We start from the raw sequence: 114,500 nt of genomic DNA on the forward strand, positions 1-114,500 counted from the left end.
AGTCGTCTGTCGTTTTGCGCTGCCATTGATAGGTCAAGGTGCCCGGCCCCGTGGATGGTGTCGTTTCAGATAGCTGGGCAGGCGTGACGTTTGCGCAAAGCGCTTGGTCTGCTGTTATAACGCCGCCGGTCACGTTATTTCTAACAAGCGTGATTTTGGTTCTTGCTGAAGGGTAGATGTCGTTTTCTCGGGCTTCAACCCAATATTCCCCGCTTACAATGGTGGGAGGAATTGTTAATATTGAACTTGTCGATACGGCAGCCTCCACTTCGGTTCCGCCAATTTCGTCTGTAAATAATCGATAAGTGTACCCCGCTTGAAAGTTGCTGATAGTTATTTGTCCGCTTTCGTCGTCGCAACGATAGATTTCATTATTATCTATTTGAGGGGGGGTGATATAGAAAGCGTAATACAGTTGGGCCGATAAACTCAGCCCCACAACTGCGCTAATTTTTAATCTGATGCCGTCGTAATCAGTCGTGCTGGCAGGTATCGGCAGTATTACCTCACTGGCCGTGCTGCCGTTCAAAAGAGAGAGAAGAGAAGCATCGGTGTAATTTGTCCCTACTTCATTTTCTAAGCTGTTATCGGTAAATCGTAAGCTTATACCACTTACTAAACCAAGTAAGGATGATCCGCTCCCAAATTTGATCATGATAGGTGTAGGACGTAATGGATCAAACGCATTGTCGCCCACGAATTGCAAATTCTGAGAGGCACTACCTACTACACCTAAGGCCCCTAAGACACTGTTTAATGAAGAGAAATTATTTAGATTATCTTCATCTATCGCTCGGTCGGGATTGGTAACCTCTGATAAGACAATTCCTAAAGGACTTTGTTTAGGGCTTATTTGCGTACTATTCGCATACACCCTTTGCCCATACCCCTCCTTCACCGCTCCGAGCAGCAGCACGGCGCAGGCCACGAGAAAACGTAGGCGCGAAAGCGGGTTGGATGTAGCGTGATGGTACATATCAAATCATAGGCAGTGTTAGAAAAATAAGGCGGTAGATGCAGTCCCTAAAAAGTTAGGTTATTGTTTAAGCGTTAATCATGTGCAAAAGTATCTGTGCTGCAAAGGTAACGAGCGTGTTTTGCGGAAGTTTTGTTCATTTTGTTCATATTCGTTTTACGCCTAATGTGAAGTGGGGTCAAGGGAAAGGGGATACGGTAAGTTTTTGTACCTTTGATAGCCTATGGGAAAGATCAACATCCTGTGCTTCAACAATTCACCGAATCAGAAAACCCCTTCCGTGCGTCTTTCCGACCGGTTTACCCTGCCATGGTACGCCGCGGCGCGCCTGAAGAATCCGCTAAATCACAACGCCAAGCCAAATGTATCCTACCCTTTCGTTCAGCTTTAGTAACCCCATGCGCAAAGACACGGGGTTCCTCATGGACCCGCCCGGCGGATTGGTGCCACCACTGTTGCCGGCCGTGGGTTACCGCAACCGGGCCACGTATTTCATCCATGAAACACTGCCGAGCTTCGGGCTTTCGTTCGGCTTTATACAATTCATCTGCAACGGCCCCACGTGGGGTAGGTGGTATGCTTCCCACGATTGCATCGTCATTGGCTACTCCCTGGCGGGAAACAACCAATTGGCCATCAGCGGCTACGGCGACGCCATTGCTCCCAACCCGCATGATCAGTCGGGGTGCCCGGTGCCCTCCGGACGGCACCGCCTTTTTGCGAATGCGGGTGTGCATCAGTCCTATTATGTGGCCTGCTCCCACGGCTTATTGGAAACCTTGATCGAAGAGCTGCCGCCGCTGGCCAGACTCAGGAATGTGCCGGACGATTGGGAAACCGACCCTTGGCAATACTACCGCGTGTCGGAGGAAGATTTCCGGATATTGGAGGCCATCCGTACCTGCGACCGCACGGGGTTAGACCGGCACCGGTTCGTGCAATTGCAGTTTGTACGGCTCATGCGGCTGTATGCCGAGCGCATTGAACAGTATGGCGATGATCCCGATAAACAGACCGAAACGCAGTTCCGGCGAGCGGCCGACTACATCGAGGAAAACTTCCGTAACCCGCAGCTCAGCCACGCCGTTATTGCCGATGCGGTGAACCTATCCGTAGAAGGTTTGAAGAAGGTATTCCAGCGCCGTGGCTTCAAGGCCATACCCTACATCAATCTCCTCCGGCTTAACGAAGCTGCCCGTCTGCTCCGTACTACGGATACTCCCATCCGCGACGTTGCTTACCTCGTTGGCTACGCCGATTCGAGCCATTTTTCGACACTTTTCCGCGAAAAATTTTCGCGAACTCCAAGTGAATATCGCAAAGAACTGAAAAACAAATAGATATATTTATCTATTTCTGGTATCACCTTGCTGGTACACGGTAAATGTACCGTGTATTCCTCTTTTTGCCGTGCATAATATCGGAAAAGGGTATAAAGTGGGCGCGGGTAAATTTTATACCGTACCCTATCTTCCTAACGCCGCCTTCCTTTTCGTAGTAATTTGTTCTTATACAACGCAATGCAGTATGCAAAGAGAAGATAATATGAACATGGAAAAGGTAAGAATGAATAGCATGGGTATTCGGCCCGAACGCGTTTGGTTTGTACAACCTCTTATTTGGTTTACCCGAATCGCTATTCGGTTTATGCAACCCCTTGTAGGGGTTAGCCTCTCCGTACTTGGGTATGGCCTGGCACGTATTCGGTTTGGACGAATGCATATCGGGTTTGGGCAAATGCATATAGAGGTTGGACAAATCCATGTAGGGGTTACGCCTTCCGTACTCCGGTATGGGCTGGCACCTATCCGGTTTGAGCTGGCACCTATCCGGTTTGGGCGAATGCATATAAGGGTTGGGCTAATCCATATAGGGGTTAGGACTTCGGCACTCCGGTATGGGCTGGCTCCTATCCGGTTTGGACAACCCCATGTAGGGGTTGGGCGAATGCATATAGGGATTGGTCAAATCCATATAGGGGTTAGGCCCTCCGTACTTGGGTATGGGCCGGCACGTATCCGGTTTGAACGAAACCATGTAGAGGTTGGGCAAATCCATGTAGGGTTTAGGCAAATCCGTATAGGGATTATGGAGGCCGTTGCGCCACGGGGCCCTCCATGCACTTCACCATCCACAGAGACCTGGGCCGACATAACTTCATTATTAACATTAAAATTTTAACGATCATGTCAATGACAATCTACAATTTCAAAAACTTTTCAGACACCCAGTTAGACACGGAGGCTGAAAACGTATTTACAAAGATGACCGGGAACGCCAGTTTCCCAACCCCCACACCGGAACTCACGGTGCTGGAAACCGATCTGGAGGAATACCGTGCCGCGTTGGCTGAAGCTGCGCTGGGCGACCGTTACCGGGTGGAAGTTAAAAACCAAAAGCGCGCGCAATTGGAGTTTACATTGCGGGGTTTAGCCCTCTATGTTGAGCAGGTTGCCGCCGGCGACAGGGCCATTATCCTGAGTGCCGGCTTCGGCGTTCGGAAACCTGCAGAGGGCGCTGGCAACATGCCGGACGTTGCCGACTTCCGCGTGAAGTATAATACGCCGGGTTCGGGTATGGCCCATTTGAGCGTGAAGTACCAGCGCAACGTGCGCCTATACTGGTTTGAGCACCGGCCGGTGGGAACGGAAGAGTGGACCACCACCATGGCAAGCCATTCGCGCGTGACGCTGGAAGGGCTCGAAAGCTATCAGCAGTACGAGTTCCGTGCGGCCTACGTGGGTAGCGGTGTCAATCCGACCCCGCATTTCAGTGAAACGCTGACTACCATTATCCTTTAGTGGGAGGGGGCACCTTGCCGGGTGCCCTGAAAAGTGCCGGGCTGTTTCCTTCAGGGGAGAAAGCCCGTTTTTTTATTAGAATGAATACCCCATCCAGTGGTTCAGGTAGTTAACCAACGCCTCCTTGAATTGGTGTGCGGAACGCTCGCGTATCGCGGCATTGTTTCGCACGTTGATTCCCGGCGTCTCTATTTGGATGGAAATGATGTTATCGTCGAAACCGATGGTCTTGCCTTTTTGAATGGTGCCGTATTTCCGGGTGCAATACCCGCCGTTGAAGTAGGGCCTTCGCTTGGGTTCGCCGTTCGATGTCGATCCGAAGAGGTGTTCGTCCCTTTCAAGGTGTGTCATCTTATCGCTGGGCACAGCGATCACACCTTCCGCTTCGAGCAGACCGCCGAAACTGTTGGCCCCCCGTATCAATTCCGAAAACGGAACGTCCGGATGCGCTTTTGAAAGGTAGAAAATGCTGGATGAATCCGCCAAATGATCCAGGTACGCATCGTCTTGAGTAAGCGAATAATTGGATATCCCATACCCCACGTCTACCTGGAAGATATACCTGCTCTTTGTTTCCTCGCCGGTTAACACGGAGGTATATGCCTCTTCCTGCTGATATCGGTGCGCATGGCCATGTATATCTAAAAACAAGGCGCCATTGCCACCTTGACGGTTTTTAGCCAGGGTGTTTCTGGCGAGGAGCAACAGCTCGTGGTAACTGTGATACGTTTTTATGGCTTCCGGATCGGTGTAGCGTTCATGAAGCTTGTCGGGATAGGTGTTGGGATCCACTCTTTTGCGATGGATGGCATTGACCATCACCCATGGTTTCATTTGGGTATCTTTTTCAAAAAGCATGGCAATCGCTTCCGCGAATGGCCCGGTGTGGATGTCACGGCCGGTTGTCCCCGTCTCGGGGATTTCCGGGCTCCCTTTTTCTACGCCATCATGTGGAACCCCCAAGAGTAATGGGCTGCCCATGTCGCCCACAATAAGATAAACATAATCCTTATATCCGCGAATGGTATCGCCAGCGTAATAGTCCACGCCTTTATAGTGCAGATTCGAAGGGTTGTCTTTTTTATGCCGGGCGGTAGCTGTTTCAAGGGCAAATGCGCCGGAGAAGGTTAAAGAAAGGATAATAAAAAAGAGGATATGGTTCTTCATCGGGTAAGTGTACGGTTTTTATGTGGGTTTGACAACTCGGCCCAGTAGTTGGTTACACCATGAATACAACCACACGCTTGCAAATATGAGGATCGCGTTGTAAATTGCCGCTGTACGGCAATTATAAATCAATGAAACCGAAGATTCCATCAATTGGCATATTACTTCTTTGGCTTAGCATGGCATCCACGCTGTGTGCGCAGCAGCGCCCGCAGCATACCCAATACATCTTCAACGGATTTCTAATGAACCCTGCCGTCGCAGGCATCGAGCGCTATGCCGATGTAAAGCTCGGCGGGCGCAGCCAATGGCACGGCTTGGAAGGGGCACCGCAGACCGCATACCTCTCGGCTCACCTACCGATCGGTGCCCGGCACATCCAAGATGGTGCCGCCTCTTTCGGGGAGGGGGGCTACAACCCATACAGCCGGGGGTACAGCCATCGGTACCGCGCCTCGGAACCGCACCACGGCGCGGGCATTATTTTGCAACACGACCGCGCTGCGCAGTTTGTCCGTACGGACGTGCTGCTGGCTTATGCGTACCACCTGCGCGTTACGGAAACCATCAACCTTTCTGCAGGTCTAAACGCCGGGTTATCACAGGTGCGACTGGATATGGCTGGAATCGACGGCGCTGGCGATCCGGTACTGGCTCACTATGCCGACAGCCGCACATCGCCCGATCTGGGCCTTGGCCTGTGGCTCTACGGTGCACGCTTTTTTGCTGGCCTTTCTGCCCAGCATCTGCTGGGCAACCCGCTGGCCTTCTCCGACAATGCCCGGCGCATGGGGGGGTACCAGCAATTTTTCCTCACCGCGGGCTACAAGCTGCACCTGGGCAACGATATGGCGCTGGTACCGTCGGTGTTGTTCAAACAAATGGCACGTATGCCGTTCGTGGGCGATTATAACCTGAAACTGGCCTTTCGCGACCGTCTCTGGGTGGGTGGCGGCTACCGAAACCACGAATCGTTTTCGGCCCTGGCGGGAATCAACATCAGCGCGTTGTTCAACCTGAGCTATTCGTACGATTTCAACACCGGTCCGGTACGCACGCTGGCGCACGGCAGCCACGAGGTGGTACTGGGTTTCCTGCTCAACAACCGGTATAAGGTTTACTGTCCGCAGGTGATGTTTTAACCCGGCAATAAGGCATTCAGAAGGGCATTGCTCGTGCTGTAGTAACGGTTATCCACATCGCCCGAAAAAATAGTAGCTTTACGCCATCGTTTTGCGAAAGGTAACCATGGAAGAAACGCAACCCATCATCAGTATCACCGGCCTCGAAAAATGGTACGGCAGCAAGCATATTCTTAAGGGCATCGACCTCGATATCTATCCGGGCCAAATTATCGGTTACATCGGGCCGAACGGCGCGGGGAAGTCGACCACCGTGAAAATACTCTGTGGACTCATCGCCGATTTCAAAGGTACGGTGACCGTGGATGGCATCGACCTGCGGGCCGATGCGCTCGCCGTAAAAGCCAAGATCGGATACGTGCCCGAAAATGCAGAACTTTATGATGTGCTCACCCCGCTGGAGTACCTCGACTTCGTGGGGAAACTGTACGGCATGGAGGCGCTGACAATCCGCAGTCGCGCAGAACGCTTGTTGGCCAGCTTCGGCCTCGGTGATCGGCTGCATACACGCATGGATACGTTTTCTAAAGGCATGCGGCAGAAGGTGCTGCTCATCGCGGGGATCATCCATAACCCGCGCATCATCATGCTCGATGAACCACTGGCGGGCTTGGATGCCAATGCCGTTATCACCGTAAAGGAAATGATATCCCTGCTGGCCAAAGAAGGGAAAACCATTTTCTACTGTTCGCACATGATGGACGTGGTCGAGAAAATTTCCGACCGTATCCTGCTCATCAATGATGGCGCGATTGTGGCCGATGGAACGTTTGACTCCCTGAAGCACGAACATGGTGAAACCTTGGAACGCGTTTTTTCACGGCTTACGGGCCGGGCGGATGCCGATAATGATGCTGCTCAGATCATTTCGGCCCTTGATGAACAATAGTACGGAAACCACGTGAATAAACTGATCCTCCGAATCCTGCTGCTCCCCACGTTCCTATGGAAACACTTGGGTGTCGATCTCGAAAAACTCCGTTTGATTCTGCAGGTCAAACTGGAGATGGATAAACGCAGGCCGATGATGGCCTGGCTGGCCGGCGCAAAGAAGAAGCCGTCGAATACAAGTTTCCTGCAGCCCGTTGTGATGATGCTGATGGGGGCCATGCTGCTGGTTTATTACTTCATCCTGGACGATGCCTATGTGGCGGGTTCCTTTTATTTTTTCTCGTTGATGTGCGTGTTGGCGTTGATGCTGATCAGCGAGTTTTCGACCATCCTGCTGGATACGCGCGATCAATTCATCATCGTGCCGCGACCGGTAGACGACCGGACATTTTCGGTGAGCCGTATCCTGCATATCGGTATCCTCCTGCTGGGCTTATTGACCGGTATCGCTTTGCCCGGCCTGATTTACGCGGTTGTGGTCAACGGCATTATTGCCGGAGCCCTTTTCGTGGTGCAAACGATCATCACCGGCATTCTCACCCTGCTCTTGGTCAACCTTTTCTACCTGATGATGATGAAGTGGCTTTCGGCACAGCGGCTGAAGGATACGGTATCGATTTTTCAGGTCGTATTTTCGGTGGCTATATTTTCATCCTATTATTTGGGTCCGACGCTGCTGCGCAGTGAATGGGTACAGCAACTGCGCATCGAGTCGGCGCCTGCCACGTGGCTATTGCCCCCGGTGTGGATCGCTTCGCTCCAACAGCTGGTTATGCCCCCGTTTTCGGCAGGGGTGGTGGTGCTCGGTACGTTGGCCGTGCTGGCCCCGTTGATCGCGTTGTGGTTGGTGGTCAGGATATTCGCCGCCGGATTCAATGACAAGCTTGCCGCGATGGCCGGTGGGAGCGATACGGCAGTTACGGTGGCCCATGGCGCTGCTGCCAAACGGTCCCTTGGCGATAGGCTGGGGACACTGTTTAGCCGGGGCCCGTTGGAAAGCGCCGGGTTTAGCCTCGTGTGGCTCATCACGGGCCGGTCGAGGGAGTTCAAACAGAAAGTTTACCCCTCGCTAGGCTTTGTGCCGGTATATTTCGTGTTTCTCTTTTTTGTTGGCCGCGGCGACGATGCGGGGAGCTCAGGCGGTTCACTGATGGACAAATTGGAACAGATGCGCGAGCAAGGCACCTTCATTGTCTTGTTTTACCTGTCGATATTCACGCTGATGACGGTTTTCCAGTCCATTTCGCAGAGCGAAAGGTTCAAGGCGGCTTGGGTGTACCATGCAGCACCACTACACGCACCCGGCGAGTTGATGGCCGGTGTGCTCAAAGCGGTTCTCGCCAAGTTTTTCTATCCTTATATTACCTTGTTGATTGTCATCGGTATCCCACTGATGGGTATCGGGATCATCAATGACGCCCTGCTTGCCGCTGGCATCGGCAGTATCGAGGCGTTGTTGATCGCGCTGTTCATGACCAAGGCATATCCGTTTTCACAGCCTGTTAAACAGGGCGGCGGACGGTTTGTCGTGTCGCTGCTGCTGACGGGGTTTGTTGGCCTGCTGGGGTATGTCCATTATTTCTTCGCTGCAAATGAGGGGCTCGTTTGGGGGATAGCGGTGATGGCGTGGGTTTGTTTTCTTATCATGATGAGGTTCTTTAGAAAGGAACGGTGGGAGAGTTTGGTAGTGGTTGATTGATGTTTTTTTCTTTCGTTATCGCGTTTTTCTTGTCGAGGTGACTTCTTCTTACTTTTTTTCGTGCTTTCCTCGTAGAGGTGAATTCTTCTTGCTTTTTTCGTCGCTGAAGCGACTTTTTTTCCGCTCTTTTGTCGCTAAAGCGACTTCCTTTCTTTTTTCCGCTCTATGCCGCGGGGGCATGTTACTTTATTCGCTATTTCGTTTAGCTTTAACGGTGCTCATGCTTTCGCTACACTCAGGTTGAGGCACCAAAAGTAACCAAAAGTGCTCGGCTTGCCTGCTCCGTTGCAACCCGTTGCCGCATGCGTTGCAGCAAACCGAAGCCACCCCCATACACCAACCCACCCCTTCGTTCGTCGGTTCGCTGGATGTACGGTGGCTTCGCCCGGTATACGGGTGGGGCATGCATGGCTGCCGGTTGCTGCCTCCGCAGGCTAGGCCGTCCGCGTTCGGATGGTATCTACGGATGGCTTCGCCATGGGTATGATGATGGGAGTCTGTGGTAGCTCCGTCTGGATGCTGGTAGTAACGTCCGTTCGGAGGTAGGATCGGCCTCGGCGCAGTTGGACGTGCAGGCCGTGGTGGTGCGTTGCAGCAACGATGGGGTACCCACTCAAACAAGCGGAACCCCGCCATCGGGTAGGCCATTAGCGCTGGCGGCCTAGGGTTCGCGCCATTGCACCAGCGCGCAGCCGGAACGACAAATGCGGCACAGCCTTGATTCTTTGGTTCTTTCTCATCCAAGGAGAAAGAACAAGCCCTGTCGCGGCCAGCGACGGAAAGCCTTGCGGCCAGCGACAAAAACCCCCTCGCGCAGCGAGCAGTAACTAAATAAAACAGATGCAACCAGTTTTTTATAGCTTTCGCGTATATTTCGCTAGCTTTGCCCTTCATAGCAACTTGCCGACCAATTGGTAGTAAAGATGAAAAGACTTTTATTCGCCCTCATTTCGTTAGTAAGCTCCTGCACGTTCGCTTTTGCAAATGGAGAGAAGGCCGAAATCGATTCCCTCTTGCAGGTATTGGATAAAACCATTGCGAAACGCGCCGTCTATATAACGGAAAAGGAACAGAAAATCGACGGGATAAAGCGGAGGCTCCAACGGGAGCAGTCGTTAGAAAAACGGTTTCACTTAAACAACGAGCTGATCGCCGAATACCAGTCGTTTATATGCGATTCCGCATTAGCTTACATCAACCGGAATATCCAGTTGGCCAATGAGTTGAATAACAAGGAGTTTATCGATGAGAGCAGATTGCGGTTAGCGTTTGTGCTGTCGATATCCGGCTTGTTTACCCAAGCGTTCGAAATTTTCGACACCATCGAATTCGATCAGTTACCACACCATTTGAAGGTGTATTATTGCTGGGGTTATATCCGATATAATGAAAACCTGATCAAATATACAGACAATCCGAAATACGACCGGGTGCACTTCGAAGCGATTAGCCGGTGCCGCGATACGCTGATGAACCTGCTCGGCAAAGATTCGGATATGTACCTGAAAGAAAAGTCGTTCAGGCTGAAGGCGGAAGGTGAATTTGAAAAATCTGCCGAGATCCAATTGGCGCTATTCAAAAATGAGCCGGTCGATTCCCATGGCTATGCCATGTCGGCGATGGGATTATCGATGATCCATAAGGCGCTCGGAAATCAACTGCTCCAAGAAAAATACCTGCTGCTTGCTGCCATAACCGATGTTCGGCTGGCCGTAAAGGAAAACGAATCGCTATTGAATTTGGCGATGTACTTGCACGGTAAAGGGGCGGTAGACCGGGCTTACAATTATATCCAGGCAGCGCTTAAGGATGCCAATTTTTACAACTCGCGGTTCCGGAATGCGGTGATTGCACGGACGCAACCAATCATTGAGGCGACCTATCTGGCCAAAATCGAACAACAGCGAAGGAACTTACGGTCCTACGCGCTGGCGATCAGTGTTTTCCTGATTGTCTTGATTGTTACGTTATACTTCCTTTATAAACAGATCAAAACGGTATCGAGGGCAAGGAGGAATCTCAACACCATTAATGGCCAACTGATAGCGACCAACCACCGATTGGATGAGGCAAACCTGATACGGGAACGTTATATCGGGTATTACATCAACCAATGCGCGGTATATCTTGATAAGTTGGATGAGTTCCGTAAAAACGTGAGCAGAAAGATCAAGGCCGGGCAACTGGACGAACTGCAAAAGCTGAGCGCATCTACCACCACCCTCGAAAAAGATGCACACGAGCTCTACACCGACTTTGACAGTACCTTCCTGGAGGTTTACCCGGATTTCGTGGCGGAATTTAATGCGTTGCTCAGGGAAGACGAACGGTACGTGCTCAAGAAAAACCAATTGAACACGGAGCTGCGCATTTTCGCGCTTATCCGACTAGGCATAACCGACGTCAATCAAATCGCTACGTTTCTACGGTATTCCATCCAGACGATCTATAACTACAAAAGCAAAGTGAAAGGAAAAGCCGCCACCGACCCCGACCATTTTGAAGAAAACGTCAAAAAACTGGGTGCGTTCCCTGTCGGGTAGGTTCTCATGCGTTTACCAATTGCCTCAAATGACCTAGAGGTAAACTTTTGATTAAAAGTATATTATATTTTTAAATCCTAAAAATAACCTACCAAAGCGCCTACTTGTGCATACAGGTGGGCGCTTTGGTATATACATTTGCCCTTAACCTTTTTTGATTATAAACATTGAATGATAAGTACCGATATGCAGAACCGTCTTTCCATAAATACCTGGCTAAGCTTGTTCGTTTCGCTCTTCTGCCTACAGGCAGCACCGGCCTCGGCCCAGGAACTGACCCCGTTTAAAAATAACGACCGGGTTGTTTTCTTGGGGAACAGCATTACCGATGGCGGGCATTACCATTCGTACATCTGGCTTTACTATATGACACGGTTCCCGGAAATGGACCTAACGGTGCTCAATGCGGGTATCGGGGGCGACCGGGCCATCGAGATGGTGAAGCGATTGGATGGCGATGTGTTCAGCAAACGACCCACGGTGCTGGTCACGACCTTCGGCATGAATGACTCGGGTTATTTCGAATACAATGGCGATGAGCCCGACAAGTTTGCCGACGAAAAGGTGAAGGAATGTTATGAGGCCTACCAGGAAATGGAAAGCCGGTTCCGCGAACTTACCGATACCCGGATCGTATTGATGGGCAGCTCGCCTTACGACGAAACAGCGGTGATAGAAGAGAATACGCCATTCAAGGGGAAAAACAAGGCCATGCGCCGCATTGTGGATTTCCAGGAGGCATCGGCCAGGGAGAATGGCTGGGAGTTTTTTGACCTGAACCAGCCGATGACACACATCAACCAACGTATCCAGCAGCAGGACCCAACCTTCGCGCTTTGTGGTAATGACCGCATCCATCCGGATAACGACGGTCATATGGTGATGGCCTACCTGTTCCTGAAAGCGCAGGGCCTCGCGGGCAACAAGGTGGCTCAACTATCCGTCGATGCCGCCCGTCGGCAAGCGGTTTCGGCTGTCAACTGCAAGGTATCGCACATCAAGAAGACATCTACAGGCATTTCCTTTGATTACAAAGCCAATGCGTTGCCTTATCCCCTGGATACGGTGGCACGTGGCTGGGGCAACAAGAAAAGCCAGCATGAGGCATTGCATGTCGTTCCTTTCATGGAAGAGATGAACCAGGAAACGCTGGCGGTGGCTGGTCTGTCGGGCCGCCACCAGTTGCTGATCGACGGTGAAGTCATCGGCGAGTGGTCGGCCGACGCGCTCGCCGAAGGGATAAACCTGGCGGCGTTAAGCCAGACCCCGCAGTACCAGCAGGCGCTAAGCGTGATGTATCTGAATGAAGAGCGGTGGGAGATTGAACGCCGGTTCAGGGATTACGCTTGGGTACAATATAATTTCTTCCAGCCCAAGGGGCTGTTGAATGTCAACAACCGCCACGCCATCAACGTGATGGATGAGCACGTGCCGACAGACGGCTGGCTAAGGGCCAAAAGAGACCTGTATGCCAAGGCCATGCTCCCCACAGTCCGGGAGGCTTGGCAGCATCAAATTGACCAGTTGGTAGCAGCCATGCGCGAAGCGGCTATACCCAAGACACGTAAAATCGAACTTGTTGCCGTTCAATGATAAAAAAGATAATAAAAGTTAATGAGTCAGTTAGTTATGGTGGGTAAGAAGGTATACAGTGGCTTGGGGTTGGTGTGGCTTGCGTTGCTGGGTGCATGCTCAAATGGTACGCCACAGGGCGGAGATTCCGCGGCAACGGATTTCGTGAATCCGTTCATCGGGGCGAGCACCAGCGTCGGCGAGGCTGGGGTATACCACGGCTTGGGGAAGACCTTTCCGGGAGCGACGACGCCATACGGCATGATACAGGTGAGTCCGAATACAATCACCGGGGGCGATAACAGTCCGGGGTACAGCTACGAGCACAAGACCATCGAAGGCTTTGCGTTTACGCAAATGAGCGGGGTGGGGTGGTTTGGCGACCTCGGCAATTTTTTGGTGATGCCCACCACGGGCGAACTGAAAACGATCGCCGGAAAGGAGGACGGGAGCATCCAAGGGTACCGCTCGCGCTACGATAAAGCATCGGAAGTGGCCGAACCGGGTTATTATGCGGTGCAGTTGGCCGACTACGGTGTCGGCGTGGAAACCACCGCCGCTCCGCATAGCGGGATGATCCGTTTCACGTTTCCCGAAAGCCAGGAATCCCGTATCCAGATCGATCTGGCCAGGCGCGTGGGCGGCACATCCGTACGGCAATACATCCGTAAGGTTGACGACCACACAATACACGGATGGATGGAATGCACGCCCGAAGGTGGCGGTTGGGGCGATGGTGAAGGGAAGGCGGACTATACGGTCTATTTCTATGCCCGTTTCAGCAAGCCGTTGGCTGACTATGGTTTCTGGCGCTCGGATATCCCCGACGACTGGTCGCGCAAACGCGACGACGTGGTGAGCGAACGGTACCTACGGCACGTGGAAAAGGCCGAAATCATCCAAGGGCAGTCCGAATTGGAAGGCGACCACCTCGGCTTTTTCACCGATTTTGAAACCGATGCCAATGAAGAGGTGACGCTGCAGGTAGGCATCTCGTTTGTAGACTTAGCGGGGGCAGAAAATAATTTCAGAAAAGAAATAGAAGGGAAAGATTTTGACCAGGTGCGGGCGGAAGCGACGGATTTGTGGAACAACGCATTGTCCGGCATCGACGTGCAAGGCGGAACGGATGATCAAAAAACGATTTTCTATACCGCGCTTTACCACACGATGATCGACCCGCGTACCTATACCGATGTGGATGGACGGTATATGGGCGGAGACCAAAAGATCCATGAAAGCGGAAGCTATACGCGGCGGACCATCTTCAGTGGGTGGGACGTCTTCCGCAGCCAATTCCCGTTGCAGACCCTCATCAATCCGCAGTTGGTCAGCGACCAGTTGAATTCGCTGATTGAACTCGCCGACGAATCGGGCAAGGGGTATTTCGAGCGTTGGGAGTTGCTGAATGCCTATTCCGGTTGCATGATCGGCAATCCGGCACTTTCAGTACTGGCCGACGCGTATGTAAAAGGCATCCGGGATTACGATGTCGAAAAAGCGTACCAATATGCCGTCCATACGTCACAGCTATTCGGCAACGATAAGTTAGGTTATACAGGTCCTCCGTTCAGTATTTCCAATACATTGGAGTACGCCTATACCGACTGGTGTATCTCGCAACTGGCCAACGGACTGGGTAAACACGACGATGCACAGCTTTTTCTCGAAAAAGGACAGGCCTACCGCCATGTTTTCGATCCGGAAAAAGGATGGTTCAGACCCAAGAAAGAAGATGGTTCTTGGGAAGAATGGCCTGAAAATGCCCGGACGACGGAATGGTACGGGACCATCGAATCCAACCCCTACCAGCAGGGATGGTTCGTTCCGCACGATATCCCGGGCATGATCGAGTTGATGGGCGGGCCCAGCAAAGCGCTGGCCGACCTGACCGATTTTTTTGAGAAAACACCCGAACACATGCTGTGGAACGACTATTACAACCACGCCAATGAGCCGGTGCACCTCGTTCCGTTTCTCTTTAACCACCTGGATGCGCCGTGGCTGACGCAGAAATGGACCCGCCATATCTGCGAGACCGCGTATAAAAATTCCGTGGAAGGCATTGTCGGCAATGAAGACGTGGGCCAGATGTCGGCCTGGTATGTTTTGGCGGCGTCCGGTATCCATCCGTCGTGCCCCGGCACTACGCGCTACGAAATAACCAGTCCGCTATTCGATGAAGTGTCGTTTGCGCTCGATCCGGATTATTTCGACGGGACAACGTTTAAAATCACCGCGCATGATAATTCGCCCGAGAACTGCTACATCCAAAAGGCATTGCTCAATGGGCAGCCGTACAATAAATGCTACATCGACTTTCAGGATATGGTTGCCGGCGGTACACTCGAATTATTCATGGGCCCCCAGCCTAATGAAAACTGGGGCAGGGCAACAGGCAGCTAAATAGAAGCACATGGATTTGAAAATGAACAAGGGTTTGAAAAGGAATAAGATGTATCGGATTATCAGGGTGTCTTCGGCGGGCTTGGCCACTATGCTTTTAGGCTGCGTATTGTCGTTTGCTCAGGAACGCGATCTGGTGAAGTATGTCAATACCTTACAAGGCACCGACTCCGAATGGGCCTTGTCGTACGGGAACACTTATCCAACCGTCGGACTGCCATTTGGTCTCCATTTCTTTTCCGCCCAAACCGGTAAAAACGGTGACGGCTGGAAATACCAATATAAAGCCAACACCATCAGGGGCTTTCAGCAGGTGCACCAATGCAGTCCGTGGATGAACGACTATGCGGTGTTTTCGTTGATGCCGGGGATTGGAAACCTGGTGGTGAATGAAGATGAACGCGCACTGGCATTCAGTCACGACCGGGAAACGGCGAAACCACATTATTATGCCGTTACGTTTGATAACGGTATCCAAGCGGAAATCAGCCCCGTGGAGCGTGGCGCCCACATGCGGTTCCGTTTTCCGCGCAAGCAAAAGGCGTATTTGGTGCTCGATGGCTTTATCAAAGACAGCGAGGTGGAGATCATCCCGCACGAGCGGAAAATCATCGGCTTTGTCAATAACGGCCGCTTTGTCCCGGGCAATTTCAAAAACTACTTCGTGCTGGAATTTGACCGCGATTTCAAAAGCTTCGGTACATGGGAAAACACGGGCGACAGCATACGGGCGGGCAATCTGCACGATGCAGGAAAAGGGGTAGGGGCATACCTCGAATTTGCGCCGGGTGCTACGGTTCAAGTAAAGGTGGCCTCCTCATACATCAGTGCCGGTCAGGCAGCACTGACCCTCGAACAGGAATTGGGCAGCGCCAAAAATTTCAAGACCACGAAAGCGAAAGCGTTCGACGTATGGAATACGTTACTGAACCGGGTGGTGGTGGAAGGTGGAACGGAAGAAGAAAAGGCCACATTCTACTCCTGCCTGTTCCGCGCGAATCTGTTTTCACGGAAATTCTACGAGATCGACGAAAACGGCGACCCGTATTACTATAGCCCTTACGACGGCAAAATTTATTCCGGATATATGTACACCGACAACGGCTTCTGGGATACCTTCCGGGCACAATTCCCCCTGAGCAACATCCTGCATCGGGAAATGCAGGGAAGGTATATGCAATCGTTGCTCGATGCCCAGCAGCAGGCCGGTTTTTTTCCCACCTGGTCCAATCCGGGGATGTCGGGCGTGATGATTGGCAACCACGCCATATCGTTGCTGGCCGACGCGTGGGCAAAGGGCATCCGCACGTTCAATCCCGATAGTGCCCTGCGGGCGTATTACCACGAGATCACCAATAAGGGCTTTTGGGGTGGCTCCAACGGCAGGGAAGGGTGGAAGGACTATTTTACCAAGGGATACATCCCCTACGGTGAAATCCATGAAAGCACGGCCAAGACACTGGAATATGCGTACGATGATTTCTGCGGTTACCAGCTGGCGAAAGCGGTGGTCAACGATTTCTACGAAAACGTGTTTGGGCGGCAAATGTATAACTACAAAAATGTCTTCGATCCGGATGTCAACTTTGTGCGGGGAAGGCAGCCCGATGGCGAGTGGCTTCCCGATTTCGATCCCGTGGAGTGGGGCGGACCGTTTACCGAAGCCAATGCGTGGCAATACACTTGGTCGGTATTACACGACATAAACGGCCTCATCGACCTGATTGGTGGGGAGGAGCGGTTTAACGCGAAATTGGATTCTTTTTTCACCATGGACCAGCGGATCGAATACGGGTCGTATGGAAAGGAAATACACGAAATGCGGGAGATGTTGCTCGCGGAGATGGGGCAGTATGCCCACGGCAACCAGCCTACACAGCACGTTCCGTACCTCTACAACTTCAGTGGGCAACCCTGGAAGGCGCAACGGCAGGTGCGGATGGTCATGGCGAACTTATACAACGCCACCGAGCAAGGTTATCCGGGCGACGAAGACCAGGGCCAGATGTCGTCGTGGTACGTGTTGAGTGCCTTGGGCATTTACAGTGTTTGCCCGGGAACGGATCAATATGTGATCGGCAGTCCGGTGTTTGAGAAAGCCACCATCACGTTGGAGGACGGAAAGCAGTTCACCATCCATGCGAAGAACAACAGTGCGCAGCATGTCTATATCCAGTCGGCAAAGCTGAACGGGAAGGCATACGACAAAAATTACATCACGTATGCCGACATCATCAATGGCGGTGAGTTGGAGTTTGTAATGAGCGATACCCCCAATATTAGCCGGGGGACGGACGTAGCATCCCGACCGTTTTCATTGACGAAGTAAACTAGATTATCAAGGTACCCATATATAAATTACGTTATGAAGAAGAGGTATTTCATTTATGCAGTGTTTGTTGCGTTTGCCCTGGCGTCGTGCAGCAAGCAGGGGTTTTTGGACCAGACGCAATCGACGGATTTGAATGAGCAGGTCGTTTTCGCGGATAGCGCCTACACCATCAATTTCCTGTCCAGTATGTACGCGGATATCGGGTTTGCTACCTGGCCGAAGCGTTTTGGCGGCGGTGGACTGGATGCTTGTACCGACGAGGCGGAAGGCAGTGGCTTGGGGAGCATCAACACGTTCATCCAGTTTGCCACGGGCACTGTCAATTCGACCATGATTACCAAAGATGCCTGGTCCACGGCTTACATGAATATCCGTAGGGCGAATATCATGCTCAAAAATCTGCCACACGCGAAGTTTGGCGACGATATCAAAGTACGGGTGGAGGCGGAAACCCGTTTCCTGCGGGCATATTATTACTTCATCCTGTTGGAGCATTATGGTGGCGTACCCTTGATGGGCGACAGCGTATACCATAAAGAAGACCAGGTTCCGGTGGTGCGCAATACGTTTGCCGAGTGCGTGGATTATATCGTGGCCGAATGTGATGCCGCGGCGGAAGATTTGCCCTGGATGCAGATCGGCGAAAATTACGGACGGATCAACAAGGCGGCTTGTTATGGCCTTAAATCCCGACTGCTGCTGTATGCGGCTAGTCCGCTGTTCAACGGCGAGGCGGAAGTGACCGATGAACGTTTACGGCCGATTGTCGGCTACCCCGATGCCGATCCATCACGGTGGGAGCGAGCAGAGGCCGCCGCCGCGCAGGTCATCGACGGTGCGGGCGGCCAATACCATCTGCATGTAGATAACGACACGGAGCCGGGCTACGGGTTTTATGAAGTCTTCCAGTTGCGGAGGAACAGCGAGTATCTCCTGGCCCGGATGAAAGATGCGAACAGCGACCTGGAAGGGATTTGGAACCCGCCGACTTTTGGCGTAGGAAGCCCCGGTGCCCGGCCTTACCTCGAACTGGTGAATGCGTTCGGGATGCGGAATGGCCTGCCCATCGGTGACCCCGCATCGGGCTATGATTCCGAACAACCGTACGCCAACCGGGATCCCAGGCTTGCCAATACCGTCACGCGCGACCAGTCGCTGGTTTTCCATCGCGATGGGCTGGCCCGGCGGCCTGTGAACATCTATGTCGATAAAACCGACCCCAATAACGTCACTTCCGGTCAGGATGCGGTTTACAAGGGCACGTCAACCGGATACTATACCTACAAGATGCTCAACCGCGATGTGGTTGCCAATTGGTTCAACACCGTTACCCCGCGCTGCTTCCCGATCATCAGGTACGCGGAAATCCTGCTGAACTATGCGGAGGCCCGCAACGAGCGGCTTGCTGCGCCCGACCAAGCAGTCTACCAAGCGGTAGAGGCCATCCGGGAGCGGGCAGGGCTGTCGCCCTACCAACTTGCGGCGGGGCTCACCCAGGCTGAAATGCGGGAAGTTATCCGTAACGAACGGCGGAAAGAGCTGGCCTTTGAAGGGCATCGCTTTTTCGACGTGCGGCGCTGGCAGATCGCGGAGGTTGTAGAGAATAGCCAGCTGCACGGCACCGAACCTGTACGGACTGCTGCGGGCACCACCTACAACACCATCAACGTGAGGAAGCGCGTATTTGACGAGCGCATGTACCTGTGGCCCATTCCGCAATCGGAGGTGGCCAAATCTGTCGATTTATTTCAAAACCCAGGATATTAAAAACATTCAATGATGAAGATCAACGTATTATTACCTGCAGCCCTGATGGTCGTTGGATTGGCAGGGGTTTCGTCTTGCGAGGACGGGATTGCGGACATGGAAACGACCGAGACGGTGAAGGACATCACCGGAAGCTGGAAAGTGATCCGGCTGACACGGAACGGGGAGGATTTGAGCCAGCGGTTAGATCTGTCCGATTTCCGGATCCAGTTCAATACGGATGGCAGCTACACGCTTGCCGAGCAGATGCCGTTTATTGCCGATGCTCCGGGTACCTACAAGCTCAGTGATCCGCAATATCCGTTTGCGCTGGTTTTACAGCCCGAGGGCGCCCAGGAGGATGTCGTCGCGCGGTTTCAATTCCCGGTAGTCAAAGGCGAGCGGCAGCTGAGCCTTTCCTTCAGCCTCGGATGCGAAAGCAATACTTACCAATTCAACTTTGAACGAGAAAACCAAGACTTATGAAACCTGCAAAGAATATTTTACTGTACTGCTACCTTGCTGTCGGTCTCTTCGCCACGCTGTTTTTGGTCCATTGTGGATTGACGGCCCTGACCGTGACGGTGCCCGAGCAGGCTATGGTCAATGAACGCGTAACCTTTGTGATGCACAGCGGTGCGGAGCCCGCGATAGAAGAACCCGGAACCTACACCACCCAGCTGGTTGCCGGTATCATGGTGCCGAAAAGCTGGAATGCGCGGGAGAACGCGGTGCTGACCTTCACCAGTCCGAAGGGAAATGGTGTGATGAAGATGATACCGGATTCGGAAACCGAACCGGTGTCGGGCGTGAGTTGGCACCAGGCCGCAAAAAACATGTTTGGAATCGGGCCCAACCTTGTGGACGATTTCGAGTGGATTGTGTACCGGAGCACGCAATCTTATACCTTCCATAACAATGAGGATATCAGTTTTGACGTCAACGTGGAGTGCAACGTCGGCGCAGAAAACATGTTGGTCCGCCTAGGGTTTTATGTCGGCTCGTCCGTTGAAAACCTTCGCCCGGAAGATACCGATTATAAAAAGGTGGCGTTTTCGGACGTGTTTGAGGTAACAGGGGGCGAAGGCGATCTGATCGACTTTGTGAATCCGCAGCTTGCCACGGTTCAGCCCGTGCGGAGTTTGGACAGCGACATCATTACGTTGACCTTCGATGCGGGGGTAACCCATACGGCGCTCGACAACCTCGATACTATTTATTTGGCGGTTAAATGTTTTGATGACGAAGGACAGCTCATCGCTGAAGTCGACGAACAAACCGATAAGACCCGGCTCACCAGTATGGGTGGCAAGCGGTTTTTGCTGGATTTTTGGCCCCGGGCATACTTCAACCTCGAAAGGGACCAGCGCATTGCCCGCCTTGAATATTACTATACCGACGCTACGGGCACCGAACGCGTGGGATACGGCAATACCGAAGCGCCATTTACATACACGTTTGGTTGCGAGTAAAGGTTTGTTATTCGTTAGCGGAAGTTTAGATACTAACCAAAAATAGCTTGAAAATGTTGAATCAATATATCAAAATCAGTACAACGGCGCTACTCCTGCTTGTTGCCATGAGTCCGGTTGCACAGGCCGGGCTTACGAAACCAGCGGTACGTCATCACCTGTTTTATCAACCCGTGGATCAATCCGTCAAAGTAGTCGACGAATACGGAAAGCCGTTGCCTGCCGTAAAAATTTATTCCTCGCCGGGCGAACTACTGGGCGAGACCAATGACCAGGGGGAGATCACCTTGGCCGTTACGGGTCCGGATATGCGCCTATCGCTACGGCACCCGGCGTATTACCCCAAAACGGTGGTGGCTGGGGCGGCGACCATCATTGCAATGGTGCCGAACTACTTGCAAGACCCCGGAACGGTCAATGTGCTTCACGACAAGCGCAATAAAGACGCGGTGATCGGATCCGTTTCCGCCGTCTACAACAGCCAGCTTAAATCTACCCCCACGCCCTTGTACCTGAATGCGCTGACGGGGCGGATCCCGGGGTTGTACACGCAGGAAACCAGCGGATTCCGGTCGGCCCGTACGTTTCCGATTACCGCGAATGACCTTGCGGGGTCGCTGCCGACGAGCGAGACCAAGTACAGCACCAACCTGACCGACAATGCCGAGGTGGCCTTCCAATTACGTGGCCAAAACCCGGTGGTGTTGATCGATGGCGTACAACGGGATATTTTTTCGATCGACCCGCAAAGCATTGAGTCGATAACCGTGGCGAAAGATGCGTTGTCGGCCATCCTGTTGGGGCAGCGGAGTTCGCGGGGCGTACTGCAGGTAACCACCAAAAAAGGAAAGCCGGGCCCACCCCGTATTTCGTTTACCGCACAGACCGGTTTGCAGAACTCGTTGAAGCGGCCCGAACCCTTGACCGGATACCAGTACGCCTACCTGTATAACGAGGCCCTCTTGAACAGTGGCCGCGTGCCCGTGTATTCACAAGCCGATTTTGATGCGTTCAAAGATGGCAGCTCACCTCTTCTTTATCCCGATGTCAATTGGTATGACGCGGTGCTGAAAGACAATAGCCCGATAACGAACTACAACCTCGCGGTAAACGGTGGAACAAAGAACACGCGCTATGCCCTGTCATTAAGCTACCTGAACCAGGAAGGGATGTTCCAGTCGTCCGACCAGTTTGACTATGAAACCAACCTGGGCCAGAAACGGTACCTGATCAATAGCTCCATCGATGTGGATGTGACGAGCGACTTCACCATCGGGCTCCAATTGTTCGGTCGGATCCAGGAGGGGCGGCAGCCCGGTGCAGGGGTAGAATCTATTTTCAACGCGCTGCATGCGACACCCAACAACGCTTATCCGATTTTCAACGACGACGGAAGCTACGGCGGTTCGTCGGAATATACCACCAACCTTTACCAACAGGTGACGGGGTCCGGATACCGGTTGGACAATACGCGGGATGTGATGGCCAACCTGGATTTCAACTATCGGTTTGACCGGTGGCTGCCGGGATTGTATGCCAAGGGCAAAGTCAACGTATCGTCGACTTCTTCGAGCCTGATCGACCGGAACCGCCAGCAGCCGGTTTACGATGTCCGGTATAATGACGCGGGAGAACAGGTGTACGTCCGTTACGGCAACATTGCCGATCAGCCGAACTCTTTTGCGACCACGTCGACGGCGAATTTCATGTATTACCAGGGGAATATCGGATACGATGCACCCATCCATGGCGACCATCAGGTAGGGGGGCGGGTTTTCGTTGATCAACGGATCGCGAATTACCAATTCGACTTACCGGCGACCCATACCAACCTCGCTGCCACCGCAAATTATGCGTATCAGCAGAAATATTTTGCCGAGCTGGCGGCCAACTACTCGGGCTTTAACCGTTTTCAGCCGGGCAGCAAATTCGGCCTGTTCTACGCGGCGGGCGTAGCATGGGATGTGGCACGGGAGTCGTTCCTGGCCGACCAATCGGATTGGTTGACGGCGCTCAAGTTGCGCGCCACTTATGGTAAAACGGGTAACACGAACGAAGGCGCCTTGGGCTACTACAGCTGGCGGGCCTCGTTTGGCCAAGACGGTATCAACGGGTATCGTGTGGGGTCGGAATATTCGTTCGTCAGCAGCTTGGTAGAGCGGGGGCTGGCCAATGTGGAAGGCACCTGGGAAAAAGGGCATAAGCTCAACGTGGGCTTGGATCTATCCCTATGGAACTCCCTGAGCCTATCGGCGGAATATTACCGCGATACCTACTACGATTTACTGCAACAACGGGGCTCCACCATCGAGCTTATCGGCATCGACTATCCGAACGAAAACATCGGCAAGAACAGGTATGAAGGCCAAGAGCTTACCCTTACGTACCAAAACCATGCGGGGAATTTCCAGTACTTTATTGCCGCCAACGCCTCCCGCATGCGCACAGAAGTGGTGTACATGAACGAAGTGTTCCGGCAGTACGATTGGAACCGGCGCACCGGTATGCCGGTGGGGCAAACCTTCGGTTACCTGGCCGACGGACTGATACGGAACCAAGCGGAGGCCGACGCGGCACCGCTGCTGGGCGGAAGTGAAGTCCATCCGGGCGACGTGAAGTTGGTCGACCTGAACAACGATGGCATCATCAATGTCTACGACCAGACCGCCATCGGTAATACCAAGCCGTTACTGTATTTCGGGGCAACCGTGGGTTTCAATTTCGTGGGATTTGACCTCAGTGTATTGGTGCAGGGCGTCGCAAACCGCACCTACCAACAGACCGACTATTCCTTTGGAAATGACGGAGACCGGCAGGGATACCAATACCTGTTAGGCCGTTGGACACCGGAGACCGCCGAAACGGCGACCTACCCACGGCTGACCATCGGTTTTGACCCTACCAATACGCCCTACCTGAATACATCAAGCTATTGGACACGGTCGGGCGAATACCTGCGGATACGGAACGTCGATTTCGGTTACACATTCCCGTTCCACCTGAGCCGGAAAATAGGCGTATCCGCGCTCCGTCTCTTTGCCAATGCACAGAACCTGTTTACCCTCACGCCGTATAATCGGCTGGATCCGGAGATCAACGGCGATAGCGCTTATCCTGCCCAGCGGATTGTCAGTTTTGGGGTAACCGTCAAATTATGAACTAGAAATCAGCTAAAGATATGAACTACATAAATCTAAAATGGTTTGTTCCCGTTGGGTTGGTCATCTCTGTTTTTGCTTGCAAAAGCGACCTGGAGGTGGAGCCGATCGAATTACAAACGTTGGACCAGGTATTCGATAAAGATGATTCTGCTGGTGTGGAGGCCAACCGGTTTCTGCTGGCTTGTTATCGGTATTTGCCGGAGACGGGAAACCGGGTAGGCGGGGATTTTCTAGGTGCGGCCACCGACGATGCGGTGTCTTCCAATCCAACCAATACGTCGGTACAGCAGTTGGCCATGGGCACGTATACTTCCGACAACTACCAGGACAACCGGTGGGCATCGTGGTACCAGGGGATACGCCGCACGAGCATTTTCATTGCCAATATCGATCGCGTGCCATTGAACGGCAAGTTGGCCAACGGCACGCCATTCAACCGGGTATGGAAGGCGGAAGCCCGTTTTTTGCGGGCGATGTTTTACTTTGAGTTGGTCAAGCGCCATGGGGGTGTTCCACTGCTCGGCGACAAGGTGTACCAACTGAACGACAATATCGAGCTGCCACGCCAGGATTTCCAGGCATGCGTGGCGTTTATCGTTGACGAATGCGACGCCATCAAAGATAGCCTGCGCACCGATCCGTTTAACCTTCCCTTTTACGAAAGGCCAACCAAAGCCGCAGCATTGGCGTTGAAAGCGCGGGTATTGTTATACGCGGCGAGTCCACTGTTTAATGGCGGGAACATAGACGACCAAAATCCGCTGACCGGTTACACCGATTTTTCGGCCGACCGGTGGGAAGCGGCCGAAAATGCCGCATTGGATGTGCTGGAACTGAACCTCTTTTCGCTCGAACCGGCATTCAAGGATGTGTTTATCACCCGCAATTCTGAACGTATATTTTCCAAGCAAGGCGACAATAACACGAGCATAGAAAACAGCAACGGGCCTGTGGGTTACTCATCGGGCGTCAATAACGGTCGCACGAGTCCCACGCAGGAGTTCGTCGACGCTTTCGGCATGGCCAACGGGCTGCCCATCGACGATCCGGCTTCGGGATTCGACGAGAACGACCCCTATGCAAACCGCGACCCACGGTTCTACGCGACCATCTTCTATAATGGCGCCCCGTGGTTGGGCCGCCCTGTGGAAACCTTTGAAGGTGGTGCCGACAAACCCGGAGGCACCAAACAGCAGACCAAAACGGGCTATTATCTGCGGAAATTTATGGGCAACTTCGAGTCGGCCACCAATTATAGCAACGTAAATCACGACCATATCCTGTTTCGGTATGCGGAGATCCTATTGAATTTTGCGGAAGCGCGGAATGAACGGTTGGCCGCGCCAGACCCAGAGGTGTATGGGGCCATTGAGCAGATCAGGGAGCGTGCGGGACTGGTGCCCTTCGAGCTTCCGGCAGGCCTCAGCCAGGCACAGATGCGCGATGTGATCCGCAGCGAGCGCCGCAAAGAACTGGCCTTCGAGGAACATCGGTTCTATGATGTAAGACGATGGAAAATCGCTGAAGAGCAATTCAGCCAAGAGTTATCGGCAATGACCATCTATCAAACCGGTACCGGAACCATCCGGCAGCGGACGCCGGTGCTGAAAATGAATTTCGAAGAGCGGATGTACCTGGCACCGATTCCGTTTAGTGAGGTCGTCAAAAACCCGGAAATGATACAGAATCCGGGTTGGTAATCAAATCGTTAATCTCTATTGGAAATAATTATGAAGAGGGGTATATATCTTTTACTGGTCATGGTCACAGCACCGTTTCTACTTGCTGCGCAAACAGTGGTTTCGGGGGTTGTGAAAAATACAGAAGGCCCATTGGCCGGCGTGACCATTGCAGCGAAGGGGAGCAGCAGTGCGGCCCAGTCTGACCAGGATGGCCGGTTCCGTATTTCGTTGGGCCGTGGCGAACAGGTGTTGGTGTTCAGTAGTGTGGGCTACATCACCCAGGAGCGGGCGGTAGATGGCGCGACGGAACTGGAAGTGATTCTCCAGTCGAACGTCCAAGACATCAATGAGGTGGTTGTTGTGGGGTACGGCACCACCAAAAAGCTCACCAGCACCGGTGCGATCAGTTCAATCAAAGGGGCGGATATCCGGGAAATCCCGACGTCCAACGTGCAGAATACACTCGCCGGGCGGTTGCCCGGTTTTGTGTCGGTGCAGCGGTCGGGACAGCCGGGGCGCGATGCTTCCGATTTTTACATCCGTGGCGTCAGTTCGTTGAACCCGGATGGCAACCAACCCCTCATCATCGTCGATGACATCGAGTATACCTACGAACAGCTATCGCAGATCAACGTCAACGAGATTGAGAGCATCTCCATCCTGAAAGATGCGTCGACCACCGCGGTGTTCGGCATCAAGGGGGCAAATGGCGTATTGGTGGTGAAAACGCGGCGTGGGGAATCGGGCAAGCCCCGGATTAACGTCAGGCTCGAATCGGGCGCACAAAGTCCGGTAACCCGGCTCCAGTTTCTGGATGCCTATCAAAGTGCGCTGCTATGGAACGAAGCCATCGCCAATACCGAGGGCGATAACACCAACCAGCCCTTCAGCACCGAAGCGCTGGAGCATTTCAAACTGGGCGACACCCCCTATGCTTACCCGGACGTGAATTGGTACGAGCGGATATTCAAACCCATGAGCTTTCAGCGGAACAGCAATATCGATGTAAGCGGCGGTAGTGAAACCATCAAATATTTCATTTCGGGAGGGGCATTTTCGCAGGACGGCAACCTCTATAATTTTGAGGATAACGGTGATGAGGTCAACAATAATTATTACTACCGGCGGTTCAACCTGCGCTCCAACCTCGATGTGCAAGCAACCAAAAGCCTGCAGTTGCGACTGGATTTCAGGGCCAATTTCAATCGGATAAATGGGCCCAAGGCCGGAAACATCGTGGGCGAAGTCTTTGATTTCAATAAGATCAGGCCGTGGTCGGCGCCGTTCCTCAACCCGAACGGTTCCTATGCCTACGCGCACGATACCCAGGATCTCTCGCCAACCATCAATGCACGGCTGGCAACGGCAGGGTACCGGCTGGACCGGCGGAACGACTTGAATATCCTTGTCGGCGGGACGCAGGAACTGGATGCAATTACCGAAGGACTTTCGTTTTCGACCCGCGTAGCCTATGCGAGTGTGGAGTCCAACGGACGTGAGCAGGCCCGCGAAAGCCTGCCTGTATACAAATATTTCCCCGAAACCGACTCCTACCAGCTGAAGGGCGGTGCGCCCTATGTGCTGAGCGCTTATACTCTCCGCGCTTACCAAGGCGACTACAACAGCCGGGTGAATGCGCAGGCGAATTTTAATTACGCAAGGTCGTTCGGCGAACACGGGGTCAACGCGTTATTGCTTTATAACCGCGAGTCTTACCGCACGAAAGGTGATAAACAATCGAACTGGATTCCGCAGAATTTCCAAGGATTTACGCTCCGTGCCGGCTACAACTACAACGAGAAATATCTCGTGGATGTGACGGCAGCTTATAACGGATCCGACCGCTTTCAGGCCGACCGGCGTTACGGCCTTTTTCCTGCCGTATCGGTAGGGTATAACCTGGCCAAGGAATCGTTTATCAGCGACCGGTTTGATTTTATAGACCTGCTTAAACTGCGTGCCTCGTACGGGATTGTTGGCTCTGATAAAGTACTTGGCGACCGTTACCTGTACCAACAGATTTACAACACAGGAGGAAATTACTCGTTCGGCGAAACCCATCAGGAGGTCGGCACCATTTACGAAGGTAATCTCGGCAATAGCGATGTGACGTGGGAGAAACAGAATTCGTTTGACGTTGGTCTGGACCTGAGTATCCTGAAGAATCGGTTCTCGTTGGTGTTTGATTATTTCGATAATGTCCGGTATGACCAGCTGGTCACGTCGCAGTCCCTGTTGCTCAATATCGGTGTTGGCGTATCGCCCACCAATATTGCACGTGTCCGCAACCGTGGGGTAGAATTTGAGTTGAATTACAACGACCATATCGGCGCGTTCAACTATAACGTGAAAGGCGTGCTGACGTACTTTAAAAACAAGGTGCTGTTTCAGGATGAGCCCACACCCGCTTTTCCGTGGCTACGGTTAACGGGCCATCAGGTTAACCAACCGCTGGGGTATGTGTTCGACGGTTTCTATACCGAAGAGAACATCGCCGAAAGTGCGAAGCCGACAGGTGGGTATACCGTGCAGCCGGGCGACCTGCGCTATACCGATTTCAATGGCGACGGGGTGATCGATGACTTCGACCGCACCGCCATCGGCAAGCCCGACGTGCCCAATACGAGTTTCGGGCTCACATTGGGCGGAAGCTACAAAGGGTTTAGCTTCAATGTGCTCTTGCAGGGCACGACCGGCTACAGCTTCAGCGTAAGGGGCAGCGGTATCGAGCCTTTCCAAAGCCAGTTCCAGCCGATACACCTGGAACGGTGGACCCCCGAAACGGCGTCAACGGCACGGTTCCCACGGTTGACGACCAACCCGACAACCATCAACAGTCCATCGTCGTATATGTCTGATTTTTGGCTGATCGATGCCACCTACCTGCGGTTGAAAACCGTGGAGCTCGGCTATCAGTTGCCCGATCGGTGGTTGCCGTTCAACATGAACAATGCGCGGCTTTACGTCAGTGGCTACAATCTGCTGACCTGGACGAACTATTCGCTCTACCAGCAAGATCCCGAAGTGACCTCCAATACGGCTGGCGACGCCTACCAAAATCAGCGGGTGATCAATTTAGGTGTTCAAATCGGGCTCTGATGAATCTGAACAAGTTATCTGACCACGTAAACGAAATACAATGAAATTCCCCATTTTTTCTGTGTTACTAGGGTTTCTCCTGGTAGCGTCATGTACCAAGACCTTTGAAACACCGCCCCATCCGGGTAGAATGATCAAAGATTTTACATTGGAAAGCGGCCAGTACGGAACCGCCACCATTTACAGTGAGGGCGATGTGTCTAAAGTACTCGTCCGGGTCGATCCCGCGACGGATTTGACAACAATCACGCCCATCATCACCGTTTCCGACGGGGCTACCATCAACCCCGCATCGGGAACACCGATAGATGTCTCGGCTACCAAGTCGGCCACCTATACGGTTACCTCCGCATCGGGGATCAGCCGCCAATGGGAGGTCGAATTCAGGGTATACGAGTCGGGCATCACCGACTACGATACCTACAGCATCGCGACGGCCACCGGCACGGTGCTGCAAATTGCGGGTGATCCGGCGTTCAACGAGCGGTATTGGGCCGGGGCTACCCTAACGGTGGCGGGGCCAGATCCAGCGGAAGGCGAGAACCTGAAGCGGTGGCAGGAGTGGGACATCATCTATGAAACTTCGGTAAATGATGTGCGGTTTTATAAAATACGGAACTTATATAGCGGCATGTTCCTTCATGCCGCCACCTCCGGTTCGCTCGTTGTACAAAACCTGGAACTGAAAACCAACCCCGATTTGCAGCTGTGGCGGATCGAGGAGTCGACCGATGCAGGGAAATACGAGATTTCTAACAAAGCGAACGGGTTATACCTCACGCGCAGCGGTAGTGCCGCTACGGCGGTAACGATTGTCAATGCGGAGCAGCGAGGAACGGACCAGCAACGGTGGGCAATCACCAAGCTCCCCAAAGACAGCTATCGCGACGGTGACGTGACCCGGTTTTTCGCGCGGACAACGGGATCGGTGGCGTTCGATCAGGGCACGAGCGTACCCCTTTCGGATGGCCGCGTACTTTGGGTTACCCAAGATGCCTGGCACGAAGGGAACCTCACGGCAAATGGCCGGCTGTATGGCGATCGCTTCATCTCTTACACCAATTCGATCATCATCCAATCGACGATGGATAACTGGGACCCCAAGTCGCCGATGATGACGCGCCAAGGAGCCAGCCACAACATCGGTAATATATGCCCCATACCCGAAAACGCCAACCGGAACTGGGTGGGCCCCGGTGTCGAATTGGGCGACTACGTATACCTCCATGGTGGCGAAGGGTACGGCCTTGACGATACCGACCAAGCTATTTACAAACTGAAAAAGGAATCGGGTAATGAATGGAACCAAGTGGAACGGCTGGCCATACCCAACATGACCGGACAGCTAGACATCAGGTATAAAGATGGCATGGTAAAATCGGACGATGGATATGTGTACGTTTACGGCGAACGCACCAAGCCGGAAACGTTTGGATTCAATACATTGCTCTACGTGGCACGTTTTGCCCATGATGATCCAACGAATTGGACGTTTTGGGATGGAACCACTTGGGCCGATGAACCTTCCACCACATCGGCAGCCGTGATCAACGAAGGCAACGGCACCAATAATATTGCGCTTTTAAACGGCAAGTACCTCCATTTAACCATGGACCAGGGCTTCTATTGCGGCATTCCGTCCGTAACCATGTATATCTCCACATCCATCAGTCCGACAGGCCCGTTTACCGAGCCCGTAAAAGTGTACAGTTTTTCGGAGTATTACAAAGGGTACAACGCGCGGGTTTATACGCCGATTATCCACCCCGTATCGCAGAATGGCAAGGATGAGCTGCTGCTCACATACAGCATCAATTTCGGTGCATGCGCAGAAAACAACGAAGGTAACGTGAAAGAAGATGATGGCAATCTCGATCCGTATTTTTACCGGGTGAAGGGCGTGCGCGTGCCCTATGAAATGATTGGTTTGTAAGTGTAGCTTAACGTATGTTTAGAGTACTCATTTGTCTTGTTTTTTTGATTCCTGCCAAGGGGTTCGGCGCAGCCAGGGACAGCCTGCGTTTGGCTGACGCGTTGCAAAGCCATATGGTTATCCAGCAGAATAAGCCGCTGAAGATTTGGGGAACGGCCAAGCCGGGCGAGCGGGTGGTTATTGATGCCGACTGGCTTGCGGCACCCACGGAGACACAGGTGGATGAGAAGGGTGATTTTATGGGGATTATTCCGGTTCCGGCGGTGGGGAAGGGCGAATTTACCCCACACCAGATCCGGGTCGTTTCCGGTGGCGAAAAGGTCGCGTTGAACGATCTGCTCATCGGTGACATATGGGTGTGCAGCGGCCAATCGAATATGCAGTTTGCGGTCCACGAGATGACCGGCGCGGAAGACGTTATCTCAACGGCTGATCAACCGCATATCCGGCTGCTGAATGTCGGGTTAAATTTCAGTGACACGCCGTTGGAAACCTTCGCGGGGAGTTGGCAGGTCTGTTCGCCTGAAACAGCCAAAGATTTCAGTGCCGTGGGCTATTCCTTCGGCAAAACGCTATCGGACAGCTTGGATATTCCCATCGGCTTGATTTTTACCGGCATTGGCGCATCGGGCGTACAGGCGTACATCCCGGAGGCCGATCTGGCCAGCGATACGATGCTCAACAGGGCCTATTTGCAACCGTACTTGGCCGACCCCAAATCGAAGGAGCCCGTCGACGGCGGCTTCTCATTTGAGAAGGTGGTGCGACCCTACCTGCTGTACAATGCCATGGTTCATCCGCTGGTCAATTTGTCGATCAAGGGGTTTATCTGGTACCAGGGCGAATCCAACCACCTGGAAAGGGAATGTTATGTACGTGCCACCCAAACGCTGATCACAAGTTGGCGGCGGAACTTTTCACAGGGACCGTTACCTTTCTATTACGTGCAGATTGCGCCGTTTTTCCACGATCGGGAAGACCCGGCGTTGGCCGTTGACGCTTTTTTCCGGGAAGCACAAGAACAGGTGGCCACGCTCAATAATACCTATATGGTCAGCACCATGGACGTCGGGGAAGCGAAGGACTTACACCCGAAGAATAAAAAGCCCGTTGGCGAGCGGTTGGCGGCTGTGGCCCTCAATCGCGCCTACAACCGCTTGGATGTTGTATACCAGGGCCCTACAGTGGATGACGTCCGGTATGACGGGAACAAGGCGTACATCTACTTCAAACCGGAGACCCTGGGAAGCGGCATCCAACCGAACGACGGTCGGCCGCCCCGGTTTTTCTATGTGGCCGGGGATGATCGGGTTTTCTCTCCTGCCGAAGCCGTCATAGCGGACGACCATATCGTGGTAAAAAGTAATGAGGTAGAGAACATTGTTTCCGTTCGTTACGCCTTTTTTAATTATCCGGTAACGAATCTGGAAAATAGGGAAGGCTTTCCGGCCATTCCTTTCCGGACCGATACCTGGGAAGAAAAAACACAAGAATAAATGATGAGACAACTGCTTTTGGTGCTCCTTTTTTGCCTGATGGCCATTCCGTATTCTGTGGTGGGGCAAGATGCCTATTTCATCGATGGATATCACGGTGGAATCTATGGGCATTACCCGAAGGGGCAAACGGCCTTTATGGCGGACATGCTGAAACAGTATCCCGACTGGAGCATCAACTTGGAAGTGGAGCCCGAAACCTGGGACGCCGTGAAGCTGCGCGACCCCTCGGCATACGAAGCTTTCAAAAAACTGTTTGAAGACCAATCGATCCGTACGGGGCGTATTGAGTATGTAAACCCCACCTATGCGCAGAGTTACCTCTTCGGCACTTCCGGCGAAAGTAACATCCGGCAGTTCTCGTACGGCATGGAGCTGGTGAGGAAACATTTTCCTTCGGTCGTATTTACCACGTACTCCGCCGAGGAGCCGTGTTTCACCAGCTCGCTGCCATACATCCTGAAGTCGTTCGGTTTTAAGTACGCCTCCACCAAAAATCCCAACACCATGTGGGGCGGTTATACCCGGGCCCACGGTGGGGAGCTGGTCAACTGGATAGGCCCCGATGGTACCGGCATCACGACCGTACCGCGCTACACCATCGAAGACCTCCAGTCGGGCTCCGCCTGGCAGAGTATCGCGTGGTACAACAGCGAGGATTACATCCGGAAAGCCCTCGATGCGGGAATAGCGAATCCTGTAGGGATGACCATCCAGGATGCGGCGTGGAGCAGTGGATGGGGCAAGGGCCCCTGGCTGGGGCAGGACACGGCTACGTTTTATACCCCTACCCACTATAAGACCTGGCGCAACTACATCGCCAACTATTCCATTGGAACGCCCGAGGAAGATTGGCATTTTACCCAAGAAGATGTGCTGACCAGCCTGGTATGGGGGAGTGAAGTGATGAATACCCTCGCACGGGAGGTGCGGAAGGCCGAGAACGATATCGTCCGGGCCGAGAAAATGGCCGCCTTGGCATCGCTCACCGGGAATATGCGGTGGCCTAAACGGCTGATCGATGAAGGCTGGATCAAATTGCTGCTTTCGCAACATCACGACTGCTGGATTGTGCCGTATAATAACCTCCAGGGCGGGCGCACGTGGGCCGACCACGTAACCGAGTGGACGGGGGTAACGGACCAGAACAGCCAAGTGGTCATTGACCGGTCGTTGAAAGCCATGATCGGGGATACTGGACACAGCGCCATTAGGTTATTCAACACGTTGGCCGCCGACCGTAACGAAATAGCCCGGGTAAAGGTGCCCTCCACTTGGCGCCGCAGCGTTTGGGAGGTGGTCGATCAGGAAGGCAATGCTCACCCCACCCAGTTGATAAAAGAAGGTGGGCACACGTGGATGTTGTTTCGGGCAAGCGTCCCGTCCTTCGGCTATTCGACCTACACGCTCCGGGAGAGCGAAGTAGTTGTCCACAATGAGCTGTTGTTTCGAGAGGAACACGGCAAGTACGTGCTGGAGAACGACCTGTACCGACTGGTTATCGACCCCCGGAAAGGCGGCGTGATCGAAAGTCTGATTGCCAAGCAATTGAATAACAAGGAATATGTCGACACCACCAGCCCGTGGCATTTCAACGAACTGAAAGGCTACTTCGGCGAGCAGGGGAGGTTCCTATCCAGTGCCGACCAGCCCGCCCGGGTACGGGTAGTGGAGCACGGACCACTGGTGCTCCAGATAGCGATCGACGGTTTTATCGGCGAGCACCCGTTTACACAGACCATCCGGCTTAAACATCAGGAGGAAAAAATAGCGATGGGCGTGTATATCGATTGGCAAAGTAACCCAGCCATCGGTGAGGCCGGCATCGCGTTCAGCAACGAGAACCCGAGGAAGGCCTTCTATGACGATCGGTATAAACTGCTGGTCTGTTTCCCGGCGGCCATCAACGATCAGCAAATCTATAAGAATGCGCCTTTCGACGTGACTAAAAGTCAATTGGAAGACACCCATTTCAATCGGTGGGACCAGATTAAACATAATATTTTGTTAAACTGGGTGGACCTTGGAAGCAACAGCAAAGACCACAGTTTGGCGTTGTTTGCCGACCATACGACCAGTTACGTGCACGGAGAAGACCACCCGTTGGCGTTGACCCTCCAGTATTCCGGAAAAGGGCTTTGGGGCAGAGATTATACCATTACCGGCCCAACCGATATTTCGTACAGCTTGATGCCGCACGCCGGTCGGTGGGATAGCGACCGGATATGGACGGAAGGCGAGATCGCAAACGAGCCGCTCGTGGCTACGTTGATCGACGGGCAATCCGGTGATGCAACGCAAAAATCGTATCTTTCCATCGAGGATGATGCATACGAATTGGTGTCGACCGAGATGAAAGGGACCGACTTATATGTCCGGCTCTTCAACGCGCAGAGCGATGGCGCCGACAAGCAAATCACCTTCGGTGGCAAAGCGGATGCGATTGAATGGGTGGAGTTAAACGGTGAAACGGCCGAAACAGCATCATACCGGGCTGGCGACCAAGGAATAGCCATTACCGCCAGCATTCCGCGCTTCGGTATCCGGACCATCAAACTCAGCAATGCCAAGATAGAATAAGAAACTGATGTTTCCGTTGATTTCCTCCTTGATCAATTACCTGTTTGGCACGGATGTCACCTGGCCCATACCTACTTTTGGGTTTTTTGTCGCCCTGGCATTCGTGCTATCCTATCTGGTGTTCCGTAGCGAGTTTGTCCGTAAGGAGCGCACCGGCCAAATTCGGGCCATTGACAGGAAAATCTGGATCGGGACGCGTTTCAAGCTATTCCTCGTTTTGGGATACGCCCTGCTGGGTTTTATCGTGGGGTTTAAGGGGTGGGAACTGTTTTCGGGGCGCAGCAGCTGGTTGGCCGGTATGGTGTTCATGCTGGGGGTGCTGCTCGTCCTGTTCATCGCGAAGCGGAAATCGTTACTGCGGCCGTCCCGGCTAGAAATACAGACCGTGCGGCCCAAGGAGCTGTTGCCCACCATGCTGCTGTGGGCAGGGGTGACGGGTTTTGTGGGTGCCCGTGTTTTTAACGTGTTTGAAGATGGCGAACGACTAGGTGCCCACGGCGTTATGGGGCTGCTGGATGCCGGTGGACTGACGTTTTGGGGGGGACTGTTCTTCGGTGCGGCATGTTACCTCTATATCGGTATCCGTAACGGCATGGACTGGCGGCACCTGGCGGATATTGGCTCGCTGGGGATGCTTGTAGCCTATGGTGTCGGTCGCATGGGATGCCATCTAGCAGGCGACGGAGACTGGGGGATTGTGAATACGTACGCAAAGCCCGTTGAGTGGCTGCCCCAATGGGCGTGGTCGTTCCGGTTTCCGCACAATGTGATCAATCAAGGGGAGTATATAGCCGGTTGTTCAGGTCCATACTGTTCAATACTGCCCCAAGGCGTCTTTCCAACCTCCTTGTACGAGTCCGTGGCGATATTGCTCGCTTTTTGTCTGCTGTGGGCGGTCAGGAAACGCATCAAGACGCCCGGGATGATGTTTGCGATTTACCTGGTGGTGGTCGGTACCGAGCGTTTCCTCATTGAGTTTATACGCGTCAACTACAAATTCAATGTGTGGGGACTTGCCTTGTCGGAAGCGCAATTGATCAGCCTTTTGCTCTTGTTGTTAGCCGCTTCCTCAATGCACTGGGCGCGCAACCGTAGATTTTCCTAAACGCGATACTGAAATTGGAAGTATTGCCATACCCGGCTTTAACGACATCCCACGTGTCCATTTTGATTTTGTCCTACATAATCACAATAAAAATATGCATTTTTGCAACCATCACAGGTAGGATACTATCAAAGCGGAAATGGTAAGCAAAAGTTTAAGTAGAGATATTGAGAAAATCGCACCTTCCACGATGGCCGATGTTGTTGAGGTACGTTTACGGGAATATTTGAAGCGGAAAGCATTCAAGCCGGGCGATGCACTACCGAAAGAACTGGAGCTGGCCGAGGCGTTGGATGTGAGCCGCAACGTGCTGCGCGAGGCGTTGAGCCGATTGCGCATGCTGGGTATGATCGAATCCAGGAAGAAGCGCGGGATGATTTTGGCCGAACCCGACGTATTGGGCGGTTTCGAGCGGGTAATGGACCCATTAATCCTCGATCAGAAGACGCTGAAAGACCTGTTCGAACTGCGGTTGGTGTTGGAAATGGGGCTGGCCGATGTGCTGTTCGTGCGGATGACCGACCAGGACATCAAGGAACTGGAAAAGATCGTGAAGAAAGAAGTAAACCAAGTGCAATTACCGTTTAAAGTGAAATATGAGATTGCCTTTCATGGGAAACTCTACGAGATGAGTGGTAACGACACGTTGATGCGCTTCCAGAATATGCTGTTGCCCGTTTTTGAGTATGTGGTCAGCGAAGAAGCCAAGTTGAATGGGGAAGCGAAAGTAGGAATGGTGACCCACCGCGACCTCCTGGAGTTGCTCAAAAATGGTGAACCCGAAGATTTCCGCCAGGGAATGAAAGCGCATTTGCAACCGCATTTTGAGCGGATAAAAATATAGTAGGATATATAAAACAATTAAATCAAAGTAAACAGTTATTCCAACCCATTATGAAAAATATCAGTCGATTTTCACTGTTCTTATGCTTGGTAACCTTCAGTTGCCAAGTGTGGGCCCAGGATCAACCGGACACGCTACGGGTGTTGGCCATCGGTAACAGTTTTTCGCAAGACGCTGTTGAACAATACCTGCACGAACTAGCGGTGGCTGCCGACAAGCCCATCATTATCGGTAACATGTATATCGGTGGGGCCCCACTATCGCTGCACTGGAGCAACGTACAAGGAGACAAAGCCACATATAGTTACCGGAAAATCGGTACAGATGGGGTGAAAGTAACCCGCGATAAGGTAAGCATACTGACGGCATTGCAGGATGAACAATGGGATTATGTGTCGCTTCAACAGGCCAGTTCACTGTCGGGAAAGGCCGATACCTACCGCTTGCCGCTCCCGGCATTGCATCGGTATATCGATAGCGCAACTGCTGGCCAAGTGAAACACATCTGGCACCAGACCTGGGCTTATGCCGCTAACTCAACCCACAAGGGTTTCGCCAATTACGATAACGATCAACAGACCATGTACCGGGCCATCATGAAGGCTTCGGCCAACGCGGGGAAATTGGTGCATATCGATTTGTTGGTTCCATGTGGTACCGCCATCCAAAATGCGCGGACCAGTTTCATCGGCGATAACCTCACGCGCGATGGGTATCACCTTGACCTGCACATTGGGCGTTTCATTGCCGCTTGTACGTGGTTTGAAGCACTATTTGGCGAGGAGGCACCCGTAAACCGCTATCGCCCGGATAGCGTGTCGGAAGCGCAGGCCGAAGTGGCGCAGATGGCCGCCCATGAGGCTGTGCAACAGCCCTTCGCGGTTACACCGATAGCTACAACGGCGCCGGTGTCGCCCTAAGTAGGTGCCCGCATTTAACAAAAGTTTGGTTTGATGAAACCTGCCATGTCAGCGTCTGACGCAAAAGACGATGAAAATGCAGGTTCCATGAGGCCATTAAAAAACAAATTATTTTCGAATGAAAAAACTCAAAATATATTTGGAATTGTAAAAACAAAGCCGTTATATTTGTCGATATGTTCTACATATAATATGATGAGAACATTTTTATGAACCGGCTGATTATGATACACACCCGTTTTTTGTTAGTAGGAGAACAATCAAACATCGTGTCTTATTTTTTTATCGTATGCTTGCTCATTTTGGCAACAGGCGGTGAGGTATTGGGTCAGTCGGAGCAGCAGCGCAAAAATGTACTATTTATTCTGGTGGACGACCTGCGGCCGAATCTGGGGTGCTATGGCGACATGGACGCTTATACACCGAACATAGACAAGTTGGCAAAGCAGGGTATCGTATTCAATAAGGCATATTGCCAGCAGGCGGTCTGCAATCCGTCGCGGACGTCCATGTTAACCGGTTTGCGTCCGGGCGTTACCGAAGTATATAACCTGGATACTCATTTCAGGGACAACCTGCCCGATGCGGTCACGCTTCCCCAAAGTTTTAAAAACAACGGCTATTTCACGGCGAGCGTTGGAAAGATTTTCCATAATTCGAAAAATACGGTTGACCCTGTCTCTTGGACCATGGAACTATCTCCGGCTAATAACAACACGTACGTACTTCCTGAAAATCGGGTCGGAAAAGGCAAGCAGGGCGTTACGGAGATGGCCGACGTGCCGGACAGTGCGTATGCCGACGGCATGATTGCCGAAGGCGCCATCCAACTGTTAGCGGAAGCCGGCCAGCAGGATGGTCCTTTTTTTATTGCGGTTGGTTTCAAGAAGCCACATGCACCTTTTTGTGCCCCGAAGAAATATTGGGATCTGTACGACCGCTCGGCGTTTGGTGTAACGGACCGGAGCAGGCCTTTAGGTAGTCCGGATTTGGCATTTCATCGATCGCAAGAACTCAGGGGGTATCGGGATGTGCCGGATGAAGGCAGCATTCCGCCCGAACAGGAGCAGGAAATCATCCACGGGTATTATGCCTGCATCAGCTACGTAGACGCCCAGATCGGGAAAGTAATGGACCGGCTCGAAGCGCTTGGCTTGAGCGACAATACCGTTATTGTGTTATGGGGTGATCACGGTTATCATTTGGGAGAACAAGATCTATGGTGTAAATCCACCAATTTTGAGCTGGACACCCGGGTACCGCTGATCGTTGCAGCGCCCGGTATGCAAGGGAACGGCGACAAGACCGATGCTATTGTGGAGTCTGTGGACATCTACCCCACATTAATCGACCTGTGCGGCATAGCGCCGAGGAAAGAACTGAACGGCGTGAGCTTGGTGCCGCTTTTGGACAATCCATCTGCAACATGGGAATATCCCGCCTTTAGCCAGTTTGTACGGCCTTACCAAGCTATTTTTAAAAAGAATGCGCCGACGCATATGGGCTATTCGGTCCGCCTGGAGGAGTGGCGGTGCACCTACTGGTATGATCTGGAAAAGCATACGGTCGTTGAGCGGGAGTTGTATCAAATAGGCGGTAATGGTCTCGAGAAGGAGAATATGGCGGGTCGGCCTGCTGTTGCCGAGATGGAAGCCCAGCTCGCTGCGCTGATCGATCAATACCGGAATAATCAATACCGAAAAACTAATTACAATTAAAATGCGTGAACGGGCGTATTTTAACCGGTACTTCGGGTATTTATCTTATATTTGTCTGATATATTAACATGCACGTATGATAGACACCGGTTTGAATCCCATTAGCAGCATTACCATGACCGACCAAGCAGAAGAGCGGCTGCGGGATTACTTTGTGAATGAAGGCTTCAAAATTGGTGATGCACTACCAAAAGAAGCCGAATTGGCAGAAGCATTAGGAGTGAGCCGAAGCGTGATCAGGGAGGCATTGAGCAGGCTACGGATGTTGGGAATGATTGATGTGCGCAAGCGGCGTGGGACAATTCTGACTGAACCCGATGTATTAAGTGGGATGTCGCGCATCCTAGAACCCAAGCTATTAAGTAAAGAGACCCTGAAGCGCCTTTTTGAAGTGAGGCTTATGCTGGAAATGGGGCTGGGCGAATTTCTCTACAACCGTGTCACCGAAAAGCATTTCTATAAACTGGAAGATATTTTGGACGAGGAAGCGGAAGCTGGCAATAAAACAGAATTGGTGTTATTGGATATCAAGTTCCATTCCACGCTATATGAGATTACCGGGAACCCTGTAATTATCCGGTTTCAGCGGATGTTACAACCTATTTTCCAATATGGATTGGACTATCGCGCAGAAATCCATAAACCCGGTAAACCTCCCAAAGTAACGCATCGCGATTTAGTTGATATTCTTAAAAATGGAAACGCATCTACGTTCCGGGAAGCTATGCGTCAACATTTTGAGCTTCATTTCCAGTTGGTTAGCTAATTGTTAGCATATATCAAAAATTAATTTTGATAATTTAAGTTTCTGTTATTACATTTGTTGCAATCAAATACATCAGACATATACGTCTTATATGATGAGTGAAAGAATGGAAAGCTGCTTCGCCGACGTTATGTAGTACATTAGGATAAGAATCGGTAAATGTTAAACCAAATTATTAAACCGTGAAAAAGAGATTATTTGTTCATTCAATGGCACTGTGGATTGTGGTTATGCTAATCGCCGAGGGCGGTCAAGCAGCACAACTTAGCTCAACAGATTCGTTGGCCACGTTTGACATTTCCGGAGATACTGCGCGCCAGGTCGTCGTTGCTCAAGGCGATTCGGTCACCTATCAAGGGCATCCCACTACCGTATTGTTGCCAGACGGCAAGACCATGTATTGCGTGTGGACATACGATCACGGCGGGCCGTGTGGTCCGTTGAAAAGGAGTGACAATGGTGGCAACACTTGGTCTGAACTGCTCGATGTGCCCGATAATTGGAAGGATGTATATAATTGTCCTACTATTTATCGTCTCCCCGATCCGACAGGTAGTTATCGGTTGTTTGTTTTTGCTTTGGGTGGTGAGGATGCTGAAATGCACCAGTCGTATTCCGAAGATGATGGTAAAACCTGGACTCCGATGGAGAGGAGTGGCTTAGATTCCAGTGTGATGCCGTTTTGTACGATAGAACCTATTCATGGCGGCAAGCGGTTACTGGCGATGAGTAACCTCCGTAGACCCGGCGAAAAAGTAGAGCGACGATCAAACGTTGTCTCCCAAAGCATCTCAGAAGATGGCGGGTTTACTTGGAGCCCCTGGGAAATAGTAGTGGATATACCGGGGCTTAAACCCTGCGAGCCGGAGTTAGTCCGTTCTCCCGATGGAAAGCAATTACTTTGTCTGATTAGGGAAAATGAAACGCATGTTGCCTTATACATGACGAGTGAAGATGAGGGCAAAACCTGGTCTGAAACGAAACCGTTGCCGTTCGGCTTGCACGGTGATCGCCACAAGGCCGCTTATGCTTCCGATGGCCGTTTGGTTGTTGTTTTCAGGGATACGGGAATAGATAGTCCGACAAGGAAGCAATTTGTCGCATGGATCGGCCGCTACGAAGATATTATCGAAGGCAGGGACGCCGAGTATAAATTGAAATTATTGCATAATTATAAGGAATGGGCTGATTGTGGATATCCGGGCCTGGAACTGCTGCCTGACGGAACATTTGTGGCTACTACCTATGTGAAATACAGGCCGGGGCCCGAAAAAAACTCAGTAGTAAGCGTGAGGTTTCATTTGGACGAAACTGACGGGATATCGTCCAATAATCGGTAAACTTATTATTAACTTTTATGCTTAAAAGCTTTGTTTTTTTGCTGTTACTGGCATCTTGTCAGAAGCAGATTTCCTCTCCCGTGGAAAGCGGTGATAATGCATCTGACGATAACAGGCCGGTGCCCGTCGTTAACCTGATATCATCGGCAACGGTTACGACTTTACACCCCGCTCATTTGAACCGGCGTTTTGTGGAGAATATAAAGGATGGAAGAGCAGGAGTCGATGCTGATCACGGTTGGGTTCCACGGGTAACTGGTATTAAAGAGGAACAGCCTGTTCTGTTAGCACTATCGTGGGATAAACCGGTGACGGTTGACCGGGTTATTTTGAAAGGGTTCCAAAGCGGATCACTAAATTGGTATGCTACGGACTACATCATGGCGAGCTGGAATGCTGCTGAGCCGCTTATGTTGGAGGCACCAGCTCCAAAGTTTGATCATACGGATGTATTTGTTGGGGGAGAGGACGGTTATCACACCTATCGTATCCCCGCGTTGGTTGTCTCGAAACAGGGTACGATGCTCGCATTTTGCGAAGGGCGAAGGAGCAGTGCATCGGATGTGGGGGATATTGACTTGCTATTGAAAAGGAGCACCGACAACGGGCATACTTGGGGAGAGCAGCAGCTGGTGTACGGAGAGGACGGAGAAGTTACTATAGGTAATCCGGTGCCCATTGCCGACCAAGTGACCGGTGATATCCACATGATCTATTCCAGAAATGAACGGGAAGTGTGGTACGTGAAAAGCTCAGATGATGGGGTAACGTTTTCTGCACCCGTTAATATTACGGAAGCGGTGGCTGAATTGTGCCGGAATACAGGTTTCAACTGGGGAAAAGTATGGACCGGACCGGGGCATGGATTGCAGCTTGCTGATGGTCGGCTTGTTGTTCCGTTGAAACCGGCCGGAACAAAACAGGGGAACGCAAGCCGGAGAGTAGGCGTAATCGTAAGCGATGATCACGGGAAAACATGGAAGCCTGGTGGCATTGTGCCGCCCACCATTGGCGAAATGAGTGAAAGCACGGTGTTCGAGTCCGGTGATGGTACATTGGTCATGAATATGCGTTGGCATGATGGCCTTTACCGTGCGGTAAGTAAAAGTTATGATCGAGGAATAACATGGAGTGACCCGGAAGCGCATACTGACCTTCAAGACCCGGTCTGTCAGGGTAGTGTGATCCGATATTCTGCTGATAAAAGTGATAAACGTGTTTTGTTTTCAAACCTGAACCATCAGGAAACAGGGACAGCAATGAGGGGGAGGCTTACAGTAAAACTCAGTACCGATGACGGGGAAAGGTGGTTGCAGTCGAAGGAAATTGTACCCGGTCCAGCCGGTTATTCGGATTTGGCGATCACAAAGAACGGTGGTATAGCGGTGTTTTTTGAAAGTGGAACTGAAATCTATTCACAGAAGCTGACTATTGCTAGGTTGAATATGCAGGATTTTGATGTAGCGGATAGGCCGGTACCGCCAGGAAGCCCACGTTATGATATTGCCCTAGCTAAAACCTACCCATCAAATCTGTCGTGGAAAGAACAGTTGCATATAAAAGGTAACAAAAAGGGAGGGACGGTCGTACACTCATTTGATACTCCGTTTGTTACCCATACCTTACTTCTTTACGTGTACGGGGTTGAACAACCTCAGGGGTATGCTTACCTGCAAGAACTGGAAGTATGGGGCAGGGATAGTCATTAATACTAGTAGCCAATTAATAATAATTTTATGAAAAAGCACCTATTTAAAATCTGGTTGGTTTGTTGTATGCTACATGGCGCGTATGGTTGGGTGACCGCATCGATAGTCGATGTCGGAATACCCGATATGCACGGGGAGCCGCAAATTAATCGAGACATTGCTGACATACAGGGCATACAGCAAATAGACGTCAGGGGAACCATAACCGATTCCACTGGCATAGCATTGCCGGGGGTGTCGATTGTTGTAAAGGGAAGCCGTAATATCGGAACAACGACCGACCTGAACGGAAAATACATTCTCGGCGTGCCGCCAGATGCTGTACTGGTATATAGTATGGTTGGTTACGGAACACAGGAAATCACAGTCGGTAATCAGGAAGTGATCGATGTCACACTCGTTGAGTCGTCTTCTCAGTTGGATGATGTGGTGGTGGTTGCTTTCGGTACCCAAAGAAAACAGGACATGATCGGCGCCGTAACTTCAATCAATCCTTCAGAACTCAAAGTGCCATCCAGCAATCTGACTACGGCGCTTGCCGGTCGGTTGGCCGGAGTGATTGCGTACCAACGCAGTGGCGAACCGGGGCAAGATAATGCGGATTTCTTTATCCGTGGCGTAACGAGCTTCGGCTACAAAGTAGATCCGCTGATCCTGATTGATGGGGTTGAATTTACTTCGACGGATCTCGCCCGTCTTCAGCCCGATGATATTGCGAGTTTCTCTATTATGAAAGATGCTACTGCTACTGCTTTATACGGTGCACGCGGTGCAAACGGAGTGATTCTGGTAACTACCAAAGAAGGTAAAGAAGGCAGGGCAAAGGTGTCGATTAGGATGGAAAATTCGTTATCACAGCCCACGCGGAATATTGGCCTCGCTGATCCCATCACGTATATGAGACTTCATAATGAAGCGGTGTCAACAAGAGATCCACTTCAGGCAGTTCCGTACTCGCAAAGCAAAATAGACAATACCATCGCGGAAACGAACCCGTACATGTATCCGGCTGTCGACTGGAGAAAGGAACTATTCAAGGAAAATACGATGAACCAGCGGCTAAACTTTAACGCGAGTGGAGGCGGTCAGGTAGCACGCTATTATTTTGCCGGTACATTCAATCAAGATAACGGGGTGCTGAAAGTAGATGGAAGAAATAATTTCAATAGCAATATCGATCTGAAAACCTATCTGCTCCGATCCAATGTCAATGTTAATGTGACCAAAACAACCGAAGTCGGGGTAAGATTATATGGCTCTTTTGATGAATATACGGGTCCGGTTGACGGTGGTGCCGGTATGTATAATAAAGTCATGCGATCCAATCCGGTGATGTTTCCGGCATACTACCCTAGTATGGATGGGTATCGGCATGTGAACCACATCATGTTCGGAGGTACCATGCTACCGGGCTACATCAATCCGTATGCTGATATGGTAAGCGGATACAAGAATTATTCACGCGCACTGATGCTGGCCCAATTTGAAGTCAAACAAGATCTTGAATTCTTTACCGAGGGACTTACGTTCAGAGCTTTGGGTAATACGAATAGGGAATCTTATTTTGATGTTTCCCGGTCGTACAATCCATTTTTTTACGAAGCTTTTGCCTATGACAAAGCAGACGATTCCTATCGGATTCAAGTGCTCAATGAATTGAGTGGAAGAGAATACTTGGATTATGAGGAGGGTCCTAAACGGATTACATCGGTGTTTTATCTGGAGTCTGCACTGAATTACAACCGGACATTTAGAGACAAGCACGGGCTGAGCGGTATGTTGGTTTACGTCATGCGTCAGACCCAGCAGGGTAACGCCGGGGACTTACAGCAGTCGCTTCCTTATCGGAACCTCGGGTTATCAGGCCGATTTACCTATGCCTATGACAGCCGTTATTTTGCTGAATTCAATTTTGGTTATAATGGATCGGAAAGATTTCACAGTAGTCATCGTTTCGGATTCTTCCCTGCAGGCGGGGTCGCGTGGCACCTTTCGAATGAAAAATTCTGGGAGCCGCTTTCTTCAGTTGTGCCACTTTTCAAAGTAAGGGCAACATACGGGTTGGTCGGAAACGATGCGATCGGTGGGCCGGAAGATCGTTTTTTCTACCTGTCCAATGTTAATATGAATAACGAAAACCGCGGAGGCAGGTTCGGAACAGACAATGCTTATTACCGGGACGGGGTTTCTATTGCCAGATATGATAACGTCGATATTACCTGGGAAACTGCCGAAAAGATTAATTTGGGACTTGAACTGAACCTGTTTAACAAGCTAGGCATCCAAGCCGATTTGTTTTCCGAGTATCGCCGGAATATTTTGATGACCCGGGCGTCTGTGCCGGGCTATATGGGTCTGTCGGCGGCTGTGCGATCTAATGTTGGGGAAGCCTCCGGGCGTGGATTGGATTTGTCCGTGGATTACCAACAGTTTTTTGGTCCCCACATATGGATAACAGCCCGTGGTAACTTCACCTACGCCACAAGTGCCTACAAAGTTTATGAAGAACCGCTGTATGATCAAGAATGGTGGTTGTCGAAAGTGGGCTATCCGTTATCACAGCGATGGGGATACATTGCCGAACGTCTCTTTGTCGACGATAATGAAGTGGCTAACTCCCCAGTGCAGAATTTTGGTGATCAACCCCGGGGAGGAGATATCAAATACCGGGATATCAACGGTGACGGACAGATTACCACATTGGACCGTGTTCCCATAGGAAATCCCACTACACCCGAAGTCATATATGGGTTCGGCTTCTCGTCAGGGTATAGAAATTTTGATTTATCCTGCTTTTTTCAGGGGCTGACACAGGAATCGTTTTGGATTGACCCTGAAAGAACAGCTCCTTTTGTCGGCAACCAGCAATTGCTGCAAACCTATGCGGACAACCATTGGTCTGAACGGAATGGAAATATCATGGCCCTGTGGCCTCGATTGAGCGACTTCGCGCATTCAAACAATACCCAGCCGAGTACCTGGTTTATGCGGGAAGGTTCTTTCCTGAGACTTAAATCGGCTGAATTCGGATACACCGTCCCCAAAGAGCGGCTGCGCCGCGTCAAAATGGAGTCTCTGCGGGTGTATCTGAGCGGAACCAATCTGTTGTCATGGAGCAGCTTTAAACTTTGGGACGTGGAAATGGCTGGCAATGGATTGGGTTATCCCATACAGCGGGTCTTTAACCTTGGTGTTCAACTCTCATTTTAAGCACGATGAAAAGAAAAATTATCGCTATATGTTTAGCAGCCACATTACACGCCTGTAGCTATCTGGAGGTAGTACCTGACAACGTGGCGACCCTTGATAATGCGTTCAGCATGCGTAGTATGGCAGAACGTTATTTGTTTACCTGCTATTCGTGGTTGCCTAACCACGCAGATGTTTTTAGAGGCAACCCCGGATTTACCGCTGGCGATGAGTTTTGGTTTTATAGCAATATTACCACGAACTACAATTCATGGCGTATCGCGCTTGGCAACCAAAATGTACTCGATCCCATAGCAAATTTCTGGAACGGGGCTGCCGGGGGGAAGAATTTGTACCGCGGGATCCGAGAGTGTAACATATTTCTGGAGAACATTGGACGTGTGGAAGACATTTCCGAAACTGAGCGGTTAAGATGGATCGCTGAAGTTAAATTTCTTAAAGCCTATTATCACTTTTGGCTGGTACGTATGTACGGTCCGATTCCGCTCATTCGGGAGAATCTGCCGATTACAGCCAGTGTGGCGGAAATCAATAGCATAACGAGGCAGCCTATTGATGATTGTTTTGACTACATTGTCAGTTTACTGGATGAAGCCGCGCTTGACTTGCCTGATATGGTGCAGTTTGAAGTACAGGAAGATGGCCGGATTACCAAGCCGATTGCATTATCTGTCAAAGCATTGGTACTCGTCACCGCGGCAAGTCCGTTATTTAACGGCAATCAGGATTATACGCATTTTGTTGGTCCGGACGATAACCCCTTCTTTGATCCGCAATTCAGTCAGGAGAAATGGGAGCATGCGGCGCAGGCTTGTATAGAAGCGATTAACCTGTGCCGCTCGGTAGGTATGGAACTCTATCGTTTTATTCCGGGGTCGGGACAAAGCCTTTCCGATACTACACTAACAGAGCTTAGCATTAGAAACAGTGTAACCCAGCGTTGGAATTCCGAAATTATTTGGGCAAATACCAACAGCATGGTTACACAGTCTGTCCAGGTAGAGGCTCAGCCCAGATTATTCAGCGGAACAGTGTCGTTGCAGAGCCGGCTGGCCCCTCCGCTTAAAATTGCGGAAATGTTTTACAGCAGGAACGGTGTACCTATTGAAGAGGACCTCTCCTATGATTATGTAGGTCGGTATAGTCTTCGTACGGCTGTTCCATCCGAACGACTCTATCTGAAAGAAGGTGGAGATTATCCGGTATTACATTTTGACCGTGAACCTCGTTTTTACGCAAGTTTAGCGTTTGACGGAAACAGGTGGTATGGACAGGGTAACTTTGACGACGAAGACAACCTATATATAGAAGCGAAGTTCGGTGGTGTAGCGGCAGGCGGCGTTTTCGATTATTCCGTAACGGGGTATTGGCCAAAGAAGCTGGTTAATTACCTGAATGTTGCTAACCCGAATACGTACACCGCCCAGCCTTATCCATGGCCTATTTTCCGGCTAGCCGATTTATATCTGTTAGGTGCAGAAGCTATTAATGAAGCATATGGGCCATCTAGATCTAGCGATGTATTCGAACTGCTTGACCCAATCAGAGAACGCGCAGGACTCCTTTCTGTTGAAGAAGCATGGTCACGCTTTTCGTCACAGCCAATTAAACATACAACGCAACAGGGATTACGGGACATTATCAGGCGGGAACGGATGATCGAGCTGGCGTTCGAGAGCCACCGGTTTTGGGACGTCAAAAGATGGAAGATGGCTCAGGAGCTATGGAATGAGCCCATCACAGGATGGGACCGGCTTCAGGAAGTTGCGGAATTATATTATAGACCCCGATTGCTTTTCCAACAAAAATTCAATGTCAGGGATTATTTCTGGCCAATTAGGGAGTCGGAGTTATTGATAAATAAAGGATTGGTGCAAAGTCCGGGGTGGTGATTTAAAAACCGTTATTCCCCAGAATGTTTCACATAAATTATTCAAACATGATCAATAAATTATTATCACTGTTCTTGCTCCTGCTCGTATTCAGTGCGTGTAAGGAAGAACAATTAAAACCGATCAGCGAAGATGGGGCAGCACCCGGAAGTATCCAGAATTATGCTGTAAAGAATATCCCGGGCGGAGCCGAAATCACATTTGGTACTGACGCTGGATCTGGCGTATTGTACGTAGAGGCTGAATGGCAATTGCATGACGGCGTCAAGATGTCTGCTACAGCATCTTATTTTTCCAGGGAGCTGCTTATTGAAGGCTTCGGTGATACGACTGAATATGATATTAAGCTATATGCCGTTGGACGAAATTTAAAGCGGTCCGATCCAGTGACCGTTAAAATCAAACCCTTAACTCCGCCTATATGGGATGTCTTTACTTCCCTGACGCTACTGGAAGACTTCGGTGGGATGTCAATTGATTTCGTTAACATTCATGAAGATGACATCACCATTAATGTTTTTGCAGAAGACGAGATAGGAGATTGGGAACCTGTTGATATATTCTATACGGGTAGAAAAGAAGGGAGGGTTTCAGTCAGGGGGCTTCCGCCGGAGCCGACTAAATTCGGCATTTATGTCAAAGACCGGTGGGACAATCAATCCAAAATGATGGTTGCCGAGTTGACCCCGCTGTATGAAGAACAATTGGATAAAAGTAAGTTCCAACGCTACGATTTGCCAACAGATGCAGCCCAGTGGAATCAGTCCCGAATTACTAACCTTTGGAGCGACGACCTTGCTGGGTTTGACGCTGGCTCAACAGGTTGGTTCCGGACCAATAACGGGTCGGGAATACCGCATCACTTTACATTTGATATGGGGACCACAGCTAAGTTGGGTCGCTTCGTAGCATGGCAAAGAGGAGTAGTCAGCCAGAAAAGCTTGTTATACTCTGGCGGTACTCCTAAGACGTTCGAAGTTTGGGGAAGTAATTCACCAGATCCGCTGGGTAGTTTTAACGGGTGGGAGAAGCTGATGGACTGTGAGATTGTCAAACCGTCGGCCAGACCAGTGGGGGATAATACGCTCGAAGATGAGGAAGTAGCGTTAGCTGGTCATGAGTTTACGTTTCCGATAGATGCACCACCCGTGCGGTATATCCGTATCCGTATCACCAGAACATGGGGTGGGGTAGACTATATGTGGCTGAGTGAACTCACATTTTATGGACAGCCAGAATGATGAATGTGTTGTCGGAAATTTTTAAAGATGACCAAGAGCGTGAAAATAATAAATTTCATTAACTAATTAATGATGAAAAAATATAACTATAGCCTGCCATATCTGCTTGTTCTGCTTGCCACTTTTATAGGTTGCCAGAAGCAGGACGCAACTTATCGGGAATTTATCGAAGGAGGTGAGATTACTTATGTTGGGAAAGCCGATTCCATAAAGGCGTTTCCGGGTAAAAACAGATTGAAGCTCCAATGGCTGCTCATAGCAGATCCGAATGTGAGCAACGTACGAGTTTTATGGAATAACAATCAAGATGTATTGGAAGTGCCTGTCAACAAAACATCGGAAATTGATACGGTTTCGATTATTATTCCCGATTTAAATGAGGGGTCCTATCTCTTCAATGTGTTTACGTATGATATGGATGGAAATTCATCCATCCGGGTGTCAGTAGATGGGCAGGTATACGGCGATACGTATATCGCCTCCCTGTTGAACCGGACTGTCGAAACAGGTTTTTTTGACGATAAAAAATTGAGTATAGTCTGGTACCCTGCTGATGATGAAGAAATCGGAACAGAACTGGAATATACCGATGAGGATAATGTCACACATACCATTATGGTTTCTCCTAATACAGACACCCTGGCGTTGCCTCATGATTTTCAATTGGGTACCGCGGTGAGATATCGGTCGTTATATTCACCCGATAGTTTATCCATTGATACGTTTTATACCACTGAATATACCCGTATAGATCCCAATATATGGTATGTAGAGCCGCCTGTTGAACTCGATGTAGAACTTGATAAAAGTCTGTTTTCGATATATCCGTTACCTGGTGACGCAGTGGCCGCATCATTTGCCAATAATAATTTGGCCAGTTTGTGGAGTGGTGTGTTTATCGGAAATCAGGCGGCAGGAGCCTGGTATCGGACAGTAGATGGATCCGGGATGCCTCATCATTTCAATTTCGATTTGGGGGTTGTCGCCAAACTTACCAGCCTGCGTGTCTGGCAAAGGGGGGCTTTCGACCAGAATAGTTTGGTATATGCGAATGCAAATTTACGTAAATGGGAAATATGGGGAAGCACCGATCCCGCACCGGACGGGAGTTATGATGGGTGGACGCACCTGCTAACGTGCGAGTCTTTTAAACCATCGGGGTTGCCCGTAGGACAACGTTCGCCAGAGGACATCGAGTATGCTCAGGCGGGAGATTTGTTTGAGTTTGCTGAAGATGTCCCGGAAGTACGATACATTCGTGTAAAAGTATTGGAAACTTGGGGGAATACGACGGCCATGTTTGCAAGCGAATTTACTTTTCGGGCAAGTGAATTGACAGAAGTGGATTAAAAAATGTAATGGATTCTACACGCACACTTTTTCTGTTATTCATGCCCTATTTCCTTGTCATGCCCGGTACATTGATGGCGCAAGATCTGTCTTGGAATCTAGCCGGGTCATTACCTGTGGAAAAAGGGTTGAGTGGAATGGTTGCGGGAGTGAGCAACGGCGCGCTGATTGTAGCCGGGGGCAGTAATTTTTCAGCGCCGATCTTACAGGGGGGTACTAAGGTATTTTACGATGATATTTATGTGGCCACAGATCTAGCACAGCTCAATTGGAGACATGCGGGCAAGCTGCCTAAGGTACTGGCTAATTCGGCATCGGTTTGCGTTGGCGGTGGTATATTGGTAATGGGAGGTACTGATGGTTCTTCCGTGTCTGATGATGTGTTTTTTCTAGCGTGGGATGAAACAACCCAACGTATCACAATAGACAGCTCCTTTCCCCGTTTACCCTACCCGGTCGAGTCATTATCGGCAACGTGTTTGCAACATACGGTATATGTAGCCGGAGGAAACGCGGCGGATGGTAAGTCGAAACACAATTTCTGGAAGCTAAAGCTTGAGGGTACTGTTGATATACCGCGGGCGCAATGGGAAGAAATGCCGCCATGGCCGGGAGCCGAACGTGCCGGATCGGTATTGGTTGGATATGCGGACGGGGTGTGCGAAAGGATTTATTTATTTGGTGGAAAAGGAACACAATATTACAGTGATGCCTATGCATACGATCCGCAGAGCAACACTTGGAAGATACTGGCTCCCTTACCAAGACCGGCTTATTTTAGCCATGCAGTGACCATGGGTGCCGCGCAAATAGCTGTATTCAGCGGGTCAGATGGTCATAATGCTACACAGGCCATTGCTATGCAGGATAATTACCACATGCCCAAGGATGTTCTCTCTTATCATACGCTCAATAATGAGTGGTTCGTGTTGGGCGACATGCCGGTAGGTGTGGCAGGGGCTGGAATTGTAAAGCGGAATAATCAAATACTGATCATCGGCGGAGAACTGAGGCCAGGAATACGTACCGGTGTAATTCAAATCGGAGCATTGCAGACCGATTTTCAAGGTCTGCCAATTGTGAGATAATATGATGAAATGGAATCCATATGATGGGAATATCAATAGATTTGGCGTAAAGCGAGTGCTTTTTTTTGTTGCTGCATTGATTTGCTTGTTGGCCGTAGGCGTAGACGATACAGAAAGTTCCGGTCAGGAGCGGGGCGTAGAGGTGGTTAATGTGGGTTCAAAGCTGGAATTGATGATAAATGGATTCCTTATCGATAGCTATTACGGCGATGTGAAACATAAATTGCACCATCCCCAATCGCAGAACATCGCAATTGTTCATGATAGCCCATGGGAACAAGGGAGAGGTACTTACCACACTATATTCAAGGACGGTGACGTATACAGGATGTATTACAGTGCTGGCAAAAGTTTTATCTGTTATGCTGAAAGCCAGGATGGTGTGCATTTCCGGAAGCCCGATTTGGGGATTGTGGATTTCGATGGGGCCGGCACTAATAATATTGTATGGAAAGGCGGGCCTATCAGCCACAACCTTACGCCATTCAAGGATACCAATCCGAATTGTCCACCCGAGCGTCGTTATAAAGCAATAGGCGGCGTAGATACTTCCGGTGTTTTTGCCTTGGTTTCGGCCGATGGTATACAATGGTCAAAATTGTCCGATCAAGCTGTTCTAACGGATGGTTGGTTTGATTCGCAAAATACTGTCTTTTGGGACAGTACACGAGGTCATTACCGGATGTACTACCGTGATTGGCACAGGCAGAGCCCTGCACGCAAGGTTCGGGGTATTGTGACCGATAGGATTTATCGAGGTATTAAAACCGCTATCTCAGCGGATTTCACTAATTGGGCCGAGGCTCGATGGCTCGAATACAATAATGCACCAAATGGAGATCATTTATTAGAACACACACACTTGTATACAAATTCGATCAAGCCGTATTACCGTGCACCACATATCTATTTGGGTTTTCCGGTACGTTATGTCGAAAGGGCGTTTGGTGCGTCCAGCAGGCAGTTGCCCAATGCGGAAAGGCATGAGCAACATATGCGGCGCATAGGGCGCGAGAATGCGCTCACAGAAGGGGCGCTCATTGCAAGTCGCAACGGTACTACTTTCGATTATTGGAGCGAGGCCTTCATCAGGCCGGGATTGCGTAATAACAATTGGGTTTACGGTGACAATTACGTGGCATGGCATGCCGTTGAAACTATGTCTGGACTATCTGATCAAATTCAGGAACTTTCTCTTTATGCTACGGAGAATTCTGGTACACGCAAACCTAAGCAGCTCCGCCGCTATACGCTCCGGATTGACGGTTTTGTTTCCCTAAATGCTTCGCTTGTTGGTGGCGGTATAGTAACTAAGCCAATCCGGTTTGATGGAGTCCGTTTGATTATCAACTACGCCAGTTCTGCGGTGGGTGGCTTGAGAGTCGAAATTCAGAATAGCGAGGGTAAGCCAATATCCGGTTATACCTTGTCTGATTGTGACGAGATATATGGAGACCAATTGGATCGCACGGTGACATGGAATGGTAGCGAGGACGTCGCAGACCTTAGCAACAAACCGATCAGGCTCCGTTTTTCGCTCGCTGACGCGGACTTATATAGTTTTGTGTTTCTCGAATAGCTTCGGTCAGGGAGATGCCAATCCCGGTTTGGAGCTAAGCATGCCGCTTTTTAGCTTTTGTAATATTAAGAATGATATATATGAAACATGTAATTGCGTTAGACTACGCACTAAGTAAATTCCGGCCGCTTGCAACAATCATCAGTTATGATGATTTTGACAAGGGTCTCAACGGATGGATAGACTTACACCCCAATTATGTCGGTAATGGATTCAATACATTACGGTATAGCCATGTTGACAAAACCCAGTGGGGGCCCATCATGCTGAGCTCGGCCAGCTTCCGTTTTGCGGGCACACACGGATCGATGGATGGTACCTATTCCCTCAAACTATCGACAAGACCAGTTGCCAATGTGTATACAGAAGCACCGGCACCCGGGAGTTTGTCGCACGGAATCAAGCGGTTGACTACGCATTTACCCAAAGGCCTTCGGCAATTTGAGATGTGGTACGCTTATACACCTGAGCAGGACCGTCAAGGGCTTAGCGAACAGGCGATGCGCGCATTCGGTGTGTTTTTTGATATTCAGGACGATGATTACCGGTATTTTATCGGAGCCCGTTATCTTAATGCGGTGGATGGCGAGATGGTTAGGAAATGGCAGGTTTTTCAGGCGAAGGATGTATCCGATCTGGAGTGGGCTTACGGGGTGGAAAACGACTGGTGTAAGCATGGTATAGATGCCATGTGGTACGGGAACCGCAGGCCCGATGGTTCTACCGATGGTTTCGAATGGGTTCCGGATGGTTACCAAGACCTCTGCTACAATGAGAGTGATGATAAAATCAATTGGAGTTATCTCCGTTTATTGATCGATACGGAGAAGCGGGAGTATGTAGAGTTACAGTCGGGCAGTACCGTGTTTGACCTGCGGGGCATGAAACCTACCCTTACTCCGCCTTATGCCAGAATCAAAGGGCTGTTCAATCCCAGTGTCTGGGTAGAGAACGATACAGACCGGAGTGTGTTTTTTTATGTGGATTCCATTGTAATTTCCGGAGAATAAATATCAGATGAGACATTTTCATGCATCGGCGGTAGAGCGCCGGATAACGATTACGGACAATTTGGTTTCCCACCCCATGGAAGCGGGTTGGGCGTCGGAAGCTATTTTCTTTTTGATTGTTGAGGAAGTACAGGGTACGGATGCAAAATTACAGGCCACGGTCGAGATTTCTGCGGATGGGATCAATTGGATCCCGGAAGGAACGGAGTTTCCTATAATCAAGCAACCCGGTCATTATTTTGCCAAAGTTTCACATTTTGGTAATTGGCTGCGGGTAAATGGTGTGGTGTCGGGAACAGATGCTTCCATCAAGCTATCTGTGCACCTGCATACCAAATCATAACATAGCAGGTACTATGGATAGAAGATCAGCAATTAAGACGACAGCGATTTTGATGGGAGGGGCGGTTTCCCCGCTTGGGCTTAGTGTGTTCATCAATGGGTGTACGCAAGAGACGGGGTACGAAAGTGTGGGTGCGTTTTCCCCGCATCAGGTTGGTATGCTGGTTGAAATAGCAGATATAATTATTCCGGAAACGGAAATACCGGGAGCCAAATCCGCTCAGGTAGGGCCTGTTATGGCCCGGATCATAAGCGATTGTTATCCAGACCGTGTCCTGCAGGACTTTTTTGCGGGCTTCGCCGAATTTGAGCGGCAGGCTAGGCAGCGCTTCCGGAAAGATTTTAGCAAATTGGAAATTGCTGAACGGGCTCAGTGGTTGCAGGAGTGGAGAGCACAGGTTTTGGAGGAAGAAACCGAAAAAGCGAAACAGAACCTGCTTTTTTTCGCGATGGTAAGAGACCTGACCATATTGTGTTACACGACATCTGAAATAGGCAGCACACAATTACTGGAATATATACCGGTGCCGGGCCGGTTTGACGGATGTATGGATTACAAAGAAGAGGATAAGCGGTATGTTATTTAGACCGATCATATACAAGTTATGAACTTGAATTTAAAAGCAAAAGAGCAACATACGTATGATGCCATTGTAATCGGAACCGGAATCAGTGGCGGCTGGGCCGCCAAGGAACTTACGGAGAAGGGGTTGAATGTGCTGATGTTAGAACGAGGTCGAAATATTGAGCATATCAAAGACTATGACACAGCCTTGAAAGCTCCGTGGCAGTTCACCTACCGCGGCCGGATTACGGAAGAACAAAAGCGGACCCATCCCGTACAACGAAGGGCAAGGGGATATAATGAATATAATGAAAGTTTATGGGTAAATGATGAAGAATGCCCTTACACAGAAATCAAGCGTTTTGATTGGTTTCGCGGTTACCATGTGGGTGGGCGGTCTTTGATGTGGGGTAGGCAATGCTACCGGTTGAGCGACCTGGATTTTGAAGCCAATCTCAAAGATGGTTATGGGGTGGACTGGCCGATCCGGTATCGGGACATAGCACCGTGGTATGATTATGTGGAGCGTTTTGCGGGAATCAGTGGACAACAAGAAAATCTTTCCCATTTACCCGATGGTCAGTTTTTGCCACCGATGGAACTGAATTGTGTAGAAAAATCGGTAAAGGCAAGGATTGAGCAGCATTATGAAAGAAACCGTGTCATGACCATAGGCCGCGTAGCTAACTTAACAGTGCCCCATAACGGAAGGGGACAGTGTATGTACCGGTATCTGTGTAACCGGGGATGCCCCTTCGGTGCTTATTTCAGTACCCAGTCAGCCACACTGCCCGCAGCCATGGCTACCGGACGGCTTACGCTTCGCCCGTTTTCTATTGTGACTCATATGCTGTACGATAAGGAAACCCAGAAGGCAACAGGTGTTTCAATAATTGATGCAGAAACGCATGAGACGATTGAATTCTATGCCAAGATTATCTTTGTGAATGCATCAGCATTGGCGACGACGTTCATTCTGTTGAATTCTAAATCGGAGGCGCATCCCGAGGGGCTGGGAAATCAAAGCGGCCATCTGGGGCACAACCTGATGGACCACCATTTCCGGTGTGGCGCCAAAGGAGAAGCCGAGGGCTTTGATGATAAATATATGTATGGGCGGAGGCCGACCGGAATATACATCCCCAGGTTTCGGAACATCAACGGTGAAAAACGGGCGTACTTGCGCGGTTTTGGATACCAGGGAGGAGCAACACGGTCGGGGTGGCAGAATACGGTTGCCGAGCTTGCATTCGGCCGGGAATTGAAAACCGCACTGGCCGAACCTGGAAAATGGACGATCGGATTTAACGGCTTTGGCGAAACGTTGCCCTACTATGAAAATAAGGTATCGATCGATTATACGAAAACAGATAAATGGGGTCAACCCGTATTGGCAATTGACTGTGAGTTCCGGGAAAATGAAATGAAGATGCGCAAAGACATGATGGAAGATGCTGCTGAAATGCTTGAGGTGGGCGGTGTGAAGAACGTGACAACTTATAATGACAGGACTTTCCCGGGAGCAGCCATACACGAAATGGGTACCGCCCGTATGGGGAAAGACCCCAAGACCTCCGTGCTCAACCAATGGAATCAAATGCACGAGGTGAAAAATGTATTTGTCACTGACGGGGCCTGCATGACTTCCAGCGCCTGCCAAAATCCCTCCCTGACTTATATGGCACTTACCGCCCGCGCGTGCGATTATGCGGTTAAAGAGTTAAAAAAGCAGAACATCTAATGCAATGACAGAAATAATTCATAACCAATAATTATGCATAAGATTGATTATATTATTCTCATAACTTATTTCGTAGGCGTATTAGCTCTCGCCGGCTTCTTCAGTAAATCACAAAAATCACTCAAGGATTTCTTTATGGCCAGCGGAAATATTCCCTGGTGGGCGGCTGCGTTTTCCGGTATCGCCACCGTAGCCAGCGCCATATCGTATATCGGCGGGGTAGGGCTCGGTTTTAGTCATGACTTCTCGTTTTTGCAATATCGGTTAGCTTTACCCATTGCCATCGCCGTTATTTGTATCATCGTTCTCCCATTTTTTTATAACCTGAAGCTCTATTCTATCTATGAATATCTCGAAAAGCGGTTTAATCTGGCGATAAGGTTATTGGGTAGTGGTCTTTTCATTCTTTTTAAATGTTGTTTCTTAGCCATAGGGATATATGCCCCAGCTATTATCATCAGCGTTTTAACCGGGTTTGACATCATCCTCATCGTGTTACTTACCGGGGTGTTAACCACTTTATATACCTTGATGGGCGGTATGAAAGCAGTGATCTGGACCGACGTGCCCCAGCTGATTATTATGTTGGGCGGTATCTTTGTTATCATAGGTGTGGGGGTGGCCGGTGTAGACGGCGGATTTGCTGAAGTGATGAATATCGGGAGGGAACACAACAAGTTTGATTATTTCAATTTTTCCCCAAAACTGACCGATACATATACGATCTGGAGCGGTATTATCGGAGGGACCTTTTTGATTATTTCCCAATTCGGAACTGACCAATCGGAAATGCAGCGTTTCTTGACGGTCAATTCCCTGCGAAAGTCCAACATTGCGTTGATTACCTCAGTCCTGTTCGCTACCTTGTTGGGTTTCCTTATATTTTTTGAGGGATCAGTGCTGTATGCTTTCTACGAACAGCGGGGGCAGGCCGATATTGCAACCAACGAAGTTTTTATCAGGTTCGTCATCGAAGAGCTACCGGTTGGTGTCCGGGGATTTCTAATTGCGGCATTATTTGCTGCGGCCATGTCAACCATCAGTTCGGTGCTCAATTCCCTGACAACGGTTTTCCTGTCCGATTTTTACAATCGTTTTAAGGAAAAGGAAGCTACGGTTACCTTAGCCAGGGTTGTTACCATGGCTATCGGTTTTTTCTCCACATTGCTTGCCTGTTTGGGAGGATACCTTGGAAACGTACTGGAAGCCGCCACCACGGTCATCAATTTTTTTGGCGGGGCATTGGTTGGTGTATTCCTATTGGGGATGATTAACAGAAAAGCAGGGGCAAAAGGAGCTTTGATTGGGTTTTTAGGCGGTTTTGTGGCAGTGTCCATGATTGCAGGGCTTACTGACGTTTCCTTTATGTGGTATAGCGCCATTGGCGGCACAACTACATATATTCTTGGAAGCTTGGTTAGCTTTGTGCTGAAGGAAAGACTCCGACCCGATCAGTCGTTGTTGGTTTATCAGCGGAAGAAAAAGAGCAAAGTATAATAGGTATGCAGTTGATTGTGAAAAGCGACAGCGCTCTACATTTACGTGCGTTGAAGAATATTGCCGTTGTTTTAGTTGTTGCGCTTAATTTAAAAGTGGGTTACGCAAGCGGGGATGAAGACAGTTTAGCCCATAACGGCAATTGTCTACATGTGGATACTGCGCTAATACCCTGGGCCGGAAAACTTACGGCTCCCGGAAATGTACGTGTTGCGGTTCCGTCATTAGCGGAAGAAGGCCATGCCCATCTGGCGTGGCCAAAAGCAATCCGAACATCCAATGGAACCATTCTTCTTGCTTACTTAGCCGGGAATTTCCATGGCACGCATGGAGGACACTCTCCTGCGGTTTCCATTTCATATGATGATGGAAAAACGTTCGGTGCACCCCGTATTTTAAAAGATTTTTCTTCTGACCGTGAATATACGGCGAGCGGGAACCTTGCCATGGGGATAGCAGAAGATGGAGCAATTGTACTATTGGCTATGGGTTTTCGGGGGAACGAGTCAAACCATATCTTCGGTTGGCGGTCAGTAGATGATGGTAAGTCGTGGGACACTGTAGATACGGATGCATTGGGGCCCAACAAGACCGGGTCGGTATGCGGAACGATAGTCCAGTTACCTGATCAACGATTGATGGTGATGGGTCATTACCGGAAAGGGGCAGCGCCTTATCAAACCGGTATATGGCAGTCCATTTCCCTGGATAATGGCAAATCATGGGGTAAGCCGAGAATGGTAACCAACATTAACGGAGGGGAGCCGGTACTTGTGAGGACCGGTAACCGCCTGCTCGCTTTTATCAGGGGACGGGGAGTTGGTGCTACCCATCAGTATTTGGCAATCTCTGATAATTATGGTGAAACATGGAGGGTAGAATTAACCGATATTGTGGCCCAAAATGATCATACCAAAGGATTGGCGCATCCTTTTGCCATGGTAAACCCTACAAAGGAAGATGAATTGATGGTGATTACAGTTGAAAGACCCCTTCCCGGAAGTGTTTGGCTGTGGCGGGGCGGAGTAAAGGATCTTGATTTTAAGATCGATAAGCTTCTTATGGAAATACCCGATGTTGATGGTGATAGGCGGCCGGATTATGGATATACTTGGTTGTTGGCTTTAGGAGATAATCGTTATTTGATGTTTTATTACCATGGGCTCAGTAGAGGGGATAACTCAATCTGGGTTGCGGAATTTGAATTAAATTGAAAACCTATAGATAATTCATAAAGGAATATGATTGAGTAAAGACCGTTATCGGCTAGGGCGTTTTTGTCCCGCCGCGGATATATTTCGTTTAGTCCAATATAATCACAAAAAAATGCATTTTACAACATCACGAATACGGAAATATTTGAAAAAGAAAGCATTCAAGCCGAGCGACGCATTGCCGAAGGAATTGGAACTGACTGAAGCGTTGGGTGTGTACGAATGCTGAAGAAATAGTTGTAGATATCGATTTAATAATCTACATTTGACTTTATGTACTACATGATAATGAGGCCCCGCTGATTAAATTGATACTAAATGACCAAGATGACCTCGAATGAAAAGACGTGATTTACTGAAGGGAGTTGCGGCACTGGGAAGCGTAGTCTTTCCGATGGGACTAAACGCAACACCGGCCAATAACCGATTGGACGTCCCTGAAGGACCAATTGATAAAGACCAATTACGTAAGAGAAAGCAAGCAAGGCGTCGGACACGTCGGATTATCCTGAACAATGATGGTAATGACATCCTGCGTCTGCCTGTGGATGGTATTGTAACGCCCGAATTGTTCCTCAATAAGCGTACTTCTCCTTTGCTAGGCAGCCACGTAGATTCGATATTCTATTGTGATGGTGTCAATGACCGCTATACACACAAAAGTGATGTAACAACGGTGAGAGATGACCTTCGGGTTGAAGCCCTGCACCAGCAGGATACCGATCCGCTCAATGTTATCATTGGGTTTTGTCGTCAACATCATAAAGAAGTGTTTTGGTCGATGCGAATGAATGACACGCATGATGCGGCATCAAAGGAGCTTCGGGAGTTGGTTAGATGGAAAAGGGAGCATCCGGAATGTCTTATGGGGAAACCGGGAGAAAAATCTCCTTTCCTACAAAAATGGTCTGCGCTAAATTACGGATTGAAGGAAGTGCGGGACCGAGTGTTGGTCACGATAAGAGATGTTGTGTCCCGTTACGATATAGACGGGATAGAGCTCGATTTTTTCAGGCATCCTATATTTTTTGAGTCACAATATATGGGCGGCGTCGCTAGTCAGGACGAGTGCAGTAAAATGACCCAACTTTTATACAATATACGGGAGATTTGTGATGAAGTAGCAAAACAGCGAGGGAAGCCGATATTAATAGCTATACGTATTCCTGATTCCATTGCCTTTTCAAAAGCGATTGGGCTTGATGTCATTACTTGGCTATCGGAAGAACTCATAGATGTCATGTCAGGTGCTGGTTATTTTAAAATGGAGCCCTGGCGTAACTGGGCCGGTTTGGGTAGGAAATACAACGTGCCGGTATATGCTGTTTTCAGCGAAAGACGTATTTCCAAAACATTGACCCCTGAAACGGAAACGGAAATAGAACGCTGGCGGGGAGAGGCGCGGATTGCGTGGAAGGCAGGGGTGAACGGCATCTATACGTTTAACCGTTTCGATCCACATGACCGACTTTTTCATGAATTAGGGGATCCTGCTTTACTGGAGGAACTACCAAGGGTTGATGAGGAGAACTACATTAATCCACAAGCGAAGGGGGTGGTGGAACCTGAAACATGGTTGAAAGGCGCCCGGAAATACTTGAAAGAACGTGAATGACAGGAAACTACAAATAATCGATTTGAAATTATGATTAGAAAATGTGTTGTTTTTTTCTCGTTATTAATCACCGGGGTTAATACTGGTTTTGCCCAATCGCCCAAGAACTACGGTATCCGTACCTTCGATTTATCGAACGATTCGTTACGACATGTAATCGTGGCTCAAGGTACGCCTGAGGTTTACCAAGGTCACCCCACGACCGTATTGCTACCGGATGGAAAGACAATGTATAGTGTCTGGACCTACAATCACGGTGGGGTGTGCGGCCCGCTGAAGCGGAGCTGCGACGGGGGGCTTACTTGGAGCGATCTGCTCGATGTTCCGCAGAATTGGTCAACGGTTTCCAACTGTCCGGCAATTTACCGGCTTCCTGATCCGCAAGGTAACCATCGCCTGTTCGTTTTTGCCGGTGAGGGTCCCAATGGCAACATGTACCAGTCTTATTCTGACGACGGGGGGAAAACTTGGTCGCCAATGGCACCGAATAATACGGGCCCCAGCGTGATGCCTTTTTGCACAATTATGCCAATAGATGGAGGAAAGCGGCTGCTGGGCCTGTCGAACATTCGTCGGCCGGGCGAGCAGGTAGAGAAGCGTTCGAATGTACTGTCGCGTAGTTATTCTGATGATGGCGGTGCCACTTGGACCCCGTGGGAGGTCATACTTGACCTGCCGGGATTGAAGCCTTGCGAACCAGAACTGGTGCGATCGCCTAATGGCAAGCAACTGCTCTGCCTGATTCGTGAAAATACTGAACGCGTAGCATTATACATGACGAGCGATGACGAAGGGGCAACTTGGTCGGAAACGAAGCCATTGCCGCCTCCGCTGCATGGCGATCGCCACAAAGCCAAATACGCGCCGGATGGGCGCCTGGTTGTGGTATTCCGGGACACCGGCCATGATAATCCAACGCGCAACCATTTCGTAGCCTGGGTGGGTACCTATGACGATATCTTGGAGGGCAACGAAGGCCAGTTCCGCGTAAAGCTATTGCATAGCCACAAGGGTTGGGATTGTGGCTATCCGGGATTAGAGTTGTTGCCGGACGATACGTTCGTGGCCACTACTTATGTAAAGTATAAGAAAGGAACGGACCAGAATTCGGTTGTGAGCACGCGGTTCACACTGGCTGAACTTGATAACGACTACCACAAACGTTCAAGATTTTAGTAGAAACCGGATGCGCTCCAGTGTGTGCTAATCTTTCTAAAATTTATTTTCCCAGTTTTTTTAAAATAATTTGGTTGTATAAAAATAAATCATTTATATTTGTCGATATGTTCTACATAATAGTATGTAGTAAAGGTACCAATAGTAAATCGTTAAATAGCCTTTATGAAGTAATTGGACTTGTCTAGTAGAAATCGTGTGCGGAGCGTCATTTGTCGGCTAACCACGACAAAACGCCGGTTGCACGGCTGACAGCTTACAAGATATGAACCTATATAATTACCTAAATAATATGATTAGCAAATACACCATCTTTGCCTACTGCCTCATCTTAATGCAGCTAATCGGTTCCTGTACAACCGAAGATGAGATGCTCCTGGCTCCCCCCTTGGAAGCCGCATTTGAAGCGGATATCCGCCAAGTCAAGATTGGCGATACGGTGTCATTCCGCGACATGTCAATCGGCCTTCCTAGCCAGTGGAAATGGGTTTTCGAAGGTGGAAGTCCGAGTAGCGCGATAGTACACAGCCCGATTGTTATCTACGATACGGTAGGCTTGTATCCCGTTACCTTGGAAGTGAGGCGCGGCGATAAAGTAGCGTCTATCTCGGTCCCGGAGTTCATTGAAGTGGGGTACCGAGATTTGAATGCTGATTTCACTACAGATACCACCGTGGTGAAGGCAGGCGAAAAAATCCGGTTTACGGATAATTCTGAAGGCTTGCCGGTCTCCTGGGCATGGGAGTTTTACGCAGCGGAGGGTCCGGTAATTACGGCCAACGAGCAATACCCGGAGGTCGGATTCACCGAACCGGGTTACTATACGGTGAAGCTGACGGTCTCACACCCGGGTGGAACGCACACCATAGTGAAGGAGAACTACCTCACTGTGCTGAACGCTAACCCGCCACAGGCTGATTTCAGTGCCAGCAGTACCGGTGTTGTAGCGGGGAGCGGCATTACGTTTGAAAGCACGAGTACCGGGGAGATTTCTGGATTTAATTGGACGTTTGAGGGGGGAACTCCAGCTACCTCAACCGAAGCTAGCCCGACCGTGGTGTACCAAACTCCGGGCAGGTATACGGTGACACTGGAAACTTACGACCAAATTAGTACGGATACCAAGACATCAGAGGGTTACGTGTTGGTGGTGCCTGCCGATGGACTCGTTGCTTACTATCCGATGGATGGCTCCGGGGCCGACGCTGGCCCGTCGGCAATCGATCCTTCGACGGTAGGTAATGTGGTATTCTCGGGCCCCGATCGAAGGGGGGCAGCCACCGCGGCACAGTTCGATGGCAGTAGCCTGCTTTTGGTTGCTGATCACCCCGCATTCAATTTCGGAACAGGCGACTTTACCGTGTCGTTGTGGGTAAACACGTCAAATACGCGCCGGATGACCGTTTGGAATGAAAGTGGGGCCAATGGCGGGCGCGATAACCAGGCATGGTTGCGCCTGGGTGATAACACAACGGACCGTAAAATGCGATTCTGTGTGGAAGACGGAACCGGAGGTACCATTCTGAATATCCGTGACGGGGTATCTGATGGGGAGTGGCACCACGTGGTGTGTGTACGCGAAGGCAGGGTCTCTCGGGTTTACATTGACGGCGCCTTGGTTCGGGAAGGAACCGCATCCGCGGCGAAAGACGTATCAAGTAGCCAGCCCTTTAAGATTGGGGCGCAAGAGACGGGAGGTGGCGGATCTTACACCAATTACTTTAATGGTCTGTTGGATGACTTTTTAATATACGGCCGCGCATTCAGCGCGCAGGAGGTTAGTGAATTGTTTGAGCTGGAATAAAATGCATGTACGGAAAAATAACGGCTATGAAATGTCTTTTTAATTTGTTGGTGTTCGGATTGGTTGCAATAACCGCTCCTGCCTTGGCGGTGGTCGATAATGAACTATCGGTGGTGCAACATGCCAATCAGGTACCCATTTTGATCAATAAAACGAATAATCCCGTGCTGCGGATTAACGTAAAAGCACCGCTAACGGCATCGGATGCTGAGCTGGAGGCTATCCGGTTGTCAACTGACGGGACGACCGCGGTAGGTGACATCAGGGCGGTCCGGGTGTACTATTATGGGGGTGATGCGGGCGCGGGGGGGATGAAAAGCGTGAAAAAGCCACTTTTCGGCCAGTCGACAGCGGTTGGCGAGGAGATTCGCATCACCGGAAAGCAGTCGTTGAAGCCGGGCGACAATTATTTCTGGGTATCCTACGAATTGGCTGGTGATACTGATTTGGATCACTTGGTGTCTGCTAGCTGTGTGGGCATGGATATCAGCGGTAGTGCTGTTCCGGTAAATGCCGCCGAACGGCCCGCGCCGCAGCGTGTCGGCATTGCTGTGCGGAAGCACTGGCAGGATGACGTGCACACCTCACGGATACCGGGCCTAGCGACAACCAACAACGGAACCCTTCTAGCCATATTCGACGCTCGGCGCGAGAGCGGAAGAGATTTGCAGGGGCACATGGATATCGGGTTGCACCGAAGCACCGACAACGGACAGACGTGGCAACCCCTGCAGATTACCATGGATATGGGCGAGTGGGGCGGACTGCCACAGAAATTCAATGGCGTATCTGATGCGTGTATCCTGGTAGATAAGAACTCGGACGCTATTTTCATCGCCGGCTTATGGATGCACGGCGTGATCAATGAGGAAGGAGAATGGGTGGAAGGACTCACCGAAAATAGCGACGATTGGAACCATCAATGGCGCAACAAGGCTTCCCAACCGGGATTTGGCGAACGGCAAACCGCACAGTTCCTTGTGGTGAAAAGTACGGACGACGGAAAAACCTGGAGTGAGCCGGTAAATTTGACCCGGATGTGCAAAAAGGAGGCTTGGTGGTTATGGGCCCCGGCCCCGGGAAATGGTATTACGATGACCGACGGTACACTTGTATTTCCTACCCAGGGGAGGGACGAGAACGGCCGGTCGTTTTCGAACATTACCTACAGTAAAGATGGCGGTCGTACGTGGACAACCAGCAATCCGGCTTATTCGGGTACTACCGAATGTGCAGTAGCCCAGCTGAACGACAACCGGTTGATGCTCAATATGCGATCGGGTCGGAACAGAGGCAGGCTCGGCAATGACAACGGACGGGCGGTAGCGGTGACCGATGATATGGGTAATTCCTGGACGGAACATCCTTCGTCTTTCAATGCACTCCCCGAACCGGTATGCATGGCGAGCCTGTATATGTATCCTTATGGTGAAAGAAATCAAAACCGATCCATGCTGCTATTTTCGAATCCGAACGACAAGGAATTTAGGCAGGATATGACCGTCAAAATCAGTCACGATGATGGGAATACCTGGCCGGAAAACCTATGGATATTGCTGGATGAAGGCCGTAGCAGGGGGTATTCATGCTTGACAACCGTTGACGGACATCACGTCGGTATTCTCTACGAGAGCAGTCAGGCAGACATGGTTTTTCAACGGATTGATATCCGGGCTTATATGCAATGATTGTGGCTTTATAAAACGAAATTATGATAACATTTCAACGCTTGTATGGCATTTTTTTCAGCACATTGGTTTGTGCGATCCTATGGGGGTGTTCGAAGAATATCCAGGATTACTACAACCCGGAAAGTTCGCTCGACAAGAACATCATTGAAGTACTCGAAGAAGACGGGCGGTTTTCCAGTTTTGTCGGAATTATAGACCGGCTGGACCTGCGGAGCACATTGGGGGAAGCGGCTATTTATACCTGCTTGGCACCGTTGGATGAACACGTATCTGCCTATTTCAATGCGCTGGATTATGCGTCTATTGAGGCGGTGCCGGAGGAGGAGTTGCGGAAGTTTGTCAACTACCATTTCATCAACGGTATGTATTATCAATATGATATCGAGCAACGGTATACGAACGCTACGACGGCAATCGGCCGGAGCCGGGCGACCCAGTATCGCTCCCGGGGGGAGGGTAACATTCCCGGAAAGCCCGTCCGATTCTTTACGCCGTATTTTTTCGATACCCAGGCTGCGGACTACGAAAGCTTCTTTGGCGAAAGCGCCGACGGGTTTAAGGTAGAGAACGCTCGTATCTCGGATACGGATCGCGATATTGGAGCCAGCAACGGCGTAATCCATGTGTTGGAAACGCCACTGAGTGTACTTCCTCGGACGGATATCGCGTTGGCCAATGATCCGGAGACGACGCTGTTCAGCAGTTGGCAGGAGAACCATGCGGCATTCGTGTTGGGCGAAAAGGACGAATTCGGATGGGTAGATACGACCCTATATAAAACCTATAGTGTGGGCCGAAACCTCGCAGATGAAAACCTGCAATCTACCCTGCTGGTGCCGACAAATGAGGCGATCATGACCTACTTTGAGCCTTACCTGCCCGATTTGGACAATACCATCGATTCTGTGCCGAAACACGTAATGGAGTCCCTGATCCGGGCATCACAGATCCCTAATTTATACTATAAGAGCGACCTGGTAAGCAAGGAAGATGGCGGACTACGAGAGGGAAGGGCTTATGTGTACCTCATGCCCGATATTGCCAATGTTATTTCGGGATCGGTATTGGCGAGCAACAGTGTGATTTATAAGACCGACGTACTTATCGAATCGCCCCAAATGCACAGCGTGGAAGGGGGCATTTATATGAAACATAAGCGGTACAGCCAATGGTATTGGATGTTTGATCACACGAATTTGAATGCTGGATTAACCAATGGGTTGTCGTTCCAACACCCTAAGAAAACGCTGCTCGTTCAGTCTGATGAGGTGTGGGGATTCCCGTTGGCATCGGATATGCTGCCGGAAGACCGTGAATATCGTTATCAAACTTGCCGGACGGGGATGCTGAATATCGATGTGCGGGAAGATGGCGGTTTTCGCAAAAGGTTTTATCCAACAGACTTCGGCTATGTCTTATATGACGATGGCCGATTCTACGACTACACCGGCCACTCGGTGGCCTTACTGACTAGCGACCCTGTCTGGGAGCGGACCAATGGTACCATATATGAAATTGACGGGTTCCTGACGCCGATGGATCGGTTGGATGTGGAGCAGACAATCTATGCCAGACTATTGGCCGACCCGGACCTTTCTCAGTTTACAGCGGCGGTAGCCCGCGCTGGCAACCTCGCTGCGGAGTTGCAACTGACGGGCTTCTTTACCTATACCCTCTTTGCACCGACTGATATGGCTATTGATGCGTCAGGGGTAGACTTGGAAGGAATGTCGGAAACCGCGTTGATTCAGTGGGTCAACCGTTATATCATTCAAAACAGATATATTTTTTCAGACGGGGTCTTCACCGGGCAACTTGCCAACCGGAACGATGAACCCATACGGATTAGCGGGGCATGGGAAACGTTTAACATCAGCGATGCCAGCGGAAAGTCCATTCCGGTGGGGACGGACAACACGCAGGGAGCGAATGGTGTATTGCATAAAATTAACCAATTGTTCTAAACCTTTGATTATACTATGAAGAGAATCCATAAGAAACTAATCGTTTTGGCTACGTTACTGACGGGCTTACTGAATGGGGCATTTGCCCAGGAGGTGCTCAGCGGGCGGGTGTATGCCGAAGGCATGAATGCGCCACTACCCGATGTTTCGGTGACCTTGGTGAATGCCAACAACCTGATACTTAGGGGAGGGAAAACCAATAGTACAGGTATATTTGAAATTAAACGTCATCCCGATGCCGTTAAAATCCGGTTTTCGAATGTCGGCTATCAACCGAAAGAGTTTCGCTTGCAGGCGGGAGAAAACCAGGCTTTTGAAGTGGTATTGGTGTCGGATAATCAACAGTTAGATGAGGTGGAGGTCGTCGGGCAACGTGATGCATCGGCCGATCTGGGCTTCCTCACCATCGACCGAAGGGAGCTGTCAAGTGCCGTCGCCTCGGTCGACCTGACCGGCGTGGAGAATATGCCGGTAGCGTCGGTAGACCAATTGTTGCAGGGAATGGCGCCCGGATTGCAGGTTGTGGCTGCAAGTGGCGACCCGGGTGCAGCTGCATCAATCCGTATCCGGGGGATTTCGAGCCTGTCGGGCGTCAATGATCCGCTCTGGATTGTGGACGGCTCCGAGGTAATTGGCAGCAACTATCAGGTGGAAAGCATTTCCGATTTCGGGTTCAGCCCCATCGGTGATCTCGACCCATCGGATATTGAATCCATCGACATCCTCAAAGATGCATCAGCTACTGCGCTCTATGGATCTCGCGGGGCCAATGGGGTAATCGTCATCAGGACAAAGCGGGGTAAACGGGGGAAGCCGCGGTTTACCTTCAACTCGCGGTTTACCATGACGGAAGTGCCAGGGACAATCCCCATGCTGTCGGGAGATGAGCAACGGATTTACTATTTGGAACGTTGGACAGGCGGAGCCGATGATGGCACGGCACACCCGCAGCTCCGAGGCGACCTGACCCGCGACGACGCCTGGATGTTTAACAACAATACGGATTGGGTGAAGGCCATCAACCGTAAGGGAGCATACCAACAGTATAATACCTCGCTAAGCGGCGGGGGGGAACGGATCAACTATTATTGGGGCTTGGGTTATACGAACCAGTACGGTACCACGAAGGGTACGGGATACGATCGGTTTAACACGCGTTTCAATCTTAACTACACCGTCTCTGACAAATTAAGGGTATCTGCCGACCTAACCTATACGAATTCCCTCACCGATAAGCGAGGGCAGAATCATCCGCTGAGCAATGGATCGCAGTCGATCAATCCCATTTTGTTCGCGCGAGAAACCCCCGCATACTTCCCGATTTATTCGCGTAACGGGTTGAATTATTTTATGGACCGGAATGCGGGCGTATCCAGCCATTCCCGGTACAATCCCTTGGCTGTTATTGATTATTCGACTTACCTGAGTCGGGCAAACCGCTTTATGGCGTCTACGGCCGTTGATTACAAGATACTTGACAACCTGGAGTTCCGAACCCAGCTCGCAGCGGATTTCCGGGAGTCTGCCGATGAGTATTTCCTCCCGGGTTATGCAACCGATGCGCTGCCGGGTGAGGTCTTATACAACGCTGGCAGGCAAACCGAAGGCTACCAGCTGATGATTAATAATAACAACCGGGTGGTCTGGTCGGCCATTCAGCAGGAGAAGCACCGGCTGACGTTCACCGGCGTGCTTAACTTCAATTTAGACCGCGACAATTCGATGGCGGTGTCTTATTTCAACGGCGGATCGCCGCAGCTCAGGGCATCGGATGCCTCGGCTGTGATTACCGGAGCGACCGGCTCTTACGCTACCCGGAAATACCTTGGGATGTTTATACAAGGGCATTATGCATTGCTGGATAGGTATTTCCTCACCGTAACAGGTAAAACCGAAGGGGATTCAAGGTATGGCAACGATAATCCGTATTCTGTTTTTCCGGCAATCGGCGGCGCGTGGGAGATGACCAACGAGTCATTTATGGAAGGGGCGGACTGGGCCAACGCCATCAAACCCCGCTTTGCATTCGGCATTACGGGTAACCTGCCCAACGTCTTGAACCTGTATGACATTGCCTACGGCTCTCATATCGGGTATATGGGAGAAAACTATATTACCCCGTCTAAGTTTGCCAATGACAACATCCGCGAAGAACGCACCACGGAATACAATCTAGGGCTGGACTGGAGCTTGTTTGACGACCGCCTATCGGGGCAGTTGGATTTTTATTCCCGCACAACCAATGATTTGCTCTTGCAGGAACGGCTGTCGACCACCCTGGGGTATGAAACGCAATATACCAACTTCGGAACGGTGCGTAATAGCGGATGGGAATTGGGGATAACAGCGGTGCTGCTCAAAGGCAGCGATACACGGGTCCGCTGGAAGTCTTTTTTCAACATTGCCACCAACCGTAACGAGTTGTTGCACCTGCCGGACCAATTTAATGAAGAAGCTTTTTCGGCGACACGAAACGGCTTTACGTCGAAACTTCAGGAAGGCGATGTCATTGGAGGTTTTTACGCCTATCGCGCCTTGGGTGTGTTTCCGACGGATGAAGCAGCGATTCTGCGCGGACCGGATGGAGACATCATCTATGAAGCCGATGGAATCATGCCAAAATACTTGCGCTACGGCTCGAATACCGGGCATCGGTTCAAGGGCGGAGATATGATCTTTGATGATGTCAACGGAGATGGCATTATCAATGAGCTCGACCGTGTCCAGATTGGTGATGCCAATCCGCTGTTTTTTGGTGGCTGGAACAATACGATGAATTACCGGAAATGGGTGCTCACCGTCAATTTCCAATACCAATATGGCAACGACGTGATCAACGGCACCCGCATACAAATGGAACAGATGGCTTACTCGCATAACCAATCGCGATCCATCATGGGGCGCTGGCGCAGGCAGGGCGATATTGCCGACATTCCACGTGCGCAACCGGACGGGGCCTGGAACCGGGTGGCGTCTTCACGCTGGGTGGAGGATGGCTCGTATCTGCGCCTTAAAACGGTTTCCCTCACCTATAATGCGGGTAGGGAATTTACTAGTCGCTTAGGATTGGGGATCCGGCAGCTCAGTGTTTTTGCCACAGGGTACAACCTGTATACGTGGACGGACTATGTGGGATTAGACCCCGAGGTGCCCATCACGGGTAGCGTCTTTCTGTTTGGTGTGGACAACGCGACCACCGCTCCAGCGAGACAATATACATTAGGGCTGCGGGCAACATTTTAACTGAAAGTACTTGAAAGATGATGATATCGAATCTAAAATACAGCATACTCGGCCTATGCCTGATGTTCGCAGTTTCCTGCGATAGCATCCTGGAAGTGGATGTGCCCGACAACCTTGTGCACGATGAGTTCTGGCAAAACCGGGATCAGGTACACGCTTCATTGATGGGTATGTATTCCTCTATGCACAGCGCGTTGAACGCCTACCACGTGTGGGGAGATGTGCGCTCCAGCTTATATGCCCCCGGATCGGGCGATTCGTACACCGGTTCCTATGGGCAATTTATGCAGCATGATATTTACCCGAACAATGGGCTGCTCTCTTGGAGTTCGGTGTATCGGTCCATTGCCATCATCAATTCGTTTATCAAGAACGCACCGGCTGCCGTAGACAATGACATCACCCTCCGTCCGGAAGAACTGCGCACCATGATGGGCGAAGCGTATGCGCTCCGCGCATTGAACTATTTCTACCTGGTGCGGGCATTTAAAGATGTGCCGATACTCGACGAACCTTACGAGTCCGATAATCAGCAGTTCGACTTAACGGTATCTCCCGAAGCTGAAGTGCTGGATTTTCTGGAAGCGGATTTGGAGCGTGCACTCCGCGATGCGCCAACGACTTTTGATGACGTCGCCCACCGTTATGGGCGGATCACGAAAAATGCAGTTAGGGCATTGTGGGCCGACGTGAAACTGTGGCGAAACGACTATGAGGGATGTTTGGACCTTTGCCAGGAGCTGGATGCACAATATGCATCGTCATTGGTGGACCCGCTGTCTTGGTACACGATTTTCAACCCTGGCAATTCCCCCGAGAGTATCTTTGAGTACCAATACGGACAATTAGGGCCCGGCTCTCCGTTATATAATTGGTTTGCGTCTTTTTCAAGAGCCAATTCTAATGGAGAGAAGTACCTCGCCAATGCCACTAACGTGCAGCTCAACTCGCAGGAACTGTTGTACCCCCCTGTGCTGCCGGAGTATGAGACGTCGGATACGATCCGCTTAAAATCGTATGCCATGACTTCCAACGGAACAGTCTCCAATGGATTCGGCTCGGCGTTAGAGGTGTACAAATTTTTAGGGGCGGCGCCTTACCAGCGTTCGTACCGTGCAGCGAATGACCGGACGGCAAACTATATTTTTTACCGATACCGCGATGTGTTGTTTATGAAGGCCGAAGCGTATGCCATGATGAATCAATATGCGGAGGCAGAACAGATGATCAACATCGTGCGCGAGCACTGCAATATTCCGCTCTTGACACCGGGGGAAAGTGGGGAGGGACCGGAGTTTATGGCCCGGCTGCTTATGGAACGGGAATTTGAACTCGGCTTCGAAGGCAAAGAATGGTTTGCCGCCGTGCGGATAGGCCGCAGACCGGGTTATGAAAATGTCCTGATTGAAAAAGCGGCAACAAACAATTCGCTGGGGAAGTCGTTTCAAGTCATCCGTGCGCGGTTGCTGGACCAAGAAAGCTGGTTCTTGCCGTACCACCGCACAGAGGTGGAAAATAACCCCCAGTTAGAACAGAAACCATTTTACCGGAATAAGTAAAGATGCTGACCATGAAACGTATAAACTTATTTTTTTGGCTCGTGGGCGTAATGATAGGTCTGCAAGGGTGCGAAAAGGAACTGTCGGGCGCACGGTATGACAGTACCGATGAACTCCAGTTGATGGATTACATCGATAGCCGCGACGATCTATCCATTTATCGGGAATTGGTCGATTACATCGGCCAACGCAACCTGCTGAAAACGGCTGGTACTTATACAGCCTTTGTGCCCAACGACGAAGCTTTCCAGCGGCTATTCGTTAACCTATCGGAGGATGGCACAACCATCAATGGTATCGCTGATGCATCGCCTGAGTTCTGGATGGATTATTTTAGGTATCACTTGTTGGATCTGAAGGTTAACACCAACGAATTCGTCCACGGACCATTGCCTTATTCAACGGCGTACCGTGAAAAATACATCCTGGCCGACATTAGCGACTCGTACGCAGCTATTCGTCTGAATAATGCCGCCACGATTGTCGAATACAACATCGAGATGGCGAATGGGTACCTCAACGTGATTGACGATGTGCTGAGCCCGCCTACGAAAAGCATCTACGATGCGCTCGAAGCCTCGGGGAAATACGATATCATGTTGGGGTTGCTGGAAGAACACGGCTACGGCAACTATTTGCGCGACAGCACAATAACTCTGTTCATTGAAAGCGATGACGCCCTGCAGCGCAGTGATTTTTCATTGGAAGCTATTGATAACGTCGACGATTGGTTGAAATACCACATCGTTCCCGACTCGGGTTATTTTCTCAATTTGCTGACTGCCCAACGGTTTTATTCCCTATATCCCAATGAATCACTGAATTTTCACGATGACGGCATGGGGCAATATTATGTCAACGACACCTTCCCCTTTAATCAATCGCGTGAGTTCGGAATCGATAAGATCAGCGCTAATGGCGTTTACCATACGCTGGACACGTTATTGGAAATTGTGGAATCCCGCCCAACGACGATCCGATTCAACCTCTATCCGCCGGGTAGCCCGTTTGGTGCACAGAATGTCTTTGCGCAGGCTCCCGCGCGCATCCTTCTGAATACGGGAACGCGGAGTTATCACCAGAACCGGGAGTTTCGCATTACGCAGTTTGACGCCACACAGGTGGGCGATCACTTTTGGATGACGATTCCAGATGTGCCCATGGGTCAATACCGGATCCGGGTTATGCATCGAGGTGGTGGTACCCGTGGACGATACCTTACCATTTACAATGATCAGATTGTGAGAGAAAACATTGTGATGAGTAAGGCAGATGGCACATTCGAAGAATGGGATTACCTGGTGTACAACTACGGTGGCGACATCGATGTCGCAGAGCGGGGAGACGTGACGCTGTATTTTGCGTTTGCCGGGTTTGGTTCCAACTCGAATCCCAATTATTGCTGTGACCTGTTGATGGACATGGTGGAACTGATACCGATAACTGATTGAAGAACCTAATACATAGAAATGGTAATGAACGGTTTATATAGGATTTTTGGGATTGGACTTGTAACGTTGGCGAATGCTGCGGTGTGGCCAGTGTATGGCCAGGCGGAACCGGATACGCTGGCTACGAAAAGTCGCGCTGACAGTGCATTCTCAGCGGTCACACACGTACGTATCCCGGCGCAGGCCGATGCGATTTCTTTCGCTGAGGTCCTGCCGGGCAATGCGAAGATACACGTTACAGAATCCGGTGTCACGGGGGCTGCACCCCAGTTGATGATCCGCGGGATGCATAGTATTCATTTAAATGTGACGCCACAGGTATTCGTAGATGGTGTCCCCGTGCGGTACAATCGCGCCCTGCCATCATTTTTATCGACTTTTGAGCCGACACGCTTCAGTTTTATCAATCCGCATGATATCGGTGAGATTTACATTGCCAATGGCGGCATGGAGTTGGCTGAAATTGGTGGAAGAGGTGCGAACGGGGCAGTCTACATCACCACGGAACGGGGCGAATTCGGGGGAACCCAGATTGATTTCACCGCCAATTACGGCATTTCCCCGGCACGATACCAGATAAGCCGCATGGGAGCCGATGATTTTAAACGGTATTTATGGGCTTATATGGCCGAAAATGGTACCAGCGAACGCGAACTGGCAGACAATCCCTTGTTTGATACCGTATTACCCCAGTATAGCTACCATACCGACTGGATGGATATGATTACACGGACGGCTGCTTTTAACGATTACCACCTCAAGTTAAAAGGCGGTGATGGGGATGCTAACTATTTGTTTAGTTTGGGGTATGCGGATAAGGAAGGGACGCTTATCGGTTCGGATATGCACCGGATTGGAATGCGGTTTAACTTGGATTATCAGCTTTCTCAGAAATTTAAGATAACCAATAACTTAGCTTATGCCAACACATCGGTCAATTACCTCGAACAGGGAAGTAATTGGGAGGTACATCCGGTGTACGTGGCTGCAACAAAAGCCCCGTTCATGGGGCGATATGCCTATAATGAGGAAAACCAGTTGACCAACCTGCTGGCCGATGTGGATGTACTAGGGAAAAGCAACCCCTGGGCATTGGTCAATAACATGAGTAATGACAACGAAGAGAACCGCGTAGACGGTTCGATCAGTGCCACTTGGCAGGCTAGTGAGCAGACGTCGCTGACGTCGGTGATGGCGGTGAATTATTTCAACCTGAAAGAAAAACAATATCGACCAGCCCTGGGTATTGTGAGCGACCGCAACCGTGTGCGCCAGAATGCGCAGCGCTCATCCAGTGAATTTACGCTATTATGGAACACCCACGTGGATCACGAAGGGCGCTTAGCTGATTGGGCCCGATACCATGGCCGGGTGGGGGCTTGGATAGAACGTTTTGAGGAAAAGGCCGTTTATGGGCGGAAGATCAATGCTGGTACGGATGACTATGAAACGCTGGAACAGGGTACTGTTGATAGCGCTTCGAATACGAAATTCCTATCCAATCTCATGCGGTTTTACGCGGGTGGGGATATCCGGATATTAGACCGGGCCACGGTGGCTGCAAACCTCAGCGTGGAGGGTACTTCCAATTTTGGCGGCCGTGGACGGTGGAACGTGTATCCCGGCGTTGAAGCAACCGTCGATGTGCTGAAACCCGGTGAGGCAAACCAGTTGCGTCTACGTGCGTCATGGGGGATGAGCGGAAATCACGACGTGAGGGGGTTTTATCACCACAATTTGTACTACCCCGTCGGCTATTTCGGATACGGGGGGACGTATTTCGGAAATGTGGGTAATATGGATATAAGGCCCGAAATAACAAACACAGTAGACGGTGGTCTGATGGCAAACCTATTCGATAACCGGGCGGCAATTGATGTGGGTTATTACTACAAACGGACACATGATCTCATTACTTCCAAAGCGCTCCCCATCGAAATCGGGCTGGGACCGCAGTTTGAGAACCGGGGTGTCATGTATTCACATGGTTTGGAACTGGCGGTGAATGCACAGCTTCTCCCATCTGCCAATAGGTTTTCCTTATCAGTGTTCGGAAATTTGGCTACGCTGAATTCGCATGTGGAATCGCTCGGTAACGGGAATGTAATCAAAACCCTAGACGGTGTCCATGGTATGGTACAGACCGGCGGACGGATGGGGAGCTTTTATGGCTATCGCTTACTAGGTGTGTTTGGAACAGCGGATGCGGTTGATTTGAATAAAGCAGATGGGACCCCCTACATGCCGGGAGACTATATCATTGATGATCTAAATGAGGATGGTTTAATCAACGACCTAGACCGGCAGGTGATAGGGTCGGCCTTGCCCACGGTCTTCGGCGGTTTCGGTACAACGGTGGGATGGGATCGGTGGTCGTTAGGCGCGCAGTTTGCGTACGCTTATGGACAAGATATTTATAACCGTTTCAACCAGCGCATGCACCTGATGAGTGATTATTCCAATCAATCGCCCGGTGTGGCCGATCGCTGGAGGTCGCCCGAAGAACAAGGCAGCGGTTTCAGCCGGGGAATTTTGGGAGACCCTTCTTTCAACGGTGCTGCTACCGATAAATGGATAGAAGACGGTGGTTACATGCGGCTGAAATACGTGACGCTCAGCTACCAGCTGGATACGGAGTACGTGTTGCGGTTTTTACGCGGTGTGCAGGTATTTGTTACCGGCGAGAATTTGTGGACAAGGACCAACTACAGTGGTATGGATCCGGAAGTCGTATCCTACAGCGACCCATTGATGCGGGGTATCGATTTCGGTGCGTCACCCTTACCCAGAACGTTTTTAATGGGTGTTAAGATTTCACTCTGATTTTACAGCAAAAAGAGTATGATAACCATGAATAAATTGATGCTACAACAATTGGCCCCCTTAGCGTTGGGCTGTCTCCTCTTGTCCGGTTGCTCGGGTTTCTTTGAGGTAGATCCTTATGACGCGGTAAAGGAGGTTGATTTTTATAAAAACCGGGAAGATCTGAATGCAGCCGCGTTCGGTATGTATGAACCCCTCTCCCGAGACGTGCATAAATTCCTCCTTTGGGGTGATGCACGGGCAGATATGGTAACCACCGGACAATTGGAACCGGACCCTTACATCAACGAGTTTGCACGGAACAATGTTACCGTAAATAATCCGTATACCAATTACGCCGCGATCTACGAAACCATAGCCCGGTGCAATCGACAGTTGGAACGGGTGTACGATGTGATGGCTACAGACGATAAATTGTTGGAGCGGGACGCAGGTGCTTACTACGGTGAGGCTTTGCTGTTACGTACCTATTGCTACTACGTATTGGCTAGAACGTTCGATCGTTTTCCAATCATCCGGTCAGACTATGCGGAGGACATCCGGTTTGTGAATGAGCAGGGCGATACCGTATCGCGGAAAACCTTGGAACTGACCGTACATGAAATCAGGGGACTTTACCGGTTTCCGGAAGATAAGCAGGAGGTCTGGCAGATGCTATATAACGATGTGCTCACCGTGCTGGGGATTCTGCCCCTTAACTATCGGTGGAACCGGAATAGCTTGCCCGCGCAGGAACGCTATGGAAGGGTGTCTCAGCCGATGGCCAATACGCTGGCAACCGAATTAGCCCTGTGGGTAGGCGAGTACCAGTCGGCCTCGGCTTTTGCTAATTCGCCGGTGATCAACAACAACCATTCACTGGGCGCGTCGGGCAATTGGATCAACCAATTTACCGGATCGTGGGCGGCGCAGCATTCCCTGTTTTTATTGGGGTACCAGTATGACAGAAGCTTTGAAACCAATAGGCTACAGGAGTTTACATCGCCTATCGCTGCCGACGGGGGGCGTTATCACCTAAAGCCGGTATCGCATGTGATCAATACGATTTTTTCTCACGAAGGAGAAGATATCCGGACGAGTTTTAGCTATAAGGTGATTGGCCAAGATACGGTGATCTGGAAATATATCGGTGCCGATAATGTTTCTTCTATGCGGCCAGCATACCAAAGTAATGCGAGCTGGCATGTCTACCGGAGTGCCGATGCTTATTTGCTGAAGGCGCTGGCCGACCTGATGGTGAATGACTACGCTTCGGCATTTAATTTCCTGAATATGGTGCGGGAAGCGAGGGGGTTGGAACCTTTGCTGCCAGAAGAGTTCGCGTATACCGACAAGGAATTTATGATGGAGCAGCTCTTTAGGGAACGGGCGCGAGAGCTGGCTTTCGAAGGAAAACGTTGGTATGATTTGATGCTGTGGTCCCAACTCTCGGGCGAAAACAAGCTGGCACCCCACGTGGCATCCAAGTATAGCGGTGCACTACGCGAGCAGGTGGCCGAAAAGCTCCGATTTGAACAGAATTGGTACCTTCCTGTTGACCCGTTGCTTTGGTAGCAGCCGGTTAATGGGAGCAATACGAATGTTAGAAAAAATTTCACAATCATGAAGATATTGATCGAAGGCATAAATTGGGTGGCACAGAAACTGGCAAGGCTGGGAATGTTCTGCGCTATGCTGGTTCTATTGTTTGCCGGATGTTATAAAGAGCAGCACTTTGGATTTCCGGGGCCGTTTGATGAAGAGCAACGTATGCCAGACAGCCTACCGTTTCCCTTTGATGAAAACCGCGAAGCGGGCCATTGGCTTATGCGTGCCGGCGTGCCCGATCATAGCGGGATTCTGTTTAAAGGCTATACCGATTTCTACGCGGCGGGCGACACGACATCGTGGGTGCCGGAACCCGAAGGGATGCGGTTGATACCGCATCGGAATTACTACCCGATTACAAACGATGATCATTTTGGTGGGAATCCGAACAGCTACCGGTTTAATTGGGCAATGAGTAAGTACTTTGTGCCTATTGGCCCCGGTAAAAGCTTTTATATGTATACACGGTTAACGGTGGGGACGTTTAGTGGAACGGCTATGGGGCTGATGCTGGGAGTCAATTGGGAGACCGGGCAGAATTTCGTGTTCGGCATGGACGGTTTCTCAGCGATTGCACCTATGTTTTTCGTGGATCTGTATGGTACGACGGCAAGCGTGGATCCCAACCAGGGGTGGCCCACTGTCAATGAAGTGATTGTACCCGGTGTCCCTGCCGATGTGGAAGTGGTTGTCCATGATGGACTGTTTTACGTTCTCATCAATGGGACGCTTTGTTTCCAGTTTAAGCTTCCGGGGGAGACGTTCTATTTTACGCCGAAGATCAGGCCTCATAGAAATTTTATTACGGTTCATGACCTGTATATCGAGAGCCCCGACGCATTTTCTGTTGACTACGCGATGCACGAATACGAACAAGGCTACAACCGGATACAGTCGCCAGCGCTAGCTGAAGCAGCAAACGGGGATCTATTGCTTTTTGCGGAAGGCCGCTCGAACCCACGCTCTGCTGTAGAGCGAATTGCCCAGCAGACCATGCCGGCGGGCGATACCGATATCATCCTCCGCCGGTCGTCGTCGCAGGGAGCATCCTGGGACGAACAGATTTCCGTCGTGGCAGGGGAAGGCTCCGGCGAGACATTTGGTTTTCCCCAGGCGGTTACCACAGCATCCGGAGAAATCATCCTGCATTATAGCCGCTTGCCGGGGCATGTGGAAGACGAAAGTTATGCTTTTGACGCCAGCCAGCAACGCGTATATCAGGTCATCTCTGCCGACGACGGCCGTACATGGTCGGCGCCCACCGAGATTACCGACTACCTGCAATCCGATGTGGGATACCTGCGGAGTGGTCCCGGCCATGGGATTGAGCTGACATCCGACGCTTTCAAAAACCGGTTGGTTATGCCGGTGGTACATGATGGCAAGCAGGTTCGTGTCGCCCTTTCCGATGACGGTGGGCAATCCTGGCGGTTGTCAGATCCCGTGGCCGGAAACAACCGGTCGTCTGGTTCTGTAGTGGAGCTCGACGACTCGAGGCTGATGATGGTTTTAGGACACGGCAATACGTCGCCACGTAACCGTTTGGTGTCGTACAGTGATGATGGCGGTGAAACGTGGGCGGTACCCGTAGACATTAGTGCTACTGTGAATACGGGCGACTTTGGGCACCTAACGGATGGGGTGCTGGTGAAAGCAGCGGATGGTACCATCAGCGTGGTGACCCCCGTGAACCGTGAATCGGACAGTGACACGTATGGCGGTCCACAATATGGGGTAACGCCCACGTTGTTTTCCAGTACGGACGGTGGGCAGTCTTTCGGATCGGGTGTTCCCTTGTTTGACGGACTCACCTATCACGGTTACGCTGCCCCGGTTGGCGCAATGGATGCCGTGGCGTTGCAAGACGGCACAGTCATCGTTGTGGGGGAAGGCGGCGTGGAAAGCCCGCGCGAAGGAATAGTGGTTTACAGAAAATAAAAAAATGGCGATTATGAGGATAAAATTTGCATTTCACCTGTGGTTAATTGGACCGATGCTCTGCTCATTGGGTTGTGATAAACCCGGTACCGGCCTGACGGAAGCGCCGGCGTTTGTGCGGCCGGAGGTTGAAAATGAGGCGCCGCAAGGTGAGCTGGAAGAACCTGAAATGGGTGTCGTACGCATCTTTCAGGAAGGTGCAGATGGTTACCATTCCTATCGCATACCCTGTCTGGCGCGTGGGGTGAACGGTAATTTGATAGCCTTTGCCGAAGGGCGGAAACACACCAGCCTGGATTATGGGGACATTGACCTGGTTTATAAACGCTCTACGGATAATGGAGCAACCTGGTCTGATCTACACATCCTGTTGGATGAAGGAGAGGGGACATGGGGAAACCCTACAGCGGTGACCGACCACGAAACCGAACGGATTTGGTTGTTTCTCTCTTGGAATGACGGCAGCCATGCCCAGGTGGGGGGTGCGTTTGATGGCAAGACTTATGACCGGGTCGACACTTGGGGGCAACGCCGGGTGTTCACGACCTTTAGCGATGACCACGGTGAAACTTGGTCTGCACCGGTTGATCTGACCGAAACGCTGGTGCCACCAGACTTCACCTGGGACGCAATGGGACCGGGCATAGGTATCCAGGTGGAGCACGGCCCCGCAAGCGGCCGCCTGATCATCCCGGCACAGGAACGGAACATTTATAGCGATGACCACGGCGAGACGTGGCAGTACCAACAGGTACCGCCCAATACTGGCGAAACAGCTATAGTAGAGCTCCGGAACGGTTTGCTGATGCGCAATGACCGTGGGGTAACTTCCGAATGGGAAAGCAATCGTACTCGTTTTGTAGCTGTGGGGTCTATTGAAAGCGGGTTTTCACCCTTCCGTGCCGATAGTGGATTGCCTGATTCGCGATGCCAAGCGTCTATTTTACGCTATTCTTGGGAACCGAGCCGGATACTCTTCTTGAATCCGGCTAATAACGAGGGCAGTGGTATGCCTTACCGATGCCAGATGACCGTAAGAATAAGCCTTGACGAAGGAGCAACGTGGACCACCTCACGCCGGTTATACCCCGGCTTAACCACTGCGGAAACCTGTGAACAGGGGTATGGCGGCTATTCGAGCATGATGACCACGGCAGATAACTACATCGGTGCGTTGGTAGAACACAATAGTAATCCGTTGGCGGGCGCCGCGATGGACAGAAGGCATTCGATCGATTTCCACCGTTTCACCCTGGCTTGGATAATGGACGGGGAAGAATAACGAACCGAGGGTACACAGTAAAATTTAAAGTAATATGTTTAAACGAAAAAGGAAAGCGTTACGTCTGCAGGTTGTTGCTGTGGGATTGTGTTTGCTAGGTCTTACTGTTAATGAAGTAGTCGTTGCTCAAGAACATGTAACCGTATTTGAACCGATGCCCGATCAGTATTCATCTACGCGCATCCCGGCATTGGTGATCACAAAAAAAGGAACACTCCTTGCATTTGCTGCGGGCCGGATCGAGAGTGCGAGCGACTGGGCGGATATGGATCTGTTGTTGCGGAGAAGTGACGACGGCGGTGAAACCTGGGGTGCCATACAAGTGGTTGCAGAACGTGCAGGGGGTAAACCGACCGATAACCCTACGCCAATTGTTGGAAAAGACGGAACGATCCATTTGGTATATCAGCGTGATTATGCCTATGCCTATTATACGCAGTCTACAGACGATGGGCTCACCTGGAGCCCGGCGGTAAACATTACCTCCACCTTCGAATCGTTTAAAAAGGACTACGATTGGAAGGTGTTAGCTCCTGGACCCGGGCACAGTATACAATTGAAAAGTGGCCGCTTGCTAGTGCCCGTTTGGCTAGCAAACTCGGATAGACTTACGCCGCACCGAAGCCATCGTCCCTCCCGTATTGCCACCATTTACAGTGATGATAATGGGAAAACGTGGCGGCGAGGTGCGATGGTGCCCGATGTAGACGGCTTCAAGAACCCCAGCGAGACCATGGCTGTTCAGCTTCCCGACGGTCGCGTCATGCTGAGTATTCGGAATGAATCGGACAAGCGCCGTAAAGGGGTTAGCTTCAGTAAGAATGGAATATCCGGCTGGACGGAACCAGCCTATGACGAGGAATTATTTGAACCGATCTGTATGTCGAGCATCATCGCCACGCCATATAATGGAACGGATTATCTGCTCTTCCTGAATCCCGACAGTGAACAAATCCCGAAGCATCCTCGGCAGAACCTGACGTTGAAAGCGAGCGATGACGGGGGTAAGACTTGGGCGATGGAACAGGTAATCAATGAAGGGATTTCCGGCTATTCAGATATAGCCATGGGTGCCGACGGGACGGTTTACTGTTTGTTTGAAACGAAAGCCGACCCTAAAGATAGTTGGTCATTGGTATTGAAGCGGATACCAATCAAGTCTATATTACACGATAAACGATGAGGAGAATACGTTGTATTGCCGCTTTAGGCTCGTTGACACTGCTGGAAACGAGTGCACAGAAGAATTGATCTAATGAAAATATTCAAGTTATCCGTACTTTGTTTACTGTCCCTTTTATCGTGTCAGGAGAATCCCAATCGGAAACCAAACGTATTATTCATTGCCGTTGATGACTTAAATGATTGGACGACGCTGTTTGATGCGACTAATCCTATCCGTACTCCCCATATTGATCGCCTTGCATCCCAGGGCGCTTTCTTTACGCATGCATATTGTTCTTCACCAGCTTGCAATCCGTCACGGGCATCCCTACTCACGGGTAGGCGTCCGCATAAATCAGGTGTCTATGGGAATAAATCGGATTGGCGTAGGGCATTACCTGAGGTAGAAACGATTCAGCAGTATTTCATGAAGCATGGCTACTATTCGGCGGGTGCAGGGAAAATTTTCCATCACCATTGGGATGGTGCGTTCCATGATGCTGAATCTTTCGATGAATTCCAACCGATGCCGGATACTTACCCTGATTCGCCGTTGCCCGCGAAAAAACTAAATGGTTTTGACTGGTATGGTAGTAAAAACACAGACTGGGGAGCCTGGCCATTGGAGGAGGAAGATGCGGTAGACTATCGGTCGGCGAGCTATGCAGTTGATTTTCTGGATAAATCACATGATAAACCGTTCTTTCTCAGTATCGGTATATTCAGACCGCATATGCCATTTTATTCGCCGCCACAATACAGGGAGCAGTACCCACTTGAAAATGCGGTCATGCCAGCAGTAAAGGCCAACGATTGGGACGATCTCCCTAGTGGGGCAACCCATCTCATGGAAGATACGAAGTGGTTTTGGCGCGGTATGGAGCGGGCTATGGCTGAAGACCCAAAAGCATGGGCTGACATGGTCACTTCGTACCAGGCAGCCGCGTCCTTTGCCGATGCGCAGATCGGACGTATGTTGGATGCCCTAGCGCAAAGTGATTATGCAGAGAATACCATCATTGTGCTTTGGAGCGATCATGGTTTCCATGTTGGGGAGAAAGATCATATGGAGAAGTTTGCCTTGTGGGAAAAGACCACACATGTACCGTTTATCGTAGTGGATCCCCGTCAAATACGGCCAAAGACAGTCGTTCACACCCCTGTTGATCTGACCACGGTTTACCCAACTCTCATCGAGTTGTGTGGGTTACCTCCCAAGCCCGATTTGGATGGAAGCTCCGTATTACCACTTTTGGAAGATGCCGGTGCGCCATTTCCGCCGGCGCTGATGACCTATAGGAAGGGAAATCACGCCGTGCGTACAGAGCGTTGGCGATACATCCAATATACGGACGGAACGGAAGAACTGTACGACCACGCCAAAGACCACCATGAATGGAATAACCTAGCGACCGAAACACGTTACCATGCGGTACTGGATAGCCTCAGGCAGTTCATTCCGTCGAAAAACGCTAGTGCAGTTGCTGACATGGTGAAACCATCACAGGTCAAGAGTACGGAATACAAGGCCAATAAAGATAACAGATGAATAACATGAAATACACATTACCGGAATGGCTATTAATATAAAAACGATTGCATTGCTCGGGGGTAAGCATGCTCTCGTCGTTTCGGACCGATGAATGGTAAGGTAGCTTTTAAATAAAGTTGATAAATTAATAAATTTAGAATAGCATGATAAAAATCAATGGGCTTATTGCGGCCACTTTTGCAACATACCACGAAGACGGCTCGCTCGATTTAGAAGGCATATCGCCTTTGGTTGACAAGTTGGTAAACGATGGATTAAAAGGAATATTCATCTGCGGCACCAACGGCGAAGGGCCGAACCTCACGGTGGAGGAACGGATGGCTGTGGCGGAACAATATGTTGCACTGGCGAAAGGAAAGCTCTTTGTGTTTGTGCATGTTGGGCATACGTCCATCGCCGAATCCCAGAAGCTGGCGAGCCACGCCGAAAAAATTGGCGCCGACGCCGTATCGGCTGTAGCAGCGTTTTATTTTAAGCCTGTGAACGTGGCCAATCTGGTCGACAGTATGGCGCAGATCGCCGCGGCAGCACCTGCTACGCCGTTCTATTATTATCACATTCCGGCGCTAACGGGCGTAGGCATGGATATGGTGGATTTCCTTCGTCTCGGCGAAGAGAAAATACCGAATTTGGCGGGGATAAAATATACGGCCGCCACCATCCACGAATACCAGGCGTGCTTGGCTTACGGTGATGGCAAGTTTGACGTGCTCTACGGTTATGATGAATTGCTGCTGCCTGCACTGGCTGTAGGGGCGAAAGCAGCGGTGGGAAGTACCTATAACTTTGCCGCTCCGCTGTATATCCGCGTGATGGAACTTTTTGCCCAAGGGAATATCGAGGAGGCACAGCAAACACAGCTGGTATTGGTCCGCATGATCCGCGAGATGGCCAGGTTTTCACCGATCCCTTCCCAGCGCGCCATCATGGACATCTTGGGGTACCCCATGGGGCCTACGCGCTTGCCGTTGGTGCCCCTCAAGCCGGATGAGAAAGAAGTGTTAGCGTCGCGACTGGAGAAAATTGGTTTTTTGAAAGCGCTGGACGAGGCGAAACCGAAAACGCAAAACGTATGACGAAACGAGTTGGAAATATTTGGTTGCCGGTGATGGTTTTCACGATGATACAAGCGTGCGAAAATAAAGGGACGGTAACACATTTCGATTGGCAACAGCTTCAACAGCTACCCGATGCCGTTGGCTTTGCCGGTGCGTATGCCGGCGTAAGCAACGGTCACCTTCTGGTGGCCGGCGGGGCCAATTTTCCCGAAGGAACGCGGCCATGGTCTGGTGGTGTGAAGCAATGGAGCGACCAAGTATTTGTGTTTAAAGCGGATGCCGGAGAGTGGGAGCGGGCCGGTAGCCTGCCACGCCCCATGGGGTATGGAGTGTCTGTCGTATGGCGAGACAGTCTCATCATCATTGGTGGTTCGGATCGTGCGCGGCATTATGCCGATGTATTTGCCATAACGTATACGGAAGGTGAACTGAAGACGAGCGCATGGCCATCGTTGCCTGCGCCGCTTGCCAACACCTGCGGCGCATTGGTGGGCGACGTGATTTACGTGGCCGGAGGCCTTTCGTCGCCAATCGACACGACGGCGAGTAATGGGTTCTTCGCGCTGGATTTGAGCAAGCCGGCCGCTGAACGGCGATGGGAAACGCTGGAGTCCTGGCCGGGGGCACCGCGGATGCTCGCGGTAGCGGGAGCAATGGGCGACGGTTTTTACCTCCTCAGTGGGGTTTCCTTATCGGTAAACCCCGGAGATTCACTACCCACCCGTACCTACTTGGTGGATGCGTTCCGTTACGAGCCACAAGTTGGGTGGACTGAAATAGCGGATTTACCCCATGCTGTCGCCGCGGCACCCAGTCCGGCGTTCACCACACGAAATGACGAGGTGCTCGTTTTCGGTGGTGATGATGGCCGGCTGGCGCCCCAAGCAGGTGCCTTGAAAGACCGCCATCCGGGATTCAGTACGGACATATTAGCGTATGATCTTGCAACAGATAGCTGGCGCGTGGATGGCAAATTACCAGTAGATAAGCTGGCAAACCCTGAAAACGACCCGAATGCGAGTACGTGGGCGCCGGTAACAACCACGGGTGTGGTATGGAACGACCACTATATACTTCCGATGGGCGAGGTGCGCCCGGGTGTGCGTACCAACCGCGTTTTGGCCGTTAAATGCGAAGCGAAATGACGGACACCTTAACAGATCTCGAAGCAAAAAATAGCCAAATGACAACAAGTTTAACGGAAACGGATACCGTCGTTACCGTCTTATCGAACCAATCTGTTTCTTATCGCTTCTATAGCGACAAACCGAATCTTGTGTTTTATCAGCCGCCGGCGGGAGAGACAGACTCCTTATACGTTCCCGATCTTGGTGTGGTGTATACGGCAGAAGCGGCGGGAGCCCACCATCTGTTGCTGAATAAGGGTTTAGCTAATGAAAGCTATTTCCATACCATTACCGAAACGCGGGTTCCAACGGACAAATTCGAACCATTTAAAAGCGGATTCAGCTCCTTGGACATTATCATATTTGTTATCTATTTTGTCGTTCAAATGGGTATTGGCTTTTGGTTTTATAAGAAACAAAAGGACCGGGCGCAGTTTTTTAAAGGAAGCGGCAAGGTACCCATGTGGGCCATTGGGTTCAGTATTTTCGCCACCGCGCTTAGTGCCATAACCTTTATGGCCATTCCCGCGAAGGCCTATGCCACCGACTGGTCTTTTTCTTTGATTAATATGGGGCCGATTCTGATTGCGCCGTTGATCGCGGTTTTATTTATCCCAAAATTCAGGAAATTGAATGTCATATCGGGCTATCAATATATCGAGAATCGGTTCAATGCGGTCGTTTCCGTTTTTTGCAGCGTGTCATTTATTCTCTTCCATATTGGACGGATTGGTATCGTCTTACTGCTTCCGTCGATCGCCCTAAACGTAGTCACCGGAATCGATATATTTCTGTGTATTAGCCTAATGGGGGTGCTGTCTTTATTGTATACCATGGCGGGGGGAATAGAGGCAGTGATTTGGACCGACGTGATACAGGTTATCGTATTGATGGGTGGTGCGATCTTGGTTGTTGTGTTGTTGGTTTTTACGATCCCGGGAGGCCTGGCGGGCATCATCCAAGAAGCGAATGCGCACCAAAAGCTATCCTTGGGGCAAATCAATTTTGATATCACCCAGCCCACGATATGGACGCTGGTATTGGGTGCTGTTTTCACCAACCTCATTACGTACGGGTCGGATCAGACGATGATCCAACGGTATGTGACCGCTAGCTCGGAGAAAGAGGCGAAGAGAAGCATGTGGCTAAATGCCTGGATGGTCGTTCCGGCAACGATTCTGTTCTTTTCTATTGGAACGGGCTTATATGTTTTTTATAAAACATATCCGTTTAAGTTAAACCCGGGTCTGCAAGACGGCGACTCCATATTCCCCTGGTACATTGTTACCTCTTTGCCGTCGGGAGTGAGTGGATTGTTGATAGCCGGTATTTTTGCTGCGGCTATGTCTACGTTGAGTAGCAGCATGGCATCTTCGGCGACTTCATACTGTATTGACATACATCCGCGCGTTTTTCGGAACAGCAAAAGGAATGAACTTGTGTTGGCCCGTATGGTGACTTTTACGTTAGGGGCAATTGGGATTCTATTTGCGTATTATATGGCTACATTGTCTGTGAACTCGATATGGGACGAATTCAATAAGGTGCTCGGGATCATCCTGGGCAGCATGGGAGGAGTGTTCTTGCTTGGCTTACTGGTTCGGAGGGCCAATTCTTTTGGCGCAGTAGTAGGCATCGCTTGCAGTATCCTCGCGCAGCTGTACGTGTCTTTGTTCACTTCTATGCATTTTATGCTGTATAGTGCTACGGGTGTCATCTCCTGTTTCTTTGTGGGTTGGATAGCCAGCGTCGTTTATCAAGAAATTAAACACGCGAAACCGGGATTTAAATAATATCGGGCGCTAACGGATGCATATCCGTCTTTAGAAAATAATTGATTATGTACAGGTTCTTCATATTGTCGTTTTGTTTACTGCAATGCTTGATTGCAGGCGGAAAAGAATCAGACAGACCAAACGTTCTATTTATCTTGGTGGATGATCTGGGGTGGGCCGACCTCGCCTGTTATGGAAATCCAGTACACGAGACACCTCATATTGATCGACTCGCTGCAAGCGGGATGACCTTTACGAATGCTTATGCTTCGGCCCCTATTTGTTCCGCGTCACGAGCATCACTTCTCACAGGCAAGTCACCTGCGAGACTGGGTTTTGAATTCGTGTCCAAGCCGGATGGCAGCAACACGCCCAAGGGCACGTTGCTATCGCAGCCCTCATACCCAAGGGACCTGCCGCTGAGTGAGAAGACGATAGCCGAACAGCTTAACCTGGCTTATTCAACCGGCTATTTTGGGAAATGGCATTTGACACAGGAAAACGATGCATATTTGGGTTGGGGCACTACATTAGGTCCTTTGCAGCAAGGCTTCCATACCGGTTCGGAACATCGCGGTAGTCATTCGTACGGTTACTCGCCTACGGAAAAAGGTACGTTCGCTGATTCGAAAGCTGGCACATTTCCGGCCGACTCATTGACAGAATTAGCAGTTCGCTTTCTCGAGGAGCATCGAACCGAGCCGTTTATGCTTTTTTATTCGATGTATTATGTGCATACACCGGTAAAAACACGAAACAAATGGCTGTACGATAAGTATCGGGAAAAATTGGGGCCAGATGCTGACGAAGCGCTCATAAACTATGCTGCTTTCATCGAGACAATGGATCACTATATCGGCCAGCTGCTTCGAACGCTGGAGGAATTGGGTATAGACGAAAATACGATTATCATATTTACATCAGATAACGGCGGAGATCCAAGATTTTCAGAAAGCGACTTATTGAGGTCGGGCAAGTGGACGCTCTATGAGGGTGGAATCCGCGTTCCGGCGATTGTACGTTGGAATGGCAGGGTCAAAAGCGGGTCTGTAAGCGATGTGCCAATCAACGGTTACGATTGGTATCCCACAATCGCTGAATTGACAGGCCATTCCGCCATAACCAATGATGGGATAGATGGTCAAAGTATTGTATCGGTACTGCGGGGCGGACAATGGGCTGCTGGTGGCAATAGCCGACCACTCTACTGGCATTTCCCATTTTATCACCAACCCGTTGTCGATTCCAAACCGCAGTCGGCCATTAGGGTTGGGAAATACAAAATGATTTATTTCTATGAAGAGGATCGTACGGAGCTGTATAACCTCGATTCAGATCGAGCGGAAACGCACGATATTGCCCGGTCATTGCCAGAACAGGCTGCAAAGATGAAAGATGAGCTTTTCAGTATATTGGATTCGGTAGGTGCACGCGTGCCTAGCAGAACGTACTAACGAACAAAAAGCATGGTACTTATTTGATGCAAAAGTTTTCTATTAGGCTAAATATACCAAGGTAAATTATGAAACTTATTTTCGTTTTCTTGTGTGTGATATGCATGACATGTTGTATCTCCCAACCGGGGCAAGCCCAAAGCCGCGATTTTTTCGAAGACGTGTCTTATATCCGGTTAAGCCTCAATTTTAAAGATTATATTTTGGTAGACAACGATTCCTTTAGAACCAAAGACAGGTATGCCGAAAGCAAGCAGACTTTTTTGAAGACCGACTCATCGGAATTTATTGTGGTGAGGTTGACTAGACGGTTTCCAAAGCAAACCGATAGCATCAACACATCAAACAAAAGTCAAGATAGACGGGGGGATGGTGGTACAAACAACGGAGACGCCCATGGAAAAATGAATGAAAAGACATTGGAGAAGTTGGGTGCTTCATTCGGTTTTTTTGCTTCAAATATTGATTTCCGCCCTTCGGTTGGACAATATGCGGTTAAGTCGGGAGCCTTTATGGGACATCCTTTAGGGGTTGTGAGCTTAGAAGTCTATAAAACACGTGAATTGCATAAAGCAAAAGTCAAAGATAAAAAATTCCTGATTTTCGTCAGTGACTTTGTTAGTTTTAACAACTGAAGGGCAAGTCGCGCAAAAAATTAACGCATCAGTATCTAATTAACGAATATAAAGCGAATATGAAAATGAAAATATTCAAGAAGTTAACAAAGATAACGTTACGCCGATTGGGTATTTGTGATCCGACGATTTGTAACATATACGGAATTAGATTTTTAATGGTCGTTAGTATGGCAGTTTTCTTTCCTCCGGGGGAAATCATCGCTCAGGAAAAGAAAAAGTGGAATGCCCCTTTCATAAAAGTAAAAGGAAATGCACCTAATATTCTGTGGATTTGCACCGATCAGCAAAAATGGAACACGATAGGTGCTTTGGGGAATGATTATGTAAAAACACCAAATATCGACCGTTTGGTCAAAGAAGGTGTTAGTTTTACGCATGCGTTTTGCCAGGCTCCTGTTTGTACGCCAAGTCGTGCTAGTTTTCTGACAGGTATGTATCCTTCGACGGTCCATACCACAAAGAACGGAGCAGAAGAATGGCCTGAAGCGGCAACCCTAATTACTAAAATATTGAAAGACGCGGGGTACGAATGTGGTCTTTCAGGGAAGTTCCATCTGTCATCCGCGATGGCAAATCGTCCAGAGCGTAGACCTAAAGATGACGGATATCAAGTGTTTCACTACAGTCATAGTCCCTATCAGGGGGGCTCAACAAATGACTATATCAACTATTGGAGAGAAAAGGGAGTAGACATACTTAAGTTCAAACAGGAGCTGGGTTATGTACCTACCGAGTACCATCAGACGACTTGGTGCACAGATAGGGCGATAGACTTTGTTAAAGAGAAACGTGAATGGCCGTGGTTATTTAGCTTGAATATTTATGACCCCCATGGACCATTAGATCCTCCGAAGGAATATCTGGATCGGTATGATATTGATGCATTACCGGGGCCAATATTTTCCGAAACCGATATTGAAGAGAAAAGTGTATTTAATAATGTCAGTTTCCAGTCTAAGCCGAAGAAATATTCTGACAAGGAAAACAAACTTCGTTTGGCTAAGTACTGGGCACAAATTGATTTAATTGATGAGAATATAGGACGTTTGTTAGCCGTACTCGAGGAAACGGGGCAGTTGGACAATACGCTGATCATCTTTTCATCGGATCATGGCGATATGACAGGAGATCATGGACTCATAAACAAGGGGTGCCGGTTTTATGAGAGCCTCGTCAGGGTGCCACTAATTTTTTGGTATCCTGCCGTGTTCGAAAAGAACCTGCAAAGTGATGCATTGGTTGAGTTGATAGACATCGTACCATCTATATTGGATATAACCGGATTGCCTGTTCATCGCCGGATTCAAGGGAAAAGCCTCAAGCCGATTTTAACGGGTGCTAAACCCGCAGGTCTTCATAAAAGCTTCGTACGAAGTGAACTTTATAGCGACGGAAATACCGCGCGAAGTGACTTTTTTCATAAACCGCCAACGACGATAACGTATGGCACGATGTATCGGACGGATAAATATAAGTTGGTTACTTATCACGGTCATGAAAAAGGAGAACTATTTGACATGCTAAATGATCCCAACGAGTTTAGAAATTTGTGGGATGTTCCAGCGTTTCAATCTGTCAAAACGGATTTATTAAGGAAAAGTTTTGATGCCTCGGTATATTCGATTGATACTGGTCCTGATAAAACAGGAAGATATTAGAATGGGATAGTGCTTCCTAAGGAGCGTAGATAGCATGTATTTGTGACCTCCGTGTCTTCTTATGCGCGAAGATCACTAGTATGAACAGGTTACCCCACCAACCAGTCCGGAAACACCCCCACTACCCATACAGCGACCGTAAGTAACACCGCCAACCACAGGATGGAATACCGCAACGGTTTCATCTCGGGTTGGCTTTCTGCTGTTTTCAGGAATGCGTGCAACGGAATCTTGAAATAGAAGAATAAAGAAATGACGGTGGTAAGCGCGCCCACGATCAACAGCACGACCATGCCGATATCGCCGGAAATTTGCCATTCGTGGAATACGGCGGTAAATACCAGTAACTTCGCCACGAAGCCCGAGGTAGGGGGGATTCCGGTGAGCGATATCATGATGAGCGTAAAGCACACCAGCGCCAAGGGCATGGCCTTGCCCAGACCGCGGTATTGCGTCACATCCACAGCGCCGGTGCGCGACTCGATGTAGCCCGTCAGCATGAACACCCCCATGTTCATCAGCGAATAAACAGCCAGGTAATAGAATAAAACGGTATAGTCTTGTGCGGAGTAGGCCAATACGGCCATCATCAGGAAGCCTGTATGGCCAATGGACGAATAAGCCATCATGCGCTTCACGTCGGTCTGCCGCAGCGCCGCCAGGTTACCCCACAGCATCGTCACCGCCGCGGCAGCCACCAGCATCAGCCGAAGGTGCTGATAGGCGAAACTACTCGGCGGCCATGCGTACAGGATGTTGGCCAGCAGGGCAATGCCTGCAATTTTGGGTGCGGTGGAAAGGAAGGCTGTAACCGGTGTGGGTGCCCCTTGGTACACGTCGGGTGTCCAGAAATGGAAAGGCACGAAGGTCAGCTTGAATCCAATGCCTGTGAAGACAAATAAGAGGGCTAGGGTGACCAACAACGGCGAGGTATCGTTCAGCCCCTGGATATGCTGGGCGAATGTGTAATCAAGGTTGCCGGTGAAACCGTAAAGTAGTGACATGCCGTAAAGCATCACGGCGGAGCATACAGCACCGAACAATACGTATTTCATCGCTGCTTCGGTTTGGCGCGAGTCTTTGGCCAAGTAGCCCACCATAAGGTAGGAGCCGATGGATACCATTTCGATAGCGATGAATACCATGAGCCAGTTGGAGGCGAGTGCCATCAGGTTGAGCCCGATCTGCACCGCCAATAAGATGCTGTAGAGGTCGGCCGTCTTTTTACGGTGCGCACCGAAGTCGGGACTGGCATGCACGAAGAAGGCAAACAGCAGGCAGACGACGGCAATCAGCATGCGCATGTATTGCCCGAACGCATCGGTGGAGACCATGCCGAATAGCACTCCATCGGCATCGGGATTGCTCAATTGAAAGCTGCTACACAGGGCGGAAATCAGGATGCCGATGACCGTTATGGTAAACGTGCTGTGGCGCCACAGCCGGTCGACAAACAACCCGGTAAGGATGCTTGCGACGAACGCCGCAATCAGCACCAACTCGGGCGCCAATGCGGGTAAGCCACGGAGAATGTGGTCTAGCTTTTCAGTGATGTCGGGTAGTAATTCGGCCATCATCAAATCAACCTGTTACCAATTCAACCAGCGCCAATACCGACGCATTGATTTTATCCAAAGCCAACGCCGGGTATATACCCAGTACCAGCGCTAGTACCAGCATGGGTACCATAATGACCGTCTCGCGCGGCGATGCGTCGGTCAGCGCTTCGGACCACGTCGCACCGCCCTTAAGGCGGGCTTCCCCGAAAAACATCCGTTGCAGTGTCCAGAGGAAGTATGCTGCACTGAGCAGGATACCGATGGAGCCGGCGATGGCCATCCACCGTGGCAGCAGTCCATGCACGCTTTCGGCATTGAACGCCCCGATGATCACGAATACTTCGCCGATGAATGCCGAAAACCCGGGTAAGCCCAGGGAGGCAAAAAACGCAATGGCCACAAATACCGTATACCGCGGCATCAGCGTTGCCAGTCCGCGGAAATGGTAGATCCCGCGGTCGTACACGCGGTCGTACAGCATGCCCACCAGGAAAAACAGGGCGGCCGACAGGAACCCGTGGCTAATCATCTGGAACATCGCCCCGGCGGTACCCTCGGTGGTGAGGGAGGCCACGCCCAGCAGCACAAAGCCCATGTGCGATACCGATGAGTAAGCAATCATGCGTTTCAGGTCGCGCTGTGCCAAAGCAACGAGCGCCCCGTAAATAATGGATACCACCCCGATCAATCCAAGCCACCAGGCCGACTGTACGGCCGCATCGGGGAAGATGCTGAAGCAGATGCGGAGGATACCGTATCCACCTACCTTCAGCAGGATTCCCGCCAGAATGATGGATATCGGCGTTGGCGCCTCCACGTGCGCATCGGGCAGCCAGGTATGCAGGGGTACGATGGGCACCTTGATGGCGAACGCGATGAACAGTACAATGAAGCCGAGCAGGCGCGCCGGTATGCCGAAGAGTTCCTGGTTGGCCAGTGCCGAGAAGAACGATCCGGGTACGTAGTTAGCCGGATCCATCATGTGCAGCATGTTGAACGTATGGGCGCCCGTTTCCGGATTGGTTACCGAAAAATAGAGCCCTACGATAACGAGCAGCATGAAAACCGAGCCAAACAGCGTGTATAGGAAGAACTTGATGGCCGCATATTCGCGCCGGGCACCGCCCCATATCCCGATGAGGAAATACAGCGGCAGCAGCATCAATTCATAAAAGATGTAAAACAGGAAGAAATCAAGCGCGGAGAATACGCCCATCACCGCCATATCGAGGATCATTAGCAGGACGAAATAGCCCTTTGCGCTTTTCTGCACATTCCACGAAGCGCCGATGGCAATGACCATCACCAGTGCGGAAAGGAAGAGCAACGGCATGGAGAGCCCATCCACGCCGATGAAATAGTCGATTTCCAATTTGCCCAAGCCGCCCATATCGAGCCGTATCCAGGGGATATGGTCGACAAACTGGTAAAGCCGCTCTTGCGTGATGCCGGCACCTTTCGGGTTAAACAGGTAATACATCCCGCCGCTCAATACCAGTTGAAGCACACCGGTGATGAGCGCAATGTACTTATAGGCGGTCCGTTTACCGGCGGGAACAACGAACATCACCGCCGCGGCAACGAGCGGGAGGAAAATGAGTATGGTTAATAGATGTGGGTTCATGCTTGCACGATCATATGGTATAGCAAAATCACCAAAATAACTAAAAATAGGCCAGAGAAATAGCCTTGCAATCGGCCGGTCTGGGTGCGGCGCACCACGGTGCCCAACCCCCAGGCCAGTTTACCGACAAACCTGACCAGTCCGTCGACAATCCGTTGGTCCACCCAACCGGCCACGGCAGCTAAGTTGCGCCCCAACGTGGTAAATCCATGTACGAGTCCATCCACCACGTTGGTGTCCACCCAACGCAATGCCCGGGCGAACGCCAATACCGCACCCACCACGAAGCGGTCGTATAAACCATCAAGATAGCCTTGGTGGAACGAGAGCCGATGGAGAAGACCGTTCGTCTTCAACGCGTACGTACCTTTTACATACCAACGCCAAGCCAGGAAGGCCACGGCCAGGGTGGCGAAGGCCGATCCGGTGGGGACCGCAAGGTGCAGCAGGGGAAGCGACGCCCATGGTTTCGATACCGTGATTCCCTGCAGTAACCATACATGCCCGTCGTTCAGCGGATGGAACGAGAACAGTGGGAAGAGCGAGCAGAGGGCCAGAAGCACCATCGGAACCACCATCCACAGCGAGGGGTCGTGCAGCTTGGCCTGACCGCTGGCTAGCGGCTCCGTTGCCGCAGCGCCAAAGAATACCTTGGCCAGCAGGCGGAAGATGTAGAAGCTGGTGAGCACGCTCACAAAGGCCAATACATAAGGTACGAAGTGGGCCGCGCCCTGGCGGTCGGCCGCCCATTCAAAGGCGTGCACCAACAGCGCATCCTTGGAAAGGTAACCCGACGTGAGTGGAAAGCCCACGAGCGCGAGCGACGCGATGCCCATGGTGATAAACGTGACGGGCATATACCGGCGCAAGCCGCCCATCTGGCGGATATCCTGAGGGTCGATGCCGAGACGGTGTTTTTCGTTGAGGTGTTGCATCTCATGGATGACAGCTCCGGCGCAGAGGAACAGCAGGCATTTGAAAAAGGCATGCGTGGCCAGGTGGAACAAGGCAATGGGATACATGCCGATACCGATGGCGACCACCATGAAACCCAGCTGTGAGACCGTGGAGAACGCCAATATTTTTTTGATATCGAATTGGGTGAGGGCGAAATAGGCAGCGACAAGGGCGGTCACGGTGCCCGTGGCAGCGATAACGAGCAATACCGTCTCGTCAAACAAGGGGAAGATACGGGCAAGCAGGAACACCCCAGCGGCCACCATGGTGGCCGCATGGATGAGCGACGACACGGCGGTAGGCCCTTCCATGGCTGCCGGCAACCACACATGCAATGGGAATTGGGCCGATTTGGCCATGGCTCCAAGGAAAAAGGCCAGTCCGGCGGCAGTAAGCCAGCCCGCAGGCAGTCCGCCTTGGGCGATGGTACCGGGCCTATCTACGCCTACCGCAGTTGAAAAAAGCCCTTGCTCACCGAAAAGCGCGGTGATATCGAGGGTGCCGAAACCACTGTACAGGAGAGCAAAACCGATAAGAAATCCGATGTCGCCGATGCGGTTGATGATAAAAGCACGTTTATTGGCCTGCACAGCGGCATCTTTGGTAAACCAGAAACCGATAAGCAGGTAGGAGGCAAATCCCACGAGTTCCCAGCAGATGTACATGAACAAGAGATTGTCTGCAATGACCAGGCCCAGCATGGCGGCACAGAAAAGGCTGAGGTAGGTCCAGTAGCGATGGATACCCGAATCGCCTTGCATATACGCTACGGAGTAGATATGGACGGGTAAGGCTACGACGGTAACCAACAGCAGCATCAGTACCGACATATTATCCAACAATATCCCGACATGAAAAACCTGCTCACCGATGGTGAACCAATGCCATTGGGCGTGGATGGGATCGCTGTCCCAAACCTGCGCGAAGGTGTAACCGGCCGCGATAACCGCCAGCGCGATAGTAGTAATGGAGATGACGCCGCTTTTGGCCCTTTTGCCCGCTAAGGCCGACAACAGGAAGCCGACGAACGGCAGCAACACCGTCGCTACAGCGGTCAAAATCGGATATGTCAGTGTGGACGGTATCAATGGAGTGTCGTTAGTCTTTTAGCTGGTTGATATCTTCCGGATTGATGGTTTTATAATGCTTATATACATTGAGGATGATAGCCAGTGCCACCGCTACGCCTGCGGCTGCCAGCACAATGGCAAAGAGCGCGAATGCCTGTCCGCCATAATGTGCAGCATCATAACGGCCAAAGGCAACCAGGTTGAGGATGGCGGCGTTGATCATCAGTTCGATGCCTACCAGCACCATGATGGCATTACGCCGGGCCATCACGGCGTAGAGGCCGATGGAAAACAGGCAGGCGCCAACGACGAGGAAATGGGTAAGGGTGATCATGGCCTGTCCTCCTTCCGGGTAAGGTGCGCCGCGCCGATCAAAGCCATCATGAGCAATACAGAAATCACTTCGAAAGGCAGGAGATAGCGCGTCATCAGCTGTATACCGATATGTTGTACGGTACTGTCGCTGGGCGCGATGGCTGTACCGGCCTCCTTGGCATGAGCTATCCATGCCGGCTCATTGGCGCCCAGTTGCATCGATGCATAGACAAGGATAACCAAGAAGCCCCCTGCAAGGAGCAGCGATTGCCAGACCGGCAGCGCAAAAAAATGCGCGGTGCCGGTTTGCAGTTGGTCCAGCAAGGTTTTGTTGGATAGCATGAACGCAAAGAGCATGAGCACCAGCACGCCGCCCACGTAAATGAGTATCTGCGTGATGGCTACGAAATCGGCCAAGGCAAAGACGTAGAGACCGGCAACGGAAAAGAGCACGATGAAAAAAAGGAATAATGCCCGGGCTAGGTTATGCATGCTGACCAGCACAACGGCCGATCCGATGGCGATTGCCGAAAAGGCATAAAATACAAGTGCCTGCATTACTTTTTCTTTGCCGCCTCCTTCTCAGCTTGGAATTTCGTCCATTCGCGTTTTTTCTCTTCGACCTCTTCGGGCGTCATATCGGCGAACGAATAGGTGAGCTCGGCCAAATTGGTCATGCTGCGGTCGTATTGGTCGGTCATGGTGATGCATTCTGTGGGGCATACCACGGTGCACAGGCCACAATACATGCATTTGGCCATGTCGATATCGAACTGGGCGGCATAAAGTCGCTTCACGCTGCCGTCGGACGTTTTCCCAATCACATCCGTGGCCTTCACCGCTTCGATGGTGATGCAATCGACCGGGCAGGCTTTGGCGCACAGGTCGCAGACAATGCAGTCGTCGATTTCGACATCCAGCTGGTAACGGGCAACTTCGGGGATGGGCATTTTTTCCTTCGGGAACTGCACCGTCGTTACGCCTTCCTGCTGGTCGAAATAGTTCGCCTTACGTACATCCCGCACACCGCGCGACCGCCGCGCACCGAAAAAGTGCGACAAGGTAACCGTAAGCCCCTTGGCAGCGGTAATGAATGCATGTAAGGTTGTTTTAAACATTTTTTTTCTTTTTGTGAGGTTGTGAGCATGTGAGGTTGTGAACCTGTCCCGGTCATTTCTCACAAATTCACAATCTCACAGTTTACTTCTCACAAGTTCACAATCTCACAGTTTCACAGTTGTACTTCTCACAAGTTCACAAGCTCACAATCTCACAGTCTCAAATCAAACCATCACCCACACCCGCCATATTCCCGAAATGGCCATACACAGGAACGCCAGCGGCGTAAGCACTTTCCAGCAGAGTGACATCAACTGGTCGGCCCGCAGTCGGGGTAATGTCCATCGGATCCAAATCTGTACGCCCACGATGAGCAGCGTTTTGGAAAATGTCCAGAAGATACCCCACGCCAATCCCGTTGTCCAGTCGGCCAGTTTCACCGCGCCGATATTAGGTAGCGGCGTATTCCAGCCGCCAAGGAAAACCACCACGCCGATCATGGCCACCAGAAACATCATCGCATATTCGGCGAGGAAAATAAAAGCAAAGCGGAGTCCGCCGTACTCGGTATGGAATCCACCCACCAGTTCCGATTCGGCCTCCGGTATATCGAATGGTGCGCGGTTGCATTCAGCAAGTGATGCGATGAAAAAAATCACATACGCCAGCAGCAGGTGCGGCGCTTGGAACACGTTCCAGGCAAACGGTCCGCCGATATTCGTTACGTCCCATATACCGGCAAACAACAAGGTTTCCGCCGTTTGCACACCTTGGTTGATGACGATTTCGCGGAGATCGAGCGTCTGCGTAATCATCACCGCTGCAATGAGCGCCAAGCCCGAAGGGATTTCGTACGACACGATCTGGGCTACGGCCCGCATGGACCCTAGCAGGGAGAACTTATTGTTCGACCCCCAGCCGGCCATCAGCAAGCCGATGGCATCGACGGAGATGACCGCGATGACGAAAAAGAGACCGAGATATAAGCCGGAGGGAGCCATGCCTGGCGCCCACGGCATCACGGCAAAGCCGAGGAATACCGCAACAAAAATAATAACCGGCGCGGCAGCAAAGAGCACTTTGTCGGCCGCTGCAGGTGTAATGTATTCTTTTTGGATCAGTTTAAGGATGTCGGCCAACGTTTGCAGGCTACCATACCGACCGGTCTCCATGGGGCCTAGCCGATCTTGGACAAACCCCGCTACCTTACGCTCGCTGTACACCGCAAACAGCGTAAAGCCGGCAATAAAGCCGAACAGGAGGGCACCGATAAGAAGGTATGTAAGGTAAAAAGCCACGTTTCGCTTCCTGCTTATAAATATCGTGCAAACTTAAGGATTTGATGGGATAATATATAGTAAGTTGATAGATTATTATTTTATAGGTGTTTCCGGCAAAGCGGCGAGGAGGTACGGTAATTTATATGGGGCAAATTGTTAGTGAATAATTAACCAAAACGTGCATTTTTTTCCTATTTTTATCGTCGATTTACCGATGAACGACAAGCTGCTTTGATTTCCGTGCTCCATCATGCTACATATCGCAAAGACATTACTACCGATTCTATTATCCGTTAGCTACCTTATACCTGCCGCTGCGCAAGAATATACGATTGCCAAACTGAAGCTGTTTCCCGATCGGGAAGAAGTGCTGGTAAAAGATGTTACCGTTGACAGTCTCGGATTCATCTGGTTCCTCACCAATGGCGAAATTTACCGCTATGATGGTTACCGGTCGTTGGATATCCTGAAAACCATCGCCGACCAACAATTTACCGACGATATGCCCCAGCGCATGTTGATTGACCGGCGGAACCGGCTGTGGATGGCGGGTAACGCCAACCTGAGCTACCTCGACCTTAAAACATGGACGGTACATCCGGTGGATCCGACCGTTCTCCCTCCCGTTCGGGACCGTTCGGTCGTTTGGATTAGGCAACTGACCGATTCGGCTACGATGGTAGCTTATGAGAACGGGCATCTCCTGCTGGTTGAAGGCGACCGGTTTACACGTATAGACGACTTGTATAACCGGGGTAACGAAGCCAATAACAAAGAATCGCCGCGGGGTTCTGCGTTCTGGAAAGGGAAATACTGGGTAGGCACGACGGCCGGCGGGGTTTTATCGGTAGACGCGGATAACCCTGCTGATGTACAATACCATGAGTTGCCTGGAAAAAACAAAATGGTGAGCAACGTGATTGCACAGGACGAGGGGTTGTTGCTGGATATCTATGACGAAGGTGTCTATCGGTTTGATGGCGGTGGCGTGCTATCACCGTTCCAGCCCCGGCATTTTGAGCTATCGAAAGATAGGTCGTATGTGATGGCCGCAGGCAATGGGATGCATATTTATGCCGACGATGAATCGGCCTGCCTACTTGATGCTGACCTTGGTTTGCAGCAGCGGTTGGCAATCCCCTCGACACATCGGTTCAATACCACGAATATTACCGTTTTCGGAAACGAAGCATTGCTCGGTACCGACGAGGGGATTTTTGTGGTTTACCCGAAGACAGACGGATTATCGCAGCTCATCCCCACGAATCCCGGTGTCAATAAAAGTACACGCGGAATATATGTTTATCCCGACGGTGCATTGTTTTACGGCACATACAATGGCGCAGGCTTTATCGGGCCCGATGGGGAAGCCCGGAATTTCCAAGACGTAAAGCATGCCTATACGATGTTGCCGATGAACGACAATGAGCTTTTAATTGGTACGGAAGGGGGGATGCTGAAAGTTTTTAATCGGCGGCTCAGACAGGTCTCGGACCTGCCGTATACCCTTTCGGAGACCGCGAGCAATCAGTACGTTTATAATCTGCCAGCCTATGTGATGAGCCTCGCGGAGACGGCCGGTGGCTACCTCATTGGTAGCATGAGTGGTCTCTGGCGTTTGGATAAAGAGAGCTATCGGCTTGATAAGTATCTGTTGGCATCGGATGATCCGAATGCGTTGGACTTTCAAATCAGGCATATCCAGGTGTTGCCCGACAGTAGTTTGCTGCTAAGTACCCACCTGGGCCTTTATGCGGTGAGCGGGGGGGAATTAACCAAACGATACCCGCAATCGGGCAATGTGGGTGTTTTCAAGTCGGTCGTGGTAGGCGATACCATTTGGTTGGCTACCCAAGGGGAGGGGTTGGTAGCGCTTGATAGCGCCGGGCGTATTACGGATGTGTTGACGAGAAACGAAGGCCTCAGTAATAACCTCGTCTATAGTCTGGAGCATACCAATGGTGTGTTTGTTGTCGGTACGGCAGATGGATTGAACCTGATCAGCGGTCACCGCGTGAGGCGTATCGGGATGGCCGAAGGGCTAAGCCAGTCGGAGTTCAATTCGGGCGCATCGTTCTGGGATGCCCCACGGCAGCGGATGTACGTGGGTGGATTGATGGGGTATACGGTGTTGGATATGACCCAACCTTGGTTTGAGCACCAAAGCCAATTGAAGAGCTACGTTACCGAAATACATACCGCCACGGGAGCCTCGGGCGGCAAATCGGCCGATTACACCTGGCCTTACCGGGGCGAGCAAGCGCTGGAACTGCAACCGGGCCAGAGCTTAACCGGCCTTTATGTGGGCACCCCGGGCAATCACCGCGTCAATTGCGAAGTCCGGTACGCACTCAACGGCGGCAATTGGGAGCTGTTGGAATTGGGGCAATTCATTTCGCTCATCGGACCGTCACCCGACGAATACCGCTTCCAGTTGGAAACCCTCAGTACCGCTGTGACAGGCAGTAAAAGAACGTTTACCATTACCAAGCTGCCGCACTTTTATGAAACGTGGTGGTTTAACGTGCTGGTGTTGTTGGCGGTGGCCGGTGTGATCGGTGGTTTTTTTAAATACCGAGAGAACATCCTGCGGAACGAAAAGAAAATGCGCATCAAGATTGCCAGCGATTTGCATGATGAGGTGGGGAGCTCGCTTACCCGCATTTACTTCCAGGCGGATATGCTGTCTGCTAATCATGTGGACACGACAGATGATAAGCAGTTGCGCCAAATTGCGGATACCAGTAAACAGGCGCTATTGACCATGAGCGACATGGTTTGGTCGATCGACTCGCGCTTCGATACGGTGAAAGACCTGGTGATCCGTATGAAAGATTACCTATACAAACTGCACGACGAGCTGGAGATTGCCTATCGGTTTGATGTGCGGGGCGACCAATCGGCACGGGCGGTGACGCAGCTCGTGCGGCAAAACCTGTTCCTCATCTTCAAGGAGGGGTTAACCAATGCCGTCAAGCACGGTGATGGATCGAAAATTACCATCGAATTGGATTTCGGTCGCGAGATTCGGCTCACGATCCAGAACCGGGACGTGGGCCCAAACGGCCACATGGCGGACCAGCAAGGGGGGCGTGGATTGGAGAACATGCGGCAACGGGCCCAGCGGATGGGGGGCGATTTGGCCCACACTACAGACACAGGGGTATTCCGGTTAACATTGGTTGTTCCGTAATGATAGGCGTATATACGTGAATCTTACAAATCAATTCTATAATTCCACAACGTTCCATCACACAAAAATGGCCAATTTTGCATTGTACAAAGAACAATCGAGGTATGGCAACAAACAATCATCAAGAAATCATTTTTCAGAGAAAACTGTTGCCAATAGCCCTAATGCTATTGGCAACTTCCCCCTTGTTTGCCCAAAAGGTAGTTCGGTACGATTTATATGTAAAGGACACCCTGGTCAATTATGCGGGCAAACAGAAAAGAGCCATCGCCGTAAACGGACAGATACCGATGCCCACACTTGTGTTTACCCAGGGCGACACCGCCGAAATCGTAGTGCATAACCAGTTGAAAGAAAGTACCTCATTGCATTGGCACGGTGTGTTCTTGCCCAATAAAGAAGACGGCGTGCCCTGGCTAACCCAAAAGCCCATTGAACCGGGTGCAACCTATACCTATCGTTTCCCGATTATCCAACACGGAACGCATTGGTATCATAGCCATTCGGGTATGCAGGAGCAAATAGGTATGTATGGAAGTTTCATCATGAAGAAAAGAACCGATGACGAAACGTTTAGAAAAGGTATCGATGACCTGCCTACCGTTCCGCTCACGATAAGCGAATGGACGAACCTGGACCCAGATAACATCAACAGAATGTTGCACAACGCCAATGATTGGGCCGCCATCAAAAAAGGTGCAACCCAATCTTATGCAGAAGCCATCAGAGAAGGGCACTTGAAAACCAAGCTCACCAATGAATGGAAGCGGATGCTGGCCATGGATGTCAGTGATGTTTATTATGATAAAATATTAATCAACGGAAATCATACATCAGCCTTGGAAGCCGTTGACGGAAAAAGGTTAAAAGCCGGGGATAACGTTCGTTTGCGAATTTCCAACGGCGGTGCATCATCCTATTTTTGGCTTCGGTATGCTGGCGGTAAAATATCCGTTGTGGCAAGCGATGGGAATGATGTGAAACCTGTGGAAGTAGACAGATTGCTTATTGCCGTATCGGAAACTTACGATATCGTGGTGACCATTCCCGATGACGGTGTTTCTTATGAATTACTGGCCACCACCGAAGATCGGACACAGTCTGCCAGCTACTTTGTGGGGCAGGGCATCAGGCAATTGATTTCGCCGCTTCCTAAGCTGAACTATTTTGAGGGCATGCAGATGATGAACGATATGATGAAGATGAATGGCGATCTGGACGATATGGGGATGCATATGAGCCTGCAGCAAATGGACATGAACGTGGTGATGTATCCGGAAATTACCGGTGATGGAAAACAGGAAAAACAGGGCCATAGCGGCCATCATATGGACCACGGTTCGAGTGATATCGTTACCTTAAACTACGCCATGCTGGAATCGCCCCATAATACATCACTTCCCGAAGATGCCCCTGTAAAGGAATTAAAATTCACCCTTACCGGGAATATGAATCGTTATGTGTGGAGCATGGACAATAAAGTTATGTCGGAAACGGATAAGATATCCGTAAAAAAGGGGGAAGTTTTACGCATCACGCTGTATAACAATTCCATGATGCGGCACCCGATGCATCTACATGGCTTTGATTTCAGGGTAATCAATGGCAAAGGTGAAAAATCACCGTTAAAAAACGTGTTGGACATTATGCCGATGGAAACAGACACCATTGAATTCCTGGCAAACGAAGAGGGCGATTGGTTTTTTCACTGCCATATCCTTTACCACATGATGGCGGGGATGAACCGCGTTTTTGCCGTTGGCGATTATCAAAACCCTTATTTACCCGATAAAGCGATGGCCTATAAAATGCTGCAAATGGAAAGCAATATGCCCCATTTTATGATTGAGAATGATTTTGCAACCAACGGTAACGATGGGGAAGCCATGTTGCAGAATGCCCGTTGGAGCTTAGGCACCGAATGGCGTTTGGGTTATAACAATATGCATGGCTATGAAGTAGAAACCCATTTGGGGAGATACATCGGGAAAATGCAATGGTTCATGCCGTTTATCGGTTTCGATTGGCATTACCGCAAAATGGGCATGGACGAACATGAAACCAATTTATTCGGACAAAAGAATGAAAAGGACAACAGAGCCGCGGTAAGTTTAGGGTTTATGTATACCTTACCCATGCTGGTGAATGTTCAGGCAGAAGTGTATCACGATGGCATTGTTCGGTTGTCGTTGATGCGTGAAGACATTCCGGTTTCCAAACGATTACGTGCGGGGTTTATGGTGAATACCGATATGGAGTATATGGGTGGACTAAAATACGTCATCAATAAAAACATGGGTATCCGAGCACATTACGACAGTGATATGGGATTTGGCGTGGGATTGTCTTTGAATTACTGATCATGTCTTCACGACAACGATACTCCCCAAAAAGGGGGGGGTGATTTTAATAGGCATTCCCTACCTTTACAGCATGATACGCCTAGGCATTATTGAAGACGATGAGCAGATTCGGCGGATGCTAGTGGATTTTTTCACTGGACAACCCGGTTTTTCCGTTCAGCTTACTGGTTATTCGGTCGAATCGTTTTTTGAGCAATGGAAGGAGGATGTTTTTTTAGATATCGTGCTTTCGGATATCGGTTTGCCGGGCGAATCGGGCATCAAGGGAGTGCAGCGCATCAAGAAGCACGCGCCGAAGTGCCAAGTGATCATGCTGACGGTCTACGACGATGCCAACCGTGTATTCCAAGCGCTGTGCAACGGGGCTTCCGGTTACCTCCTGAAGCAAACACCGTTGCCTAAAATCAAAGAAGCGGTATTATCGTTGCACGAAGGCGGTGCGCCGATGTCGCCCGGTATCGCTCGCATGGTCGTGGAGTATTTCAATCCCAAGCATACCGAAGACCTACAGGAAAAGCTGACCCCGCGGGAGGCGCAGGTTGTCGAAGCCATTGAGGAGGGGCTCACCAACAAAGAGGTAGCCATTCGCTTTGATATTTCGCTGGAAACGGTTAAATTCCATATTAAGAACATCTACGAGAAGCTGCAGGTGAATAGCCGGCATGCGCTCATCAGCAGGAAGTATAAATAACGTACGCACTTCTCAATACCGTATAAAGCCCTTTTCGGACACCTATCGCAAAAAAAATATAAACAACTACCAATCAGTCATTTAATCATAAGAATATCACTGTCGTGCCAAAATTACTGTCGCCTGATTTTCAATTTGGCGCGATACTGCTAACACGCTGCCCCAATATTTCCCAATTTTAACAGGTGCGGATAACGGGCATCGTTCTTTGACAGCTTATTACACCCCCGGGGGGAAGCTCCTGCTCACCGAGAAAGCGTTATTGATCATGTATAAACAGTCATTGCACGTTTTCAATGCTTCGTTGAAAGTGTTCAAAAGTTCATTGCACGCTTTCAATGCTTCGTTGAAAGTGTTCAAAAGTTCATTGCACGCTTTCAATGCTTCTTTGAAGATGAGCAAAAGTTCATTGCACGCTTTCAATGCTTTTTTGAAGATGAGCAAAAGTTTGTTGCACACCTTCAAAATTCGACGAGGTTGCCCGCCGGCTTTTGAATAGTATGCGTTGCGGTCAGACCGGCGTGCTTGAAGCAACATAGTCGTTTTGGGAATATACCCCCCCAAAAGTGGGGTGTTATGTCTAGGTGATTTGTCGTCAATTTGTAGCGCTATGGAAAGATTTCTACCACGTCTACTTGTGCTGCCAGCCCGGTTATGGACGACTCTGCTGTTTGTGCTGCTGAGCTTCTCTGCGCTGGCGCAACAGTCGTTTGTCACCACTTGGGAGGTGACTGACGCTGACAGAACCGTTACCATTCCGATAAACACGACAGTAACGGGTTACAATTATACGGTAGACTGGGGAGATGGCGGCCCCGTCACCAACCACACCAACGAAGACGCGATACATACCTACGCAGAAGCTCGCACCTATATCGTGTCCATTAGTGGAAGTTTCCCGGCTATACAGCTCCAGCGATTCGGCAACGAATTAAGCGACAAATTGAAGAGCATTGAACAATGGGGTGACATGGCGTGGGCTTCTATGGAGGGTGCTTTTTCGGGAGCGAGGTATATGGTGTTGAATGCTACTGATGTGCCGAACCTGAGTGGTGTGTCGTCTTTGGCGAGGATGTTTGATGGCGCAAGTTCCCTCAATAGCAACCTCAATGATTGGAACGTTTCCAGCATCACGGATATGAGCCTGATGTTCAACATGGCGTCTTCGTTTAATGGTAATGTCAGTGGGTGGGATGTGTCAAACGTAACAAACATGTACGGGATGTTCTGGTATGCGGGTGATTTTAATCAAGATATCGGCGACTGGAACGTATCCCAGGTAGAGAATATGGGCTACATGTTCTATAGCGCAGCGGATTTTAATCACGATTTGAGCGCCTGGTCGGTTTCCAACGTGACAACGATGACCCGGATGTTTGCTTTCGTGCTTGGCTTTGACCAATCCTTGGGCAGTTGGGATATTTCGAAGGTAACGGATATGGAAGGTATATTTTCTGGAATATCCAACCTATCGCCCGAAAATTACAGTGCCACGCTCATCGGCTGGGCGCCGCAGTCCGTGCAGTCAGGTGTTGTCCTGGATGCGCCTAACCTTACCTATTGCCCCGGCACGGACGTTGCCAACGCCATCCAGCAGTTGGAGAACAAAGGTTGGACGATCAACCACGTAGGGGAAGCGGCGGATTGCGACGGTGGTGGCATCGAGCCTGCCGACCCCGATCATTTCATCACCGTTTGGAACACTGAGATTGATGCTGGTACCGGACCCTACAACATCAAGATACCGGCCACAGGCGAGTTCACCTATACTTGGGTGAATATCAACGAGCCGGCAGTTACGGGCTCGGGAAATGGAAGCGGTGAGACATTGGTGACGTTCACGAAGCCAGGGATTTATGAGGTACGTATCGCTCCGACGGGAAGCGATCCTTTTCATGCGATTCAACTCCATTATAATTTTACCGGAAATGATGCAGCTAAGCTGCTGGAGGTGAGAAACTGGGGCACCGTACATTGGAGTAGATTTGTATTCTATGGTTGTGAGAACCTGAAAGTCACGGCAACGGATATCCCGGACCTAAGTGGTGTAACGGACTTGGGCTTTGCCTTTAGCAAAAGTGGGATTGACGGAATACCCGGCATTAATGATTGGGATATCAGTAATGTAACCAGCCTGAGCAGTTTTTTGCAAGATGTAACCGGCTTCAATCAATCCTTATCCGACTGGGACGTGAGCAATGTAATTGACATGGGTTTTATGTTTGACGGGGCGACCAGCTTCAACCAACCGCTGGAAACCTGGGATGTGAGTAAGGTAGAAAATATTAGTTATATGTTCCGCAACGCGACGAGTTTTGACCAGTCTTTGGCAGCGTGGCAGTTGGAAAGTTTCGATGGAGGGATCGCCTCCTTTTATAACAGCGGCATGAGCTGCGAAAACTTCAGTTATTCCCTTTATAGCTGGGCTACTAATCCCAACACGAATGATGGAGCTATACTTGGCGGGTCAGGTGTTACTTACAGTCCGGATGTAGCTCTCTATGTGGAGAAATTGAGGGACGAGCGGAATTGGCGCTTTCAGTTACTACAGGAAGGGACTTGTCGTATTACGCTGCCTGGCATTCCCTTCATCACCACCTGGCAAACCACGTCTGCCAATGAGACTATTCTGATTCCGATCAATGAGGATGTTGACGGCTATAACTATACGGTCGATTGGGGAGATGGCAGTACCCCCACTAATTATGCCAAGGAAAATGCCATGCACAGTTATGCCACGCCCGGTGTTTATACCGTGTCGATTACGGGCGACTTCCCAGCGATCCGGTTCGGTAGCGAAGCCACCAGTGCAACCAATGCTGCAAAACTGCTCACCATTGAGCAATGGGGAACGGGCGTGTGGGCTACCATGTATCAAGCTTTTGCCAGATGTGTGAACCTCACAACTGAATCGGATACGGATTCCCCAATATTAGCTCCCAATAGCAGTCTGGCGAATATGTTTTGGGAATGCAGTTCCTTTAATTCAGACTTGAACGATTGGGATGTGTCTCAGGCAAGTAGCATGCAATTAATGTTTGCGGGAGCGGCAGCTTTTAATCAAGCTATTGGAGATTGGGATGTGTCGAGCGTAACGGACATGAGTCACCTGTTTCTAGGAGCTGCTGCCTTTAATCAGCCGCTTAACGGGTGGGATGTGTCGAGTGTGATCTCGATGTTTTCGACCTTTGTAGGAGCGACGGCCTTTAACCAACCGCTTAACGAGTGGGATATGTCGAGCGTAACAACGACGGCAGGTATGTTCGTACAAGCTACTGCCTTCAATCAGCCGCTTAGCGATTGGGATGTGTCGAATGTAACGCAGATGTATCATATGTTCCGCGGTGCGACAGCCTTTAATCAGCCTATTGGAAACTGGGATGTATCGAATGTGACCAATATGCAATCCATGTTCGAGGGAGCTTCTGCTTTTAACCAGAACCTTGGTAGCTGGGATTTATCCAAAATCGAGTTTATTGTTCTTTTTGGCAAAGAGCGGGGGTTGAGTAATATGCTCAATGGTTCTGGCTTGTCGCGCGAAAATTACGATGCCACCTTAGTGGGGTGGGCTGCCGCAGGCGGTTTTGAACCGGGCATGCCGCTCGGTGCTTTGGGGCTCACTTATTGCGCCGATGCCCGGCAGACATTGATAGACGATTATGGCTGGGAGATTACGGGGGATACGAAAGCTGCGGATTGTGCAGATATGCAAATCGAAGTCATCATCCCAACGGGAGAAACCATAACCCTCGACGTTGCAGAATCAGATGCCATACAACAGGTAAAGCATAAGATCCAAGATGAAACGGCTATTCCGGTGGACCAACAACGTTTGGTTTTTAACGGAGTGGAATTGGAAGATGGCCGAACCCTCGAAGATTATCTTATCGAAGACGGGAGCACCTTGTTCCTCTGGTTGGCTATTACGCCTGGTACAACAGCGATTTTGTATGTCGACAAAAATGTGGATGTTGCTGCCACCGGATACACCGGGGCGGGTGATAGCTGGGCCAATGCCATCCCCGAATTGGCCGATGCACTGAAATGGGCACGGGAGCAGCACGAAGGGGGGAGCCCCGGTTGGACGGAAACCGAACCGCTACGCATCTTCGTAGCCAAGGGTGCCTACCTGCCCTTATATGATGCGGCCGACGGGCAGTATACCGCCGACGGTGGACGGGATAACAGCTTCGTACTGGTACCCAATGTGCAGGTTTATGGGGGCTTTGACCCTTCGGCCGGAATCGAAACGCTGGAAGACGCGCGCATCCTGCCGGATCGCGAAGCGGACGTCATGGCGGGTACGGTGTTGAATGGGGATCTTAACGGGGACGATGCTGCCGGCATTCCGCTTATGGACTTGCACGGCCATGCGAGCCGCCAGGACAATGCGCACCACGTTGTTATTTCGGCCGGTGAGGTGGGTACGACACGTCTGGATGGTTTTACCATCACAGGTGGAAACGCTGCAGGAACTGAAGTAGGCGTGCCCACCCTTAATGTGTATGGGAAGGCCCTTTACAACGGTGACAATGGTGGCGGGATAAACGTGCTTTATTCGTCACCGACGATAAGCCATATCGTTCTTACGGGCAATTCAGCAAAAGGTGGTGGCGGTGGCATGGACAGCTACCGGTTGCCGGCCCCGAAGCTCGAACAGGTTATCTTTTCGGGCAATTCGGCACGTGGTGGTGGCGGGATGAGTAGCAGCGAATCGTCGCCTACGCTGAATAACGTAATTTTTGTGGGCAATGAAGCGGAAACCGGTGGCGGGATGAACCTCGGATTATCATCCCCGACGTTATCCAATGTGACGATTTTCGGTAATTCGGCTGTTGATTATGGTGGTGGGATGGTAATCGGCGAAACATCTGCCACCATCACCAATACCATCATATGGGGTAACGAAGCTAGTGGGAGCACGACATCGGCGGATGCATCGGTTTACAGAATAGGATTCGACATTTACAAGCCAACCTTTGCTCATTCGTTGATTGCCAACCTGGGTGGAAGTGAAAACTGGGATGACGATATAGCCATCGATGGTGGTGGCAATATCGACGCCGATCCGATATTCGTGAGTACGACACCCGGCGAGGCCGGCTTCCTCCAATTAACTGAATGCAGCCCGGCTATCGACGGGGGCGGCAACCAAGCGTATACCGATGCAGATGGAGATTTGGCTAATGACCTTGACCTGGGCGGCAACCCACGGGTGTATGATTTTGCGGGCGATGGTGTGATAGACATGGGTGCCTATGAGTACCAGGGGGGGCGCGTGTTTGTTCAAGCATTGACCATGCCGGATGCGCTGTCAGTTGCATATGGCACTGCGCTGGAAGATGTAGAAGGCTTACCCACTGTCGTAACCGCCAGATTAAGCGATGATACAGAGGTGTCCATCCCACTGGATGGTAATCGTGACCACTGGGTACTCCTTACGCCTACCGGTGGCAGCTATGATGGAAATATGGCCGGTACGTATGTGTTTGCCGTGCCACTCGCGATTCCAGAAGAGGAATGTTTCCTGAATCCCGATAATCTGCAGGCGGAGATCACCATTGTGGTGGCGAAAGGAACGCCCGTATTGACGGCTTCATGGAATGGTGTAGCGATTGATGCCGACGAAGGACTATCGTTGACCTATGGAGATACCGGGGAGCTGTTGTTCAGCACAACGGATACGGACGGCGAGCTTACCTATGCGTTTGGCGATGGCGATACGCCGGTGCTTGACCTTGCTGATCTTAGCGCCGTTGCCGCAGAACAGGCCGGAACAGCTACACTGACCATTGAACAGGAAGAAACGGATAATTATGAAGCGGCATCTGTTGCATTGACGGTCACCGTGGCACCTAAGGCTGTTACCATCGTTGCTGCGGCCGATCAGGGTAAAGTGTATGGCTCGGATGAGCCAACGGCATACGATTATGAACTGGCCGAGGGGGATGCATTGGCCTTTGATGATGAGCTGACGGATATCGTTTCGGCGGCATCGCGCGAAGCTGGCGAGGATGTGGGCGCTTATGACATCGAACTGGTGTTTGGTGGTGACCAGGCAGATAATTACGCGATTACGTTCGAAGCGGATAATAATGCCTTTACGGTGACGCCATTGGCCATTACCGTGACGGCAGCAGATAAATCGAAAGTGTTCGGCGCGGATGATCCGGTGCTGACGTATACCTTCGCCCCGGAACTGATTGGCGACGATGCATTCACCGGTGAACTTGACCGCGAGGTCGGCGAAGACGTGGGTGTTTATAACGTCACACAGGGCAACTTAGTGCTGAGCGATAACTACGAAATCAGCTTTGAGGAAGGAACATTTACGATTACACCAGCGGCCTATGAAGGCGTTGAATTCAACAGCGGCTCTTTCGTGTACAACGGCACGGAACACGTACTTGAACTGACGGGCGAACTGCCGGAAGGAGCGTCGGTGACCTATGAACTCGCCGGCGAGGCGGGCAATGGCGCAACGGATGCCGGTGTGTACGATATTACCGCGTTAATCGATGGCGGTAACAATTACGAAGACGCCGAACTGACGGCCACACTGACCATCACACCGCTGGGAATCACGGTGACAGCGGAAGATAAGTCGAAAGCATTCGGTACGGATGATCCGGCACTGACGTATACCTTTACCCCGGAACTGATTGGCGACGATGTATTCACGGGTAGCCTCGACCGTGCGGAGGGGGGGAACGTAGGCAGCTACGCCATCACGCAGGGCAACTTAGTGCTAAGCGATAACTACGAAATCACCTTCGAAGACGGCACGTTGACGATTACGCCCGCGAACTACGAGGGTGTTGCATTCAATAACGGCTCCTTCGTGTATGACGGCACAGAACACACCCTGGAATTGACAAGCGAATTGCCGGAAGGCGTATCGGTGACGTATGAGATTGACGATGAAGCGGGCAACGGTGCCACGGATGCCGGTGTGTATGAAATTACGGCACTCATCGATGGCGGTACTAATTATGAAGATGCCGAACTGACCGCCATGCTGACCATCACACCGTTGGAAATCACGGTAACGGCGGAAGACAAGTCGAAAACATTCGGCAAGGACGACCCTGCGTTGACCTACACGTTTACACCGGAGCTGATCGATGACGATACATTCACGGGCGAACTTACCCGTGGGGAAGGGGAAAACGTAGGTGCCTACGCGATTACGCAGGGCAACCTGTCGTTGGATGATAATTACGAAATCACCTTCGGGGAAGGTACGCTGACGATTACGCCCGCGAACTACGAGGGTGTCACATTCACTAACGCCTCCTTCGCGTACGATGGGGAGGAACACGTACTTGTAATCACGGGCGAGCTCCCGACAGGTGCTACCGTCACCTACAAGATCGACGGTGAGGTAGGCAACGGTGCCACGGATGCGGGTACGTACGCCGTCACGGCCATCATCGATGGTGGGGCGAACTACGAAGACGCCGAACTGACCGCCACGCTGACCATCACACCCCTGGAAATAACGGTTGCGGCGGACGATAAGACGAAAGTGTTCGGCACGGATGACCCGGCGCTGACATATATATTCACGCCGGAATTAATCGCTGATGACGAATTTAGGGGCGGACTTGTCCGTGACGTGGGTGAAGACGTGGGCAGCTACGCGATTACGCAGGGTAACCTGTCGTTGGGCGATAATTACACCCTTGCCTTTACCACAGGCGCATTGACGATTACTCCGCGACAGATTACGGGAATCGTATTCGAAAATAGTTCATCTACCTATGATGGCACCGAACACAGGCTTTCCCTCGCTGGCGATCTGCCAGCGGGAGCCTCGGTGACCTACGAAATCGACGGTGCACCGGGCAACGGTGCCACGGATGCGGGTACGTACGCCGTCACGGCCATCATTGATGGTGGGGCCAATTACGAAGACGGCGAGCTGACGGCTACATTGACCATTACACCGCTTGAAATTGTGGTTACAGCAGCCGACAAAACCAAAGCGTTCGGTACTGA

General features: G+C 50.7%; 72 protein-coding genes (1 of these 72 only partly in view). 61 read left to right on the forward strand and 11 right to left on the reverse strand.

The features are described from left to right. Nucleotides 1-976 carry the 5' portion of a DUF8696 domain-containing protein gene (locus U9S71_RS04775; protein WP_326325663.1) on the reverse strand. 500 nt of this gene lie to the left of the window's left edge, so the window shows 976 of its 1,476 coding nt (coding positions 1-976); the start codon lies at nucleotides 974-976; the stop codon falls past the left edge of the window. Nucleotides 977-1,338: 362 nt separating this feature from the next. Here U9S71_RS04775 and U9S71_RS04780 point away from each other — a divergent pair, with 362 nt between their 5' ends. Then, entirely contained in the window at nucleotides 1,339-2,316 is a 978-nt protein-coding gene (locus U9S71_RS04780) for a helix-turn-helix transcriptional regulator (protein ID WP_326325664.1), read from the forward strand. Between the two features lie 520 nt (nucleotides 2,317-2,836). Here U9S71_RS04780 and U9S71_RS04785 read toward each other — a convergent pair. Then, the gene (locus U9S71_RS04785) at nucleotides 2,837-3,034 is read right to left on the reverse strand and encodes a hypothetical protein (protein ID WP_326325666.1); all 198 of its coding nucleotides are present in this window, start codon (nucleotides 3,032-3,034) and stop codon (nucleotides 2,837-2,839) included. A gap of 134 nt (nucleotides 3,035-3,168) precedes the next feature. Between U9S71_RS04785 and U9S71_RS04790 the strand changes: the two genes are divergently transcribed. Then, on the forward strand, nucleotides 3,169-3,777 hold the full coding sequence (locus tag U9S71_RS04790) for a fibronectin type III domain-containing protein (protein WP_326325668.1): 609 nt from the start codon (nucleotides 3,169-3,171) through the stop codon (nucleotides 3,775-3,777). Nucleotides 3,778-3,852: 75 nt separating this feature from the next. Here U9S71_RS04790 and U9S71_RS04795 read toward each other — a convergent pair whose 3' ends face one another. Further along, on the reverse strand, nucleotides 3,853-4,944 hold the full coding sequence (locus tag U9S71_RS04795) for a hypothetical protein (RefSeq protein WP_326325670.1): 1,092 nt from the start codon (nucleotides 4,942-4,944) through the stop codon (nucleotides 3,853-3,855). 131 nt (nucleotides 4,945-5,075) lie between these two features. Here U9S71_RS04795 and U9S71_RS04800 point away from each other — a divergent pair, with 131 nt between their 5' ends. The 3 genes from U9S71_RS04800 (at nucleotide 5,076) to U9S71_RS04810 (ending at nucleotide 8,676) form a co-directional block, all read left to right on the forward strand. Further along, the gene (locus U9S71_RS04800) at nucleotides 5,076-6,086 is read left to right on the forward strand and encodes a PorP/SprF family type IX secretion system membrane protein (protein WP_326325672.1); all 1,011 of its coding nucleotides are present in this window, start codon (nucleotides 5,076-5,078) and stop codon (nucleotides 6,084-6,086) included. A gap of 106 nt (nucleotides 6,087-6,192) precedes the next feature. After that, nucleotides 6,193-6,975, forward strand: coding sequence for an ABC transporter ATP-binding protein (locus U9S71_RS04805; RefSeq protein WP_326325673.1), 783 nt, complete (start codon nucleotides 6,193-6,195; stop codon nucleotides 6,973-6,975). 12 nt (nucleotides 6,976-6,987) lie between these two features. Continuing rightward, nucleotides 6,988-8,676, forward strand: a complete 1,689-nt coding sequence (locus U9S71_RS04810; protein WP_326325675.1) for a hypothetical protein — start codon at nucleotides 6,988-6,990, stop codon at nucleotides 8,674-8,676. 186 nt (nucleotides 8,677-8,862) lie between these two features. On the opposite strand, the gene U9S71_RS04815 is transcribed toward U9S71_RS04810, so the two are convergent. Continuing rightward, nucleotides 8,863-9,570: a hypothetical protein gene (locus U9S71_RS04815; RefSeq protein ID WP_326325677.1), complete on the reverse strand. Its 708-nt coding sequence runs from the start codon at nucleotides 9,568-9,570 to the stop codon at nucleotides 8,863-8,865. A 29-nt stretch (nucleotides 9,571-9,599) separates the two neighbouring features. Here U9S71_RS04815 and susR point away from each other — a divergent pair, with 29 nt between their 5' ends. From susR to U9S71_RS05075, 52 genes are all read left to right on the forward strand, one after another. Further along, a complete protein-coding gene (gene susR, locus U9S71_RS04820; RefSeq protein ID WP_326325679.1) occupies nucleotides 9,600-11,219 on the forward strand; it encodes a SusR family glycan utilization regulator in 1,620 nt (539 codons plus the stop codon). 171 nt (nucleotides 11,220-11,390) lie between these two features. Next, on the forward strand, nucleotides 11,391-12,812 hold the full coding sequence (locus tag U9S71_RS04825) for an SGNH/GDSL hydrolase family protein (RefSeq protein ID WP_326325681.1): 1,422 nt from the start codon (nucleotides 11,391-11,393) through the stop codon (nucleotides 12,810-12,812). A 21-nt stretch (nucleotides 12,813-12,833) separates the two neighbouring features. After that, nucleotides 12,834-15,197, forward strand: coding sequence for a GH92 family glycosyl hydrolase (locus tag U9S71_RS04830; protein WP_326325682.1), 2,364 nt, complete (start codon nucleotides 12,834-12,836; stop codon nucleotides 15,195-15,197). Nucleotides 15,198-15,231: 34 nt separating this feature from the next. Further along, complete coding sequence (locus U9S71_RS04835; protein WP_326325683.1) at nucleotides 15,232-17,526, forward strand: GH92 family glycosyl hydrolase; 2,295 nt, start codon at nucleotides 15,232-15,234, stop codon at nucleotides 17,524-17,526. 36 nt (nucleotides 17,527-17,562) lie between these two features. After that, the gene (locus U9S71_RS04840) at nucleotides 17,563-19,296 is read left to right on the forward strand and encodes a RagB/SusD family nutrient uptake outer membrane protein (RefSeq protein WP_326325684.1); all 1,734 of its coding nucleotides are present in this window, start codon (nucleotides 17,563-17,565) and stop codon (nucleotides 19,294-19,296) included. A 9-nt stretch (nucleotides 19,297-19,305) separates the two neighbouring features. Then, complete coding sequence (locus tag U9S71_RS04845) at nucleotides 19,306-19,761, forward strand: DUF5004 domain-containing protein (protein WP_326325685.1); 456 nt, start codon at nucleotides 19,306-19,308, stop codon at nucleotides 19,759-19,761. Continuing rightward, nucleotides 19,758-20,747, forward strand: coding sequence for a DUF4961 domain-containing protein (locus U9S71_RS04850; protein WP_326325686.1), 990 nt, complete (start codon nucleotides 19,758-19,760; stop codon nucleotides 20,745-20,747). Before U9S71_RS04845 ends, U9S71_RS04850 begins: the two co-directional genes overlap by 4 nt. A gap of 53 nt (nucleotides 20,748-20,800) precedes the next feature. Beyond that, nucleotides 20,801-23,905 carry a SusC/RagA family TonB-linked outer membrane protein gene (locus U9S71_RS04855; protein WP_326325687.1) on the forward strand — a complete coding sequence of 1,035 codons (3,105 nt, stop codon included), beginning with the start codon at nucleotides 20,801-20,803 and terminating at the stop codon, nucleotides 23,903-23,905. A gap of 20 nt (nucleotides 23,906-23,925) precedes the next feature. Next, a complete protein-coding gene (locus U9S71_RS04860; protein ID WP_326325688.1) occupies nucleotides 23,926-25,608 on the forward strand; it encodes a RagB/SusD family nutrient uptake outer membrane protein in 1,683 nt (560 codons plus the stop codon). A gap of 30 nt (nucleotides 25,609-25,638) precedes the next feature. After that, complete coding sequence (locus U9S71_RS04865; RefSeq protein ID WP_326325689.1) at nucleotides 25,639-28,689, forward strand: SusC/RagA family TonB-linked outer membrane protein; 3,051 nt, start codon at nucleotides 25,639-25,641, stop codon at nucleotides 28,687-28,689. A gap of 40 nt (nucleotides 28,690-28,729) precedes the next feature. Further along, nucleotides 28,730-30,622, forward strand: coding sequence for a DUF5005 domain-containing protein (locus tag U9S71_RS04870; protein ID WP_326325691.1), 1,893 nt, complete (start codon nucleotides 28,730-28,732; stop codon nucleotides 30,620-30,622). Between the two features lie 14 nt (nucleotides 30,623-30,636). Beyond that, on the forward strand, nucleotides 30,637-32,118 hold the full coding sequence (locus U9S71_RS04875; protein WP_326325693.1) for a sialate O-acetylesterase: 1,482 nt from the start codon (nucleotides 30,637-30,639) through the stop codon (nucleotides 32,116-32,118). Further along, complete coding sequence (locus U9S71_RS04880) at nucleotides 32,119-34,698, forward strand: glycoside hydrolase family 38 N-terminal domain-containing protein (RefSeq protein ID WP_326325694.1); 2,580 nt, start codon at nucleotides 32,119-32,121, stop codon at nucleotides 34,696-34,698. It begins immediately after the preceding gene. 7 nt (nucleotides 34,699-34,705) lie between these two features. Further along, nucleotides 34,706-35,803, forward strand: coding sequence for a prolipoprotein diacylglyceryl transferase (locus U9S71_RS04885; protein ID WP_326325696.1), 1,098 nt, complete (start codon nucleotides 34,706-34,708; stop codon nucleotides 35,801-35,803). A 139-nt stretch (nucleotides 35,804-35,942) separates the two neighbouring features. Beyond that, entirely contained in the window at nucleotides 35,943-36,647 is a 705-nt protein-coding gene (locus U9S71_RS04890; RefSeq protein ID WP_326325698.1) for a FadR/GntR family transcriptional regulator, read from the forward strand. A gap of 50 nt (nucleotides 36,648-36,697) precedes the next feature. Beyond that, nucleotides 36,698-37,567 carry a DUF4886 domain-containing protein gene (locus U9S71_RS04895; RefSeq protein ID WP_326325699.1) on the forward strand — a complete coding sequence of 290 codons (870 nt, stop codon included), beginning with the start codon at nucleotides 36,698-36,700 and terminating at the stop codon, nucleotides 37,565-37,567. Between the two features lie 269 nt (nucleotides 37,568-37,836). After that, nucleotides 37,837-39,285 carry a sulfatase gene (locus U9S71_RS04900; RefSeq protein ID WP_326325700.1) on the forward strand — a complete coding sequence of 483 codons (1,449 nt, stop codon included), beginning with the start codon at nucleotides 37,837-37,839 and terminating at the stop codon, nucleotides 39,283-39,285. 76 nt (nucleotides 39,286-39,361) lie between these two features. Beyond that, on the forward strand, nucleotides 39,362-40,051 hold the full coding sequence (locus U9S71_RS04905) for a FadR/GntR family transcriptional regulator (RefSeq protein ID WP_326325702.1): 690 nt from the start codon (nucleotides 39,362-39,364) through the stop codon (nucleotides 40,049-40,051). A gap of 209 nt (nucleotides 40,052-40,260) precedes the next feature. Next, nucleotides 40,261-41,391: a sialidase family protein gene (locus U9S71_RS04910; RefSeq protein WP_326325704.1), complete on the forward strand. Its 1,131-nt coding sequence runs from the start codon at nucleotides 40,261-40,263 to the stop codon at nucleotides 41,389-41,391. Between the two features lie 17 nt (nucleotides 41,392-41,408). Beyond that, nucleotides 41,409-43,100 carry a sialidase family protein gene (locus U9S71_RS04915; RefSeq protein WP_326325705.1) on the forward strand — a complete coding sequence of 564 codons (1,692 nt, stop codon included), beginning with the start codon at nucleotides 41,409-41,411 and terminating at the stop codon, nucleotides 43,098-43,100. A 27-nt stretch (nucleotides 43,101-43,127) separates the two neighbouring features. Beyond that, nucleotides 43,128-46,310: a SusC/RagA family TonB-linked outer membrane protein gene (locus U9S71_RS04920; RefSeq protein ID WP_326325707.1), complete on the forward strand. Its 3,183-nt coding sequence runs from the start codon at nucleotides 43,128-43,130 to the stop codon at nucleotides 46,308-46,310. Between the two features lie 5 nt (nucleotides 46,311-46,315). Continuing rightward, nucleotides 46,316-48,202 carry a RagB/SusD family nutrient uptake outer membrane protein gene (locus U9S71_RS04925; protein ID WP_326325708.1) on the forward strand — a complete coding sequence of 629 codons (1,887 nt, stop codon included), beginning with the start codon at nucleotides 46,316-46,318 and terminating at the stop codon, nucleotides 48,200-48,202. Nucleotides 48,203-48,249: 47 nt separating this feature from the next. Further along, complete coding sequence (locus U9S71_RS04930) at nucleotides 48,250-49,443, forward strand: DUF5000 domain-containing lipoprotein (RefSeq protein ID WP_326325710.1); 1,194 nt, start codon at nucleotides 48,250-48,252, stop codon at nucleotides 49,441-49,443. A 69-nt stretch (nucleotides 49,444-49,512) separates the two neighbouring features. After that, nucleotides 49,513-50,793: a DUF4998 domain-containing protein gene (locus U9S71_RS04935; RefSeq protein ID WP_326325711.1), complete on the forward strand. Its 1,281-nt coding sequence runs from the start codon at nucleotides 49,513-49,515 to the stop codon at nucleotides 50,791-50,793. A gap of 8 nt (nucleotides 50,794-50,801) precedes the next feature. Then, nucleotides 50,802-51,881 (forward strand): Kelch repeat-containing protein, encoded by a 1,080-nt coding sequence (locus U9S71_RS04940; RefSeq protein WP_326325713.1) that lies wholly within the window; start codon nucleotides 50,802-50,804, stop codon nucleotides 51,879-51,881. Nucleotide 51,882: 1 nt separating this feature from the next. Continuing rightward, nucleotides 51,883-53,460, forward strand: a complete 1,578-nt coding sequence (locus U9S71_RS04945; protein WP_326325714.1) for a hypothetical protein — start codon at nucleotides 51,883-51,885, stop codon at nucleotides 53,458-53,460. Nucleotides 53,461-53,540: 80 nt separating this feature from the next. Then, nucleotides 53,541-54,470 carry a DUF6772 family protein gene (locus U9S71_RS04950; RefSeq protein ID WP_326325716.1) on the forward strand — a complete coding sequence of 310 codons (930 nt, stop codon included), beginning with the start codon at nucleotides 53,541-53,543 and terminating at the stop codon, nucleotides 54,468-54,470. A gap of 7 nt (nucleotides 54,471-54,477) precedes the next feature. Continuing rightward, nucleotides 54,478-54,813: a hypothetical protein gene (locus U9S71_RS04955; protein WP_326325718.1), complete on the forward strand. Its 336-nt coding sequence runs from the start codon at nucleotides 54,478-54,480 to the stop codon at nucleotides 54,811-54,813. 13 nt (nucleotides 54,814-54,826) lie between these two features. Beyond that, nucleotides 54,827-55,399, forward strand: coding sequence for a gluconate 2-dehydrogenase subunit 3 family protein (locus U9S71_RS04960; protein ID WP_326325719.1), 573 nt, complete (start codon nucleotides 54,827-54,829; stop codon nucleotides 55,397-55,399). Between the two features lie 18 nt (nucleotides 55,400-55,417). After that, nucleotides 55,418-57,118, forward strand: coding sequence for a GMC family oxidoreductase (locus U9S71_RS04965; RefSeq protein ID WP_326325721.1), 1,701 nt, complete (start codon nucleotides 55,418-55,420; stop codon nucleotides 57,116-57,118). Between the two features lie 33 nt (nucleotides 57,119-57,151). Further along, a complete protein-coding gene (locus U9S71_RS04970; RefSeq protein ID WP_326325723.1) occupies nucleotides 57,152-58,615 on the forward strand; it encodes a sodium:solute symporter family transporter in 1,464 nt (487 codons plus the stop codon). A gap of 5 nt (nucleotides 58,616-58,620) precedes the next feature. After that, a complete protein-coding gene (locus tag U9S71_RS04975; protein ID WP_326325725.1) occupies nucleotides 58,621-59,829 on the forward strand; it encodes a sialidase family protein in 1,209 nt (402 codons plus the stop codon). Nucleotides 59,830-60,166: 337 nt separating this feature from the next. Beyond that, nucleotides 60,167-61,444, forward strand: a complete 1,278-nt coding sequence (locus U9S71_RS04980; protein ID WP_326325726.1) for a glycoside hydrolase family protein — start codon at nucleotides 60,167-60,169, stop codon at nucleotides 61,442-61,444. A 30-nt stretch (nucleotides 61,445-61,474) separates the two neighbouring features. Further along, nucleotides 61,475-62,620, forward strand: a complete 1,146-nt coding sequence (locus U9S71_RS04985) for a sialidase family protein (protein ID WP_326325728.1) — start codon at nucleotides 61,475-61,477, stop codon at nucleotides 62,618-62,620. Nucleotides 62,621-62,912: 292 nt separating this feature from the next. Next, complete coding sequence (locus U9S71_RS04990; protein ID WP_326325729.1) at nucleotides 62,913-64,424, forward strand: LamG-like jellyroll fold domain-containing protein; 1,512 nt, start codon at nucleotides 62,913-62,915, stop codon at nucleotides 64,422-64,424. A 26-nt stretch (nucleotides 64,425-64,450) separates the two neighbouring features. Next, nucleotides 64,451-66,112, forward strand: a complete 1,662-nt coding sequence (locus U9S71_RS04995) for a sialidase family protein (protein WP_326325730.1) — start codon at nucleotides 64,451-64,453, stop codon at nucleotides 66,110-66,112. 23 nt (nucleotides 66,113-66,135) lie between these two features. Next, on the forward strand, nucleotides 66,136-68,079 hold the full coding sequence (locus tag U9S71_RS05000; RefSeq protein WP_326325732.1) for a fasciclin domain-containing protein: 1,944 nt from the start codon (nucleotides 66,136-66,138) through the stop codon (nucleotides 68,077-68,079). A 15-nt stretch (nucleotides 68,080-68,094) separates the two neighbouring features. Further along, a complete protein-coding gene (locus U9S71_RS05005; RefSeq protein ID WP_326325733.1) occupies nucleotides 68,095-71,322 on the forward strand; it encodes a SusC/RagA family TonB-linked outer membrane protein in 3,228 nt (1,075 codons plus the stop codon). A 17-nt stretch (nucleotides 71,323-71,339) separates the two neighbouring features. Then, on the forward strand, nucleotides 71,340-72,881 hold the full coding sequence (locus U9S71_RS05010) for a RagB/SusD family nutrient uptake outer membrane protein (protein WP_326325735.1): 1,542 nt from the start codon (nucleotides 71,340-71,342) through the stop codon (nucleotides 72,879-72,881). Nucleotides 72,882-72,892: 11 nt separating this feature from the next. After that, a complete protein-coding gene (locus tag U9S71_RS05015) occupies nucleotides 72,893-74,332 on the forward strand; it encodes a fasciclin domain-containing protein (RefSeq protein ID WP_326325736.1) in 1,440 nt (479 codons plus the stop codon). A 24-nt stretch (nucleotides 74,333-74,356) separates the two neighbouring features. Next, on the forward strand, nucleotides 74,357-77,155 hold the full coding sequence (locus U9S71_RS05020) for a SusC/RagA family TonB-linked outer membrane protein (RefSeq protein ID WP_326325738.1): 2,799 nt from the start codon (nucleotides 74,357-74,359) through the stop codon (nucleotides 77,153-77,155). Nucleotides 77,156-77,182: 27 nt separating this feature from the next. After that, complete coding sequence (locus tag U9S71_RS05025) at nucleotides 77,183-78,709, forward strand: RagB/SusD family nutrient uptake outer membrane protein (protein WP_326325739.1); 1,527 nt, start codon at nucleotides 77,183-77,185, stop codon at nucleotides 78,707-78,709. Nucleotides 78,710-78,757: 48 nt separating this feature from the next. Then, nucleotides 78,758-80,680 (forward strand): sialidase family protein, encoded by a 1,923-nt coding sequence (locus tag U9S71_RS05030; RefSeq protein ID WP_326325741.1) that lies wholly within the window; start codon nucleotides 78,758-78,760, stop codon nucleotides 80,678-80,680. Nucleotides 80,681-80,693: 13 nt separating this feature from the next. Next, nucleotides 80,694-81,962: a sialidase family protein gene (locus U9S71_RS05035; protein ID WP_326325742.1), complete on the forward strand. Its 1,269-nt coding sequence runs from the start codon at nucleotides 80,694-80,696 to the stop codon at nucleotides 81,960-81,962. Between the two features lie 34 nt (nucleotides 81,963-81,996). Further along, complete coding sequence (locus tag U9S71_RS05040; protein ID WP_326325744.1) at nucleotides 81,997-83,145, forward strand: sialidase family protein; 1,149 nt, start codon at nucleotides 81,997-81,999, stop codon at nucleotides 83,143-83,145. Between the two features lie 72 nt (nucleotides 83,146-83,217). Next, nucleotides 83,218-84,675: a sulfatase gene (locus tag U9S71_RS05045; RefSeq protein WP_326325746.1), complete on the forward strand. Its 1,458-nt coding sequence runs from the start codon at nucleotides 83,218-83,220 to the stop codon at nucleotides 84,673-84,675. Between the two features lie 146 nt (nucleotides 84,676-84,821). Further along, a complete protein-coding gene (locus tag U9S71_RS05050) occupies nucleotides 84,822-85,754 on the forward strand; it encodes a dihydrodipicolinate synthase family protein (protein WP_326325748.1) in 933 nt (310 codons plus the stop codon). After that, complete coding sequence (locus U9S71_RS05055; RefSeq protein ID WP_326325749.1) at nucleotides 85,751-86,881, forward strand: galactose oxidase; 1,131 nt, start codon at nucleotides 85,751-85,753, stop codon at nucleotides 86,879-86,881. The genes U9S71_RS05050 and U9S71_RS05055 overlap by 4 nt, the downstream gene beginning before the upstream one ends. Nucleotides 86,882-86,919: 38 nt before the next feature. Then, nucleotides 86,920-88,656, forward strand: a complete 1,737-nt coding sequence (locus tag U9S71_RS05060; protein WP_326325751.1) for a sodium:solute symporter family protein — start codon at nucleotides 86,920-86,922, stop codon at nucleotides 88,654-88,656. 47 nt (nucleotides 88,657-88,703) lie between these two features. Beyond that, a complete protein-coding gene (locus U9S71_RS05065; protein ID WP_326325752.1) occupies nucleotides 88,704-90,092 on the forward strand; it encodes a sulfatase in 1,389 nt (462 codons plus the stop codon). Between the two features lie 68 nt (nucleotides 90,093-90,160). Further along, nucleotides 90,161-90,727 carry a hypothetical protein gene (locus tag U9S71_RS05070; RefSeq protein ID WP_326325754.1) on the forward strand — a complete coding sequence of 189 codons (567 nt, stop codon included), beginning with the start codon at nucleotides 90,161-90,163 and terminating at the stop codon, nucleotides 90,725-90,727. Nucleotides 90,728-90,792: 65 nt separating this feature from the next. Further along, nucleotides 90,793-92,388: a sulfatase family protein gene (locus U9S71_RS05075; protein ID WP_326325755.1), complete on the forward strand. Its 1,596-nt coding sequence runs from the start codon at nucleotides 90,793-90,795 to the stop codon at nucleotides 92,386-92,388. Nucleotides 92,389-92,477: 89 nt separating this feature from the next. On the opposite strand, the gene U9S71_RS05080 is transcribed toward U9S71_RS05075, so the two are convergent. From U9S71_RS05080 to nuoH, 7 genes are all read right to left on the reverse strand, one after another. Next, the gene (locus tag U9S71_RS05080) at nucleotides 92,478-93,965 is read right to left on the reverse strand and encodes an NADH-quinone oxidoreductase subunit N (protein WP_326325756.1); all 1,488 of its coding nucleotides are present in this window, start codon (nucleotides 93,963-93,965) and stop codon (nucleotides 92,478-92,480) included. A 4-nt stretch (nucleotides 93,966-93,969) separates the two neighbouring features. Further along, nucleotides 93,970-95,571, reverse strand: a complete 1,602-nt coding sequence (locus tag U9S71_RS05085) for a complex I subunit 4 family protein (protein WP_326325757.1) — start codon at nucleotides 95,569-95,571, stop codon at nucleotides 93,970-93,972. Next, complete coding sequence (gene nuoL / locus U9S71_RS05090; protein ID WP_326325758.1) at nucleotides 95,568-97,616, reverse strand: NADH-quinone oxidoreductase subunit L; 2,049 nt, start codon at nucleotides 97,614-97,616, stop codon at nucleotides 95,568-95,570. Before nuoL ends, U9S71_RS05085 begins: the two co-directional genes overlap by 4 nt. Before the next feature lie 10 nt (nucleotides 97,617-97,626). Then, nucleotides 97,627-97,932: an NADH-quinone oxidoreductase subunit NuoK gene (nuoK, locus tag U9S71_RS05095; protein WP_326325760.1), complete on the reverse strand. Its 306-nt coding sequence runs from the start codon at nucleotides 97,930-97,932 to the stop codon at nucleotides 97,627-97,629. Further along, nucleotides 97,929-98,471 (reverse strand): NADH-quinone oxidoreductase subunit J family protein, encoded by a 543-nt coding sequence (locus tag U9S71_RS05100; protein WP_326325761.1) that lies wholly within the window; start codon nucleotides 98,469-98,471, stop codon nucleotides 97,929-97,931. The genes nuoK and U9S71_RS05100 overlap by 4 nt, the downstream gene beginning before the upstream one ends. Beyond that, nucleotides 98,471-99,031: a 4Fe-4S binding protein gene (locus U9S71_RS05105; protein ID WP_326325763.1), complete on the reverse strand. Its 561-nt coding sequence runs from the start codon at nucleotides 99,029-99,031 to the stop codon at nucleotides 98,471-98,473. The genes U9S71_RS05100 and U9S71_RS05105 overlap by 1 nt, the downstream gene beginning before the upstream one ends. 165 nt (nucleotides 99,032-99,196) lie before the next feature. Continuing rightward, entirely contained in the window at nucleotides 99,197-100,270 is a 1,074-nt protein-coding gene (gene nuoH, locus U9S71_RS05110; RefSeq protein ID WP_326325764.1) for an NADH-quinone oxidoreductase subunit NuoH, read from the reverse strand. Nucleotides 100,271-100,502: 232 nt separating this feature from the next. Here nuoH and U9S71_RS05115 point away from each other — a divergent pair, with 232 nt between their 5' ends. The 4 genes from U9S71_RS05115 to U9S71_RS05130 all read left to right on the forward strand — a co-directional run. Beyond that, a complete protein-coding gene (locus U9S71_RS05115) occupies nucleotides 100,503-103,445 on the forward strand; it encodes a sensor histidine kinase (RefSeq protein WP_326325765.1) in 2,943 nt (980 codons plus the stop codon). 104 nt (nucleotides 103,446-103,549) lie between these two features. Continuing rightward, nucleotides 103,550-105,805 (forward strand): multicopper oxidase family protein, encoded by a 2,256-nt coding sequence (locus U9S71_RS05120; protein ID WP_436410302.1) that lies wholly within the window; start codon nucleotides 103,550-103,552, stop codon nucleotides 105,803-105,805. A 73-nt stretch (nucleotides 105,806-105,878) separates the two neighbouring features. Further along, nucleotides 105,879-106,499, forward strand: a complete 621-nt coding sequence (locus tag U9S71_RS05125) for a response regulator transcription factor (protein WP_326325766.1) — start codon at nucleotides 105,879-105,881, stop codon at nucleotides 106,497-106,499. A gap of 610 nt (nucleotides 106,500-107,109) precedes the next feature. Beyond that, nucleotides 107,110-114,500, forward strand: a 7,391-nt coding sequence (locus U9S71_RS05130) for a BspA family leucine-rich repeat surface protein (protein ID WP_326325767.1), incomplete at its 3' end; no start/stop codon positions are given.

Source organism: Parapedobacter flavus, assembly GCF_035818675.1.
Taxonomy (GTDB): Bacteria; Bacteroidota; Bacteroidia; order Sphingobacteriales; family Sphingobacteriaceae; genus Parapedobacter; species Parapedobacter flavus.

What these genes read in the sequence shown, in the direction of transcription:
- U9S71_RS04780 (WP_326325664.1), top strand. Translation starts at nt 1,339, where the DNA reads ATGTATCCTACCCTTTCGTTCAGCTTTAGTAACCCCATGCGCAAAGAC.
- U9S71_RS04785 (WP_326325666.1), bottom strand. Translation starts at nt 3,034, where the DNA reads ATGGATTTGCCCAACCTCTACATGGTTTCGTTCAAACCGGATACGTGC.
- U9S71_RS04790 (WP_326325668.1), top strand. Translation starts at nt 3,169, where the DNA reads ATGACAATCTACAATTTCAAAAACTTTTCAGACACCCAGTTAGACACG.
- U9S71_RS04795 (WP_326325670.1), bottom strand. Translation starts at nt 4,944, where the DNA reads ATGAAGAACCATATCCTCTTTTTTATTATCCTTTCTTTAACCTTCTCC.
- U9S71_RS04800 (WP_326325672.1), top strand. Translation starts at nt 5,076, where the DNA reads ATGAAACCGAAGATTCCATCAATTGGCATATTACTTCTTTGGCTTAGC.
- U9S71_RS04805 (WP_326325673.1), top strand. Translation starts at nt 6,193, where the DNA reads ATGGAAGAAACGCAACCCATCATCAGTATCACCGGCCTCGAAAAATGG.
- U9S71_RS04815 (WP_326325677.1), bottom strand. Translation starts at nt 9,570, where the DNA reads ATGAAGGGCAAAGCTAGCGAAATATACGCGAAAGCTATAAAAAACTGG.
- susR (WP_326325679.1), top strand. Translation starts at nt 9,600, where the DNA reads ATGAAAAGACTTTTATTCGCCCTCATTTCGTTAGTAAGCTCCTGCACG.
- U9S71_RS04825 (WP_326325681.1), top strand. Translation starts at nt 11,391, where the DNA reads ATGATAAGTACCGATATGCAGAACCGTCTTTCCATAAATACCTGGCTA.
- U9S71_RS04830 (WP_326325682.1), top strand. Translation starts at nt 12,834, where the DNA reads ATGAGTCAGTTAGTTATGGTGGGTAAGAAGGTATACAGTGGCTTGGGG.
- U9S71_RS04840 (WP_326325684.1), top strand. Translation starts at nt 17,563, where the DNA reads ATGAAGAAGAGGTATTTCATTTATGCAGTGTTTGTTGCGTTTGCCCTG.
- U9S71_RS04845 (WP_326325685.1), top strand. Translation starts at nt 19,306, where the DNA reads ATGATGAAGATCAACGTATTATTACCTGCAGCCCTGATGGTCGTTGGA.
- U9S71_RS04850 (WP_326325686.1), top strand. Translation starts at nt 19,758, where the DNA reads ATGAAACCTGCAAAGAATATTTTACTGTACTGCTACCTTGCTGTCGGT.
- U9S71_RS04855 (WP_326325687.1), top strand. Translation starts at nt 20,801, where the DNA reads ATGTTGAATCAATATATCAAAATCAGTACAACGGCGCTACTCCTGCTT.
- U9S71_RS04860 (WP_326325688.1), top strand. Translation starts at nt 23,926, where the DNA reads ATGAACTACATAAATCTAAAATGGTTTGTTCCCGTTGGGTTGGTCATC.
- U9S71_RS04865 (WP_326325689.1), top strand. Translation starts at nt 25,639, where the DNA reads ATGAAGAGGGGTATATATCTTTTACTGGTCATGGTCACAGCACCGTTT.
- U9S71_RS04870 (WP_326325691.1), top strand. Translation starts at nt 28,730, where the DNA reads ATGAAATTCCCCATTTTTTCTGTGTTACTAGGGTTTCTCCTGGTAGCG.
- U9S71_RS04875 (WP_326325693.1), top strand. Translation starts at nt 30,637, where the DNA reads ATGTTTAGAGTACTCATTTGTCTTGTTTTTTTGATTCCTGCCAAGGGG.
- U9S71_RS04880 (WP_326325694.1), top strand. Translation starts at nt 32,119, where the DNA reads ATGATGAGACAACTGCTTTTGGTGCTCCTTTTTTGCCTGATGGCCATT.
- U9S71_RS04885 (WP_326325696.1), top strand. Translation starts at nt 34,706, where the DNA reads ATGTTTCCGTTGATTTCCTCCTTGATCAATTACCTGTTTGGCACGGAT.
- U9S71_RS04890 (WP_326325698.1), top strand. Translation starts at nt 35,943, where the DNA reads ATGGTAAGCAAAAGTTTAAGTAGAGATATTGAGAAAATCGCACCTTCC.
- U9S71_RS04895 (WP_326325699.1), top strand. Translation starts at nt 36,698, where the DNA reads ATGAAAAATATCAGTCGATTTTCACTGTTCTTATGCTTGGTAACCTTC.
- U9S71_RS04905 (WP_326325702.1), top strand. Translation starts at nt 39,362, where the DNA reads ATGATAGACACCGGTTTGAATCCCATTAGCAGCATTACCATGACCGAC.
- U9S71_RS04910 (WP_326325704.1), top strand. Translation starts at nt 40,261, where the DNA reads ATGGCACTGTGGATTGTGGTTATGCTAATCGCCGAGGGCGGTCAAGCA.
- U9S71_RS04915 (WP_326325705.1), top strand. Translation starts at nt 41,409, where the DNA reads ATGCTTAAAAGCTTTGTTTTTTTGCTGTTACTGGCATCTTGTCAGAAG.
- U9S71_RS04920 (WP_326325707.1), top strand. Translation starts at nt 43,128, where the DNA reads ATGAAAAAGCACCTATTTAAAATCTGGTTGGTTTGTTGTATGCTACAT.
- U9S71_RS04925 (WP_326325708.1), top strand. Translation starts at nt 46,316, where the DNA reads ATGAAAAGAAAAATTATCGCTATATGTTTAGCAGCCACATTACACGCC.
- U9S71_RS04930 (WP_326325710.1), top strand. Translation starts at nt 48,250, where the DNA reads ATGATCAATAAATTATTATCACTGTTCTTGCTCCTGCTCGTATTCAGT.
- U9S71_RS04935 (WP_326325711.1), top strand. Translation starts at nt 49,513, where the DNA reads ATGATGAAAAAATATAACTATAGCCTGCCATATCTGCTTGTTCTGCTT.
- U9S71_RS04940 (WP_326325713.1), top strand. Translation starts at nt 50,802, where the DNA reads ATGGATTCTACACGCACACTTTTTCTGTTATTCATGCCCTATTTCCTT.
- U9S71_RS04945 (WP_326325714.1), top strand. Translation starts at nt 51,883, where the DNA reads ATGATGAAATGGAATCCATATGATGGGAATATCAATAGATTTGGCGTA.
- U9S71_RS04950 (WP_326325716.1), top strand. Translation starts at nt 53,541, where the DNA reads ATGAAACATGTAATTGCGTTAGACTACGCACTAAGTAAATTCCGGCCG.
- U9S71_RS04955 (WP_326325718.1), top strand. Translation starts at nt 54,478, where the DNA reads ATGAGACATTTTCATGCATCGGCGGTAGAGCGCCGGATAACGATTACG.
- U9S71_RS04960 (WP_326325719.1), top strand. Translation starts at nt 54,827, where the DNA reads ATGGATAGAAGATCAGCAATTAAGACGACAGCGATTTTGATGGGAGGG.
- U9S71_RS04965 (WP_326325721.1), top strand. Translation starts at nt 55,418, where the DNA reads ATGAACTTGAATTTAAAAGCAAAAGAGCAACATACGTATGATGCCATT.
- U9S71_RS04970 (WP_326325723.1), top strand. Translation starts at nt 57,152, where the DNA reads ATGCATAAGATTGATTATATTATTCTCATAACTTATTTCGTAGGCGTA.
- U9S71_RS04975 (WP_326325725.1), top strand. Translation starts at nt 58,621, where the DNA reads ATGCAGTTGATTGTGAAAAGCGACAGCGCTCTACATTTACGTGCGTTG.
- U9S71_RS04980 (WP_326325726.1), top strand. Translation starts at nt 60,167, where the DNA reads ATGAAAAGACGTGATTTACTGAAGGGAGTTGCGGCACTGGGAAGCGTA.
- U9S71_RS04985 (WP_326325728.1), top strand. Translation starts at nt 61,475, where the DNA reads ATGATTAGAAAATGTGTTGTTTTTTTCTCGTTATTAATCACCGGGGTT.
- U9S71_RS04990 (WP_326325729.1), top strand. Translation starts at nt 62,913, where the DNA reads ATGATTAGCAAATACACCATCTTTGCCTACTGCCTCATCTTAATGCAG.
- U9S71_RS04995 (WP_326325730.1), top strand. Translation starts at nt 64,451, where the DNA reads ATGAAATGTCTTTTTAATTTGTTGGTGTTCGGATTGGTTGCAATAACC.
- U9S71_RS05000 (WP_326325732.1), top strand. Translation starts at nt 66,136, where the DNA reads ATGATAACATTTCAACGCTTGTATGGCATTTTTTTCAGCACATTGGTT.
- U9S71_RS05005 (WP_326325733.1), top strand. Translation starts at nt 68,095, where the DNA reads ATGAAGAGAATCCATAAGAAACTAATCGTTTTGGCTACGTTACTGACG.
- U9S71_RS05010 (WP_326325735.1), top strand. Translation starts at nt 71,340, where the DNA reads ATGATGATATCGAATCTAAAATACAGCATACTCGGCCTATGCCTGATG.
- U9S71_RS05015 (WP_326325736.1), top strand. Translation starts at nt 72,893, where the DNA reads ATGAAACGTATAAACTTATTTTTTTGGCTCGTGGGCGTAATGATAGGT.
- U9S71_RS05020 (WP_326325738.1), top strand. Translation starts at nt 74,357, where the DNA reads ATGAACGGTTTATATAGGATTTTTGGGATTGGACTTGTAACGTTGGCG.
- U9S71_RS05025 (WP_326325739.1), top strand. Translation starts at nt 77,183, where the DNA reads ATGAATAAATTGATGCTACAACAATTGGCCCCCTTAGCGTTGGGCTGT.
- U9S71_RS05030 (WP_326325741.1), top strand. Translation starts at nt 78,758, where the DNA reads ATGAAGATATTGATCGAAGGCATAAATTGGGTGGCACAGAAACTGGCA.
- U9S71_RS05035 (WP_326325742.1), top strand. Translation starts at nt 80,694, where the DNA reads ATGAGGATAAAATTTGCATTTCACCTGTGGTTAATTGGACCGATGCTC.
- U9S71_RS05040 (WP_326325744.1), top strand. Translation starts at nt 81,997, where the DNA reads ATGTTTAAACGAAAAAGGAAAGCGTTACGTCTGCAGGTTGTTGCTGTG.
- U9S71_RS05045 (WP_326325746.1), top strand. Translation starts at nt 83,218, where the DNA reads ATGAAAATATTCAAGTTATCCGTACTTTGTTTACTGTCCCTTTTATCG.
- U9S71_RS05050 (WP_326325748.1), top strand. Translation starts at nt 84,822, where the DNA reads ATGATAAAAATCAATGGGCTTATTGCGGCCACTTTTGCAACATACCAC.
- U9S71_RS05055 (WP_326325749.1), top strand. Translation starts at nt 85,751, where the DNA reads ATGACGAAACGAGTTGGAAATATTTGGTTGCCGGTGATGGTTTTCACG.
- U9S71_RS05060 (WP_326325751.1), top strand. Translation starts at nt 86,920, where the DNA reads ATGACAACAAGTTTAACGGAAACGGATACCGTCGTTACCGTCTTATCG.
- U9S71_RS05065 (WP_326325752.1), top strand. Translation starts at nt 88,704, where the DNA reads ATGTACAGGTTCTTCATATTGTCGTTTTGTTTACTGCAATGCTTGATT.
- U9S71_RS05070 (WP_326325754.1), top strand. Translation starts at nt 90,161, where the DNA reads ATGAAACTTATTTTCGTTTTCTTGTGTGTGATATGCATGACATGTTGT.
- U9S71_RS05075 (WP_326325755.1), top strand. Translation starts at nt 90,793, where the DNA reads ATGAAAATATTCAAGAAGTTAACAAAGATAACGTTACGCCGATTGGGT.
- U9S71_RS05080 (WP_326325756.1), bottom strand. Translation starts at nt 93,965, where the DNA reads ATGATGGCCGAATTACTACCCGACATCACTGAAAAGCTAGACCACATT.
- U9S71_RS05085 (WP_326325757.1), bottom strand. Translation starts at nt 95,571, where the DNA reads ATGAACCCACATCTATTAACCATACTCATTTTCCTCCCGCTCGTTGCC.
- nuoK (WP_326325760.1), bottom strand. Translation starts at nt 97,932, where the DNA reads ATGATCACCCTTACCCATTTCCTCGTCGTTGGCGCCTGCCTGTTTTCC.
- U9S71_RS05100 (WP_326325761.1), bottom strand. Translation starts at nt 98,471, where the DNA reads ATGCAGGCACTTGTATTTTATGCCTTTTCGGCAATCGCCATCGGATCG.
- U9S71_RS05105 (WP_326325763.1), bottom strand. Translation starts at nt 99,031, where the DNA reads ATGTTTAAAACAACCTTACATGCATTCATTACCGCTGCCAAGGGGCTT.
- U9S71_RS05115 (WP_326325765.1), top strand. Translation starts at nt 100,503, where the DNA reads ATGCTACATATCGCAAAGACATTACTACCGATTCTATTATCCGTTAGC.
- U9S71_RS05120 (WP_436410302.1), top strand. Translation starts at nt 103,550, where the DNA reads ATGGCAACAAACAATCATCAAGAAATCATTTTTCAGAGAAAACTGTTG.
- U9S71_RS05125 (WP_326325766.1), top strand. Translation starts at nt 105,879, where the DNA reads ATGATACGCCTAGGCATTATTGAAGACGATGAGCAGATTCGGCGGATG.